At 62.4% G+C, this 114,067-nt stretch carries 96 protein-coding genes, 1 tRNA gene, 1 pseudogene and 2 riboswitches (2 of these 100 running past the window's edge); of the genes and pseudogenes, 49 read left to right on the plus strand and 49 right to left on the minus strand.

Annotated elements, in window-relative coordinates:
• On the minus strand, positions 1-950 hold the 5' portion of the coding sequence (locus tag CKW29_RS09340; RefSeq protein ID WP_095148310.1) for a PLP-dependent aminotransferase family protein. Its footprint begins 535 nt before the window's first position; 950 of the gene's 1,485 nt are visible here — the first part of the coding sequence; it begins with the start codon at positions 948-950; its stop codon lies off the left edge, out of view.
• A gap of 187 nt (positions 951-1,137) precedes the next feature.
• Here CKW29_RS09340 and CKW29_RS09345 point away from each other — a divergent pair, with 187 nt between their 5' ends.
• The gene (locus CKW29_RS09345) at positions 1,138-2,331 is read left to right on the plus strand and encodes a benzoate/H(+) symporter BenE family transporter (protein WP_095148311.1); all 1,194 of its coding nucleotides are present in this window, start codon (positions 1,138-1,140) and stop codon (positions 2,329-2,331) included.
• Positions 2,332-2,355: 24 nt separating this feature from the next.
• Here CKW29_RS09345 and csrA read toward each other — a convergent pair whose 3' ends face one another.
• From csrA to metH, 3 genes are all read right to left on the minus strand, one after another.
• Positions 2,356-2,550 (minus strand): carbon storage regulator CsrA, encoded by a 195-nt coding sequence (gene csrA, locus CKW29_RS09350; protein WP_095143295.1) that lies wholly within the window; start codon positions 2,548-2,550, stop codon positions 2,356-2,358.
• Between the two features lie 656 nt (positions 2,551-3,206).
• Complete coding sequence (locus CKW29_RS09360; RefSeq protein ID WP_095143297.1) at positions 3,207-3,641, minus strand: glycine zipper domain-containing protein; 435 nt, start codon at positions 3,639-3,641, stop codon at positions 3,207-3,209.
• A 191-nt stretch (positions 3,642-3,832) separates the two neighbouring features.
• Entirely contained in the window at positions 3,833-7,543 is a 3,711-nt protein-coding gene (metH, locus tag CKW29_RS09365; RefSeq protein WP_095148312.1) for a methionine synthase, read from the minus strand.
• Between the two features lie 154 nt (positions 7,544-7,697).
• Here metH and CKW29_RS09370 point away from each other — a divergent pair, with 154 nt between their 5' ends.
• Together CKW29_RS09370 and nfuA are read left to right on the plus strand one after the other, a co-directional pair.
• Positions 7,698-9,989 carry a fatty acid cis/trans isomerase gene (locus CKW29_RS09370; protein WP_095148313.1) on the plus strand — a complete coding sequence of 764 codons (2,292 nt, stop codon included), beginning with the start codon at positions 7,698-7,700 and terminating at the stop codon, positions 9,987-9,989.
• A 134-nt stretch (positions 9,990-10,123) separates the two neighbouring features.
• Positions 10,124-10,708: a Fe-S biogenesis protein NfuA gene (gene nfuA, locus CKW29_RS09375; protein WP_007941757.1), complete on the plus strand. Its 585-nt coding sequence runs from the start codon at positions 10,124-10,126 to the stop codon at positions 10,706-10,708.
• A 254-nt stretch (positions 10,709-10,962) separates the two neighbouring features.
• Here nfuA and cobM read toward each other — a convergent pair whose 3' ends face one another.
• From cobM to CKW29_RS09395, 4 genes are all read right to left on the minus strand, one after another.
• Positions 10,963-11,709 (minus strand): precorrin-4 C(11)-methyltransferase, encoded by a 747-nt coding sequence (cobM, locus tag CKW29_RS09380; RefSeq protein WP_095148314.1) that lies wholly within the window; start codon positions 11,707-11,709, stop codon positions 10,963-10,965.
• Between the two features lie 80 nt (positions 11,710-11,789).
• Positions 11,790-12,203 (minus strand): cobalamin biosynthesis protein, encoded by a 414-nt coding sequence (locus CKW29_RS09385; RefSeq protein WP_095148315.1) that lies wholly within the window; start codon positions 12,201-12,203, stop codon positions 11,790-11,792.
• Positions 12,200-12,901: a CbtA family protein gene (locus CKW29_RS09390; protein WP_095143301.1), complete on the minus strand. Its 702-nt coding sequence runs from the start codon at positions 12,899-12,901 to the stop codon at positions 12,200-12,202. Before CKW29_RS09390 ends, CKW29_RS09385 begins: the two co-directional genes overlap by 4 nt.
• An 11-nt stretch (positions 12,902-12,912) precedes the next feature.
• Positions 12,913-13,104 carry a CbtB-domain containing protein gene (locus tag CKW29_RS09395; RefSeq protein WP_095148316.1) on the minus strand — a complete coding sequence of 64 codons (192 nt, stop codon included), beginning with the start codon at positions 13,102-13,104 and terminating at the stop codon, positions 12,913-12,915.
• Positions 13,105-13,202: 98 nt separating this feature from the next.
• A riboswitch (cobalamin riboswitch) is annotated at positions 13,203-13,424 on the minus strand.
• A 135-nt stretch (positions 13,425-13,559) separates the two neighbouring features.
• A riboswitch (cobalamin riboswitch) is annotated at positions 13,560-13,771 on the plus strand.
• Positions 13,772-13,870: 99 nt separating this feature from the next.
• Between CKW29_RS09395 and cobW the strand changes: the two genes are divergently transcribed.
• From cobW to CKW29_RS09415, 4 genes are all read left to right on the plus strand, one after another.
• The gene (gene cobW, locus CKW29_RS09400) at positions 13,871-14,938 is read left to right on the plus strand and encodes a cobalamin biosynthesis protein CobW (protein ID WP_095148397.1); all 1,068 of its coding nucleotides are present in this window, start codon (positions 13,871-13,873) and stop codon (positions 14,936-14,938) included.
• A gap of 3 nt (positions 14,939-14,941) precedes the next feature.
• Complete coding sequence (gene cobN, locus CKW29_RS09405) at positions 14,942-18,715, plus strand: cobaltochelatase subunit CobN (RefSeq protein WP_095148317.1); 3,774 nt, start codon at positions 14,942-14,944, stop codon at positions 18,713-18,715.
• A gap of 66 nt (positions 18,716-18,781) precedes the next feature.
• A complete protein-coding gene (locus CKW29_RS09410) occupies positions 18,782-19,789 on the plus strand; it encodes an ATP-binding protein (RefSeq protein ID WP_095143304.1) in 1,008 nt (335 codons plus the stop codon).
• Between the two features lie 53 nt (positions 19,790-19,842).
• The gene (locus CKW29_RS09415; protein WP_095148318.1) at positions 19,843-20,448 is read left to right on the plus strand and encodes a VWA domain-containing protein; all 606 of its coding nucleotides are present in this window, start codon (positions 19,843-19,845) and stop codon (positions 20,446-20,448) included.
• 41 nt (positions 20,449-20,489) lie between these two features.
• Here the strand turns inward: CKW29_RS09415 and CKW29_RS09420 are convergent, their stop codons facing one another.
• Entirely contained in the window at positions 20,490-20,747 is a 258-nt protein-coding gene (locus CKW29_RS09420) for a DUF2790 domain-containing protein (RefSeq protein WP_095143306.1), read from the minus strand.
• A 380-nt stretch (positions 20,748-21,127) separates the two neighbouring features.
• On the opposite strand from CKW29_RS09420, the gene CKW29_RS09425 reads away from it, so the two are divergent.
• The 4 genes from CKW29_RS09425 to CKW29_RS09440 all read left to right on the plus strand — a co-directional run bounded on the left by CKW29_RS09425 (position 21,128) and on the right by CKW29_RS09440 (position 24,586).
• A complete protein-coding gene (locus CKW29_RS09425; protein ID WP_095079575.1) occupies positions 21,128-21,517 on the plus strand; it encodes a RidA family protein in 390 nt (129 codons plus the stop codon).
• An 18-nt stretch (positions 21,518-21,535) separates the two neighbouring features.
• The gene (locus tag CKW29_RS09430; RefSeq protein WP_095143307.1) at positions 21,536-22,300 is read left to right on the plus strand and encodes an IclR family transcriptional regulator; all 765 of its coding nucleotides are present in this window, start codon (positions 21,536-21,538) and stop codon (positions 22,298-22,300) included.
• 36 nt (positions 22,301-22,336) lie between these two features.
• On the plus strand, positions 22,337-23,554 hold the full coding sequence (locus tag CKW29_RS09435; protein WP_095143308.1) for an amino acid deaminase: 1,218 nt from the start codon (positions 22,337-22,339) through the stop codon (positions 23,552-23,554).
• A 96-nt stretch (positions 23,555-23,650) separates the two neighbouring features.
• Positions 23,651-24,586 (plus strand): sugar kinase, encoded by a 936-nt coding sequence (locus CKW29_RS09440; RefSeq protein WP_095143309.1) that lies wholly within the window; start codon positions 23,651-23,653, stop codon positions 24,584-24,586.
• Between the two features lie 28 nt (positions 24,587-24,614).
• On the opposite strand, the gene CKW29_RS09445 is transcribed toward CKW29_RS09440, so the two are convergent.
• From CKW29_RS09445 to CKW29_RS09505, 13 genes are all read right to left on the minus strand, one after another.
• Positions 24,615-24,890 carry a peptidylprolyl isomerase gene (locus CKW29_RS09445; RefSeq protein ID WP_007898282.1) on the minus strand — a complete coding sequence of 92 codons (276 nt, stop codon included), beginning with the start codon at positions 24,888-24,890 and terminating at the stop codon, positions 24,615-24,617.
• Positions 24,891-24,930: 40 nt separating this feature from the next.
• Positions 24,931-27,477 (minus strand): PAS domain-containing sensor histidine kinase, encoded by a 2,547-nt coding sequence (locus tag CKW29_RS09450; protein ID WP_095143310.1) that lies wholly within the window; start codon positions 27,475-27,477, stop codon positions 24,931-24,933.
• 230 nt (positions 27,478-27,707) lie between these two features.
• The gene (locus tag CKW29_RS09455) at positions 27,708-29,663 is read right to left on the minus strand and encodes an acetoacetate--CoA ligase (RefSeq protein WP_095143311.1); all 1,956 of its coding nucleotides are present in this window, start codon (positions 29,661-29,663) and stop codon (positions 27,708-27,710) included.
• A 118-nt stretch (positions 29,664-29,781) separates the two neighbouring features.
• On the minus strand, positions 29,782-30,555 hold the full coding sequence (hbdH, locus tag CKW29_RS09460; RefSeq protein WP_095143312.1) for a 3-hydroxybutyrate dehydrogenase: 774 nt from the start codon (positions 30,553-30,555) through the stop codon (positions 29,782-29,784).
• A 7-nt stretch (positions 30,556-30,562) separates the two neighbouring features.
• Positions 30,563-31,954, minus strand: coding sequence for a GntP family permease (locus tag CKW29_RS09465; protein WP_095143313.1), 1,392 nt, complete (start codon positions 31,952-31,954; stop codon positions 30,563-30,565).
• 298 nt (positions 31,955-32,252) lie between these two features.
• Complete coding sequence (locus CKW29_RS09470; RefSeq protein WP_095143314.1) at positions 32,253-33,668, minus strand: sigma-54-dependent Fis family transcriptional regulator; 1,416 nt, start codon at positions 33,666-33,668, stop codon at positions 32,253-32,255.
• 62 nt (positions 33,669-33,730) lie between these two features.
• Positions 33,731-35,311 (minus strand): ABC transporter ATP-binding protein, encoded by a 1,581-nt coding sequence (locus CKW29_RS09475; protein WP_095143315.1) that lies wholly within the window; start codon positions 35,309-35,311, stop codon positions 33,731-33,733.
• A 53-nt stretch (positions 35,312-35,364) separates the two neighbouring features.
• Positions 35,365-36,387, minus strand: coding sequence for an ABC transporter permease (locus CKW29_RS09480; protein ID WP_095143316.1), 1,023 nt, complete (start codon positions 36,385-36,387; stop codon positions 35,365-35,367).
• Positions 36,387-37,445: a microcin C ABC transporter permease YejB gene (locus CKW29_RS09485; protein WP_095143317.1), complete on the minus strand. Its 1,059-nt coding sequence runs from the start codon at positions 37,443-37,445 to the stop codon at positions 36,387-36,389. Before CKW29_RS09485 ends, CKW29_RS09480 begins: the two co-directional genes overlap by 1 nt.
• Positions 37,445-39,313: an extracellular solute-binding protein gene (locus tag CKW29_RS09490; RefSeq protein ID WP_095143318.1), complete on the minus strand. Its 1,869-nt coding sequence runs from the start codon at positions 39,311-39,313 to the stop codon at positions 37,445-37,447. The genes CKW29_RS09485 and CKW29_RS09490 overlap by 1 nt, the downstream gene beginning before the upstream one ends.
• Positions 39,314-39,448: 135 nt before the next feature.
• The gene (locus CKW29_RS09495) at positions 39,449-39,730 is read right to left on the minus strand and encodes a peptidylprolyl isomerase (protein ID WP_095143319.1); all 282 of its coding nucleotides are present in this window, start codon (positions 39,728-39,730) and stop codon (positions 39,449-39,451) included.
• Between the two features lie 126 nt (positions 39,731-39,856).
• Entirely contained in the window at positions 39,857-40,738 is an 882-nt protein-coding gene (locus CKW29_RS09500) for a triacylglycerol lipase (RefSeq protein ID WP_095143320.1), read from the minus strand.
• Between the two features lie 204 nt (positions 40,739-40,942).
• Positions 40,943-42,028, minus strand: a complete 1,086-nt coding sequence (locus CKW29_RS09505) for a 3-deoxy-7-phosphoheptulonate synthase (protein ID WP_095143321.1) — start codon at positions 42,026-42,028, stop codon at positions 40,943-40,945.
• A 626-nt stretch (positions 42,029-42,654) separates the two neighbouring features.
• Between CKW29_RS09505 and CKW29_RS09510 the strand changes: the two genes are divergently transcribed.
• The 6 genes from CKW29_RS09510 to CKW29_RS09535 all read left to right on the plus strand — a co-directional run bounded on the left by CKW29_RS09510 (position 42,655) and on the right by CKW29_RS09535 (position 47,194).
• Positions 42,655-43,413, plus strand: a complete 759-nt coding sequence (locus CKW29_RS09510) for a carbon-nitrogen hydrolase family protein (RefSeq protein ID WP_095143322.1) — start codon at positions 42,655-42,657, stop codon at positions 43,411-43,413.
• A gap of 79 nt (positions 43,414-43,492) precedes the next feature.
• Complete coding sequence (locus CKW29_RS09515) at positions 43,493-43,858, plus strand: N-acetyltransferase (RefSeq protein ID WP_095143323.1); 366 nt, start codon at positions 43,493-43,495, stop codon at positions 43,856-43,858.
• A 136-nt stretch (positions 43,859-43,994) separates the two neighbouring features.
• On the plus strand, positions 43,995-44,636 hold the full coding sequence (gene uvrY, locus CKW29_RS09520; protein ID WP_071555134.1) for a UvrY/SirA/GacA family response regulator transcription factor: 642 nt from the start codon (positions 43,995-43,997) through the stop codon (positions 44,634-44,636).
• Positions 44,637-44,638: 2 nt separating this feature from the next.
• A complete protein-coding gene (gene uvrC, locus CKW29_RS09525) occupies positions 44,639-46,462 on the plus strand; it encodes an excinuclease ABC subunit UvrC (RefSeq protein ID WP_095143324.1) in 1,824 nt (607 codons plus the stop codon).
• 32 nt (positions 46,463-46,494) lie between these two features.
• Entirely contained in the window at positions 46,495-47,055 is a 561-nt protein-coding gene (pgsA, locus tag CKW29_RS09530) for a CDP-diacylglycerol--glycerol-3-phosphate 3-phosphatidyltransferase (protein WP_095143325.1), read from the plus strand.
• 63 nt (positions 47,056-47,118) lie between these two features.
• A tRNA-Gly gene (locus tag CKW29_RS09535) sits at positions 47,119-47,194 on the plus strand.
• A gap of 158 nt (positions 47,195-47,352) precedes the next feature.
• Here CKW29_RS09535 and CKW29_RS09540 read toward each other — a convergent pair.
• On the minus strand, positions 47,353-49,092 hold the full coding sequence (locus CKW29_RS09540; RefSeq protein ID WP_095143326.1) for a dipeptidase: 1,740 nt from the start codon (positions 49,090-49,092) through the stop codon (positions 47,353-47,355).
• A 413-nt stretch (positions 49,093-49,505) separates the two neighbouring features.
• Between CKW29_RS09540 and CKW29_RS09545 the strand changes: the two genes are divergently transcribed.
• Positions 49,506-49,955 carry an antitoxin Xre/MbcA/ParS toxin-binding domain-containing protein gene (locus CKW29_RS09545; protein ID WP_256584857.1) on the plus strand — a complete coding sequence of 150 codons (450 nt, stop codon included), beginning with the start codon at positions 49,506-49,508 and terminating at the stop codon, positions 49,953-49,955.
• Entirely contained in the window at positions 49,952-50,440 is a 489-nt protein-coding gene (locus CKW29_RS09550) for an RES family NAD+ phosphorylase (protein WP_095143328.1), read from the plus strand. Before CKW29_RS09545 ends, CKW29_RS09550 begins: the two co-directional genes overlap by 4 nt.
• A gap of 184 nt (positions 50,441-50,624) precedes the next feature.
• Here CKW29_RS09550 and mhpT read toward each other — a convergent pair whose 3' ends face one another.
• A complete protein-coding gene (mhpT, locus tag CKW29_RS09555; protein ID WP_095143329.1) occupies positions 50,625-51,845 on the minus strand; it encodes a 3-(3-hydroxy-phenyl)propionate transporter MhpT in 1,221 nt (406 codons plus the stop codon).
• A gap of 332 nt (positions 51,846-52,177) precedes the next feature.
• On the opposite strand from mhpT, the gene CKW29_RS09560 reads away from it, so the two are divergent.
• On the plus strand, positions 52,178-53,488 hold the full coding sequence (locus CKW29_RS09560) for an OprD family porin (RefSeq protein ID WP_095143330.1): 1,311 nt from the start codon (positions 52,178-52,180) through the stop codon (positions 53,486-53,488).
• Positions 53,489-53,553: 65 nt separating this feature from the next.
• Here the strand turns inward: CKW29_RS09560 and CKW29_RS09565 are convergent, their stop codons facing one another.
• Complete coding sequence (locus CKW29_RS09565) at positions 53,554-54,042, minus strand: MarR family winged helix-turn-helix transcriptional regulator (RefSeq protein ID WP_095143331.1); 489 nt, start codon at positions 54,040-54,042, stop codon at positions 53,554-53,556.
• A 214-nt stretch (positions 54,043-54,256) separates the two neighbouring features.
• Here CKW29_RS09565 and CKW29_RS09570 point away from each other — a divergent pair, with 214 nt between their 5' ends.
• The 6 genes from CKW29_RS09570 (at position 54,257) to CKW29_RS09595 (ending at position 62,598) form a co-directional block, all read left to right on the plus strand.
• On the plus strand, positions 54,257-55,087 hold the full coding sequence (locus tag CKW29_RS09570; protein WP_095143332.1) for a p-hydroxycinnamoyl CoA hydratase/lyase: 831 nt from the start codon (positions 54,257-54,259) through the stop codon (positions 55,085-55,087).
• 113 nt (positions 55,088-55,200) lie between these two features.
• Positions 55,201-56,649 carry an aldehyde dehydrogenase gene (locus CKW29_RS09575; RefSeq protein ID WP_095148320.1) on the plus strand — a complete coding sequence of 483 codons (1,449 nt, stop codon included), beginning with the start codon at positions 55,201-55,203 and terminating at the stop codon, positions 56,647-56,649.
• Between the two features lie 148 nt (positions 56,650-56,797).
• Complete coding sequence (locus CKW29_RS09580; protein WP_095148398.1) at positions 56,798-58,681, plus strand: feruloyl-CoA synthase; 1,884 nt, start codon at positions 56,798-56,800, stop codon at positions 58,679-58,681.
• A gap of 441 nt (positions 58,682-59,122) precedes the next feature.
• Positions 59,123-61,687, plus strand: a complete 2,565-nt coding sequence (nirB, locus tag CKW29_RS09585; protein WP_095148321.1) for a nitrite reductase large subunit NirB — start codon at positions 59,123-59,125, stop codon at positions 61,685-61,687.
• Positions 61,684-62,070: a nitrite reductase small subunit NirD gene (gene nirD / locus CKW29_RS09590; protein ID WP_095143335.1), complete on the plus strand. Its 387-nt coding sequence runs from the start codon at positions 61,684-61,686 to the stop codon at positions 62,068-62,070. The genes nirB and nirD overlap by 4 nt, the downstream gene beginning before the upstream one ends.
• 87 nt (positions 62,071-62,157) lie before the next feature.
• Complete coding sequence (locus CKW29_RS09595) at positions 62,158-62,598, plus strand: CBS domain-containing protein (RefSeq protein WP_095143336.1); 441 nt, start codon at positions 62,158-62,160, stop codon at positions 62,596-62,598.
• Positions 62,599-62,615: 17 nt separating this feature from the next.
• Here the strand turns inward: CKW29_RS09595 and CKW29_RS09600 are convergent, their stop codons facing one another.
• A complete protein-coding gene (locus tag CKW29_RS09600; protein WP_095148322.1) occupies positions 62,616-64,805 on the minus strand; it encodes a TonB-dependent siderophore receptor in 2,190 nt (729 codons plus the stop codon).
• Between the two features lie 315 nt (positions 64,806-65,120).
• On the opposite strand from CKW29_RS09600, the pseudogene CKW29_RS25470 reads away from it, so the two are divergent.
• From CKW29_RS25470 to CKW29_RS09610, 3 genes and pseudogenes are all read left to right on the plus strand, one after another.
• Positions 65,121-65,201, plus strand: a pseudogene (locus tag CKW29_RS25470) (GntR family transcriptional regulator); the annotation flags it as partial.
• A gap of 152 nt (positions 65,202-65,353) precedes the next feature.
• Positions 65,354-67,465 carry a PAS domain-containing sensor histidine kinase gene (locus CKW29_RS09605; protein ID WP_095143338.1) on the plus strand — a complete coding sequence of 704 codons (2,112 nt, stop codon included), beginning with the start codon at positions 65,354-65,356 and terminating at the stop codon, positions 67,463-67,465.
• Between the two features lie 158 nt (positions 67,466-67,623).
• On the plus strand, positions 67,624-67,863 hold the full coding sequence (locus tag CKW29_RS09610; RefSeq protein WP_095143339.1) for a DUF465 domain-containing protein: 240 nt from the start codon (positions 67,624-67,626) through the stop codon (positions 67,861-67,863).
• 40 nt (positions 67,864-67,903) lie between these two features.
• Here CKW29_RS09610 and CKW29_RS09615 read toward each other — a convergent pair whose 3' ends face one another.
• Complete coding sequence (locus CKW29_RS09615) at positions 67,904-69,010, minus strand: SMP-30/gluconolactonase/LRE family protein (RefSeq protein WP_095143340.1); 1,107 nt, start codon at positions 69,008-69,010, stop codon at positions 67,904-67,906.
• Positions 69,010-70,164 (minus strand): SRPBCC family protein, encoded by a 1,155-nt coding sequence (locus CKW29_RS09620; RefSeq protein WP_095143601.1) that lies wholly within the window; start codon positions 70,162-70,164, stop codon positions 69,010-69,012. Before CKW29_RS09620 ends, CKW29_RS09615 begins: the two co-directional genes overlap by 1 nt.
• Before the next feature lie 155 nt (positions 70,165-70,319).
• On the opposite strand from CKW29_RS09620, the gene CKW29_RS09625 reads away from it, so the two are divergent.
• Positions 70,320-70,724, plus strand: a complete 405-nt coding sequence (locus CKW29_RS09625; RefSeq protein WP_095143341.1) for a DUF488 domain-containing protein — start codon at positions 70,320-70,322, stop codon at positions 70,722-70,724.
• A gap of 17 nt (positions 70,725-70,741) precedes the next feature.
• Here the strand turns inward: CKW29_RS09625 and CKW29_RS09630 are convergent, their stop codons facing one another.
• From CKW29_RS09630 to CKW29_RS09640, 3 genes are all read right to left on the minus strand, one after another.
• Positions 70,742-71,605, minus strand: coding sequence for a LysR family transcriptional regulator (locus CKW29_RS09630; protein ID WP_095143342.1), 864 nt, complete (start codon positions 71,603-71,605; stop codon positions 70,742-70,744).
• A gap of 143 nt (positions 71,606-71,748) precedes the next feature.
• Positions 71,749-72,063, minus strand: coding sequence for an SCP2 sterol-binding domain-containing protein (locus CKW29_RS09635; RefSeq protein WP_095083277.1), 315 nt, complete (start codon positions 72,061-72,063; stop codon positions 71,749-71,751).
• Positions 72,064-72,112: 49 nt separating this feature from the next.
• Positions 72,113-72,823 (minus strand): histidine phosphatase family protein, encoded by a 711-nt coding sequence (locus CKW29_RS09640; protein ID WP_095143343.1) that lies wholly within the window; start codon positions 72,821-72,823, stop codon positions 72,113-72,115.
• Between the two features lie 205 nt (positions 72,824-73,028).
• Here CKW29_RS09640 and sohB point away from each other — a divergent pair, with 205 nt between their 5' ends.
• The gene (gene sohB, locus CKW29_RS09645) at positions 73,029-74,051 is read left to right on the plus strand and encodes a protease SohB (RefSeq protein WP_095143344.1); all 1,023 of its coding nucleotides are present in this window, start codon (positions 73,029-73,031) and stop codon (positions 74,049-74,051) included.
• 287 nt (positions 74,052-74,338) lie between these two features.
• On the opposite strand, the gene CKW29_RS09650 is transcribed toward sohB, so the two are convergent.
• Positions 74,339-74,833 carry a DUF934 domain-containing protein gene (locus CKW29_RS09650; protein ID WP_095143345.1) on the minus strand — a complete coding sequence of 165 codons (495 nt, stop codon included), beginning with the start codon at positions 74,831-74,833 and terminating at the stop codon, positions 74,339-74,341.
• Complete coding sequence (locus CKW29_RS09655) at positions 74,817-76,475, minus strand: nitrite/sulfite reductase (RefSeq protein ID WP_095143346.1); 1,659 nt, start codon at positions 76,473-76,475, stop codon at positions 74,817-74,819. The genes CKW29_RS09650 and CKW29_RS09655 overlap by 17 nt, the downstream gene beginning before the upstream one ends.
• Positions 76,476-76,998: 523 nt before the next feature.
• Here CKW29_RS09655 and CKW29_RS09660 point away from each other — a divergent pair.
• On the plus strand, positions 76,999-78,084 hold the full coding sequence (locus CKW29_RS09660) for an ABC transporter substrate-binding protein (protein WP_095143347.1): 1,086 nt from the start codon (positions 76,999-77,001) through the stop codon (positions 78,082-78,084).
• Positions 78,085-78,092: 8 nt separating this feature from the next.
• Here CKW29_RS09660 and CKW29_RS09665 read toward each other — a convergent pair whose 3' ends face one another.
• Both CKW29_RS09665 and CKW29_RS09670 read right to left on the minus strand, forming a co-directional pair.
• Positions 78,093-78,311 carry a DUF2970 domain-containing protein gene (locus CKW29_RS09665; protein ID WP_095083263.1) on the minus strand — a complete coding sequence of 73 codons (219 nt, stop codon included), beginning with the start codon at positions 78,309-78,311 and terminating at the stop codon, positions 78,093-78,095.
• Between the two features lie 77 nt (positions 78,312-78,388).
• Positions 78,389-79,312, minus strand: coding sequence for a LysR family transcriptional regulator (locus tag CKW29_RS09670; RefSeq protein ID WP_095143348.1), 924 nt, complete (start codon positions 79,310-79,312; stop codon positions 78,389-78,391).
• A gap of 98 nt (positions 79,313-79,410) precedes the next feature.
• Between CKW29_RS09670 and CKW29_RS09675 the strand changes: the two genes are divergently transcribed.
• The 6 genes from CKW29_RS09675 to CKW29_RS09700 all read left to right on the plus strand — a co-directional run bounded on the left by CKW29_RS09675 (position 79,411) and on the right by CKW29_RS09700 (position 88,180).
• Positions 79,411-80,274 carry an AraC family transcriptional regulator gene (locus tag CKW29_RS09675; protein WP_095143349.1) on the plus strand — a complete coding sequence of 288 codons (864 nt, stop codon included), beginning with the start codon at positions 79,411-79,413 and terminating at the stop codon, positions 80,272-80,274.
• Positions 80,275-80,371: 97 nt separating this feature from the next.
• Positions 80,372-82,198 carry a DUF1302 domain-containing protein gene (locus CKW29_RS09680; protein WP_095143350.1) on the plus strand — a complete coding sequence of 609 codons (1,827 nt, stop codon included), beginning with the start codon at positions 80,372-80,374 and terminating at the stop codon, positions 82,196-82,198.
• Positions 82,199-82,210: 12 nt separating this feature from the next.
• Positions 82,211-83,548, plus strand: a complete 1,338-nt coding sequence (locus CKW29_RS09685) for a DUF1329 domain-containing protein (protein WP_095143351.1) — start codon at positions 82,211-82,213, stop codon at positions 83,546-83,548.
• Between the two features lie 179 nt (positions 83,549-83,727).
• A complete protein-coding gene (locus CKW29_RS09690; RefSeq protein ID WP_095143352.1) occupies positions 83,728-85,083 on the plus strand; it encodes a DUF1254 domain-containing protein in 1,356 nt (451 codons plus the stop codon).
• Between the two features lie 3 nt (positions 85,084-85,086).
• On the plus strand, positions 85,087-86,487 hold the full coding sequence (locus CKW29_RS09695; protein ID WP_095148323.1) for a DUF1254 domain-containing protein: 1,401 nt from the start codon (positions 85,087-85,089) through the stop codon (positions 86,485-86,487).
• 214 nt (positions 86,488-86,701) lie between these two features.
• On the plus strand, positions 86,702-88,180 hold the full coding sequence (locus CKW29_RS09700; protein ID WP_095148324.1) for a S41 family peptidase: 1,479 nt from the start codon (positions 86,702-86,704) through the stop codon (positions 88,178-88,180).
• A gap of 58 nt (positions 88,181-88,238) precedes the next feature.
• On the opposite strand, the gene CKW29_RS09705 is transcribed toward CKW29_RS09700, so the two are convergent.
• A complete protein-coding gene (locus CKW29_RS09705) occupies positions 88,239-90,212 on the minus strand; it encodes an alkyl/aryl-sulfatase (RefSeq protein WP_095148325.1) in 1,974 nt (657 codons plus the stop codon).
• A gap of 152 nt (positions 90,213-90,364) precedes the next feature.
• Between CKW29_RS09705 and CKW29_RS09710 the strand changes: the two genes are divergently transcribed.
• The 4 genes from CKW29_RS09710 to CKW29_RS09725 all read left to right on the plus strand — a co-directional run bounded on the left by CKW29_RS09710 (position 90,365) and on the right by CKW29_RS09725 (position 95,296).
• The gene (locus CKW29_RS09710) at positions 90,365-91,036 is read left to right on the plus strand and encodes an ABC transporter ATP-binding protein (RefSeq protein ID WP_095148326.1); all 672 of its coding nucleotides are present in this window, start codon (positions 90,365-90,367) and stop codon (positions 91,034-91,036) included.
• Positions 91,033-93,510 carry an FtsX-like permease family protein gene (locus CKW29_RS09715; protein WP_095143357.1) on the plus strand — a complete coding sequence of 826 codons (2,478 nt, stop codon included), beginning with the start codon at positions 91,033-91,035 and terminating at the stop codon, positions 93,508-93,510. The genes CKW29_RS09710 and CKW29_RS09715 overlap by 4 nt, the downstream gene beginning before the upstream one ends.
• On the plus strand, positions 93,500-94,573 hold the full coding sequence (locus CKW29_RS09720) for a lipocalin-like domain-containing protein (protein ID WP_095143358.1): 1,074 nt from the start codon (positions 93,500-93,502) through the stop codon (positions 94,571-94,573). Before CKW29_RS09715 ends, CKW29_RS09720 begins: the two co-directional genes overlap by 11 nt.
• 144 nt (positions 94,574-94,717) lie before the next feature.
• Positions 94,718-95,296 carry a hypothetical protein gene (locus CKW29_RS09725; RefSeq protein ID WP_095143359.1) on the plus strand — a complete coding sequence of 193 codons (579 nt, stop codon included), beginning with the start codon at positions 94,718-94,720 and terminating at the stop codon, positions 95,294-95,296.
• A gap of 317 nt (positions 95,297-95,613) precedes the next feature.
• Here CKW29_RS09725 and CKW29_RS09730 read toward each other — a convergent pair whose 3' ends face one another.
• The 3 genes from CKW29_RS09730 to CKW29_RS09740 form a co-directional block, all read right to left on the minus strand.
• A complete protein-coding gene (locus CKW29_RS09730; protein WP_095143360.1) occupies positions 95,614-97,014 on the minus strand; it encodes a VOC family protein in 1,401 nt (466 codons plus the stop codon).
• A 256-nt stretch (positions 97,015-97,270) separates the two neighbouring features.
• Entirely contained in the window at positions 97,271-98,197 is a 927-nt protein-coding gene (locus CKW29_RS09735) for an alpha/beta fold hydrolase (RefSeq protein ID WP_095143361.1), read from the minus strand.
• A gap of 20 nt (positions 98,198-98,217) precedes the next feature.
• Positions 98,218-99,672, minus strand: coding sequence for an NAD(P)/FAD-dependent oxidoreductase (locus CKW29_RS09740; protein ID WP_095143362.1), 1,455 nt, complete (start codon positions 99,670-99,672; stop codon positions 98,218-98,220).
• Between the two features lie 223 nt (positions 99,673-99,895).
• On the opposite strand from CKW29_RS09740, the gene CKW29_RS09745 reads away from it, so the two are divergent.
• Positions 99,896-100,969, plus strand: a complete 1,074-nt coding sequence (locus CKW29_RS09745; RefSeq protein WP_095143363.1) for a diguanylate cyclase — start codon at positions 99,896-99,898, stop codon at positions 100,967-100,969.
• 322 nt (positions 100,970-101,291) lie between these two features.
• On the opposite strand, the gene CKW29_RS09750 is transcribed toward CKW29_RS09745, so the two are convergent.
• Positions 101,292-101,903, minus strand: coding sequence for a glutathione S-transferase (locus tag CKW29_RS09750; RefSeq protein ID WP_095143364.1), 612 nt, complete (start codon positions 101,901-101,903; stop codon positions 101,292-101,294).
• Positions 101,904-102,305: 402 nt separating this feature from the next.
• On the opposite strand from CKW29_RS09750, the gene CKW29_RS09755 reads away from it, so the two are divergent.
• Together CKW29_RS09755 and CKW29_RS09760 are read left to right on the plus strand one after the other, a co-directional pair.
• The gene (locus CKW29_RS09755; protein ID WP_095083233.1) at positions 102,306-102,710 is read left to right on the plus strand and encodes a TraR/DksA C4-type zinc finger protein; all 405 of its coding nucleotides are present in this window, start codon (positions 102,306-102,308) and stop codon (positions 102,708-102,710) included.
• A 260-nt stretch (positions 102,711-102,970) separates the two neighbouring features.
• Positions 102,971-103,174: a hypothetical protein gene (locus tag CKW29_RS09760; RefSeq protein ID WP_095143365.1), complete on the plus strand. Its 204-nt coding sequence runs from the start codon at positions 102,971-102,973 to the stop codon at positions 103,172-103,174.
• Positions 103,175-103,211: 37 nt separating this feature from the next.
• Here the strand turns inward: CKW29_RS09760 and CKW29_RS09765 are convergent, their stop codons facing one another.
• Entirely contained in the window at positions 103,212-103,442 is a 231-nt protein-coding gene (locus tag CKW29_RS09765; RefSeq protein WP_095143366.1) for a hypothetical protein, read from the minus strand.
• 159 nt (positions 103,443-103,601) lie between these two features.
• On the minus strand, positions 103,602-103,781 hold the full coding sequence (locus CKW29_RS09770; protein WP_256577012.1) for a hypothetical protein: 180 nt from the start codon (positions 103,779-103,781) through the stop codon (positions 103,602-103,604).
• 497 nt (positions 103,782-104,278) lie between these two features.
• On the opposite strand from CKW29_RS09770, the gene CKW29_RS09775 reads away from it, so the two are divergent.
• From CKW29_RS09775 to CKW29_RS09790, 4 genes are all read left to right on the plus strand, one after another.
• Positions 104,279-104,728, plus strand: coding sequence for a hypothetical protein (locus CKW29_RS09775; protein WP_095143368.1), 450 nt, complete (start codon positions 104,279-104,281; stop codon positions 104,726-104,728).
• Positions 104,728-104,931 carry a hypothetical protein gene (locus CKW29_RS09780; protein ID WP_095143369.1) on the plus strand — a complete coding sequence of 68 codons (204 nt, stop codon included), beginning with the start codon at positions 104,728-104,730 and terminating at the stop codon, positions 104,929-104,931. Before CKW29_RS09775 ends, CKW29_RS09780 begins: the two co-directional genes overlap by 1 nt.
• A 123-nt stretch (positions 104,932-105,054) precedes the next feature.
• Complete coding sequence (locus CKW29_RS09785) at positions 105,055-106,068, plus strand: ABC transporter substrate-binding protein (protein ID WP_095143370.1); 1,014 nt, start codon at positions 105,055-105,057, stop codon at positions 106,066-106,068.
• A 160-nt stretch (positions 106,069-106,228) separates the two neighbouring features.
• Positions 106,229-106,660 (plus strand): DUF3995 domain-containing protein, encoded by a 432-nt coding sequence (locus CKW29_RS09790; protein WP_095143371.1) that lies wholly within the window; start codon positions 106,229-106,231, stop codon positions 106,658-106,660.
• A gap of 47 nt (positions 106,661-106,707) precedes the next feature.
• Here CKW29_RS09790 and CKW29_RS09795 read toward each other — a convergent pair whose 3' ends face one another.
• The 7 genes from CKW29_RS09795 to CKW29_RS09825 form a co-directional block, all read right to left on the minus strand.
• Positions 106,708-107,076: a Na+/H+ antiporter subunit G gene (locus tag CKW29_RS09795; protein ID WP_095143372.1), complete on the minus strand. Its 369-nt coding sequence runs from the start codon at positions 107,074-107,076 to the stop codon at positions 106,708-106,710.
• Complete coding sequence (locus tag CKW29_RS09800; RefSeq protein ID WP_095083219.1) at positions 107,073-107,351, minus strand: K+/H+ antiporter subunit F; 279 nt, start codon at positions 107,349-107,351, stop codon at positions 107,073-107,075. Before CKW29_RS09800 ends, CKW29_RS09795 begins: the two co-directional genes overlap by 4 nt.
• Positions 107,348-107,836 (minus strand): Na+/H+ antiporter subunit E, encoded by a 489-nt coding sequence (locus CKW29_RS09805; protein WP_095083217.1) that lies wholly within the window; start codon positions 107,834-107,836, stop codon positions 107,348-107,350. Before CKW29_RS09805 ends, CKW29_RS09800 begins: the two co-directional genes overlap by 4 nt.
• Positions 107,833-109,518, minus strand: coding sequence for a monovalent cation/H+ antiporter subunit D (locus tag CKW29_RS09810; RefSeq protein ID WP_095148327.1), 1,686 nt, complete (start codon positions 109,516-109,518; stop codon positions 107,833-107,835). The genes CKW29_RS09805 and CKW29_RS09810 overlap by 4 nt, the downstream gene beginning before the upstream one ends.
• Positions 109,515-109,859 carry a Na+/H+ antiporter subunit C gene (locus CKW29_RS09815; protein ID WP_005789164.1) on the minus strand — a complete coding sequence of 115 codons (345 nt, stop codon included), beginning with the start codon at positions 109,857-109,859 and terminating at the stop codon, positions 109,515-109,517. Before CKW29_RS09815 ends, CKW29_RS09810 begins: the two co-directional genes overlap by 4 nt.
• Positions 109,859-112,777, minus strand: coding sequence for a monovalent cation/H+ antiporter subunit A (locus CKW29_RS09820; RefSeq protein WP_095143375.1), 2,919 nt, complete (start codon positions 112,775-112,777; stop codon positions 109,859-109,861). Before CKW29_RS09820 ends, CKW29_RS09815 begins: the two co-directional genes overlap by 1 nt.
• 291 nt (positions 112,778-113,068) lie before the next feature.
• Positions 113,069-114,067 carry the 3' portion of a DMT family transporter gene (locus CKW29_RS09825; protein ID WP_256584858.1) on the minus strand. 57 nt of this gene lie beyond the right edge of the window, so only the last 999 of its 1,056 coding nucleotides appear in the window; its start codon lies beyond the right edge, outside the window; it ends in the stop codon at positions 113,069-113,071.

A 114,067-nucleotide genomic window follows, 5' to 3' on the forward strand; every position in this document is an offset into this window, starting at 1 on the left:
GCCTTGAGCGCCGTGGTGGGGGCACATTCATAACGAAATTCACTGTCGTAATCATCTTCGAGGATCACGGCATTCGCCTCGTCAGCCCATTGCAGAAGGGCCATGCGCCTGGCCAGACTCATGGTGACACCGGTCGGGTATTGGTGTGAGGGTGACACCAGTGCCAGCCTGGCGTCGGGTGCGAGTCGGCGCCCGGCCTGCACTTCCAGGCCTTCGGCATCGACCGGCACGCCAACGGTGTTCAGTCCGGCCAATACCAGGCTGCGGTAAGTGGCATCGTATCCCGGGCTTTCGACCCAGGCGCGATCACCTCTGTCCGTGAGTGCGAGCGCGGCAATCAGGACGGCCGCTTGAGCACCGGGGGCGACGATGATGTTGTCGGGGCGACAGGTGATGCCGCGGGCGACGCCCAGGTACTCTGCCAGGGCTTCGCGCAAGGACAGCAGGCCCTGGGGATCGCCATAGGAGGCGCCGCTGGCCAGCCGTCCTCGCCAGAACCGCCCTTCAAGCCTGCCCCAAAGTGCATAGGGGAAGGCATCCAGTGCCGGGAGGCCAGGCGTCAGCGGCCAGGCGGGGTGGGCCAGTGACATGGAGTCGAGCCCTACCAGCTGGCACGAGCGCAGGGAGCCAGCCAGAACCGGTCGTGCAGGCGTGGAGGGCGCTGGGGGCCTGATCCCGATCCGGCTGGCTACGTAGGTCCCGGCCCCTTGGCGCGCTTCGAAGAACCCCTCGGCCAGCAGCTGTTCATAAACGCCGGTCACGGTCATCCGCGAAACTCCCAGCTCCTGTGCCAGCGTGCGGGACGCGGGCAGCCGAATGCCGGGCTTGAGGGTGTTATGGGTCACGCCTTTGCGGAAGAAACGCACCAGTTGTTCGCGCAGGGACAGTGGGCTGTCAGTGGAGGGGAGAAAGGCGTTCCAGACCGGGTAAGCCGTGGCGCGTTTTTTCATAAGAAGGACATCCGTATCCGCCGAAACAAGTGGTCTAAGTTAACTGTGGAAAGTGGATATTTCAACTAGTCCATTTTGTACCCATACTGGCTTCATTGTTAACCGCGCAGGTTCTGGGCCGGGCGTCTGGCGCAGATCCTGACCGGATCCCAGCCCGAGCATGCGCACTCAGGAAGGTACTTCACGGATGAAAAGCACGGCGACGGCCATACCCCTCAAATCAACCGATCTGTTCCATCCGGTGGTGGCGGCGCTGGTGTCCGTCATCGTCAACTACGGCGGCACTTTCATTCTCGTGTTTCAGGGGGCAAAGGCGGCCGGGCTGAGTCCCGAACAAACCGCTTCGTGGATCTGGTCGGTGTCCGTAGGGGTTGGCCTGACGGGGGCCTGGTTGAGCTACCGCTACCGAGAACCGATCATCACTGCCTGGTCGACGCCGGGCGCGGCTTTCCTGATCACGGTACTGCCTAATACGCCCTATGCCGAAGTCATTGGCGCTTATGTGTTGTCAGCCATCGGCTTCGTGATACTGGGGATGTCGGGCTATTTCGAGCGCGTGGTGAAAATGATCCCGCCGGGGATTGCCGCCGGCCTGCTGGCGGGCATCCTGTTGCGATTCGGCATGGGAGCGTTCGGTGGCGCGAGTGTTGACCCGCTGTTGGTTGGGGTACTGATTTTCAGCTATGCGCTTATCCGCCGGTTCACTGCCCGCTACAGTATTGTCGGCGTCCTGGTGATCGGTGTTGCGCTGTTACTCGGCCTGGGACAGGTCAGTTTCGACAGTGTCGAGCTCAGCCTGGCCACGCCGGTCTGGACGACACCCGAGTTCTCACTCAATGGGCTGTTCAGCGTCGCCTTGCCCTTGTTTGTGATCACCCTGACCGGGCAGTACATGCCCGGCATGCTGGTCCTGCGCAATGACGGTTTCACAACCAGCGCCAATCCGATTATCACCGTGACGGGGCTGGGCTCGCTGCTGATGGCACCCTTCGGTTCCCATGCGTTCAATGTGGCGGCGATCACCGCCGCCATTTGCACGGGACCTGAGTCCCACGAAGAACCCGGCAAGCGCTACATCGCCGGGCTCGCCTGTGGCGTGTTCTATGTGCTCGTCGGCGTGTTCGGTAGCACTTTGGCCACCTTGTTCGTGGTGCTGCCCGCCACATTCATCACCACCCTGGCCGGCCTCGCCTTGCTGGGCGCGATTGGCGGCAGCCTGGCGACCGCCGTGACGGATGTACGAGGGCGGGAAACCGCGCTGGTTACCTTCCTGGCCACGTCGGCCAACGTCACGCTGCTGGGCCTTGGCGGAGCGTTCTGGGGGCTGCTGGTGGGGTTGATCATGCATGGCGTGATGCACGCCAGGATTCGAAATCGCTGAGCGGGCTGCCATGATGCGGGTTGATCAGGTGTCCGGCGTGGCAGTCGCTTTGCGTTTCTGGTCGCGCAAATAGACTTCTTCCCGATGCACTTTTACGTCCTTTGGCGCATCGATTCCGATCCTGGCGCCCGTGCGCATATTGCTCGGGCTCAACACGGTGATCTTGATGTCGTCGCCGATAATAATGGACTCACCGATTCGCCTGGTTAGCAGTAACATCCTGTAGCTCCGGAGTGATGGAATATCCCCGCATACTGGTGCTCAGGCGCGTGCAGACGCGAATCAATAATTCTCAATTGTCGATGATCGAGGTGCAGCCCATGGCAAATGCGCCAGGCTGGTCGGTAATGGGGGGCGTCGGGATGGGGGGAGCGGACATAAAAAGAACCGCGTTCCCAAGCGGGAACGCGGAACAAAAGGAGTTTCACTTGGGGTGAGAGGGTTGGCACCACCGCAGGCAAGCGTCGATTGCTACCTGCCGAGTCAACCCATGTGCAAGCGCTGTGAAGTGCTTGCAGCCAGCCCCTCTCGACACCCATTTAGAACCCGCTCGGACGTTCTGCAAAGTTAATAAGTATCAAAAATATGGATTTACCGGCTGGCAGGGCACCTTGATGTGTCGGCTCATCCCGGCACTTTCGCCAGGGCAGCAAAAAGCCCGCGCAGGGCGTAATGATGTTCAGCTAAGCGAGCGCCGACCTTTGTAGGAGCGAGCGGGCTCGCGATGGACGTCAACGATTACGCGGATTTCTGAATAAACGCGTGGTTCTTGAGTTCATCGCGAGCGCGCTCGCTCCTACACGTGCGGTCTCATTTTCTTAACTGAATAGCATTACGCGCAGGGCGGGCTTCAGGGCACAAGCGGTGAGGGTCACTCAGTCGTGCTTGTACTTGTTCTTGTGTTTGTGTTTGTGCTTGCCGTTATAGCTTTTGCCGCCGGAGTGATGATCGTCATCGTCCGCCAGGTTGTTGCCCACCGCGCCACCGGCGGCGCCACCCAGCCCGGCACCGATGGTGGAGCCGGTCGAGCCACCCAGCGAATTGCCGATCACCGAACCGCCTGCCGCCCCGATTCCGCCGCCGATCGCGGCTTCGTTTCGGTTGCCTTTGGGGGCGGCGACGGCGCTGCCTGCGGCCCCGCCGACACCGGCGCCAATGGCCGCGCCAGTGCTGCCGCCAATTTGCTGGCCAACAACGTTACCCAGCGCGCCGCCCAATCCGCCACCGATGGCAGCGTCGCCATCTCCAGAGGCCATGGCGCCTTGTGTGAACAGAATACCCAGGGCAAGGGTGGACAGGATTAATCGCATGCTGTGGACCTCATGAGTCATGTTTGATTTCAGACTTCCCTATCAGCTCGCTGAGTGTTCAAGCCGTGCTGTGTGCGCCGATTCGACGGTTGTCTAATCGGTTAGAGACGGTGCTGTCGTTAAAAGTTCGACCGCGGCCTGGGAATATCCGTCATCCGGGCGCTGCAAGCAGTGCCCGGCTCATAGGGCTGTCAGTTGTCGTAACCCAGGTTCGGTGCCAGCCAGCGTTCACTCACGCTCAATTCCTGGCCTTTACGGGCGGTGTAGCTCTGCACCTGGTCCTTGTCGATCTTGCCCACGGCAAAGTACTGCGCCTGCGGGTGGGCGAAGTACCAGCCGCTGACGGCGGCAGCCGGGAACATCGCGTAATGCTCGGTGAGGAACACGCCGCTGCGGCCTGCCTTGAGTTCAGCAGCCTCGGGATCGAGCAACTTGAACAGCGTGCCTTTCTCGGTGTGATCCGGGCAGGCCGGGTAGCCGGGGGCAGGGCGGATGCCGCTGTACTGCTCCTTGATCAAGGCTTCGTTGTCCAGCGCTTCGTCCTTGGCGTAACCCCAGTAGTCTTTACGTACCTGCTGGTGCAGCCACTCGGCGCAGGCTTCGGCCAGGCGGTCGGCCAAGGCCTTGACCATGATCGAGTTGTAGTCGTCGCCAGCGTCCTGATAGGCCTTGGCCACTTCTTCGGCGCCGATGCCGGCGGTGGTGATGAAGCCGCCGACGTAGTCGGTGACGCCGCTGTCTTTCGGGGCGACGAAGTCGGCCAGGGAGAAGTTCGGCTTGCCGTCGGTCTTGATGATCTGCTGGCGCAGGTGATGCAGGCGCGCCAGCGGCTTGCCGTCGTCGCCGTAGACTTCCAGGTCGTCGTCATGCACCTGGTTGGCCGGCCAGAAGCCGAACACCGCACGGGCGCTGATCAGTTTCTCGTCGATCAGTTTGGCGAGCATCTCCTGGGCATCGGCGTACAGTGCGGTAGCGGCTTCACCCACCACTTCATCCTGCAGGATGCGCGGGAATTTGCCGGCCAGATCCCAGGAAATGAAGAACGGTGTCCAGTCGATGTACTCGGCCAGCACCTTCAGGTCGATGTTGTCCAGCACCTTGGCGCCGGTGAAGGTCGGTTTCACCGGCTCGTAGCTGCTCCAGTCGAATTGCGGCTTCTTGGCAATCGCGGCCGGGTAGCTCAGGCGCTCGGTACGGGCACTGCGGTTGGCGGTGCGCTCGCGGACTTCGACGTATTCCTCGCGGGTTTTCTCGACGAAACCGGCCTTCAGCTCCTTGGACAGCAACTGCGTGGCAACGCCCACGGCGCGGGAGGCGTCGGTGACGTAGACCACGGCGTCGTTGCTGTACTTGGGTTCGATCTTCACCGCCGTGTGCGCCTTGGAGGTGGTCGCGCCACCGATCATCAGCGGCAAGTGGAAGTCCTGGCGCTGCATTTCACGCGCCACGTGGACCATCTCATCCAGCGACGGGGTGATCAGGCCGGACAGGCCGATGATGTCGCACTTCTGCTCCTTGGCCACTTGCAGGATTTTTTCCGCCGGCACCATCACGCCCAGGTCGACGATGTCGTAGCCGTTACAACCCAGCACCACGCCGACGATGTTCTTGCCGATGTCATGCACGTCGCCTTTTACCGTGGCCATGAGGATCTTGCCCTTGGCTTCGGGCTTGTCGCCTTTTTCCAACTCGATGAACGGGATCAGGTGGGCCACGGCTTGCTTCATGACACGGGCGGACTTCACCACTTGGGGCAGGAACATCTTACCGGCGCCGAACAGGTCGCCGACGATGTTCATGCCGGACATCAGCGGGCCTTCGATCACTTCGATCGGCCGCGCGAACGACTGCCGGGATTCTTCGGTGTCTTCGACGATGTGGGTGGTGATGCCTTTGACCAGGGCGTGTTCCAGGCGCTTGTTGACGTCCCAGTTGCGCCACTCTTCGGTCTCGGCTTCCTTGACGCTGCCATCGCCCTTGTACTGGTCGGCAATGGCGAGGAGGGCGTCAGTGCCTGTCGGGGTGCGGTTGAGCACCACGTCTTCCACGGCGTCACGCAGTTGCACCGGGATCTGGTCGTAGATCTCCAGCTGGCCGGCGTTGACGATACCCATGGTCAGGCCGGCGCGGATCGCGTGCAGCAGGAACACCGAGTGGATCGCTTCCCGCACCGGGTTGTTGCCCCGGAACGAGAACGACACGTTGGACACGCCGCCCGAGGTCAGGGCATACGGCAGTTCGTCGCGGATGTAGGCACAGGCGTTGATGAAGTCCACGGCATAGTTGTTGTGTTCTTCGATGCCGGTGGCCACGGCGAAGATGTTCGGGTCGAAGATGATGTCTTCCGGCGGGAAGTCCACGTCGTTGACCAGAATGTCGTAGGAGCGTTTGCAGATTTCTTTCTTGCGCGCTTCGGTGTCGGCCTGGCCGGCTTCGTCGAAGGCCATCACCACCACGGCGGCGCCGTAGCGCTTGCACAACCTGGCGTGATGAATGAACTGCTCGACGCCTTCCTTCATGCTGATGGAGTTGACGATGCCCTTGCCCTGGATGCACTTCAGGCCGGCTTCGATCACTTCCCACTTGGAGGAGTCGATCATGATCGGTACGCGGGAGATGTCCGGTTCGCCGGCAATCAGATTGAGGAAGGTCACCATGGCCTTCTTCGAATCGAGCATGCCCTCGTCCATGTTGATGTCGATCACCTGGGCGCCGGCTTCAACCTGCTGCAGGGCGACTTCCAGGGCCTCGGTGTAGTTGTCTTCACGGATCAGCCGGGCGAACTTGGCGGAGCCGGTGATGTTGGTCCGCTCGCCGACGTTGACGAACAACGAGTTGCGATCGATGGTGAACGGCTCCAGGCCCGACAGGCGGCAGGCCTTGGGGATGTCCGGAATCTGCCGTGGCGCGTAGCCGGCGACGGCCTTGGCGATGGCTTCGATGTGCCCCGGGGTGGTGCCGCAGCAACCACCGACGATATTGAGGAAGCCGCTTTGGGCGAACTCTTCGATGACCTTGGCGGTTTCGGCCGGCAGTTCATCGTACTCGCCGAATTCGTTTGGCAGGCCGGCATTAGGGTGCGCCGACACATAGGTGCTGGCCTTGTTCGACAGCTCTTCCAGGTACGGGCGCAACTCACGGGCACCGAGGGCGCAGTTCAGGCCGACGGAAATCGGCTTGGCGTGGGCGATGGAGTTCCAGAAGGCTTCGGTGGTCTGGCCGGACAGGGTACGGCCGGACGCATCGGTGATGGTCCCGGAGATCATGATCGGCAGTTCGAAACCGACGTCCTCGAAAACGCCCTGGACGGCAAAGATCGCGGCCTTGGCGTTCAGGGTGTCGAAAATGGTTTCGATCAGGATCAGGTCGGCGCCGCCTTCGATCAGGCCCTTGGTGGCCTCGGTGTAGTTTTCCACCAGTTCGTCGAAGGTCACGTTGCGGTAGCCGGGGTTGTTCACGTCCGGCGACAGCGAGCAGGTACGGCTGGTCGGGCCCAGGACACCGGCCACGAAGCGCGGTTTATCCGGGGTTTCCAGGGTCTTGGCGTCGGCGACCTTGCGTGCCAGGCGTGCGCCTTCTACGTTCAACTCATACGCCAGGCCCTGCATGCCGTAGTCGGCCTGGGATACCTGGGTGGCGTTGAAGGTGTTGGTTTCCAGAATGTCGGCGCCGGCATCCAGGTATTGCTTCTCGATCGCTCCGATCACATCCGGGCGACTCAGTACCAGCAAGTCATTGTTGCCCTTGACGTCGCTTGGCCAGTCGGCAAAGCGCTTGCCACGGTAGTCCTGCTCCTCGAGCTTGAAGCTCTGGATCATGGTGCCCATGCCGCCATCGAGAATCAGGATGCGCTCTTTGAGGGCTTGCTTGAGGGCGTGAAGGCGAGCACTGCGATCGGACATAGGACTACCTGGTAAGGCCATTACGAAGGGGCGGAATCATAGCAAACCTGTGCGCTTTTAGAGCATGGCCAGGATTTGCATGAATATCGCTCATGTTGGTGCCGGGGCTAGATCGGTAGAATCGCGACGTTTTTTCATGATCGGGACCAGGGACATGTCGTATCGCGTATTCATCAGCCTTGTTGTGCTGTTTATCAGCACGGGCGCCACAGCACAGGGAGCGGCACCGGCGATCTCCTATACCCGCGACATTCAGCCGATCTTCACGGAAAAATGCGTGGCGTGCCATGCCTGCTACGACGCCGCCTGTCAGCTCAACCTGGGCAGCGGCGAAGGCGCGGCACGGGGGGCGAGCAAGACGCCGGTCTACGCCGGTGATCGCAGCAAGGCGGCGGCCCCGACCCGCCTGTACTATGACGCGTTTGGCAAGGCCGCCTGGCAGCGCAAGGACTTCTACTCGGTGCTCGACGCCCAGGGCAGCCAGGCCGGGCTGATGGCGCGCATGCTGGAGCTGGGCCACCAGACCCCCTTGCAACCCAACGCCAAGTTGCCGGAAGACATCGTTCTGGGCCTGAACCGGGCCAACATGTGCTCGCAATCGGGCGAATTCGACGGCTATGCCAAAGAGCACCCGAAAGAGGGCATGCCCCTGGCCGTGACCGGCTTGACCAGCCAGCAGTACCAGACCCTGCAGCGCTGGCTGGCCTCGGGTGCGCCCATCGATGAACAAGGGCTGGCGCCCAGCGCCCGGGAAGCCTTGCAGATCGTGCAATGGGAAAATCTGCTCAACGCCCCGGGCGCACGCGAAAGCCTGGTGGCGCGCTGGCTGTTCGAGCACCTGTTCCTCGCGCACCTGTATTTCAAGGAGGGCGAGCAGGGGCACTACTTCCAGTGGGTACGTTCGCGTACGCCGACCGGCCAGCCCATCGACCTGATCAACAGCCGCCGCCCCAACGACGATCCGGGTACCCAGGTGTATTACCGCCTGTGGCCGGTGCAAGGGGTGATCGTGCACAAGACCCACATCACCTACCCACTGAGCCCGGCGAAAATGGCCCGGATCAAGAGCCTGTTCTATAGCGGCAACTGGCAGGTCGACGCCTTGCCCGGTTACGGGCCGGAGCGCCGTGCCAATCCGTTCCAGACGTTCCAGGCGATCCCGGCGCAAGCGCGTTATCAGTTTATGCTCGATAATGCCGAGTACTTCGTGCGCACCTTTATTCGCGGGCCGGTGTGCCGCGGACAGATCGCAACCGATGTGATCCGCGATCAGTTCTGGGCCTTGTTCCAGGCCCCCGAGCATGATTTGTACATCGTCGATCCGAACTATCAGGCGCAAGCCACGCCATTGCTGGCCATGCCCGGTCAGAACGACGACGTGGGCAGCGTGCTGAGCCTGTGGCACGCCTACCGCGACAAGCGCAACGAGTACGAAGCCCTGCGCCGCGACAACTACGCCGATTCACCTTCGCCCAGCTGGTCGAGTTTGTGGGCGGGCAATGACAACGCCTTGCTGAGCATCTTCCGCCATTTCGACAGCGCCTCGGTGACCAAGGGCCTGATCGGCGACGTGCCGCAAACGATGTGGCTGTTCGATTTCCCCCTGCTGGAACGCACCTATTACCAGTTGGCGGTGAATTTCGATGTGTTCGGCAATGTCTCCCATCAGGCGCAGACCCGACTGTATTTCGACCTGATCCGCAACGGCGCCGAGCAGAACTTCCTGCGCCTGATGCCGGCTGATTCGCGCGACGGTTACCTGGACGATTGGTACCAGAACAGTGGCAAGGTCAAGATGTGGCTGGATTACGAAAGCATCGACGACGACACGCCGACGGCCTTGAAGCTCGATGACAAGGACCCCAAGCGCGACTTTGCCAATCAATTGCTGGCCCGCTATGGCGACCTGAACGCTCGACCCGACCCGATCAACCGCTGCAACGGTGCCTACTGCTCAAGGCCCAACATCGACCCGGCCCTGCAGCGTGCCGAGCAGGCGTTGAGCCGCCTGACATCGCGCCCGGCAGCTGGCCTCAAGGTCATCGACCTGCTACCGGAGGCGACCATGCTGCGCATTGAAACCGCCAGCGGCAAACGCGAGGTCTACAGCCTGCTGCGCAACCGCGCCCACAGCAACGTCGCATTCATGGTCGGCGAAGCGCTGCGCTATCAGCCGGGCATGGACACGCTGACCCTCTATCCCGGGGTACTTAGCAGCTACCCCAACTTCATGTTCAACATTCCGGCTGCGCAAGTACCGGAGTTCGTCGAAGACATGGAATACGCCAAGGATACCCAGCGCTTCGAGAGAATCGTCGGGCGCTGGGGGATTCGTCGCAGTCACCCGCTGTTCTGGGTGTATTTCCACGACTTGAGTCGCTACATCCACGAAACCGACCCGGTGGAAGAGGGCGTGCTGGACATGAACCGCTTCGAAAACCTCTGACCGACCTTTGATCAATGGAACCCAGAAGCGCTTGCTTTCGCAGGGAGGCAACGCTTCTTTCCTGACAGAAATACTAGGACTTTGTCCGGCACGATGATTGGCGTAAACTGCGCCCAAGCCTGCGAGGAATTTCCATGACCGCCATTACCATTACCGACGCCGCCCACGATTATCTGGCTGATCTGCTCTCCAAGCAGAACACCCCGGGGATCGGCATTCGGGTCTTTATCACCCAGCCTGGCACCCAATACGCCGAAACCTGCATTGCGTACTGCAAGCCGGGCGAAGAAAAACCTGAAGACACCGCGCTGGGGCTCAAGAGCTTCACCGCGTACATCGATCACTTCAGCGAAGCCTTCCTGGACGACGCCGTGGTCGACTACGCCACGGACCGCATGGGCGGCCAACTGACTATCAAGGCGCCAAACGCCAAAGTACCGATGGTCAACGCCGACAGCCCGGTCAACGAGCGCATCAACTACTACCTGCAAACCGAAATCAACCCGGGGCTGGCCAGCCACGGCGGTCAGGTCAGCCTGATCGATGTAGTGGAAGACGGCATCGCCGTGCTGAAGTTCGGTGGCGGCTGCCAGGGCTGCGGCCAGGCCGACGTGACCTTGAAGGAAGGCATCGAGCGCACGCTGCTCGAGCGTATCCCCGAGCTCAAGGGTGTGCGCGACGTGACCGACCACACGCAGAAAGAAAACGCCTACTACTAAGGTGTTCGCTGCGAGATTGAAAAACGGCGCCCCGTGAGCGCAATACCAGTCAGTTAAGTGAATACCGACCTTTGTAAGGAGCGAGCGGGCTCGCGATGGACGTTAACGATAACGCGTGGTTTCTGATTGAACGCGTTGCTCTTGAGTTCATCGCGAGCCCGCTCGCTCCTACACATTCGACCTCATCTCCTTAACTGATCGGCATTAGCCCGTGAGCGCCGTTTTTTATGGGTGATCGTTGACCTGTGGCGCACCTAGGGGCGATACAGGTGAGCATGCCCGGCGCGATACAACGACGACTCACTGAACGCGTCGCTGCCCAGTACCCGACCCACCAGAATCAGCGCCGTACGCCGAAACCCCTTGGCGTTCACCTTGCCGGCGATATCCGTCAGCGTCCCTGTCACCCAATCCTGATCCGGCCAACTGGCCCGATGAACCACCGCGATCGGACAGTCCGCACCGTAGTGGGGAAGCAGTTCGGCGACGATTTTTTCCAGGTGGTTGACCCCCAGGTGTATCGCCATGGTCGCGCCATGCCGGGCCAGGCTGCTGAACTCTTCGCCCGCCGGCATGGCCGTCTTGTCGGCGTAGCGCGTCAGGATCACGCTCTGCGAGATGTCCGGCAGTGTCAGCTCGGCCCCCAGCAGCGCGGCGCAGGCCGCGGTGGCGGTGACGCCGGGGATGATCTCGAACGGAATCTGCAGCTCGCGCAGGCAGCGAATCTGCTCACCGATCGCCCCATACAGGCTCGGGTCGCCGGAATGCACGCGGGCCACATCCTGGTCTTGGGCGTGGGCGGACTTGATCAGCTCGATGATCTGTTCCAGATGCAACTCGGCACTGTTGACCACCAAGTGCGCCTGATGGCCTTGCAGTACGGCTTCGGGCACCAGTGAGCCGGCATAGATGATCACCGGGCAACTGCGGATCAGCCGCTGGCCCTTGACGGTGATCAGTTCCGGGTCGCCGGGACCTGCGCCAATGAAGTAGACGGTCATGGCCGGCTCCTGAGAAAAAGAGGTCAAGGCAGGCTTCAGATGAAGTTTGCTCATGATCGAAGGGGTGATTATCGGGGATTTTACGCAGCGCAGGCCAATGCAAAGGTCGCCTGGGCGTATTTCTGTCGGCAGATCAGCAGTCTGGCTGGGGCCTGGGCCAGTTGTTCGGCCAGGGCCAGCGCGGCACTTTCGGCCACGCCATAACAACCGGTGCGCTCAAAGGCGATTTCCGAGTGGTGGCTCAGTTGCGGGTGGTAGCCGGCCAACTGTTCGCTGCTGAAGTATGTCATCGGCAATCCCAGCTGCGCGGCCAACTCGATCAGGCCCGGCTCATCTCGCTTCAGGTCGATGCTGGCCAGGGCCTTGATCGCCTGCAACTGGATGTGATGAGCCTCCAGTGCCTGGTCGAGCAATGCGCGCAGCGTACTCGCCGGGCAGCCACGCTGGCAGCCCAGGCCAACCACCAGGGTCGGCGCTGCGCGGTTTTCACTCATGCGTCGTATTGACCTTCGCTTTTGCGGCGGAACAACCAGGCACTGATCAGGCCAAGGGCCAGCCAGAAGGCCATGTTGGTCAACTGCGAAGCGATTTTGAATTGGGTCTCCAATGCTTCAGGCGCCAGCATCGAGTGTACTTCAGGTTGTGGGGCTCCAATGACATGGGGCACAGCCAGAATCGCGGCACCGAGAACTTTCAGCAGCCAGTTTTTGCCAAACGCGATCAGGGCGATGCCTGCGGCCGTCGAGGCAGCGGTGCCAATCCACCAGATTTGCCGTTGCGCCAGATCGGCAGCGGCGGTGCCCGGCAACTCGGGTGGTAGGCCGAGTGTCGGGGCGAGGACGAACGTCGCATAGCCGGCCAGGCCCCAGAGCAGGCCTTGGGCGGTGCGGCGGGGCGCGCGCAAGGTGTAGAGGCCGGCCAGCATCAGGGCGAAACCAACGGCTACTACCAGATTACCGCCGGTGGTCGACAGCACGCGCTGCCAGCCGTCTTCCGGGGCCCAGGCCTCGGCATCGTGAGTGTGAGCGGCCACGGCGCCTTCGGCGTGCTCATGCACTTCGGTTGCCGGAGCACTTTCGAAGGTTTCGGCCTGAAGAATCAGTGGCGCGACCCAGAAGCTTTGCAGCAGGGTGAGTAGCAGGGCGGCCAGCAGCCCGGTGAAGCCTGCGGTTTGCGCGATTCGCTTGATCATGTCGGCAGGTCTCAATGGCACGGGAAGGCGGCGCTGTGACGGGTATCGTGGGCCGCGTTGTGCACCGCTTCGATGTGCGAGAAACCGGCGAAATACACCAGGCACGCGCCCAGGATCGAGGCGCTGACAGCGGCAACGAGGCGTTGGCTCAGGGTGGTTGTGGTGCTGGCGGTGGCGTGGCGAGTGCTGCTGATGATCGACATGGCGCTTCCCTCTGGTCAGTCAGGGGTGAATCGAGCGCATGCAAACCCCCGCGGGCCGGGCACGCAGAGGCTACAACAGCGCCCGCCCACCGCGGGTTTGTTTTCTATGTGTTGCGGGCCGGTCTCCGGGCTCACGAGGGGGGGCAATCGCCACACCAGCAAGCATCACCTTCCCATGCCGCATGGGCACAGTGGATCTGATGCTTCGCTCGCTTACCGTTGCGGGGGCAGCACCGGACTGACATGGCTTGGAGTAAAGCACATGATTCACCGGTTTCCCGTTTCACCCTGTGAAGGGCACCCGTAACAAGGCGTGTAGGAGAGCATGGGCGAGGGATTCGCGTCAATTGGCAAGCGTTCTCAAGCGCGGCCGAACCCTGTGGCGAGGGAGCTTGCTCCCTCGCCACAGGGGATCGCAATCAACCTGTGAACATTGACCCGCCCCCACACCATGCGTAGCCTTGCGCTTTCGAGGTTCTTCGGCGCATGCGTCGAAGCTAAGAAGGGAACGCGGTCAATGCCGCGGCTGCCCCCGCAACTGTGAACGGTGCTGTTTCTGCCAGGCCACTGCACGCTTGATCCCAAGCGGCGGGAAGGCGCAGAAGCCGCCAGTCGAAAGACCGGCCCACCGTCAGCCAGGAGACCTGCCTCGACACAGATTCTCACTACAACCGGGCGGGGTGATCCGGTGGCGAACTCTTCCCGCGCGCGTCTGCGTTGCCGGTTCTCGTCCCGTATGCCCGCCACCAAAGCCAAAGGGCATCCGATGAAAACACTGGCCAAACTCCCCGTCACCATCGTTACCGGTTTCCTCGGCTCGGGCAAAACCACCTTGCTGCGGCACATGCTCGATAACGCCCAGGGTCGGCGCATCGCGGTGATCGTCAACGAGTTTGGCGAGCTGGGCATCGACGGTGAAATCCTCAAGCAGTGCTCCATCGGTTGCACCGAGGAAGAGGCCAGCGGTCGCGTGTATGAACTGGCCAATGGCTGCCTGTGCTGCACCGTCCAGGAAGAGTTCTTCCCGGTGATGCGCGAGTTGGTGGCCCGTCGCGGCGACCTCGACCACATTCTCATCGAAACTTCGGGCCTGGCCCTGCCAAAGCCGCTGGTCCAGGCCTTCCAGTGGCCGGAAATCCGCAGCGCCTGCACGGTGGACGCCGTGATCACCGTGGTCGACAGCCCGGCCGTGGCCGCCGGCACCTTCGCCGCCTTCCCGGATCAGGTCGACGCCCAGCGCAAACTGGACCCGAATCTGGACCACGAATCGCCGCTGCACGAGCTGTTCGCCGACCAACTGGCCAGCGCCGACCTGGTGATCCTCAACAAGGCCGACCTGATCAACCCCGCCGACCTGGCCCGCGTGCGCCTGGAAGTCGCCGAAGAGCTGCCGCCAGCGGTGAAAATCATCGAGGCCAGCAGCGGTCGCCTGCCGCTGGACGTGCTGATCGGCCTGGGTGCCGGCTCCGAAGAGCACATCGACAGCCGCCACAGCCATCACGATCACCATCACGACGGTGATGACCACGACGACCACGACCACGATGCCTTCGACTCAATCTCCATCGAACTGCCGCAAGCCGACGAAAGCCTGCTGCTGGATGCCTTGACCCAACTGGTGGTCCAGCACGGCATCCTGCGGGTCAAGGGTTTCGCGGCGATCCCGAACAAGCCGATGCGGCTGCTGATCCAGGGCGTGGGCACCCGTTTCGACAAGCACTTCGACCGTCAGTGGGGTGCCGAGGAAGCGCGCACCACGCGCCTGGTGCTGATCGGTCAGGCGCTGGACGCGGCCTTGCTCGAAGCGCAACTGCGCGCCGCGCTCAGCGTTTAACCCATGCACCTGCTCAGGACCCAGCCTGGCGGTTTCGTCGCCGATGACAACATTGCCGACCTGGGCCAGACCCCGGCCGAGCTGGTGATCCTGTGCAGCGGTGATTCCAGCCTGGCACTGCTGGCCGAAGCGGCGCAGCAGCTGCCCGAGGACTACCCGAGCCTGCGCCTGGCCAACCCGATGCAGGTGCAGAATCATGCCTCGGTCGACCTGTATGTCGACCAGGTGTTGCGCCACGCCAAGGTGATTCTGCTCTCGTTGCACGGCGGCATCGCCTATTGGCGCTATGGCATTCAACGGTTGGTGGAACTGTCGCAGCGGGGCGTGCAGCTGATTCTGGTGCCGGGCGACGACCGTCCCGATCCGGAACTCAGCGACCTGAGTACGGTGCCAGTCGCCGACCGCGAGCGGCTTTGGCACTTCCTGCGCCAGGGCGGCAAAGACAACGCCCTGGACCTCTATCGTTGCCTGGCCAGTCGCTGGCTGGGCCGTGATTACCCGTGGGCCGAACCGCAGGTTCTGCCGCGCACCGCGCTTTACCATCCGCACAAGAGCAACGCCACCCTGGGCGATTGGCAAGCCGACTGGCAGGCCGGTCAGCCGGTGGCGGCGGTGCTGTTCTACCGTTCACATTTGCAGGCTGCCAATACTGCCTTCATCGATGTGTTCTGCCAGCGCTTGCAGGTGGCGGGGCTCAACCCGCTGCCGATCGCGCTGGCCAGCCTGAAAGAGCCCGGCTGCCTGGCAGTGGTCGAAGACTGGCTGGACGAGGTGCAGGCCGCGGTGATTCTCAACACCACCGGGTTCGCCCAATCCAGCCCTGAAGCGCCGCACCTGCGGCCGTTCCGTCGCAACATCCCGGTGATCCAGGCCATCTGCGCCCAGGACAACGAGCCGGGCTGGCGGGACAGCGAGCAAGGCCTGGGCCCCCGGGACCTGGCCATGCACATCGCCTTGCCGGAACTCGACGGGCGGATCATCAGCCGCCCCATCAGTTTCAAGGACCTGGCCTGGCGCAGCGAGCGCAGCCAGTCGGACGTGGTCTGCTACCGCGCGCAGCCCGAGCGCATGGATTTCGTCGCCGAGCTGGCGCGGCGCTGGGTCGAGCTGGGACGGGTGGCCAATGGGCACAAACGCATTGCACTGATCCTCGCCAACTACCCGACCCGCGATGGACGGATCGGCAACGGGGTAGGGCTGGACACCCCGGCGGCAGCACTGAACATCTTGCGGGCGCTGCACGCCGAAGGCTACCCGCTGCCTGCCGACTTACCGCACAGCGGCACTGAGTTGATCCAGCAGTTGCTTGGCGGCGTCAGCAATGACCTGGAAACGATCGACCTGCGCCCCTGCCAGCAAAGCCTGGCGCTGGACGACTACCACGCGATGTTCAACGCCTTGCCCGAGGCCAATCGCAACGCCGTGCTGGAACGCTGGGGCCCGCCGCAAAGCGATCCGATGTTCCGCGGTGGGCGCATGATGGTGGCCGGCCTGCGCTTTGGCCTGACCTTTGTCGGCATTCAACCGGCGCGCGGTTATCAGGTTGACCCGAGCGCGGTCTATCACGACCCGGACCTGGTCCCCCCCCATGGCTACCTGGCGTTCTATTTCTGGTTGCGCAAGGCCTACGGCGCCCACGCCCTGATCCATGTGGGCAAGCACGGCAACCTGGAATGGCTGCCGGGCAAGGGGGTGGGGTTGTCCGAGAGCTGCTGGCCGGATGCATTGCTGGGGCCGCTGCCGAATATCTACCCGTTCATCGTCAACGACCCGGGCGAAGGAGCCCAGGCCAAGCGCCGTACCCAGGCGGTGATCATCGATCACCTGATGCCGCCCCTGACCCGTGCCGAAACCTATGGCCCGCTGCGCAATCTGGAGCTATTGGCCGACGAGTATTACGAAGCCCAGCTGCTCGACCCGCGTCGCGCGCGGGAGCTGCAACGGGACATCCTCAAGCTGGTGCGTGACACCCATATCGACCGCGAACTGCAACTGGACGAGCGACTCGACAGCGAGGCGGATGCCGCGATCTGGTTACCGCGCCTGGACACCTATTTGTGCGACCTGAAAGAGTCGCAGATTCGCGATGGCCTGCATGTGTTCGGCGAGTCGCCGGGCGGGCGTCTGCGGATCGACACCTTGTTGGCCTTGCTGCGCATTCCGCGCGGCGACGGGCGGGGGGCGCAGTCGAGTCTGTTGCGCGCCCTGGCCAAGGCCTTCGCCCTGGGTCTTGACCCACTCGATTGCGAGTTGTCCGATCCGTGGACCGGTCCACGGCCGGCTGCCTTGCTGAGCCTGAGCGACGAGGTGTGGCGCACCGCGGGCGATACGCGCGAACGCCTCGAGTGGTTCGCTGCGCAGTTGATCGAACAGGCCCTGGGGGCTGACGTGCTGTCGTTGGATCAACCCGGATGGACGGAGGTCGCTGCAATCATCGACAGCCTGCGCCAGGTGGTCGCGCCGCGTCTGGATGCCTGCGGCCCGGCGGAAATGCGCGGTTTGCTGGATGCCCTGGCGGGGCGGTTTGTCCCGGCGGGCCCCAGCGGTGCCCCGAGTCGCGGGCGCCTGGATGTGCTACCCACCGGTCGCAACTTTTACTCGGTGGACGTGCGCAACCTGCCGACCACCACCGCCTGGCGTATCGGTTTTCAGTCCGCCAGCCTGATTCTCGAGCGGCACCTGCAGGACCACGGCGATCATTTGCGCCAGTTGGGGCTGTCAGTCTGGGGCACGGCGACCATGCGTACCGGGGGCGATGATATCGCCCAGGCGATGGCGCTGATGGGGGTACGCCCGGTGTGGGCCACGGGCAGCCAGCGGGTCGACGATTTCGAAATACTGCCCCTGAGCCTGCTGGACCGGCCACGGGTGGACGTGACCTTGCGGGTGTCCGGGTTCTTCCGTGATGCCTTCGCCAACCTGATCCGGCTGTTCGACGCCGCCGTGCAAGCGGTGGCCGCGCTGGATGAGCCTGACGACATGAATCCGCTGGCAGCCAAGGTCCGCGCCGAGCGTGAAGCCTTGATGGCATCGGGGCTGGCGGAAGCGGATGCTGCGCGGCAGGCCGGTTGGCGCATCTTCGGCGCCAAGCCCGGGGCTTATGGCGCGGGCGTGCAGGGCGCCATCGACGGGCGTTTGTGGCAAAGCCGCGATGATCTGGCCGAGGTCTACCTGAACTGGGGTGGCTACGCCTATGGCGGCGCCGATGAAGGCACGGCTGCCCGCCAGCAGTTTGCCCAGCGTTTGAGCCAGGTCCAGGCGGTGTTGCAGAACCAGGACAACCGCGAGCACGATCTGCTCGATTCCAACGACTACTACCAGTTCCAGGGCGGCATGCTCGCCGCCGTGGAAAGCTTGAGCGGTGCAGCGGCGGCGAGTTATCACGGCGATCACAGCCAGCCGGATCTGCCGAAGATCCGCACGCTGAAGGAAGAGCTGAACCGGGTCATCCGTTCCCGTGCCGCCAACCCGAAATGGATCGAAGGGGTCAAGCGCCACGGCTACAAAGGTGCGTTTGAACTGGCGGCCACGGTGGACAATCTGTTCGCCTTCGACGCCACCACACAGCTGATCGACGACCATCAGTATGCCTTGCTGGCCGACGCCTATTTGCTCGATCCCTCGACCCGCGAGTTCGTCCGCCAGCATAATCCCCACGCCCTGCGCGACATGACCGAGCGCCTGCTGGAAGCCCAGCAGCGCGGGATGTGGCAGGAACCGGGCGAGTACCGCGAAGCGCTGGAGAATCTGCTGCTGGATATCGAGGAAGACGGCTAGCGGCAGCGCCCACGCCCACGCCCGCGCACACCTGTGGCATTACCGACCATGAAGAGAAAACCCGACATGACCGACATCCCCCATTTCCCGCTGTCCGCCGTGGTCGGCGCCGATGCCCTGAAACTGGCGCTGTGCCTGACCGCCATCGACCCGAAGATCGGCGGTGTACTGATCGAAGGGCCGCGAGGCATGGCCAAGTCCACCCTGGCGCGTGGCTTGGCGGATCTGCTGGCCAGTGGGCAGTTCGTCACCTTGCCGTTGGGCGCGACCGAGGAACGCCTGGTCGGCACCCTGGACCTGGACGCGGCGCTGGGCGAGGGCCGGGCACAGTTTTCCCCTGGCGTATTGGCCAAGGCCGACGGCGGCGTGTTGTACGTCGACGAAGTGAATCTGCTGCCCGACCATCTGGTGGACTTGTTGCTCGACGTGGCGGCCAGCGGCACCAACCTGATCGAGCGTGACAGCATTTCCCATCGGCATTCGGCGCGCTTCGTGCTGATCGGCACCATGAACCCGGAAGAAGGCGAGCTGCGTCCGCAATTGCTTGATCGATTCGGCCTGAACGTTGCCCTCAGCGGTCACACCGCGCCCCTTGAACGCGGACAGATCATTCGTCGTCGACTGGATTTTGACAGTGATCCCCAGGGCTTTTGCGCTCAGTGGGAAAGCCCGCAGCAGGCACTGCGTGAACGCTGCCAGCAGGCGCGCATGGCGCTGGCAACGATCCCGCTCGACGACCACGCGCTGGCGCAGATCACCGAGCGTTGTTTCGCCGCCGGGGTCGATGGCTTGCGCGCGGACCTGGTGTGGCTGCGCGCGGCGCGGGCCCATGCTGCGTGGCGGGGGGCGGCGACCATCAGCGAGGTCGACATCGACGCGGTCGCCGAGTTTGCCCTGCGTCATCGGCGTCGCGATACGCCGCCGTCTGCCCCGAGTCAGCATCACTCGCCAGACACCGCCACCGCGCCATTGCCCAATCCTGGTGAAGGTCAGGGGCAGTGGGGTGAAATGCCCGCCCAGGCATTGCCCACCGGTGCTCGTCGTGAAGTGCCGAGCTGGCCAAAAAAGCCTTAGGCATTCGCCCTCGATCTGACGCGGGGGCGAATGCCAGACCCCGGGCAGGGCGATTGAAAAACGGCCGGCAGGGGCAGCGTCGGGCAGCATGCAGTGGTGCGGTGAACTGGCCGGGGACGCTGCTTAACGGTCGGCCGCGTCACTACCAGGATCTGCTGTTTCATCTGCGCAGCCGTGCCCCCCATGAGGTGTGGCTGGTGATCGTCGATGCTTCGGCCTCCACTCGCCGCCATCAGGCGCTGAGCGATGCCAAAGGCCTGTTGGCGCAGTTGTTCGACGACGCTTACCGGCAGCGCGCGCGGTTGGCCTTGTTGACGGCCAGTGGTAGCGCACCCAAGTGGCAGGTACAAGGCCTGAAGGCCTCAGGCAGTTTGCGCGACTGGCTCCAGACGCTGGGTGCCGGCGGCGGCACGCCGTTGCTGGCTGCGCTGGAACAGGCCGCGCAGTGGTTGGCGCAACGTCAGAAACGCTTCGGGGCCGAGCAGCAGCGGCTATTGCTGTTGACCGACGGACGCCTCAGGCACTGGCCGGCGCTGCCCGTGTTCGACTGCCCGAGCCTGTTGGTCGACATCGAACGCGGCCCCATTCGGCTCGGGCGCGCCAAGGCCCTGGCCTGCGACCTGGATGCCGAGTATCGACACATCGATCAGCCTGACTAGGCACCTGGTGAGTCGGTGATGACCTGGGGCGGGGCGCAGGTTCAACTCTGGTCGATGCAGCCATCGCCAAAGGCCTGATAGCGCAATGTGCGCAACACACCTTGGTGATCCAGATAGGTCAATTCTCGCGGGCCGATGCCGCAGTAGTTGTAGTCGGACGTCGAGATGACTTCGGCGATATCCAGGCGGGTCGAGAAACTGTAGTCCTCCATGATCGGCGGGGTGCCGCTGGCGACGGTGTTGGCGGCAGCCGCGGTGCTCAGGGAGACCAGGGCCAGGGCAAGCAAGGCAGTTTTCATGATGGGGTGCTCGTGGTGGCGACTGAATGATTTCAGTGACCGTACGACGAACCCCGGGGTGGTTTATTCCTCGTGTACGCTCAGAAAACCTCCGCGCATTGATGAACGGCCCAGCGCTCTTTTAGTCGATCAACCGCCCAGCGCCGATTTCGTTCTCGCTCGTGATAAACAGTCGCAACTTTCGCACGTGCCGTTGATGTACCGACAGAACGATTGCGCTGGGATTTTCCCGTTGGGCTGTGGCACACTTCCGTCGTCTGTTCCGCTATTGCATACAGTATTCCGCTATAGCGGAATATGTCGTCAGGTGGCGACGGTGCCACGCTTGGCGAAACCACTGCGCAACGCCCGATTTGATTCTTTTCGAGCAGGAGATACCCATGAGCATTACTCGTTACGGCACCGGCAGCACCGCCGGTGGTGGTCAGCCCCGTCCTTTCGCCCGTGCCGTTGAAGCCGATGGCTGGCTGCATGTGTCCGGCCAGGTGCCGGCGGTGAATGGCGAAATCATTGTCGGTGGCATCGTCGAGCAGACCCACCAGACTATCCGCAACCTGATCGCCATCCTCGAAGAAGCCGGTTACGGTCTTGAAGACGTGGTGCGCACGGGCGTGTGGCTGGAAGACCCGCGGGACTTCTGGAGTTTCAACAAGGTGTTCTCCGAGTACTTCAGCCCCGAGCACGCCCCGGCCCGCGCCTGCGTGCAAGCGAGCATGATGGTCGACTGCAAGGTCGAGATCGACTGCGTTGCCTATAAGAAAAAGGCCTGAAGGCGGGAACTCACTGACATGACCGAAGACACCATCAAGCGTCGGGCTCGCGGCCTGGACCGGGCATTCGACATCCTCGATTTCCTCAAGGAAATCGGCCAGCCACTGCGCCCCAACGATATCGCCAGTGGTATCGGCAGCCCGAAATCCACGGTCTACGAGCTGGTTGCCGCATTGCTGGAGCGACGGATTCTCGAGCCGGTGGGCAAGGAGGGTCATGTCTACCTGGGCCGTCAGTTGTACTTCCTCGGGCAGGCGCACTTGCGCCATTTCGACCTCACCCGCGAGGCCGACCAGGCCTTGCAGGAGATCGTCCGCCAGACCCGGGAGACCGCGCAGATGTGCCTGCTCAACGGGCGTAAATACACCGTGGCATTGATGAAAGAGGGTGAGCGGCACTTTCGTATCTCTTCGGACATCGGCGAGAACGCACCGATCCCGTGGACGGCGTCCGGGCGCCTGTTGCTGGCGCACTTGAGCGACCAGCAAATCATCGACCTGATCGACGAGGACGACTTCATCCTGCCCGATGGCGAACGCCTGCCGCTGGAGCGTTTTCTCGCCGAGATCCGTCAGGCCGGCGCCGAAGGTTTCTTCTCTTTCGACAGCGTCGCCGACACCTTTACCCATTGCTTCGCCGCCCCGGTCAAAGACCCGGGCGGGGTGGCCATTGCAACCCTGTGCATCGTCGCCCCACGGGTCGACGCCAAGAACAATTACCACGACTATCGCCGGGTGCTGATCGACAGCGCGAACAACCTGGCCCGTCGCATCAACGAATAGTGGCGCCGCGCGCGGCTGCCTGTGAGGAGTGATTACATGCCTGGTACCTTGAATATTGCTGTCGTGGAAAAGGGTGCGGCCCAGCCCGGAGCTCATCTGGTGCGTGACGTCAGCCTACCGGCGCTGGTGCTGCACCGCGATGCGCTGGAGCACAACATTCGCTGGATGCAGGCGTTCGTCAGCAACAGCGGTGCGCAACTGGCGCCCCATGGCAAGACCAGCATGACCCCGGCGCTGTTCCGCCGTCAGCTGGACGCGGGCGCCTGGGGGATTACCCTGGCCACGGCCGTGCAGACCCAGGCTGCCTATGCCCATGGCGTACGTCGGGTGTTGATGGCCAACCAGTTGGTGGGCGCGCCGAACATGGCGTTGATCGCCGGATTGCTGGCCGACCCCGCGTTCGAGTTCCATTGCATGGTCGATCACCCGGACAACGTGGCTGACCTCGGGGCCTTCTTCGCCGCAAGCGGCCGGCGCTTGAACGTGATGATCGAGTACGGCGTGGTCGGTGGCCGTTGCGGTTGCCGCAGCGAAGCCGAGGTGCTGGCGCTGGCCGAGGCCATCAAGGCTCAACCGGGCCTGGCACTGACCGGTATCGAAGGGTACGAAGGGGTGATCCACGGTGATCATGCGGTCAGTGGCATCCGTGAGTTCGCCGCTTCCTTGGTGCGCCTGGCGGTACAGTTGCAGGACAGTGGCGCGTTCGCCATTGACACGCCGATCATCACCGCGTCGGGTTCGGCCTGGTACGACCTGATCGCCGAGTCCTTCGAGGCGCAGAATGCCGGTGGACGCTTCCTCAGCGTACTGCGCCCCGGCAGTTATGTGGCCCACGACCATGGCATATATAAAGAGGCGCAGTGCTGCGTGCTGGACCGTCGCAGTGACTTGCACGAAGGCCTGCGTCCGGCGCTGGAAGTCTGGGCCCATGTGCAATCGTTACCGGAGCCGGGCTTTGCGGTGATTGCCCTGGGCAAGCGCGATGTGGCCTATGACGCTGGCCTGCCGGTGCCATTGCTGCGGTATCGGGCGGGCGTGGTGCCGGCGGTGGGCGATGATGTCGGTGCCTGCAAGGTCACGGCGGTGATGGACCAGCACGCGTTCATGAACGTCGCGCCGGGTGTCGAGTTGCGGGTGGGCGACATCATTTCCTTCGGTACGTCACACCCGTGCCTGACCTTCGACAAGTGGCGCACCGGGTTGCTGGTGGATGAGCAGTTGAATGTCATCGAAAGCATGGAAACCTGCTTCTAAGGCGCCGGATCGAGGTGCGGCTTTCGCGGGCGGCGCGCTGCTTGCCCGCGATGAGGCCCTGACAGATACCCGCTCATCACCGGAGAACTCATCCCCATGAACACCCTGAACCCATTGGGTCCGAAGGGCCCGTACATCGCCCTGATCGGCGAATGCATGATCGAATTGCAGCAGCGTGCCGACGGCAGACTGCAACAAAGCTTTGGCGGCGACACCTTGAACACGGCGGTGTACCTGTCGCGCGCGTTGGGTGATCGAGCCACGGTGGACTACGTCACCGCGCTGGGCGATGACAGTTTCAGCGATGCCATGTGCCAGGCCTGGTCGGAAGAAGGCATCGGCCTTGGCATGGTCCAGCGGCTACCGGGGCGCTTGCCCGGTTTGTACTGTATCCAGACCGATGCAGCGGGCGAGCGGCGCTTTCTCTACTGGCGCAACGAAGCCGCCGTGCGCGACTGCTTTACCACGCCGGCGGCGGTGCCGATTCTGGCGGCATTGCCGGAGTACGACGTGTTGTATTTCAGTGGCATCACCCTGGCGGTGTTGGGCGAGGAGGGGCGCAAAAGGCTCATCGAAACCCTGGCCGAGGCGCGTCGGCGGGGAGCACGCATTGTCTTCGACAACAACTACCGGCCCCGTTTGTGGAGCGCCGTGGAGCAGGCCCGGACGGCGTACCGTCAGGTACTGCCCTACGTGGATCTGGCGCTGTTGACGCTGGACGACGAGCAGGCGCTGTTTCATTTCTCCGGCAGTGAAGCGGTGTTTGCCGCCTACCAGCAGATCGGTACGCCGGAAGTGGTACTCAAGCGCGGCGCCGAGCCGTGTCTGATTGATTGTGCCGGTGAGCGGTTCGAAGTGCCGGCACAGCGTGTCGAGCGGGTGGTGGATACCACCGCTGCCGGGGATTCGTTCAGCGCCGCGTACCTGGCCTGTCGGCTTGGTGGTGGCACTGCGGCGCAGGCGGCAGAGGCCGGACACCAGCTGGCGAGCCGGGTGATTCAGGCGCCGGGGGCGCTGATCCCCAGGGACTGAACAGGGTCAATGCGGGGAGGTGGAACGGTCAGTCGCGGTAAAACACCTGCACCAGGTGGTAGCCGAACTTGCTCTTGATCGGCCCGTGCACCACCCGCAGCGGCTTCTTGAAAATCACCGCGTCGATCACCCCGACCATTTGCCCGGGCCGCACTTCACCCAGGTCGCCGCCGCGCTTGCCGGACGGGCAGGTGGAGTACTTCTTGGCCAGCACATCAAAGGCCTCGCCCTTGGCGATGCGTTGTTTGAGCTGTTCGGCCTCTTCCGAGGTTTTCACCAGAATATGGCGGGCTTGAGCTTTCATGGGGCAAGTACCTTGGAACGGTGGTGTCGGCGGGGCGCGATTATGCCTGATATCCGTGTGGATGGCGGAGCATGTGGCGAATCTTGCCCGCCAACTGTTCGATGGAAAAGGGTTTGGCCAGCAGGTCCATGCCCTCATCGAGAAAGCCCTGGCGTTCGCCGGCTTTTTCCGCGTAGCCGGTCATGAACAGCACTTTGAGGCCGGGACGATACTGGCGAGCGATTTCCGCCAACTGTCGACCGTTCATGCCAGGCAGTCCGACATCGGTCACCAGCAAGTCGATGCGCAGGTTCGACTCCAGCAGCGGCAGGGCGGTCTTGCCGTCCTGGGCTTCGTGGGTGGTGTAGCCCAGTTCATTCAGCACATTGAGCACCAGCATGCGCACGGCCGGGTCGTCTTCGACCAGCACCACTGATTCCCCCGCCGCGGCGAAAGTGCCGCTCAGGTTCTGGGCCTCGGCTGCGGCCTGTTGGGGCGCGTTGTGCAGGCGGGGCAAATACAGGCGCACGGTGGTGCCCTGGCCCTGCTCGCTGCTGAGGGTCACGTGGCCGCCCGATTGCTGGGCAAACCCATAAATCATCGACAGCCCCAGCCCGGTGCCCTGGCCAATGGGCTTGGTGGTGAAGAAAGGGTCGAAGGCCTTGGCCAGCACCCGTGAGGACATGCCCGACCCATTGTCCCGCACCCCCAGCATCACATAGTCGCCGGCCTTGACCGGCTCGAGGGTGCTGATATCGCTGCCGTCCAGGTAACTGTTGGCGGTTTCGATCAGCAATTTTCCGCCCCCCGGCATGGCGTCACGGGCGTTGATCACCAGGTTGAGCAGGGCGTTTTCCAGTTGCCCGACATCGGTGTTGACGGGCCAGACCTCGGGGGCCAGGTCGAATGTCAGTTCGATGTGCTCGCCCTTGGTCCGGTGGATCAACTCTTCGAGCGAATGCACCAGAGTGTTGGGGTTCAGTGGCTGGCGGTCCAGCGATTGCCGGCGGGAGAACGCCAGCAGCCGGTGGGTCAGGGCCGCCGCGCGATTGGCCGATGAGACGGCGGCATCGGCAAACCGTCCGATCTCGTCGATGCGGCCGTCGGCGATGTAGCGCTGCATCAGGTCGAGACTGCCGATGATCCCGGTGAGCATGTTGTTGAAGTCGTGGGCGATGCCGCCCGTGAGCTGGCCGACGGCTTCCATTTTCTGGGCATGACGCAATGCGTCTTCGGCTCGCTCGCGCTCGAACATTTCGCTTTGCAGGCGCTGGTTGAGTTCGGCCAGGGCCTTGGTGCGCTTGTCGACCCGTTCCTCGAGGGTTTCATTGAGGTTGCGCAGGGCCTCCTCGGTCTGTCTGCGCTCGGTTTCGTCGATCACGAAAATGTAGAAACCGTTGACCGCGCCGTCGGGACCGAAGCGCGGCAGGTATTTCATCAGCGAGTAACGGGGGCGGCCGTCGCGGTGCGGTGAGTAGGCCTCGAAACTGCAGGCTTTGCCGGCCAGCGCGGCGTCGATGTGCTCGACCCGGGTGGCATAGATATCGTCGCCGAGGATCTCGAGGATGGTCTTGCCGTACAGCTCCTGCGGGGTCATGCCGTACCAGTCCAGGTACGCACTGTTGTTCAGGCGAAAGCGCTGTTCGTGGTCGACGTAGCCGATCAGTACCGGCATGGCATTGATGATCAGTTGCAGCTCGGTCTGGCTTTGGCGCAGCGCCTGTTCGGTGCGCTTGCGCTCGGTCAGGTCCAGTGCGGCACCGAGAAAGCGCAGCGGGCGGCCATGGTGATCCTTGTAGCAACGCCCCCGGGCAAACACCCAGCGCACCTCGCCATCGGCCTGCAACAGCCGGTATTCCTCGGCGTACTCGGTGCCGTGGGTGATGCAGTGCTTGATGCTGCGGGTGATCATGGCCCGGTCTTCGGGGTGCACGCCGTGCAGGTATTCGGTAATGGGCAACTGGCCGGCCTGGGTCGGATCGACACCATGCAGTTGGGCAAAGTGGGCGTCGGCAATGAAACGGTCGTCGCCAATGTCCCAGTCCCAGGTACCCACCGCATCGGTGGCGGCCAGGGCCAGTTGCAGGCGCTGCTCGGTGTCCTGCTGGGCCTTGAGGCTGGCTTCCGAGCGCTGCTTGAGCTCCAGGGCGATGCGTCGCCGCTCGTTGGTTTCGATGGCGGTGACGAGGATCCCGGCGACCTGCCCGCGCTCGTCGCGAATCGGGCTGTAGGTCAGGTCCAGCCAGAAGTCTGCTTCATGGTCATCGCGTTGCAGGCTGAAGCGCTGCTCGCTGTAGGCGCGTACCTGGCCCTGCAGCACGGCACTGTAGATGGGCGTGGTGAAATCCTCGAGCTCGGGCCACGTCAGGTGCGTGGGTTGTCCGAATGCCTGCGGATGCTTGTTGCCGGCCAACAGGGCGAATCCGTCGTTGTAGATCTGTGACAGCTCAGGTCCCCAGAGCAACAGCATGGGCATGGGCGAGTGAATCACGATATCCACCGCGGTGCGCAGGCTCTGCGGCCAATGGCTGGCAGCCCCTAGCGGGCTTTGTGACCAGTCGAGTCGGGCAATCAGGGCCTGGGCGTCGCCGGTAGGGGGTCGGTTCATCAAGGGCTCCTGCGTCGAGTCGGTTATTGCGTGGTGAAGAAGTAGACGCCGGAACGGCTGAAAAGTCCCATGGGTGAGAGGATTTCGTTACAGGCACCGCAGAAGCGCCTGAGTCAGGGCTGGCAAACACAGGCCCCGGGCGAGCTTGCTTGCTCGCCCGGGGCTGCATAGCAGCCCCAAAACCAGTCACCGGGTTTATCTGAAAGACTGCAGTCGTCATGTTGGCAGCGTCACACCCGCAATTCCGGGCGATCACGAAACTGCTCCAGGGCTTCGGGGTTGGCCAGCGCGTCGGTGTTTTTCACCGGCTGCCCGTGCACGACGTTTTTCACCGCCAACTCGACCACCTTGCCACTGATGGTGCGCGGAATATCGTCGACCCTGAGGATTTTCGCCGGCACATGGCGAGGCGTGGTGTTGGCGCGGATGACCTGACGAATCTGCTGCTCCAGTGCTTCGTCCAGCTCCACGCCGTCACGCAGGCGCACGAACAGCACCACGCGCACGTCGTCCTGCCATTGCTGGCCGATGGCGACGCAATCGAGCACCTGGTGGACCTTTTCCACTTGCCGGTAGATTTCCGCGGTGCCGATCCGCACCCCGCCCGGGTTGAGCACCGCGTCGGAACGACCGTGGATCAACCAGCCACCGTGGGCAAGCTCTTCGGCGTAGTCGCCCTGGGCCCAGACACCGGGGAACTGGCTGAAATAGGACGCACGCAGCCTTTCCTGCTGCGGGTCATGCCAAAAGCCGATGGGCATCGCCGGGAAGTGTCGAGTGCAGACCAGTTCGCCTTTCTCGCCGATGACCCGCTGGCCGGCGTCGTTCCAGACCTCGATGGCCATGCCCAGGCCCTTGCCCTGCATTTCGCCCCGGCGCACTGGCAATACCGGGTTGCCGGCCACGAAGCAGGACACGATGTCCGTGCCGCCGGACATGGATGACAGGCACAGGTCGCTTTTGATCTCGCGATACACGTAGTCAAAGCTCTGCGGCGACAGCGCCGAACCTGTGCAGAGTACCGCCTTGAGACTGCCAAGGCGGTGACTCAGGCGCGGCTGGATGTCGTTGCTTTCCAGGGTGGCCAGGAACTTGGGGCTGGTGCCGAAAACGCTGATGGATTCCTCGTCGATCAGGTCGATCAGGCGTTGTGGTTGCGGGTGGAAGGGCGAGCCGTCGTACAGCACGATGCTGCTGCCGACCGCCAGGGCCGAGACCAGCCAGTTCCACATCATCCAGCCACAGGTGGTGTAGTAGAACAGCCGGTCGTCAGGGCCCAGGTCAACGTGCAGGCCGTGTTCCTTGACGTGTTGCAGCAACACGCCGCCGGCACTGTGGACGATGCATTTCGGCACGCCGGTGGTGCCGCTGGAGTAGAGGATGTACAGCGGATGGGCGAAGGGCACCGCGACGAACTCGGGCTCGCCACCGGCCTGATAAAAACCGTCCCACAGCGCTACCCGGGCCTGGGTCTTGTAGTCTCCGATGCGTGCCTCTGGCCGGGCGTACGGCACGATGATCAGATGCTGCAGCGACGGCAGGCGCTCAAGGATTTCGTTGACCTTGAGCGTCTGGTCGATGGTCTTGCCGGCATAGCGGTAGCCGGCGCAGGTGATCAGTACTTTCGGCTCGATCTGGCCGAAACGGTCGACCACGCCGTGGGTGCCGAAGTCCGGCGACGAACAGGACCAGATCGCGCCCAGGCTGGTGGTGGCCAGCATGCCGACCAGGGTCTGCCAGGTGTTGGGCATGCACGCCGCCACCCGGTCACCGAGGCCGACACCGGCTGCCTGCAGGTTTTTTTGCAGACCGGCCACATGCTGAGCGAGGTCGGCATAACTCAGTTGTTCGCGCTGGCCATCTTCGCCGAGGGCGATCACCGCCACGGCGCTGTCGCGACGACGCAGCAGGTGTTCGGCAAAGTTTAGCGTTGCGTCGGGAAACCATTGGGCATCGGGCATCTGCGCACCTTCACGCAACACCGCGCTGGGCGCCTGGCGGAAGGTGATCGCGAAGAAGTCGACAATGGCCTGCCAGAAGTCTGCACGCCGGTCGATGCTCCACTGGTGCAGGGCCGGGTAGTCGGCGAGGGCCAGGCGGTACTGCTGATTGCAGAAGCGCCGGAAGGCATCCATGCGGGTCTTGCCGATACGTTCGGCGCTGGGTTGCCAGAGTATGTCGGACATGATTGGCCTCTTGTTCTTATGACTGCACATGCGTTGCTTTCCCGGATCGTTCCCACGCTCCCGCGTTGGAGTGCCTCAGCGGACGGCGAGCGTGGAAACGATCGTCACGGGTTATATTTTACTGCGCCAACCACCCGCCATCGATGTTCCATGCCGCGCCGCGCACCTGGCTGCCGGCTTCGCTGCACAGGAACAACACCAGTTCTCCCAACTGCGGTGGGGTGACGAACGCCAGGGATGGCTGCTTCTCGGCCAGCAGGTCACGCTGCGCCTGCTGTGGGTCGATGCCGGTGGCGGCGCGGTCGTCGATCTGCTTCTGGACCAACGGAGTCAATACCCAGCCCGGGCAGATGGCATTGCAGGTGACATTGCTGGTAGCGGTTTCCAGGCCCACCACTTTGGTCAGGCCAATCACCCCATGCTTGGCGGCGACGTAAGCGGCCTTGCCCACCGAACCCACCTGGCCGTGCACCGAGGCGATGTTGACGATCCGCCCCCAGCCCTTGGCGCGCATGCCCGGCAGGCTCAGGCGGGTGCTGTGGAACACCGACGACAGGTTGATCGCGATGATCGAATCCCAGCGCTCCACGGGGAAGTCTTCCACGGTGGACACGTGCTGGATGCCGGCGTTGTTCACCAGAATGTCGACGCCGCCGAATTCCCGTTCGGCGTAGGCGATCATCTCGGCGATTTGCGCCGGGTCGCTGACGTCGGCGGGGTGATGGCCAACCTTGCCGCCGAACTGGCCGACCTCGGCGATCACCCCTGAGGCATCGCCGAAGCCGTTGAGGATCAGGTTGGCGCCAGCCTTGGCCAGACTCAGCGCAATGCCCAGCCCGATGCCGCTGGTGGAGCCGGTGACCAGTGCGGTTTTGCCCGAAAGAGTTGTCATGAGTGCCTCACACAATGCCGGTGGCATAGAAAGTAGCGATGACGACGAAGACCGCCAGCGTCTTGATCAGCGTAATACAGAAAATGTCTTTGTAAGCCTGGCGGTGGGTCAGGCCGGTCACCGCCAGCAGGGTGATCACCGCGCCATTGTGCGGCAGGGTGTCCATGCCGCCGCTGGCCATGGAGGCCACCCGGTGCAGCACTTCCAGCGGAATGTTTGCGGCATGGGCCGCGGCGATGAAGTCATTGGCCATGGCGGCCAGCGCGATGCTCATGCCGCCCGAGGCGGAGCCGGTGATGCCGGCCAACAAGGTCACGGTGATTGCTTCGTTGACCAGTGGGTTGGGAATGCTTTTGAGCCAGTCGGCCAGTACCAGGAAGCCTGGCAGGGAGGCGATGACCGCGCCGAAGCCGTACTCCGAGGCGGTGTTCATCGCCGCCAGCAAGGAGCCGCTGACCGCGCTTCTGCTGCCTTCGGCCAGTTTGCCGCGGATTGCCTGAAAGCCGAACGCCAGGACCATCAGGATGCCCACCAGCAACGCTGCCTGCACGGCCCAGATGGCGGTGAGCTTGGCGATTTCGGTGGTCACCGGCGCGGCCATGCCCGGCAGGCTCAGGCTATGGGTCTTGCCGTACCACTGGGGAATCCAGTGGGTGAACAGCAGGTTCATGAGGCCCACCGCCAGCAGCGGTGACAGGGCGAGCCAGGGGTTGGGCAGCTTGAGGTCTTCGGCGGTTTCCGGCTCGTTGCGCAGGTCGGAGCCATAGCCTTCACCGTTGCGCTGGGCCTTGTTGCGCTGGCGCTGGAGGAACAGCATGCCGGCGCAGAACACGAAAATCGTGCCGATCACACCCAGCCAGGGCGCGGCCCAGGCGGTGGTGTTGAAGAAGGTACTGGGGATGATGTTCTGGATTTGCGGGGTGCCAGGCAAGGCATCCATGGTGAACGAAAAGGCGCCGAGGGCGATGGTCGCCGGGATCAGCCGCTTCGGGATGTTGCTCTGGCGGAACATCTCCGCGGCAAACGGATACACCGCGAACACCACCACAAACAGGGAGACGCCGCCGTAGGTGAGCAGGGCGCAGACCAGCACAATCACCAGCATGGCCTGGCGGGTGCCGAGCAGGCGAATGGCCGCCGCCACGATCGAGCGCGAGAAACCCGACAGCTCGATCAACTTGCCGAACACCGCGCCGAGCAGGAACACCGGGAAATACAGTTTGATGAAACCGACCATTTTCTCCATGAACACCCCGGTGAAGGCAGGCGCAACGGCGGAAGGGTCGGTGAGCAGTACCGCGCCAAGGGCGGCAATCGGAGCGAAGAGGATAACGCTGTAGCCACGGTAAGCAGCGAGCATCAGCAGCGCGAGGGCTGCCAAGGCAATGATCACACTCATGGTGTGTCTCCTGGGATTGTTATTTTTTTTGGGTGTAGCAGGTGTGAAAGGCGCTATAGCGGGTTTTGTGCCATGTTTTTAAGCTGTTGATTTGTAAGGGAAATAAACCTGATTGGAGATGTTTTATTTATTTTTGTCTCTGATCCGAGACAGGTGGGGTGTTCGAACCCTTGGTGCAGGCCAGCCCTCTGCGACCGGAGCTTCATTGATTTTGCTTGGGGGAGGGCGTGGAGTGGGCCGCCCGCGATGAGCGCGGGGCGCTGAAACAAGCAGTCCCGTTTTATAGACTCAAGTCTCGTTATTGAGACTCGGCAACCCCCAATGCCAGCATTTTCTTGTACAGCGTCGAACGTCCCAGCCCCAGGCGTGCCGCCGCGTCGGTCACCTTACCGCCGCATTGCGCCAGCGTGCTTTCAATCAATTGGCGGTCAAACCGCTCGCGGGCGGCGCTGAAGGTTTCATGGGCAAGTGGCGCAGTCGCCGCCAGGGCAGTGCGTGGCACGGGAACCAGGCCACCGATTGCGGCGCGGATTTCGTCGGCATCCAGGATCAGGTCATCGCTGAGCAGCGCCGCCCGTTCCAGCACGTTGCGCAGTTCGCGAATATTGCCTGGCCAGGCGTGTTGCCCCAGTAGCGCCAAGGCCTGCTGGTCGAGTTCATGCTGGCTGCGCAGTTCTTCGAGAATGGCTTCGCTCAGGGCCGGCAGGTCGTCGAGACGCTCGCGCAGTGGCGGTACCTGAATCGGCAGGACATTGAGGCGGTAATACAGGTCGGCGCGGAACTCACCGCGCTTGATCGCCGCCTCAAGGTCGGTGGAGGTCGCGGCGATGACCCGCACATCGCTCTGGATCATTTCGTTGGAGCCCACCGGTTCGAATTCCTTCTCCTGCAATACCCGCAGCAGTTTGCTTTGCAGTGGCAGTGGCATGTCGCCGATTTCGTCGAGAAACAGGGTACCGCCCTGGGCGATCTGCAATTTGCCGGAGCGGCCCTTGCGGTCGGCACCCGTGAAGGCACCGGGGGCGGTGCCGAAAAACTCGGCCTCCAGCAGGGCCTCGGGAATGGCCGCGCTGTTGATGCTGACAAAGGCTTTGTGGGCCCGTGGCGAGGCGCTGTGAATGGCCTGGGCCAGCAATTCCTTGCCGGTGCCGGTTTCGCCCAGCAGCAATACCGGTGACTCGGTGCTGGCGCTGCGGCGGGCGCGGCGCTTGACTTCCAGGCTGGCGGCGCTGGTGCCGATGAAGTGGGCGAAGGTGTACTTGGCCTGGCGAGCACGCAGCAACGAACGGGTGGAGGCCAGCTCTTGCTGCATGCTCAGATAGCGCTTGAGCATCGGCGACAGGCTGCGCAACTCATCGAACAGGGCAAAGCCGATGGCGCCGATCACCGCCCCGGCATCGTCGTGAATCGGCAGGCGCATCACCACCAGCGGCTCCTTGGACGTGTCCTGCATGTCCAGCAAGATCGGGCGGCCAGTGCGTACCACTTCACGCAACAGGCTGCCGGGGATCACGCTTTCACAGGGTTTGCCGATGGCCACCGCGGCCGACTCCAGGCCGAAGCGCCGGGCATAGCGCTCGTTCATCCAGACGATGTTCGCATCACCGTCGACGATGACCGTGCCTTCGCTGGACTGCTCGATGATTTCGAACAACGAGCGGATCGCCAGCAGGCGTACACGCTGGTAGTCCTTGAGGCTGTCGGTGGTGTTCATGGTTTCATTTCCTGACTGTGTATCGTCCATGCGCGCGAAGGCCATGATGGGGTCTGGCGCGATTATGCCCAGCCTGGGTGGGCGGCCGCCAACAGCTCTTTGGTATAGGGGTGTCGGGGCGCATCGAACACCTCATGGCTGGCGCCGCGCTCTACGACTTTGCCGTCCTTGATCACGATCATGTCGTGGGCCAGGGCGCGCACCACCGACAGGTCATGACTGATGAACAGGTAGGTCAGGCCGTGTTTTTCCTGGAGTTGGCGGAGCAGGGCGACCACCTGCTTTTGCACCGTGCGGTCCAGGGCCGAGGTGGGCTCGTCGAGCAGGATCAGCGCCGGTTTCAACACCAGCGCCCGGGCAATGGCGATGCGTTGGCGCTGGCCGCCGGAGAATTCGTGGGGGTAGCGGTGACGGCTTTGCGGGTCCAGGCCCACTTCCTCGAGGGCCTGGATCACCTGGGCCTCGCATTCGGCGGCGGTGGACTGGCTGTGGACTTCCAGTCCTTCGCTGATGATCTGCGCCACGGACATGCGCGGGCTGAGGCTGCCAAACGGATCCTGGAACACCACCTGCATTTTTTTGCGCCACGGCCGAAGCTGCTTCTGGTTCAGACGGTCCAGGGCCTCGCCCTGAAAGCGAATGCTGCCCTCGGAGTCCAGCAGGCGCAGGATCGCCTGGCCCAGTGTGGATTTGCCCGAACCGGACTCGCCGACGATGCCCAGGGTCTTGCCCCGTTGAATGCTCAGGCTGATGCCATCCACGGCGTGCAACCAGGTCTTGCGTTTGAACAGGCCACCGCCCAGCGGGAAGCGTACGCTCAGGTCGTCGACCTCCAGCACCGCTTCGCGTTCGTCCCGTGGCAAGGCTTCACCTTCGGGTTCCGCATTCAGCAGCACGCAGCTGTAGGGGTGCTGCGGTGCATTGAACAGACGCTCGCAATCGGCCTGTTCGACGATCTCGCCGGCGCGCATCACGCACACTCGCTGCGCGATGCTGCGCACCAGGTTCAGGTCGTGACTGATCAACAGCAACGACATGCCCAGGCGTTGTTGCAGCGACTTGAGCAGCAGCAGAATCTTGCGTTGCACGGTCACGTCCAGCGCGGTGGTCGGCTCGTCGGCGATCAGCAGCTCGGGCTCGCAAGCCAGGGCCATGGCGATCATCACCCGTTGTCGCTGGCCGCCAGAGAGTTGGTGCGGGTAGGCCTTGAGGCGTTCTTCGGGTTTCTGGATGCCCACCAGGTCCAGCAGTTCGAGAATGCGTTTTTGTGCCGCTTTGCCCCCCAGTCCCTTGTGCACCAGCAGGGTCTCGCCGATCTGCTTTTCGATGCTGTGCAGCGGATTGAGGGAAGTCATCGGCTCCTGGAAGATCATCGCGATGCGATCGCCCCGCAGCGAGCGCAGGGTGCCACTGTCGGCGCCCATCAATTCCTGGCCTCGGTAGCGAATACTGCCGGACGACTCGGTGCCGCACTCGGGCAGCAGTTGCAGGATCGAGTGGGCGGTCACCGATTTGCCCGAGCCGGACTCGCCCACCAGCGCCAGGCACTCGCCGGGACGGATGTCCAGGCACAGGTTGCGCACCGCCGCCTGACCACTGAAGGCCACGTTGAGGTCACGGATTTCGATCAGGTTGTCGCTCATATCAACAGTCCGCTGAAAAATGGTGGATCAAGATCGCGGATCAAGATCGTGGATCAAGATCGCGGATCAAACGCATCGCGCAATGCTTCGCCGATGAACACCAGTAACGAAAGAATCAACGCCAGGGTGAAAAACGCCGTCAGCCCCAGCCACGGTGCTTGCAGGTTCTGTTTGCCTTGGCCGATCAACTCGCCCAGCGACGCACTGCCGGCGGGCATGCCGAAGCCGAGGAAGTCGAGGGCGGTGAGGGTCGAGATGGCGCCGGTGAGAATGAACGGCAGGTAGCTCAGGGTGGCGTTCATGGCGTTCGGCAGGATGTGCCGCACGATCACTTTGCGATCCGTCAGGCCCAGGGCGCGTGCGGCCTTGACGTATTCCAGGTTGCGCCCGCGCAGGAACTCGGCGCGCACCACGTCCACCAGCGCCAGCCAGGAAAACAGCGCCATGATCCCCAGCAGCCACCAGAAGTTCGGCTCGACGAAGCCCGACAGGATGATCAGCAGGTACAGCACCGGCAACCCCGACCACACCTCCAGCAAGCGCTGGCCAAGCAGGTCGACCCAGCCGCCGTAGTAACCCTGCAAGGCACCGGCGGCGACACCGATTAGCGCGCTGATGAAGGTCAGGGCCAGGGCGAACAGGATCGACACCCGCGCCCCGAAGATCACCCGCGCCAGCACGTCGCGCGCCTGGTCATCGGTCCCCAGCCAGTTGACGGTCGAGGGTGGGCTCGGCGCCGGTTGGTTGAGGTCGTAGTTCGGTGTGTCGTCACTGAACGGGACCAGCGGGAACAGCATCCAGCCGCCGTCCTGTTTGATCAGTTTCTGCACGTAGTCACTGCGGTAGTCGGCCTGGAACGGCAGTTGCCCGCCGAACTCCTGCTCGGTGTAGCGCTTGAACGCCGGGAAGTACAACGTGTCCTGATAACTGAGCACCAGCGGTTTGTCGTTGGCAATCAACTCGCCGCCGAGGGTCAGCAGGAACAGGCCGATGAACAGCCACAGCGACCACCAGCCACGACGGTTCTTCTTGAAGCGCTCGAAACGACGGCGCGCCAGGGGCGAGAGCTTGAGCATCAGGCGTTCCTCGCGGCGAAGTCGATGCGCGGGTCGACCAGGGTGTAGCACAGGTCGCCGATGAGTTTTATCAGCAAGCCGAAGAGGGTGAAGATGAACAGCGAGCCGAATACCACCGGGTAGTCCCGGGATACGGCCGCTTCGTAGCTCATGCGCCCCAGGCCGTCGAGGGAGAAGATCACCTCGATCAACAAGGAGCCTGCGAAGAACACGCTGATGAAGGCCTGGGGAATGCCCGACACCACCAGTAGCATGGCATTGCGAAACACGTGGCCATAGAGCACCCGGCGCTCGCTCAGGCCCTTGGCGCGAGCGGTCACCACGTACTGGCGGGTGATTTCATTGAGAAACGAGTTTTTGGTCAGGATGGTCAGGGTGGCGAAACCGCCCACCACCAGCGCGGTCACGGGCAGCACCAGGTGCCAGAAGTAGTCGGTGATTTTGCCCAGTGTCGACAACTGGTCGAAGTTCTCCGACACCAGGCCGCGCACCGGGAACCAGTTCAGCGAGGTGCCGCCGGCAAACACCACGATCAGGAACATGGCAAACAGAAAGGCCGGCATCGCATAGCCGATGATGATCGCGGTGCTGGTCCAGACATCAAAGTGGCTGCCGTGATGCACCGCCTTGCGGATGCCCAGGGGGATCGACACCAGGTAGGTGATCAGGGTCGCCCACAGTCCCAGGGAAATGGTCACCGGCATCTTTTCCAGGATCAGGTCGGTCACCGTGGCGCCGCGAAAGAAGCTTTTGCCAAAGTCCAGGCGGGCATAGCTCTTGAGCATCAGCCACAGGCGCTCCACGGCGGGCTTGTCGAAACCGTACTGTTTCTCGATGTCCTTGATCAGTTGCGGGTCCAGGCCTCGGCTGGCCCGTGAGCCATGGCTCACGGCGTCGCCGGTAGCACCGGGGCCGGCACCGCCGATCCCTTGCAAGTGGGCGATGGCCTGCTCGACCGGGCCTCCGGGCGCGGCCTGCACGATCACGAAATTGACCAGCAGGATGATCACCAGGGTGGGAATGATCAGCAGCAAGCGGCGAATGATGTAAGCCAGCATCAATGGGGCCCTCCGGGTTGACTACGCCTGATGCGTTCGGCGGCCATCTGCTCATTGGTCAGCGGGGTCCGGCTCACTTCCCACCAGCTTTCGATGGCGTCGTCATTGCTCGCCTGTACCGCCGGCATGCCAAAACGGTTCCACCAGACCGTCGAGGTGCCGGGCGGGTAGTAGTTGGGAATCCAGTAGTAGTTCCATTGCAATACCCGGTCCAGGGCGCGGGCATGGTGCAGCATGTCGACCTGGGTGGTGGCCTTGACCAGGCCGCTGATCAAGGTGTCGACAGCGGGGTTCTTCAGTGCCATGTAATTGTTGGAGCCTGGGTCGGTGGCCGCCGCCGAACCGAAATAGTTGAACAGTTCGCCCCCGGGGGAGGTGGTGACCGGGAAACCGGTGACGATCATGTCGTAGTCGCGACTCATCAGGCGATTGACGTATTGCGACGAGTCGATCAGGCGGATGTTCAGGCTGATGCCGATTTGCGCCAGGGTGCGCTTGTAGGGCAGCAGCAAGCGGTCCATGCCGTTCTGGCTGATCAGAAAGGTAAAGGCCAGCGGCTCGCCTTCGGCGTTGACCAATTGGTCGCCTTCGGCTTTCCAGCCAGCCTGTTCGAGCAGGGCCAGGGCCTGCAGTTGCTTGTCGCGGATCAGGCCGCTGCCATCGGTCTTCGGTGCTTCGAACACCTGGGTGAAGACTTCATCGGGAATCTGCCCGCGCAGGGGTTCGAGAATCGCCCGCTCACCGGCATCCGGCAACTGCCTGGCGGCCAGCTCAGTGTTGGAAAAAAAGCTCTGCTGGCGGATGTACAGGTCGCGCATCATCTGCCGGTTGCTCCACTCGAAGTCCCAGAGCATTGCCAATGCCTGGCGCACGCGGCGGTCCTTGAACAGGGGATTTTGCAGGTTGAACACAAAGCCCTGGGACGGTTGCGGCGCCTGCCTGGCGAGGTGGGCTTTTTGCAGGCGGCCGTCGCTCAACGCCGGGCTGTCATAGCCGATGGAGTAGCCGGTGGCGGAGAACTCGCGGTTGTAGTCATAGGCGCCCCCGCGCAGGACCTGGCGGGCGACGTCAGTGTCGCCGAAGTACTCGATGCTGAAGTGGTCGAAATTGTACAGGCCACGGCTGACGGGCAGGTCCTTGCCCCACCAGTCGGCGTTGCGTTCGAAGGTAATGCTGCGCCCGGAGTCAATCTTGCTCACGCGGTACGGGCCGCTGCCCAGCGGGGCTTCGTAGCCGCCGCCGTTGGCGAAGTCGCGGGTTTTCCACCAGTGCTCGGGAAACACCGGCAAGGTGGCGATGTCCAGCGGCAAGGTGCGGTTTTCGTTGTTCTTGAAATCGAAGCGCAGGGTGCGCGGCGATTCGACTTCGACGCCTTTGACGTCGGCGAATTGTGTGCGGTAGCGCAGGCTGCCCTGGGTCATCAGCAGGTCGAAGGTGTAGCGCACATCCTCGGCGGTAATGGGCGTGCCATCGGCGAAGCGCGCCTTGGGGTTCAGGTAGAAGCGCAACCACAAGCCATCGTCGGCGCGCTCCATCTTTTCCGCGACCAGCCCGTACACGGTGTAGGGCTCATCCAGTGAGCGCTGAGCCAGGGGCGAATAAATCATCCCGTCGAGCTGGGACACGCCAATGCCTTTGTCGATGTACGGCAAGACGTGGTCGAAACGCCCGATTTCGATGGCCGAGCGCCGCATGCTGCCACCCTTGGGCGCCTGCGGGTTGGCGTAGGCGAAATGACTGAAGTTGGCGGGGTACCTGGCCGGTTCGCCGTAGACGGTCAAGGCGTGTTGAGGCGCCGCGTTCACGACGCCAGCACTCAAGAGCAAGGCCAGAACCGTGAAAATCAATGAGGGGAAAGCCAGTCGCATTGTCAGCCTTGAGCGCCGGGTGATCGGTGGTTCAATTTGTACGCTAGCTGTGCGTGACTCGCCAGCCAATCTCATTCGTTACATGCGCAACGGCCCACCAAAAGGCGGGCCGTTGTTTAACGCATTCGCAGGTGATCAGTCCTGACGGCTGGTCACTTCCAGCAGGTGGTAGCCGAACTGGGTCTTGACCGGGCCCTGTACGGTGTTGACCGGTGCGCTGAAGACCACGGTGTCGAATTCCTTGACCATCTGGCCTGGACCGAACGAACCCAGGTCACCGCCCTGGCGGCTGGAAGGGCAAGTGGAGTTGGTTTTGGCAACTTCAGCGAAATCAGCGCCGGCTTCGATCTGCGCCTTGAGTTCGTTGCACTTGGCTTCGCTGGCAACCAGGATGTGACGGGCAGTGGCTTTGGCCATGGGGAAATCTCCAATCTATGTTCAATAAAGTGCTGAGCCTACCGGATTCAGTGGTCTATTTCTTGTCAATCTGGTGATTGATTCGGTGTCGCCTTGCCGTCGGTCGAAAACCAACGCTCGATCCCCTCAGAGGCCGATGCGTTTCAGGCGTTCGGCGTGCTCCACGTACAACCCCACCGGGTCGACGCCAGTGCGCACCAGACCTGCCGTCTGGTTGATGCTGTCCATGTGGTCCATGGGATGGTCGGAGCGCAGGACCGTGCCCAGGTGCGAACTGTAGCGTCCGACCATGCCATCGTTCTGCTGCGCCTCGCGGGTGAAGAAACCGGAAAAGCCGCGACAGAAGACGTGCAGCGGATCAAGGGCATTGATCCCTTCAGCTAGCAGATTGCCCTGCAGTATGCCGCTCCAGGAATAGTAGCGAACACCATTGACCTGCTCATCCCCCTGGCCGCCCCAGGTATCTGGCAGACCCTGCGGGTATTTGGCATTGAAGGCGGCAACCCCTTCAGTGGTCAGCGCGTTGAGCGCGGTCAGGGCGTTCTGCGGGATGTTCGGTTGGCCACTGGCAAAACGCAGGAACTCGACAAACAAGGTCGAGGCGGCCACGGCAATCTGTTCGGGCAAGCGTCCCGGGGTCAAGGCCTTGCGCAGGCAGTCGGCCAGTTCCGAGCCGTGGTTCGGCCCGCTGACCGAGGTCACCGAGGCGACCTGCTGCGGCACGGTGGCTGCTGCATAGCGTGCCGCCAGTGCGCCCTGGCTATGGCCGATCAGGTTGACCTTGCTTGCACCGGTGCCTGTCAGCACCCGCTCGATCTGGGCCAGCAATTGCTGGCCACGGACTTCATTGCTGTGAGTGGCCGAGAGGTAGGGGATGTACACGTGGGCGCCAGCGTTCCTGAGCGCCTGCCGGATACCGTGGAACATTTCGAGTTTGCCGATGCGGTTGAATCCGAAGAGACCGTGGACCAGCATGATGGGGTATTGCGTGTCTGCATTCCGTTGCATACGCGTGCCTCTATTCCGTAAGTTCGGGAGGGATGTTCACGGCCTCACTCTAATGCAGGTGAGTAGCGGATCGATGTACGAAAAAGCCGCTATCCGTTGTTGAAAGCGGAATTTAACTACAAGGAAAAATCAGGAGTGAAGGCACTGCTCGCAGCGTCCGCCGTTACGCAATGGTCGGCGCAACGGCAGTCGAGCGAGGTCGCTTCAGGCGCTCGCCGGGTGGCCGGATTCACGCAGCCTCAGGCTGGCACTGCGCAGCAACTGCTCGGTCGCGTCCCAGCCCAGGCAGCCGTCCGTCACCGACACGCCGTAGCGCAGCGACGGGCTCAAGGGCTGGCAGCCTTCGAACAGGTGGCCTTCGATCATCATGCCGATCAGTGCGCGATTGCCGTTCAGGCGTTGCTCAAGCACGTCATTGAATACCACCGGTTGGCGCAAAGGGTCCTTGCCACTGTTGGCGTGGCTGCAATCGACCATGATGCGCGAGGCCATTTTCAGCGTCTGCAGGTCCGCCTGCAGGTGCGCGACATTCTGGCGGTCGTAGTTGGGGCCGCGGTGGCCGCCGCGCAGTACCAGGTGAGTGTCGGGGTTGCCCTGGGTCTGAATGATTGCCGGGTGCCCCTGGCTGTCGACGCCGAAGTGCCGGTGCGGATGAGCGGCCGAGCGCATGGCATCGGTGGCCACGCCAACGCCGCCGTCGGTACCATTCTTGAAGCCGACCGGGATGCCCAGGCCGCTGGCCATTTCCCGATGGATCTGCGATTCGGTGGTGCGTGCGCCGATGGCGACCCAGCTGAGCAGGTCGTCGAAGTAGCTGGCGGCCATGGGTTGCAGCAGTTCAGTGGCGATGGGCAAGCCCAGGCGCAGCATTTCACGCATCAACTCGCGCGAGAGCGTCAGGCCACCGACCATGTCGTCACTGCCGTCCAGGCGGGGGTCGTAGGCCAGGCCTTTCCAGCCGACCGTGGTGCGGGGTTTTTCGACGTAGGCGCGCATCACGATGAGCATTTCACCGCTGACGTCGGTGGCGAGTCGGGCGAGCTTTTCAGCGTATTCCAGGGCTGATTGCGGATCGTGGATGGAGCAGGGGCCGACGACGACCAGCAGACGGCTGTCTTCACCTTGCAAAATGGCGCGGACCGCTTGGCGGTGGGCGGCGACTTGCGCCGTCAGGGCATTGTTCAGTGGCAATTGCTGTTTGAGTTGCAATGAGCTGGGCAGGCGCTGGGTCAGCGTTTCATTGGCAGGGCTCAGGGTGGACAGCGGCAGAGCAGAGAGGGATGCGTTCATGTTCGGGCTTCCTGGGCTGGCGGCGGGTTCTGTCCCGCGCGCTCGGCCCTACTGGGGTGTTCGACAATTGGCCGGATTGGCCTGGCGTGTGTGCTTGCCACCGGTGGGTGACCGATCGGAGGCGGCAGGCTGTCCCGATCGGAGGCTGGTAAATCGCCAGGCGGAAAAACTGTCGTAACGGTAATAAGTGGCGTAGTTCATGTCGTAATTCCTTGAAGTCAGTGATGTCGCTAAAAAGGTGTGGCGCTAAAAAACAAAACCCCCGGTCGGGAGGCCGACCGGGGGTTGAGAACTCTCTGGCAGGCGACCCCTTGAGTAGTGGCCGCCGTGTGGGTATCAGGCGCGCCAGTGGCTAAACCAATACCCAAAATAAAAGCTTGCCGGCGCACAGACGTGATTCACCCGGGCAGCCGCAACCGAGCGCTGGGCGCTGGCGAGATGAAGCTGTGAAGGGGAATGCAACATGATCTGTCTCCGATGAATGCGCCGAGCTTACTTGAGGCGGGCACGCAGATTCAATCAGAAATTACTATCGATCCAACGTCCTGTCGCTATGGCTTAAGTCGCGCAACGCTTTGTGACAGACTCGGGGTTTGCCACGTGACACTTTTCCAGGGAAAGCAGGGATGACAACGCTGACTATCGCCGCGGCTCAATCGATCTCCATGGCCGGAGATCTCCAGGCCAATATTGCGCGGCATCAACACTTGATCCAGGCCGCTGCCGAGCACGGCGTGCAACTGCTGGTGTTTCCCGAACTGTCACTGACCGGCTATGAGCGCGGGCTGGCGGCGGAACTGGCGATCGCCCCGCACTCCACGGTGTTGCAACCGCTGCGCGATCTGGCGCGGGAAGTGGGGGTGACGGCGGTGGTGGGCATGCCGATCCGGTTGTCGGTCGATGGGCCGGTACTGATCGGTGCGCTGGTGCTGGCGGCCGATGGCTCCCTGGGGGTCTACAGCAAGCAGCATTTGCACCCCGGCGAAGAGGTGGCGTTTGCGCCGGGCTCGGGTGGCTCGCTGCTGACCATGGCTGACGATCGGGTCGCGCTGGCGGTCTGTGCCGATTTTTCCCATGCCAGTCATGCCGCCGAGGCGGCGAACAACGGTGCGAACATTTATGCCGCCGGGGTGTTGATCACCCCGGGCGGCTATGGGGCCGATGCCGCACAGCTCCAGGGCTATGCGGGCGAGCATTCGATGGTGGTGCTGATGGCCAATCACGGCGGTGCAACCGGTGGCTGGGAGTCGGCGGGGCGCAGTGCTATCTGGGCGGCGGACGGTTCGCTGCTTGCGGCGGACCCGGGTGTCGGCGAGTCATTGGTGATTGCGCGCCGAACGGCGGGTCTGTGGAGCGGGGCGGTGGTTCCGGTGCACAGTGCCTGAGCCGGCGGCAAGGGGGCTGGCGCTGCGGTTGGCCACGGCGCAGCATTTGCCTTTTGCGAGAGACCTGACGCGGCGGTCCATGCTTGCCTATTACATCCGTCATGACCTGCTTTGGCTCGATGAGGCCTTCGATGTCGCCTGGACCGGCCGGGAAAACTGGCTGATTTGCCAGGATTCAGCGGTGCTGGGGTTTGCCAGCCTGAGTCGCGATTCGAAGGCGCTGTACGTCCGCGAGTTGCACGTTGTCGAGGCATCGCGCGGGCAGGGCATCGGTACCTGGGCGCTGGGTCAGGTTTTTTCCAGGGCTTGCCAGGAGTCACGTCCAGCGCTGCGCCTGACGGTGTTCGAGGACAACCCGGCGCAGGCGCTTTACTTGCGCCTGGGACTGCAGCAAGTCGGGCGGGATGCCTGCTTCCTGAGGATGGAGCGCCGATGCCTGCGCTGAAATGTCTGCAAGGCCCTTAACTCAAGCCTTCCAAGATGTATTGAAACTGTTTAAATAACAGCTTGCTGCTAGGTCTGGCGGATCCTTTTTGCTAAGGTGTTCGGCAATCAATAAGAACATATCGCGGGGTGTCTGCTTGATTAGGGTGCTAGTAGTCGATGACCATGATCTCGTTCGTACAGGTATTACACGAATGCTGGCTGACATCGATGGCCTGCAAGTAGTCGGCCAAGCAGAGTCGGGGGAGGAATCCCTGCTCAAGGCGCGTGAGCTGAAACCCGATGTGGTCCTGATGGACGTCAAGATGCCTGGCATCGGTGGCCTTGAAGCCACCCGCAAGCTGTTGCGCAGCCATCCGGACATCAAGGTCGTGGCAGTGACCGTGTGCGAGGAAGACCCTTTTCCTACGCGGCTGTTGCAAGCCGGCGCGGCGGGTTACCTGACCAAGGGCGCCGGCCTCAATGAAATGGTGCAGGCGATTCGCCTGGTATTCGCCGGCCAGCGCTACATCAGCCCGCAGATTGCCCAGCAACTGGCCATCAAGTCGTTCCAGCCCAGCAATGATTCGCCCTTCGATGCGCTGTCGGAGCGGGAAATCCAGATCGCCCTGATGATTGTCGGCTGCCAGAAGGTCCAGATCATTTCCGACAAACTTTGCCTGTCACCCAAGACCGTGAATACCTATCGCTATCGCATTTTCGAAAAGCTTTCGATCAGCAGTGATGTTGAGCTGACACTGTTGGCGGTGCGTCACGGCATGGTCGACGCCAGCCTCTGACAATGACCGAGCCGTTTGATCCCAGCGCCTTTCTCTCGACCTGCAGTGGGCGCCCGGGTGTGTATCGCATATTCGACAGCGATGCGCGCCTGCTTTACGTGGGCAAAGCCAAGAACCTGAAGAAGCGCCTGGCGAGTTACTTCCGCAAGACTGGCCTGGCGCCCAAGACCGCCGCGCTGGTTGGTCGTATCGCCCAGGTCGAAACCACCATCACCGCCAATGAAACCGAAGCGCTGCTGCTCGAGCAGACGCTGATCAAGGAATGGCGGCCGCCCTATAACATCCTGCTGCGGGACGACAAGTCCTACCCCTATGTCTTCCTGTCGGACGGCGCATTTGCGCGCCTGAGCATTCATCGCGGGGCGAAAAAGGCCAAGGGCAAGTATTTCGGGCCTTACCCCAGCGCGGGGGCCATTCGTGAAAGCCTCAGCCTGCTGCAAAAGACCTTCTTCGTTCGCCAGTGTGAAGACAGCTACTACAAGAACCGTACGCGGCCTTGCTTGCAGTATCAGATCAAGCGCTGCAAGGCACCCTGTGTCGGCCTGGTGACGCCCGAAGCCTATGCCGAGGATGTGCGGCACTCGGTGATGTTCCTCGAGGGCCGCAGCAACGCGCTCGCGGACGAACTGTCGGCGGGGATGGAGCAGGCGGCCAGTACCCTGGACTTCGAACGGGCGGCCGAACTGCGTGACCAGATCGCCTTGCTGCGCCGGGTGCAGGACCAGCAGAGCATGGAAGGTGGCACGGGTGACGTCGACGTGGTGGCGGCGTTCACCAACCCGGGAGGCGCCTGCGTGCACCTGATCAGTGTGCGTGGTGGCCGGGTACTGGGCAGCAAGAACTTTTTCCCGCAGGTGGGTATTGAAGAAGACGTGGCCGAGGTCATGGCGGCGTTTCTTGGACAGTATTACATCAGCAGTCCCGAGCGGGACTTGCCGAGCGAGCTGATCGTCAACGTGGTCCATGACGACTTCCCGACCCTGATCGAGGCCATTCATGGGCTGCGCGGTCGCGAATTGACCATCAGCCACAGGGTACGCGGTACCCGGGCGCGCTGGCAGCAGTTGGCGGTGACCAATGCCGAGCAGGCCCTGGGCGCGCGCTTGGCCAATCGTCAGCATGTGGCCGAACGGTTCGAGGCCCTGGCACAAGTGCTCGACCTCGATGAACCGCCCCAGCGGCTGGAGTGCTATGACATCAGTCACTCCAGCGGTGAAGCAACAGTGGCTTCCTGCGTGGTGTTCGGCCCGGAAGGGCCGTTGAAGTCCGACTACCGTCGCTACAATATCGAAGGCGTCACGCCAGGGGACGATTACGCGGCGATGCACCAGGCGCTGACCCGACGCTTCAGCAAACTCAAGGACGGCGAGGGCAAGTTGCCGGACATTTTGCTGGTGGACGGCGGCAAGGGCCAGTTGTCGATGGCCCGCGATGTGCTCAATGAACTGGCCGTTCCCGACCTGATTCTGCTGGGCGTGGCCAAGGGCGCCACCCGCAAGGCCGGATTCGAAACGCTCTACCTGAATGACGCCGCCCACGAATTTACCTTGCGCGGGGATTCGCCGGCGTTGCATCTTATCCAGCAGATCCGCGACGAAGCCCACCGCTTTGCGATCACCGGGCACCGGGCGCGACGCGGGAAAACCCGCCGTACCTCAACGCTGGAAGGGATCGCGGGAGTAGGGCCGACCCGGCGCCGGGACCTGTTGAAACATTTTGGTGGATTGCAGGAGCTGTCTCGTGCAAGCATCGACGAGATCGCTAAAGCACCTGGGATCAGTAAAAAGCTTGCAGAGTTGATTTATGCAAACCTGCACAGCGAGTAGAATGCCAACTCACCTCGTAGCCAGTTGTGCCGATGAATATCCCTAATCTGATCACCGTTCTGCGCGTCCTGCTTATCCCGATCTTCATTCTGCTGTTCTATTTGCCGTATCACTGGAGCTACATCGCCTCGAGTTCAGTCTTCGCATTTGCTGCCGCGACCGACTGGCTGGACGGTTATCTGGCCCGTCGGCTGGAGCAGAGCACACCGTTCGGGGCGTTTCTCGACCCGGTGGCAGACAAGCTGATGGTCGCCGTGGCCCTGGTGTTGCTGGTACAGGAACATGCCAACCTGTGGCTGACACTCCCCGCAGCCGTCATCATTGGCCGCGAAATCGTCATCTCCGCCCTGAGGGAGTGGATGGCCGAGCTGGGAGCACGGGCACAAGTCGCCGTGTCGAACCTGGGCAAATGGAAAACCGCCGCGCAAATGCTGGCGCTGGTGATCCTGTTGGCCAACCCGTCGGACTTCAGTTTCTGGGTACTGGTGGGCTATGTCTTGCTGATGGTATCGGCAGGCCTGACCTTGTGGTCCATGGTGCAGTACCTGAGCGCCGCCTGGCCGCATCTGAAAACCGATGTGGAAAAGAAATAAAAGTTTTTTGAATCAAGGGGTTGACGCGTAATCTATTTTCTATAGAATACGCCACACCAAGACGCGGGAATAGCTCAGTTGGTAGAGCACGACCTTGCCAAGGTCGGGGTCGCGAGTTCGAGTCTCGTTTCCCGCTCCAAATATACAAAAACGCCACTCAATAGAGTGGCGTTTTTGTTTGTGCGCGATTTGTAGGCATCAGCCTGCAAATTTCAGTTATCACCGTTCTCCAGGTATTAGACGAGAGCAAATCGATCAAAGAGATGGACCCGCCACAACAGCGGGTCCGAAGGTGGATCAGAGTGTCGGCAACTGCCCGATGCGGCCCATCATCTCGGTCACGATCTGCAGGTCGAGCATGAACTGTTCGACGGTCTTGAACTCGTTGTCGTTGTGGCCGGTGTATTTGACGTCAGGCATGGCCAAGCCGAACTGCACGCCGTTGGGCAACTCATGGACCGAGGTGGCGCCGGCAGAGGTGCCAAACGTGTGTTCCATGCCAAGGTTTTCGCTGGCCACGGTAAGCAGGGCCTTGACCCATTCACCCTTGGGGTTGCGGTACATCGGCTCGGCGATCGAGTAGTCGAAGGCCGGTGCGATGTGGGTCTTCTTGCTCCAGGCGCCAAGCTTTTCGGCGATTTCGGCCTTGAGCGCTTCTGGGGACTTGCCTTTCGGCACGCGCAGGTTGACCGCGAGCTGGAAGGCGTTGTCATCCATTCCGACATAGGTCAGGGACGTGGTCAGCGGCCCCATGAAGGCATCGGAAAAACCGACCCCCAATTTCCCGCCCAGGTAGTCCAGCCCCCAGTTGTCGGCGGCATAACGGGCGGCGTCGGTAATGTGGTTGTGCTTGAGCGCGACCTTGCCGTCGAGGCTGTTGATGAAGTCCAGCATCCTGGCCACCGGGTTGACGCCTGACTCGGGCTCGGAGGAGTGGGCGGAAACGCCGGTGACCGTGAGTTTGACGTCCTTGCCGACGACCTTGGCGCTTACCTCGAAGTTGCCGCCATTGCGCTGGGCATAATCAGTACCGGCCTGCTGCAGGCTGGCGGCCAGTTCGGCGGGCTTGTCAGTCACCAGGGTGGCGACCGACGTCGACGGAATCTGGTTGGTTGCCAGGCCGCCCGTCATCGAGGTGATTTCGGCGCCTTTACCCTCTGCGGTACGTCGGGCAAAGCTTGCCATGACGGTGCCGTAGCCTTTCTCGGCAATCACCACCGGGTAGCCGCCATCCAGCGCCAGGTTGTAGTTGGGTGTCGGGTTGCGTTCGAAGTAATAGGGGATGGCGTCGCCGGTGGTTTCCTCGGTGGTGTCGACCAGCAGCTTGAAGTTCCGAGCCAGCGGCAGCTTCTCTTCCTTGATGATTTTCATGGCGTAGAGCGTCACCACGATGCCGTTCTTGTCATCCTCGGTGCCCCGGCCATACAGGCGGTCGCCGACCAGGGTGACCTTGAACGGATCGAGTCGGGTGCCGTCTTTCAGGACCCAGTTCTCCGGGGTCACGGGCACCACATCGGCATGGGCGTGAATGCCCACGACTTCATTGCCGCTGCCTTCGAGGGAGATTTCATAGACGCGGTTGTCGACGTTGCGAAAGTTCAGGTCGAAGGCCTGGGCAAGGCCCTTGAGCTTGTCGGCGATCTTGATGAATTCTGGATTCTCGTGCTGGGCAACGCCGTCCACGCGCACGGTCGGGATTGCCACCAGTTCGCGCAGGGTCTGGGTGGCAGCCGTGCCGTACTTCACCCGTGCATAGAGGCCCAGCAGGCGATGGATCTCGTTCTGTTGTTCGGGGGAAAGGGTCTTGTTGCCCTGGAAGGCACTGATTGCCGGGCCGAGGTCGTCGGTTTTGGCCAGGTCGCTCTTGGCCAGGCGTTCCAGGAACTGCCTGAAATCCGTTACCGATACGTCATTGAAGGTCTTGAGGATGGCCGCGCTCTGTTGCGGGGTGATGTTGGCGTGCGCTGACGTGGTGAACGACGACAGGCTGGCGAGCATCAGGGTGGTCGCGGCCAGGTGCTTGAGTGAAAAATCCATTGCTGGGGGCATTCCTTTGCAGGCAGTGAGTGAGAAGTGTCTGATCGATGAAACAAAACATTTCAAAACTAACACCGGGAGGGAGCGGTACGGGAGTCCCTGAAGTGGGATCTGTCGCACAGAAATGCAAAAGCGACGCAGAAACGAAAAAGTCCCCCCTTCGGGAAGAAAACACATCCTGTGTTCCAAAGGGTGGGTCACTAGAGGCGAGTCTCGTTTCCTGGGGCAATTTGCCCGGGCGTGGTGATGACAGAGCTGTTCCAGGAGTGGTACACGCCAAATCGGACAAACCGAACTCCCCCAAATACGACATTTGGCGCTATCCTTACGTCAAATGTCGCATGGAGGTAATCGGTATGTCCGTAGCAAATCAAGTCGACAAGCCGACCGTCAAATCCAGGGCAAAGGCAGCCATGACGGGGGCAACGAAGGTCGCCAGAAAGCCTACCGAGGTGCTGTTACATGGCCGCAAGGGTGATACGCGCATGTTGATCATCCGGTACACGCAGGAAGGTTTTAACCTGAGCGACGTCAGGGACATGCTTTCCACTTCGGATCTGTACATGGAGCAGGGGCTGGTTCAGCGCATCACAGGGAAGTCCATCAGAACGGTCCAGCGCTTGGCGAAAGAAACCAAGCCGGTACGGCTGAATCAGCAGCAGAGTACTGTCGCCTTCCAGTACGCGCAGGCCCTGGAGCACGCCACCACCGTGTTTGGCAGTCAGCAGTTGGCCGAGGACTGGCTGAAGAAACCTTGCAAGTACCTCGACGGCCATGTCCCGCTGGAGCTCATCGACAACTCGTTGGGTTTCCAGGTGGTAGAGGACTACCTGGCCCGGATTGAACACGGGGTCTACCAATGAATCCTTTGCCCTGGGACGGGAGGTGGCACGCATGGCGCCTTGACCGCGAAGTCTACAAAGATACGTGGGACAGTGGCATTGGTGCGCAACGATCCGGTGGTCGATGGAATCCTCCCGGCCGCCGGGTTATCTACGCTTCGGCCGACCCGTCCACAGCCATCCTGGAGGTCGCGACCCACCTGGGCTTTGATGCCCTCGACAGGGTGCCTCATGTGCTGACGCGCTTCGAAGTGCTGGATCCGGGACTCATCAAGGTTGTTCAACCTCAGGACGTGCCGAACCCGAACTGGCTCATCCCGTCTCAACCCTCGCCCAATCAGCAACAGTTTGCTGATGAGTTGCTGGCCCGGCATCCCTTCGTGCTCATCCCTTCTGCAGTGACTCGTCATTCGTGGAATCTCCTGGTCAGCTGCGACTTGGCCGAGGATCAATTCAAGCTTGTCACTCAGGAGCGCTTTGGTCTGGACACCCGTTTGATCAAGTAAAGGTTGCCTGGCCGGTGAGTACTCAGCCGTCGCCGTTCTTCCGAGTCAATCTGCTTGAGGGGGGAGCGCAACAAGCTTCGTCGTTCAGGTAGCGTCGCCCTTCAGCGCCGTAAGGTATCGCGCGACTGGGCGCGCGATCTCTGTGCAGGCAGGGCGGCGCTTCAGGGCCGAGGTACAGACAGGCTCAAGACTTGGCCGTCGTCAGTCCGGGCTCGGTCAGCGGTGCCGCACGGGCAATGACGCTGATGATGGTCAATGCTGCGATCACCAGCCCCGGTGAGGTTGCCAGCAGTACCCCGGCAGTGCCGGCACCGGCCGCCAGGATCTGCCCCGCGGCCAAGGGCCCGGCCACTGAGCCCAGGCGACCGATGGCCACGGCTGCGCCGACCCCGGTGGCACGCACCAGGGTCGGGTAGGACGGCGGTGCGAGGGCGTACAGCACCAGTTGCGCAGCCATCACAAACAGCCCCGCGGCAAACCCGGCGATGCCCATGGGCACGATGCCCACCGACAGGCCGACCCCGGTCAGCGCCGCCAGCAATCCGGCATAGATAAACAGCACCACCTTGATGCTGTTGCAGCGATCCAGCAGCAGCCCGCCGAGCAGCGAGCCGAGGGCGCCGCCGATGTTGAACAGCATCTGCACCAGGCCGGCCTGGGGTTTGGTGAAACCTTGTTCCAGCAGCAGCGACGGCAGCCAGTTGAGCAGCATGTACATCACCGTCAAGGTGAAAAAGTAGCTCAGCCACAAGGCCAGCGTGACGCGGGCCCGGCCTTCGCCGAACAGGGCCCGGCCGGTGGAGGTGTGCGCCACGCGGGCGTTGCCTTGTTGCAAGCGAAAGGCGCTGGACTCGGGCAGCAGCAGGATCATCAGTGGCACCACCAGCAAGGGCGCGAGGCCGCCGATGATGAAGGTCGCCTGCCAGTGATCGGTGAACAGCATGGCAACCACCGCTGCCAGGGCGCCACCCAGCGGCACGCCGGCATACATGATGCTGATGGCGGTGCCGCGGCGTTGCTCGCCCACCGCCTCGGCACACAGGGCGATCAGGTTGGGCAGGGCGGCGCCCAGGCCCAGGCCGGTCATGAAGCGCGCCAGCAGCAGGCTGGAGAAGCTACCGACGTAGGCAGTGCTGAGGGAGAACACGCCGAACAGCAGCACGGCACCGATCAGGATTTTCTTGCGGCCGATGCGATCGGCGATCCAGCCACCGAAGAACGCGCCGGGCAGCAGGCCGATGATGCCGGCACTGAACACCCAGCCCATCATTTTCGGGTCCAGGGCAAAGGTCTGGCGCAGGCCCGCGGCGGCAGTGCCGGCGGCTTGCAGGTCGAAGCCTTCGATCAGTGCAACGATAAAACACAGGGCAATGGTCAACGTCGTGCGACGTGATGGGGTGTCCATGGCGAACCTCATTATTGTTTTTGTTGGGGCTGACAGGTGAAGCAAGCAGGCCCGCATCAGGCGATGGTGGGCTGGAATTAAGATTAACAAATATAACTAAAAAATGAACGACCCAGAGTATTGCCTGAAAAAGTAGATAAATTACTTTTAAATCAACTGGATGGCATGCGGAGACAAGCTTGTCTTTAAAATAGATAACAATATTAATGTTCGATTATCGGTCACTGCGGATTGACGCCAGCCCTCGGCTGTTTCCATTCTCTGGCCGCAGACTCCCGGGACAACCCGGGTCTCGCGCTTAAAAAAACAACAACAAAGAGTGGACATCGAACATGCAAAATCCCCCTCGGGATGCCCTTGCGGCGACCCCCGCCTTACCTGTTCACGCACGCTGCCTGGCCGTGTTGGGCTTGAGCGTGATTGCCAGTCCGGCGCTGGCCGAAGGCTTCGTGGACGACAGTCACGGCACCCTGACCCTGCGCAATTACTACCTGGACCGGGAGTACAAGGACGACGGGGCGAAAACCGCGGCCCGGGAATGGGCCCAGGGGTTCATCATGAATGTGGAGTCGGGGTACACCCCTGGGGCCGTCGGCTTCGGCCTGGACGCCCGGGGATTGCTGGGGGTCAAGCTGGACTCCGCGCCTCATCGCAGTGGCACCGAGTTGCTGCCGGTGTCCAGCAGCGACAAGCGTGCGGCGGACGAGTATTCGCGCCTGGCCATGACCGGCAAGTTTCGCGTTGCCCAGACCACGGTGAAGACCGGCGATGTCTCGATCTTCCTGCCGTTCGCCTTTGCCAGCCCATCGCGGTTGTTGCCGCAGACGTTTCGCGGCACCACCCTCAGTTCCAGGGATATCGATGGGCTGACCCTCAACACTGGCTACATCGATCGCATCAACAAGCGTGATTCCACCAACTACCAGGCGATGAGCATTGCTTCGCCCAACCGGCGTTTCAACGGCGCGGCCACCACTTCGCACATGGCTTATGTCGGCGGCGATTACCAGGTGAACGAGGACCTCAGCCTGCGCGCCTATCACGCCGAGGTGGCCGAGTTGTACCAGCAGAACACCTTGGCCCTGCTGCACAATCTGCCCGTGGGCGAGGGCGTACTGACCAGCGACCTGCGCAGCTTCTTCAGTGATGAAGACGGCAGTGCCAAGGCCGGCAAAGTCGACAACCGCAACCTTTCAGCGCTGTTTGGCTATCGCCTGGGCGGCCATCGGGTGAGCCTGGGCTACATGCACGCCAGTGGTGACACAGCGACGCCCTATGTGTCGGGCACCGAGTTGATGGGCATGAGCGAGTTGACCATGAGTTCGGACTTTCTCAACGCCAAGGAGCGGACCTGGCAGGCGATCTACGACTATGACTTTGCCGCCGCCGGGGTGCCTGGCCTCAAGAGCCGGCTGCGCTATGTGCGCGGTGACCATATCGAACTGGCGGCCCTGAATGCCGACGACCGCAAGGAGCGTGAGTTCCAGATGGAGCTGGGGTATGTGATCCAGAGTGGTCCGCTGAAAAACCTCGGGCTGTTGGCGCGCAAGTCGATCTATCGCAATGACTTCCCCTCTGGCGCGGCGTTCCGCGATGAAAACCAGACCCGCTTCCAGGTGCTGTACAGCGTGCCGATCTGGTAAGGGAGCCCTGCCCAGGGCTGCCGCCGGCCGTTCCTCGCGGTGGGGGAGCGTGCCGGCGTTTTGGGTTATGCCTGGTAGACCTTTCGCAGTAGCCTGAGCAGTTCGTCCCGTTCCTGGCTGTCGAGGGCCGACGTGGATTCCTGGTCGCTCTGGGCGGCGATCTGTTTCAACTCCTTGAGCAGGGCCTCGCCGGTCTTGCTGAGAAAGATCCCGTAGGAGCGCTTGTCCGGCTTGCACCGCACCCGCACCGCCAACGCCCGTTCTTCCAGCTTGTTGAGCAGTGGCACCACTTGCGGCGGCTCGATGGCCAGCGCCTTGGCCAGGTCAGCCTGCATCAGCCCCGGGTGCTGTTCGATGATCGCCAGGGCCGAAAACTGTGCCGGCCGCAGGTCGTAGGCCGAGAGCCGGCCAATCAGGTTCTGGAACAGTTTCAACTGTGCCCGGCGCATGGCGTAGCCGATCAGGTCGTCCAGGGCGGCGTCCAGCGGCGCCTGGGTTTCGGTGGTGGCGTCCGGAGCCTGGGGGGCAGCGGCAATCGTGGAAGACTTGGCCATGACAGGGTCAATCCTCGGGCTGGCGGTTAAGAAGACTATCTAGTTTGCCGAGTTTGGCCGGGGATAGCCATGAGCATTGTCATATATCCGGGTTCCTGGCTCGGCTCATGGGTTGAAAATGCTTTGTTAAAATTGTTAATAGTTAATTGACATAACTAATTCGTCGGTTTAGTTTTTGCTCATCTTCAAACCCAGAACAAGAGAGAGCATCGCCATGAGCAACTACGAAGGTCGCTGGACAACGGTCAAGGTGGAAATCGACGAAGGCATCGCCTGGGTCATCCTCAACCGCCCGGAAAAACGCAACGCCATGAGCCCGACCCTGAACCGCGAGATGATCGACGTTCTGGAAACCCTGGAGCAGGATCCGGCCGCTGGCGTGCTGGTGCTCACCGGTGCCGGCGATGCCTGGACCGCGGGCATGGACCTCAAGGAATACTTCCGCGAAGTGGATGCCGGTCCGGAAATCCTTCAGGAAAAAATCCGTCGCGAAGCCTCTCAGTGGCAATGGAAACTGCTGCGCATGTACGCCAAGCCGACCATCGCCATGGTCAACGGCTGGTGCTTCGGTGGCGGTTTCAGCCCGCTGGTGGCCTGCGACCTGGCGATCTGCGCCGACGAGGCGACCTTCGGCCTGTCGGAAATCAACTGGGGCATCCCGCCGGGCAACCTGGTGAGCAAAGCCATGGCCGACACCGTGGGTCATCGCCAGTCGCTGTACTACATCATGACCGGCAAGACCTTTGGCGGGCAGAAGGCCGCCGAGATGGGCCTGGTCAACGAGAGCGTGCCCCTGGCGCAACTGCGCGAAGTGACTATCGAGCTGGCGCGCAACCTGCTGGAGAAAAACCCGGTGGTGCTGCGAGCGGCCAAGCATGGTTTCAAACGTTGCCGCGAACTGACCTGGGAGCAGAACGAGGATTACCTCTACGCCAAGCTCGACCAGTCGCGCCTGCTGGACACCGAAGGCGGTCGCGAACAGGGCATGAAGCAGTTCCTCGACGACAAGAGCATCAAGCCTGGTTTGCAGACGTACAAACGCTGACCCCCGGCGGTGCACGGAGGGCAGGCTGGCCGGGTGATCGAACGCCCGCCAGCGCCTGGCCCCGGTGCTCCCCTCCAACGTATTCCCGACAAAGACAATAAAGAGGAATTCCCATGCTGGACGTGCCCCTGCTGATCGGCGGCCAGTCGTGCCCCGCCCGTGACGGTCGAACCTTCGACCGGCGTAATCCGGTGACCGGTGAAGTGGTGTCGCGGGTGGCCGCCGCCACCCTGGAAGATGCCGATGCCGCCGTGGCCGCGGCCAAGGCGGCGTTTCCGGCCTGGGCAGCCTTGGCCCCCAATGAACGACGCACCCGGCTGCTGCGTGCGGCCGAACAGCTGCAGGCCCGCAGTGCGGAGTTCATCGCGGCGGCCGGCGAGACCGGCGCCATGGCCAACTGGTACGGCTTCAACGTGCACCTGGCGGCCAACCTGTTGCGCGAAGCCGCCTCCCTGACCACCCAGATCAACGGCGAGGTCATTGCGTCCGATGTCCCCGGCAGTTTCGCCATGGCCCTGCGCCAGCCCTGCGGCGTGGTGCTGGGTATCGCGCCATGGAATGCCCCGGTGATCCTCGCCACCCGTGCCATCGCCATGCCGTTGGCCTGTGGCAACACCGTGGTACTCAAGGCCTCGGAACTGAGCCCGGCGGTGCACCGGCTGATCGGCCAGGTATTGCAGGACGCGGGCCTGGGCGATGGCGTGGTCAACGTCATCAGCAACGCGTCCGCGGATGCCGCGGCCATTGTCGAGCGGCTGATCGCCAACCCGGCGGTGCGTCGGGTCAACTTCACCGGCTCGACCCATGTCGGGCGCATCGTCGGTGAACTGTCGGCGCGGCATCTCAAGCCGGCCTTGCTGGAGCTGGGCGGCAAGGCGCCGTTCCTGGTGCTCGACGACGCCGACCTGGAGGCCGCGGTGCAAGCCGCCGCCTTTGGTGCCTACTTCAACCAGGGGCAGATCTGCATGTCCACCGAGCGCCTGATCGTCGACACCCAGGTGGCGGATGCCTTTGTCGCCCGGCTGGCGGCGAAGATCGCCACCTTGCCGGCAGGCAACCCGGATGCTGGGGATTCAGTCCTCGGTTCCCTGGTGGACGCCAGCGCCGGCGAGCGCATCAAGGGGTTGATCGACGATGCCCTCGACAAGGGCGCCACCCTGGTCACGGGCGGCCAGTTGGAAGGCAGCATTCTGCAACCGACCTTGCTCGATGGCGTCACGGCTGCCATGCGCCTGTATCACGAAGAGTCCTTCGGCCCGGTAGCCGTAGTGCTACGTGCCGAGGGCGATGAAGAACTGCTGCGCCTGGCCAACGATTCCGAGTTCGGCCTGTCGGCGGCGATCTTCAGTCGTGACACCAGTCGCGCCCTGGCCCTCGCCCAACGGGTCGAGTCGGGCATCTGCCATATCAACGGCCCGACCGTGCACGACGAGGCGCACATGCCATTCGGCGGGGTGAAGTCCAGTGGCTACGGCAGTTTTGGCGGCAAGGCGGCCATTGAGCAGTTCACCCAGTTGCGTTGGGTCACCTTGCAGAACGGTGCACGGCACTACCCGATCTGAGCATCCGTCGCACCGTCGGGTGACGAACGCTCGTCACCCGCGTGCCAGCCAGACATAACAATAACAAGGCTGCAGCCACCGGCTGCCACGCACCTGGTCGAACTGCTTTGCAGCGGACCGGAGACGTGCCTTGATGGAGGACAAGCACGTGAGTTCCGAATTCAGATCGCCACCCCAGGCCGAGGCCCGCGCCCCGCGTTATCGCCAGGTGTCCATCGGCCATCCGGCGGTCGAGGTCAGCGAAGCGCAGGGCGTCCTGCACATGCGTTCCCTGGAGCCCTTGGCCGAATTACCCGGGCGTCTGCTGGACCGTCTGCTGCATTGGGCGCAAGTGCGTCCGCAACAGACTTTTATCGCGGCGCGCCAGGCCGGCGGTGACTGGCGCCGGGTCAGCTATGCCGAGATGCTCGCCAGCGTCCGCGCCATTGCCCAAAGCCTGCTGGGCTACGGCCTGTCAGCCGAGCGCCCCTTGGCGCTGTTGTCGGGCAATGACATCGAACACCTGCAGATTGCGCTGGGCGCCATGTATGCCGGTATTCCCTATAGCCCGATTTCGCCGGCCTATTCGTTGCTGTCCCAGGACTTCGCCAAGTTGCGGCATGTCTGCGATCTGTTGCAGCCCGGGCTGGTGTTCGTCAGCGATGCCGCCGCCTACCAGCGGGCGATCGACGCGGTATTGCCCAGTGAGACGCCGCTGATTACCGTTCGCGGCGAAGTGGCGGGGCGGCGGCAGACATCCTTTGTCAGTCTGCTGCAACAACCCGGTGGCAGCGAAGCCGAAGCGGCGTTTGCCGCCACCGGCCCGGACAGCATCGCCAAGTTCCTGTTTACCTCCGGCTCCACCAAGCTGCCCAAGGCGGTGGTCACCACCCAGCGCATGCTCTGCGCCAACCAGCAGATGCTGTTGCAGACCTTTCCGGTGTTCGGCGAAGAGCCTCCGGTGCTGGTGGACTGGCTGCCGTGGAACCACACCTTTGGTGGCAGCCACAACGTCGGCATTGTGCTGTACAACGGTGGCACCTTTTACCTGGACGACGGCAAGCCCACGGCCCAGGGGTTTGCCGAGACACTGCGCAACCTCAAGGAAATCTCGCCCACCGCCTACCTGACCGTGCCCAAGGGCTGGGAAGAATTGGTCAGCGCCCTGGAGCAGGATGGCGAGTTGCGCGACCGTTTCTTCGCGCGCATGAAGCTGTTCTTTTTCGCTGCCGCCGGTTTGTCCCAGCGGATCTGGGATCGCCTGGACCGGGTCGCCGAGCAGCACTGTGGCGAACGTATTCGCATGATGGCCGGGCTTGGCATGACCGAGGCATCACCGTCCTGCACCTTCACCACCGGGCCACTGTCCATGGCCGGTTATGTCGGCCTGCCGGCCCCCGGTTGTGAGGTGCGGCTGGTGCCGGTGGACGGCAAGCTGGAAGGACGCTTTCGCGGGCCGCACATCATGCCCGGCTACTGGCGTGCGCCGCAGCAGACCGCCGAGGTGTTCGACGAGCAGGGCTACTACTGTTCCGGCGATGCGCTGAAACTGGCCGACGCCTGTGATCCGCAACTGGGGCTGATGTTCGACGGGCGCATCGCCGAAGACTTCAAGCTCAGCTCCGGGGTCTTCGTCAGCGTCGGCCCGATGCGCAATCGCGCGGTGCTTGAAGGTTCGCCCTATGTCCAGGACCTGGTGGTAGCCGCGCCGGACCGCGAATGCCTGGGGGCCCTGGTCTTTCCCCGGCTGTTCGAATGCCGACGCCTGTCCGGCTTGGGCCCGGACGCCAGCGATGCCGAGGTCCTGGCCAGCGCACCGGTGCGCCAGTGGTTCGCCGAATGGCTGCAACGGCTCAACCGCGACGCCATCGGCAATGCCAGCCGCCTGGAGTGGATCACGCTGCTGGACGAGCCGGCCTCCATCGACCGCGGTGAAATCACCGACAAGGGCTCGATCAACCAGCGCGCGGTGCTGCAGTGGCGCGCCGACAAGGTCGAGGCGCTGTATCGCGGCGAGGAGCCTTCCATCCTGCGTGCCGGTTCTCAGGTATGAGCTGCATAGGGTAGGGCACTGCGGTGTCCCTGGCCCTATTCACCCTTTTGCGGGCAGGTGGTGCGTCTGTGCACCCTTATAAAGCCGAATCCTTGAGCATTGCACTAAGCCAAGGCAAACACGGTGTATTGGCAGGGGCTGGACTCAAGACCTGAGGCCAGGCAAATACCCTGAACAGAGCTTTGTCATCATCGCCTGAGCTTGTCTGGCACATTCACTGCATAGCCTCGATCAACAGCCACGGATGATGCAGTCCAGTGGCCCGCCCAGCCGGTCAACGACGATCGGTCGGCCCTTGCGGTCGTGGGCGCTATCGGTGGGTCCGGCACAGAGGTTGGATCAAACACCGCAAAAGAACAGGCAAAGACGCCTGGAACCGCAAGGTTCCAGGCGTTTTTTTTTGCTTTTTGATCCGTGATTGATTTTGCCCAGGTGCTACTTATGAACGCCAAGGTTGCCGAGTTGAACAAGCTGCAAACGCTGATCGTGATTGGCAATGGCATGGTCGGACATCATTGTGTCGAACAGCTGATCGAGCGGGGTGCCCTTGAGCGCTACCGGCTGCACGTCTTCAGTGAAGAACCGATGCGGGCCTACGACCGCGTGCACCTTTCCGAATACTTCACCGGTCGCGATGCCGAGTCGCTGGCGCTGTCCGAGGCGTCTCTTTACCAGACGCCGGGAGTGACCTTGCATCTGGGGGTGCCAGTCCTTGCGATCGACCGCGAGCGGCGCCAAGTGATGACCGCGCAAGGGAGCGTTGCTTACGACACCTTGATCCTGGCCACCGGTTCGTACCCCTTCGTGCCGCCTGTCGAAGGCGCCGAGGGCGATTCGCGCCTGGTGTACCGCACCCTCGAAGACCTCGACGCGATCCGCGCCGCCGCCGCCAACGCCCGCCGCGGTGTGGTGGTCGGCGGTGGCCTGCTCGGCCTGGAAGCGGCCAACGCCCTGAAAAGCCTGGGCCTGGAAGCCCATGTGGTGGAGTTCGCCCCGCGCCTGATGCCGGTGCAACTGGACGAACTGGGCGGCCTTGCGCTCAAGGCGCAAATCGAGCGGTTGGGTGTCGGCGTGCATGTGGCGCGCGGTACGCAGTCGATCACCCCGGGCGAGCACTACCGCTACCGGATGAACTTTGCCAACGACGAGTTCCTCGAAACCGACCTGATCGTGTTCTCGGCCGGTATCCGGGCCCAGGATGCGCTGGCCCGCCAATGCGGGTTGGAGGTCGGGCCGCGCGGTGGCGTGGTGATTGATGACCAGTGCTTGAGCCGCGACGAGAATATTTATGCCATCGGCGAGTGCGCCTCCTGGAACGGCAGTCTGTTCGGCCTGGTCGCACCGGGCTACCAGATGGCACGCAGCGTCGCGGCCCGCCTGTGCCACGAGGCCGCCGAGCCGTTCCTGGGCGCGGACATGTCGACCAAGCTCAAGTTGCTGGGCGTCGATGTCGGCTCCATCGGCGATGCGCACGCCCATACGCCGGGCGCGCGCAGCTACCAGTTCATCGACGAGGCGACGGCCAGCTACCGGCGCCTGGTGGTGGACGCCACCGGCAAGCAGGTGCTGGGTGCGGTGCTGGTCGGTGACAACAGCTATTACGACACCCTGTTGCAATACATGCAGAACGGCATTGCCTTGCCGTCCGAACCGGCCAGCCTGATCCTGCCGTCGTCCACGGGGGCGCCGACCCTGGGCCCGGCGGCGTTGCCTGAGTCGGCCACGGTCTGCTCGTGCCATAACGTCACCAAGGGCGCCATCTGCTCGGCCATCGACGGTGGATGCTCGGACCTCGGTGTGCTCAAGGCGCAGACCAAGGCCTGCACCGGCTGTGGCGGCTGTGCCGGTTTGCTCAAGCACGTCTTCGAGCATGAGTTGGTCGCGCGGGGTGTCAGCGTCGACAAGAGCCTGTGCGAGCACTTTGCCTATACCCGTCAGGAGCTCTACGCGCTGGTACGGGTAGAAGGGGTGATCAGCTTCGAAGAACTGCTGGCCAGGCATGGCCGAGGCCACACCGGTTGCGATGTGTGCAAGCCGGCAGTCGGCTCGATCCTCGCGTCGTGCTGGAACCAGCCGATCATGGACGCCTCGCTGGTGCCGTTGCAGGACACCAACGACACCTTCATGGCCAACATGCAGAAGAACGGCACTTATTCGGTGGTGCCGCGCATTCCCGGTGGCGAGATCACCGCCGACAAGCTGATCGTGATCGGCCAGGTGGCGAAGAAATACGACCTCTACACCAAGATCACCGGTGGCCAGCGCATCGACCTGTTCGGCGCCCAGTTGCATGAGTTGCCGCAGATCTGGGCCGAGCTGATCGAGGCCGGTTTCGAAACCGGGCACGCCTACGGCAAATCGACCCGCACGGTGAAGTCCTGTGTCGGCAGTACCTGGTGCCGTTATGGCGTGCAGGACAGCGTGCACATGGCCCTGGCCCTCGAAGACCGCTACAAGGGCTTGCGCTCGCCCCACAAGCTCAAGTTCGCGGTGTCCGGTTGCACCCGCGAATGCGCCGAAGCCCAGAGCAAGGATGTGGGCGTGATCGCTACCGAGAAGGGCTGGAACCTGTATGTGTGCGGTAACGGTGGCATGCGCCCGCGCCACGCCGAACTGTTCGCCACCGACCTCGACGATGCCACGCTGGTCCGTTACATCGACCGCTTCCTGATGTTCTACATCCGTACCGCCGACAAACTGCAGCGAACCTCGGTCTGGCGTGAAAGCCTGGAAGGCGGCCTGGACTACCTCAAGGACGTGATCATCAACGATAGCCTGGGACTGGGTGCGGAGCTCGAATCGCAGATGCAGTTGGTGGTCGACCGCTATGAATGCGAATGGGCCAACGCCCTCAAGGACCCGGAAAAGCTCAAGCGCTTCCGGACCTTCGTCAACGATCAGCGTCCCGATCCGGACATTCATTTTGTCCAGGAACGCGGGCAGCGGCGCCCGATCATGGCGGCCGAACTCAACCTTATCCCTGTCACCGAGGAGCTTGTCCGATGAGCCAGTCCACAACCCAGCGCAGTACTTGTTTTTCGACCCAGGACAACGCCCAGGCCTGGCAAAGGGTGTGTGCCCAGCAGGACCTGGTGAACAACTCGGGCGTCGTCGTCTGGCTCGACGGCGCCCAGGTGGCCGTGTTCTACCTGCCGGCCGCCGAGGGGCGGACCCTCTACGCCATCGACAACCATGACCCGCAATCGGGCGCGAATGTCGTTGGCCGTGGGTTGGTGGGCTGCATCAAGGGTGAGCTGGTGGTAGCGTCGCCGATCTACAAGCAGCATTTCCGCCTGGAGGACGGACGCTGCCTGGAGTACCCGCAACAACGCCTGCGGGTCTGGCCGGTACGGCTCAACGCCGGCGTGGTGGAGGTCGGGGTGGCCTGACGACGCGGCATTCGATTGATCATTCATCCACGGCACCGAGCCTCATCCCCTGAGGTCCGGTGCCTGCCAACGCCAGTGGAGACTCGTATGAAAACAGCCGCTCAGTTGCTCAAGTTGAAGGTCGTGCAAAACCGGCAGGTACACAGCATCGCGCCGGATGAAATGGTGCTGGAAGCCCTGAAGATGATGGCCGAGAAGAATGTGGGAGCACTGCCGGTCATCGAGGACGGGGTGGTGGTGGGCGTGGTCAGTGAGCGCGACTATGCACGCAAGGTGGTCTTGCAGGGACGCTCTTCGGTGGGTACGCCGGTCAGGACCATCATGAGTTCACCGGTGGTCACGGCCGACAGTCAGCAGAGCATCGAGCGCTGCATGGCGGTCATGACCGACAGTCACTTGCGCCATCTGCCGGTGGTGGAGGGTGACCGCTTGATCGGCCTGTTGTCGATTGGTGATCTGGTTAAAGAAGCCATCGTTGAACAGGCCGATCTGATCAGGCAGCTGGAGCACTACATTCGCGGGCATTGACGTCGCCCGTGCCGGGGTCAGAAGTTGATCGAGGCACTCAGGCGGGCGGTCAGTGGCGCGCCCTGGAACAGGTAGTTGTCGCCCATGTATTCCCCTGCGTCACGCCAGTAGCGCTGGTCGAACAGGTTATCGACGGTCAGGCGGAACACGGTGTCATAGCCGTCGATGCGGGTGCTGTAGCGGCTGCCGATGTTGAAGATCGCGTAGGCGTCGGCTTCTGCCTGGCCTTGCGGGTCGGCGTACTTGCCAGCGCTGTACTGCAGCCCGCCAAGCAGGGCCAGGCCGTCGACCCAGGGCAGGGCGTAGTCACCGTAGAGGCTGGCGCGCAGTGTTGGCACGTTGATCGTCTGGTGACCTTCATAGGCGGGTGTATCGCTGCCGCTGACCCGGGAGCGGATCGCCGCGACACTGGCGGTCACTTGCAGGCGGTCGCTGGCCCAGCCATTGGCCGAGAGTTCGAGGCCGGTGTTCTTCTGTTCGCCCTGTTGGGTGAAAGTGAACGAACCATCGTCATTGGGCCGGGAATACTGGTAGGCCTGGCGGATCTGGAACAGCGCCGCGGCCAGGCTGATGCGCTGCCAGTCGTACTTGATCCCGGCCTCGATTTGCCGTGAAACGGTGGGTGCGAGGGTTTCAAAGGCATTGTTGGCAAACCACGGCGCTTCGCCGCCCAGGGACAGGCCCTTGCTGTAGCGGGTGTACAACGCCAGGTTGTGTACGGGCTTGTAGATCAGTGCGGCCTGGGGCAGGAATTCATAGCGCCGGGTGTGCCGGGTGGTGTTGCCCAGATTATCGAAGGCCTCTTCATCCAGGCGCACTTCGCGCCCGCCGAGCACGGTCTGCCAGTGCTCGTTGAAGCTGATCCGGTCATTGAAAAACAGCCCGTACTGGCGACTGTCCAGGCGTCGCTGACTGTCGTTGAGCGGCCCCTGGTAAGGGGCAAAATCCTCCGGTTCGCTGTCGATGTTGGCGCTGCCGATCATCTGGTTGATGGGGTCGCGCTTATCCACCACACGGCGGAACGCGCTGGAGCCCAGGGTGAGTTCGTGGCCCAGGCCGCCGGTATCGAAGCGTCCGCTGAGCGCTGCCTGCACCTCATCGTTGCGCCGGGTATCGTCCGGGCTGTGGAAGTCGTAGAGGTCGTAGTCGCCTTGCGGGCTGAAGTAGTTGGGCACGGCCACGCCGGCGCAACTGGCCGCGCCGTAGCAACCCCAGGCAAACGAACTGTAGTCATCGATCACTACCTGGCTGCGCGAGGCGCTGAGGTTGCCTGTCCAGGTGTCGCTGAAGCGGTACTCGAAATTGCCGTTGAGGTTCAGCGCGTCCGTGGTCACCGGTTTTGAACCGCTCTGGTGGGCCAGCAGCTGTTTCGGCGAGGCGTCGTGCGGCAGGCTTGTGCCACCGAGCAATTGATAACCCGGTGCCGAGCGCTGCTCCCTGGTCTGGTACTCCAGGTCCAGTTGCAACAGCGCGGCGTCGCTGATGTTCCAGTCGAAGGCCAGGGAGGCGAAGTCGCGTTGCCCGTTGGTGTGTTCGACATAGGAGTGGATGTCTTCATGGGCCAGGTTGGCCCGCAGTCCGAACTGTTGCTCGCTGCCGAACCAGCCGCCGACGTCGGTGGCCAGGTAACCGCTGCCGCGGTCATCGGTGGAGACCGTCACCGAGCGTACGTCGGTCGGGCGCTTGGTCACGTAGTTGATCAGCCCACCGGGCTCGGAAACGCCGCTCTGCAGGCCGGAAAGGCCCTTGAGCAACTCCACCTGTTGCTTGTTTTCCAGGCCGACGTTCTGCTCGCCGGTAATGGTGCGGCCGTTGATCCTGTAGCTGCTGGCCGAGTTCAACGAGAAGCCGCGCACCATGAAGTTCTCGTAGTAACCGACCGGCGCATAGCTTTCCCCCACCGAGGCGTCGTTCCTCAGCACCTCGCTGAGCAGGCGGGCCTGTTGATCCTTGATCAAGGCTTCGTTGAATACTGCAATCGACGCCGGGGTATCGAGCAAGGGCGCCGCCTCGATGCCCGCGACCGAGGCGCTGTCGACCCGGTAGCCGGAGCCGTCTTCGCCCGTCACGTTGACCGCTGGCAGTTCGGTACCGGCGGCCCGGGCCGCAGGCACGGTACTGGCCAGTAGCAGGCCCAGGGTCAGCAGGTTGAGTGCCAGGCGCGGGGCGGACTCTCCTTCGTGGAAAGTCCGGTAAAGCATATCCATGAAAAGCTCCTGAACGACGACTGACCCGGGCAGGCGAACACCAGGGCAGGTGCCCGCGTGCGCTTCAGGCAGTCGTCGTGCTGTTAAGGCAGGGGAAAGCGAAGTGCGCCTTGAAGGTGTCAGGCTGCAGAGCTTGAGGTGGTTATCGGCACGTTTGAATCCGCGGTCCGTTGCATAAGCGCGCCATCATACAAGAGGACGAACCGCGCTCGATGATTGTTAGTGTCAGGGGGATTCCCGAGCTATTAGCAGGACCTGTGCGCCATAGATCCAAGGCTATCAGTAAGCCGAACGCCAGGTTGCACAACGAGCCCGCGGGCCTCGCTATACGCCGTGGCGCTGGACGACGACAGTCACCCGTCTTGCCGGGACGACGAACACCTGCACCTGATCGAGGTGTAAACCTGTCGGCTGTCCGTTGCCGATCTCCCCAATGAGCTACCCTCAATTGAACCATCAATGTCGGTCGCGCCCCGGGCCAATGAGCGGGGGGCCGTCCTGCGTCGATCTGTTGTTTCATTTTTGCGCCGTGCGCACAGAGTCAGCCGATGCCGTTTCTGATGCAAAGTCATGGGTGCAGTGGCTGGAACGGTGAAATGGCCAGGCGTATTCGTGCGTTCGACTGGACCCTCACGGAACTGGGCAGCGTCGATACCTGGTCGACGAGCCTGCGCAGTTCGGTGCAGTTGCTGCTGGCCTCGCCCGTTCCCTTGGTGCTGCTCTGGGGCAAGCCCGGCTACATGATCTACAACGACGCCTATTCGGTGTTTGCCGGTGGCCGGCATCCGTACCTGCTCGGTTCTCCGGTTGAGCTCGGCTGGCCTGAAGTCGCCGAGTTCAATCGCCAGGTGCTCGACACCTGCCTGGCCGGTGGCACGCTGTCCTTTCGCAATAAAGAGCTGGAACTGTTGCGCAACGGCCAGCCCGAAGCGGTGTTCATGGACCTCTATTACAGCCCGGTGGCCGATGACGACGGGGTGCCGGCCGGGGTGCTGGCGGTGGTCGTGGAGACCACGGCCCACATGGCGTCCGAGCGGCTGCGCGAGCAAACCGAAACGGCCTACCGCGCCGATAACGAACGAGTGCGCCTGGCGCTCAACGCCGGGGCCCTGCTGGGCTCCTTTGTCTGGGACATCAAGGCCGATCTGCTGTCCGGGGACGAGCGATTTGCCCGGACGTTTTCCTATCCCGCCGATCAATCGCTGGCGTTCCTGTCTCCCGAGGCCGCGAGCGAGAAAATCCATCCCGATGATCTGATCCAGCTCAGTCAACAGGTCGAGCAGGCCTTGAAAAACGGTGGCCCGTTCAATGCCGAGTACCGCATCCGGCGGCCTGATGGTAGCTATGGATGGGTGTTGGCCAGTGGCTGCTGTGAGTTCAACGAACAAGGCCAGCCCTTTCGCTTTCCCGGTGTGCTGATCGACATCCACGAGCGGAAAATCGCCGAAGAGTCCTTGCTCAAGTTCACTCGCAATCTGGAGCAGCGTGTCGCCGATGAAGTCGAAGGGCGGCTGGCCGCTGAAGAACAGTTGCGCCAGTCACAGAAGCTTGAGGCCATTGGTGGACTGACCGGAGGGGTGGCCCATGACTTCAATAATCTGTTGCAGGTCATCGCCGGCAATCTGCACCTGTTGGCACGCCACGAACCGGACAACGAGAACGTGCAGCACCGGGTGAGTGCCGCGATTGCGGCGGTGGAGCGCGGCGCGATGCTGTCGTCACAATTGCTTGCCTTCGCCCGTCGGCAACCGTTGTCGCCGGCGGTCTATAGCCTGCGGCAAATTTACGAAGGCCTGGGCGAAGTACTGCAGCGGGCGCTGGGAGAAACCATACAGATCGATGTGCAATTGCCGGACGAGTCCTGGTGCATTTATGTCGACCGCAATCAGTTGGAAAACGCCTTGTTGAACCTGGCGCTCAATGCCCGTGATGCGATGCATGGCGAGGGCACCATTGCCATCAGTGGCAAGAACGTGGAGCTCGATCAGCGGTTTTGCGCGGGCAAGGGCATCAGCACCGGGGACTACGTGCGCCTGTCGGTGGTCGACACTGGCGACGGGATGGATGCGGCGACGCTGAAACAGGCGTTCGAGCCGTTTTTCACCACCAAGGCCGATGGCCAGGGTACGGGCCTGGGGTTGAGCATGGTGTTCGGTTTCGTCAAGCAGAGCGGGGGCCATATCGATATGACCAGCGAGGTGGGGCAGGGCACGCAGGTGCATCTGTATTTCCCCCGCAGCGCGCGCGCGCAGAGCCACGAGTCGCCAATGCGCAGTGTCCAGCACAGAGGCGGTCACGAGACTATTCTGGTGGTAGAGGACAACGAAGAAGTGCGCGGTGCGACAGTCGAATTTTTACAACAGTCGGGCTATCAGGTGCTGGTGGCCGCCAATGGCGACGGCGCGATGCAGATGTTGCTGGACGGTGTGGAGGTTGACCTGATTTTCACCGATGTGGTCATGCCCGGGTTGATCAAGAGCTCGGACCTGGCCGCCTGGGCCAAGGTCCAGACGCCTGCGGTGGCGGTGCTATTCACTTCGGGGCACACTCGGGACATCATCTCCAACAACCATCAGCTCAGCCCGGACACCCATTTGCTGAGCAAACCCTACAGTCCAGATGCGCTGATGACCATGATCCGCAGTGTGCTGGCCGGTTGACGACGGCTCCCAGGGCACAGGGCCGATCACCACCAATCGGATCATCGGTTACCGCTGGTCTGATTGACGGTCGACAGCCACCGTCGGGCAAGGCCATTCTGACAACTGGCGAGCGCGTATCATGGTGTTCGCCATCGATCATCCAACGGAGGTGTTCCATGCCGGTGAAACATGACCTGTATCAGGACTTGAGCTGCAGCAGGGAAGTCGTTCAGCAAAAGCGCGCCAATGATCCACATTTGAATGCGTTGCTGGATAAATACTCGGTTATCGACGATCTGGTACTGAAGGCGGAGGCCTCGGCCCAGGGCGATGACGACGTGAGGAAGCTCAAGGAAAAACGCCTTTCGATCAAAGACGAAATATCCCAAAACCTGAACGGTTCTGCCAGAACGTGACCCGAGCACGGGGGGCGCAAACGGCCCCCCCGTGTTGCATCTAATCAGACGGTTGCAGGGCCTTGGCCAGGGGCAGGCGCACCATGTGGCTGGACTTCAGCGAGCCGAAATACAACCATTGGCCGTACTCGCGAACAGTGGTGATGGGGGCGTAATTACCGCTGCTGGCGTCCTGCAGATTGGCAATGATGTTGCCGTCCAGGTCCACACCCAGTGCCAGCGCACGCCGCTCCACGGGTTTGGGCAGCACCTTGAGTGCCCGCACGATCATCTTGCGCACGAAGGGGTACTCCGCCGTGCTGTCCAGCAGAGCATTTCGCGGCGCGTACAGCGCCACCCAGAAACGCTCATGACCATTGAAACTGAGGTTGTCCGGCAAGCCTGGCAGGTTGTCGACAAATACCTCGTGCGAGCCGGCCTTGGGGCCGCTGAGCCAATAGCGGGTGATGCGGTAGGCACCGGTCTCGTTGACCAACACGAAGGCGTCATCGGGCCCGAGCGCGACGCCATTGGCGAACTCCAGACGGTCCAGCAGCAGCTCGGTCTTGCCTGTCTGAAAGTCGTAGCGCAACAGGCGCCCGTCGCCACCGTGCTCGATGATCGCCTCGCCATCATGGCCATAACCCCACCGGCTGGACGCGTCGCTGAAGTAGGCGTAGTGCCCGGTCTTGTCGATCGTGACATCGTCGGTGAAGCCGAACCGCACGCCACCGGCTTCGGTGCTCAGGGGAATCAACTGGCCCAGCGAGTCGAGGGCCAACAGTCCCTTGATCCCGTCGGCAATGATCAACCGGCCATCCGGGTGACGGGCCAGGCCCAGCGGTCGGCCACCGGTGTCGGTCAACACCGTGAGTGCCTTGCCGTCCAGGCTGGTGCGGATCACGCGGCCGTCGTGCAGGCCGGTGATCAGGTAGTCGTCCTCCAGCAGCAGGGCTTCGGGGCCGTTGATGTTCGCCGCGCCGATGTGCTCCACGCCCTTGAGTATCCGGTTCTCGGCAAATGCCCCAGATTGCAGGGAAGGCGCGGGCTGCGGTTTCCAGGCCACCGGTTGCACCTGGGTCGGTGCCAGCAGCAGGAACAGGCCGACCAGCACCAGAAGGACGATGAGAAACCCGCTAACGCTGACTCCACGGGGTACACGACTCATCAGGCGACTGCTCCGGTCCGGGTGGGGATGCTCAGTTGCGCCTGGTCACGCAAGGCCAGCATCGACGCGGCGGACTCGTGTTCGATGCGCCGTTTGAGCAGCAACTGATTGGCCAGGCGCATCAGTAGGCCACTGAAGCGGTATTCCAGGGTCCGGACGAAGCGAGTGCCAGCGCCTTCGCTGATGCATTCATAGGTGAGCAGCAATTCCAGGCCATGATCGCCCTGGGCGCGGGCGCACCAGCGACGTCCCGGCAGGTACTCGTTGACCTCCCAGCTCAAATGCCCGGCGCGACCGCCGGCGTGAATGTCCTCTTCAAAAAGCGCACCCGCGTGCAGTGGCCCTTGCGGGCCCTCGACCTTCAACGACGAGGGGTGCCATTGCGGCCAGAGGGTCGGGCTGCTGGCATAGGCGAGCACGTCGACGGGGTCGCGTTCGATGTCGATATGGTGTTGCATGCAGGTCATGGGGCGGCTCGTGGAGTGATGGTGGGCGTGGTCCGGTTCGGCTTCCCAATACAGTGTGCCGAACAGGTAGTCCATCAGCGGAAAAACGATATTGAAATTGCGGGCCTGCATCAGCTCGCGACGGTGATGCAGTTCATGCAGGCGGCGCATCTGGCGAATCCATGGCAGGCGGGTGACAGGGTTGCCAGGTGGCAGATGCTCGCAAGCGTGGAACACTTCGTAGGTCAGGTAGCCAAGGATCATACAGCCTGCGAACAGGCCCGCCACGTTACCATTGAGCTGTTTGAGCAGCCACCAGGCGGGCAGGGTGATCACCAGGCTGTGCAGCACGATCAGCCAGGCGGGGAACAGGATCACCCGCCAGTCGCGCGCGGTGTCGTAGGTCATGTGGCCTGGCGCGAAAAAGCTGTGATGATCGCCGGCATGGCGGGCATAGAACAGCCGCGCAAAGGCCTTCTTGTGATGCCCCAGGTGCCGGTGGACCCCGTAGACCGCGAAGTTGAAAAACAGCAGGGTCAACGGTACCGCCAACCACTCAAGCGGTTGCACCTGATGGACCGTGCTCCAGAACAGGCTGATCGCCGTGATTCCGAACACCAGGACGAAACCTGCGTGCAGCCACGGGTTGTAGAACCGATGAACATCCGCCCGGTAACGGGTACGAAACGCCTGCGTGGTTTGCCTCACTGCGGTCACCTTTTATCCTTGTTATTGATAGAAGATTAGTCGTGGCCAAATTATCCGGCCAATGGATGTTTGTGATGGGGGTTCATCAAGCCGCTGAATGGGCTGGGGGAGACTCCGGCGTGGCCCCTTCAGCATCCCGAGCAGGAGGCAAGTCCATGATCGAGTGCAAGCGAGCTTATGCGCCGGCCAGTGAGAGCGACGGCTACCGGGTGCTGGTCGACCGACTGTGGCCACGCAATTGCCGCAAGCAGCAGTTGCCGCTGAATGAATGGTTGCGTGAGGTGGCGCCCTCCACGGCATTGCGGCGGGCATTCAAGGCCGGTGAGCTGGATTTTGCAGCCTTCCGGGCGAGGTATCGTCAGGAACTGGCGGCCCGGCCCGGTCATTGGTGGAAGCTCTTGGAAATCGCCGAAAACGGCACGCTGACGTTGATTTATGGCGCGCGCGACGAGACGCAGAATAATGCGCAGGTGCTGGCCCAGTGGCTTGAAGAGGAACTGGACCGGCGTGCCGATGCCAGTTCACCGGTGTGTTATGCCGAGGGGTTCAAGGCGCCCTGATCGCGTACGCCGCGGGTTCAGGTCAGCGGGTCCCAGCGCTGGGACCAGTCACTGTCGCTCTTGACCAGCCCGCGTAGCAGGTCGAACGCCTGCTGCAACGCGGCCGAATCGCGATCACGGGAGTACACCAGGTAGGTCGGGTAGCTGAATTCGGGGGCCTTGGGCACGCATTCCAGCACGCCGCTGTCGAGGTAGGACTGAACCACCCGGGTGCGGAAGTACCCGGTACCACCGTTTTGCAGGAGATACTGCAACGCCAGTGGGCCGAGGTTGAAGCTCAGTGCGGCCCTGGCCTTGTCTGGTAGCGCCGCGTCGTGCTGGCGGCGAAAATCCTGGCCCCAGTCGATGTACACGTAGGGTTCGGGCCGCGACGGCAGTCGCACCTGAATCAACTTCTCTTCCAAGAGTTGTTCGACTTGCAGCCGTGGCCAATATTCGGGCTGGAACACCAGCGCTGCGTCCAGTACGCCCATTTCCAGTTGCCTGAGCAGGTTGTCGCCGTCGCGGATTTCCGTGCGCAAGGCATAGGCCGGAATATGTTCACGGATCTCACGGGCCCAGTTGAGCATCAACGGGTTGCACAGGCTGACCTCGCCACCGATGTGCAGCACATTGCGGTAACCGTCCGGCAGCGGCAGGTCACGGCGGGCGGCTTCCCAGGTCTGCACCAGTTGATTGGCATACACCACGAAGGCCTCGCCATCGGCTGTCAGACGGGCACCGGCACGGTTACGCACGAACAAGGTACTGGCCAACTGGCTTTCAAGCTTTTGCACCCGCGCGGTGATCGCGGTCTGGGTCACGTGCAGTTTGTCCGCGGCGGCGGCGAGGCTGCCGCAACGAACGATTTCCAGGAAGGTACGGGCGAGGTCGATGTCCATGGCGGGTCGCTGATGGGGAGAGCCCGGCAGTGTAGAGCAAGGCGCCAGCAAAGGCTGCTCCGGGGACAGAAACGACGAATCCCGCCAACAAGGGCGGGATTCGTGTGGGGCAAGGCAGGGCTCCCCGTGGGGAAGCCGCTGTCTCAGGCCGGGAACAGCTCGGACAGTTTCATGGCCAGCATCATGTCGCCTTCAGCGCGCAGTTTGCCGCCCATGAACGCTTGCATGCCATCGGTTTCACCGCTGACGATGCCTTCCAGGGTTTCGCCGTCCATGACCAGGGTCACTTGAGCGTCCGGGTTCACGCCTTCTTGCAGTTCGCAAGTGCTGTCCTTGACGACCAGCGAGAAGTTCTTGTCTTCGTCGATACGGAAACCGAAAACCAGGTCCAGGCCGGCAGCAGCGGCTGGGTTGAACTTGGCTTTCATTGCTTGTACGGCGTCAGCTACGGAGGTCATGGTTCGATCCTTTTAGGTGTGTTACAGCAAGGGTCACAGTAATCCGGACTCAACGAAAGGTGATGAGGTCCGGGGCCTTCAGCAGTTGCAGGTGTGCATGACTGTTGAAGGAAGCCAGTGCCACCTCGCGACCACGGAACTTCAGGTGGTTGAGCGAGGTGTTGACGATTTGCCAGTTCAGCTCGAAGGCCTGCCTGGCCGGCATTTGAGTGATCAGGTGGAGCAGGGCGGTAATGGTGCCGCCGGACGTGAACACGGCGATTTTCTGGGTGTTGTCGGCCTGTTCGAGAATACGCTGCAAGCCGGCCTGGACCCGCTCGACGAATCCGAGCCAGCTTTCCAGGCCCGGAGGGTCGTAGGTGCCGGCCAGCCAGCGCTCGATGATCAGGGCGAAGATTCGCTGGAATTCACCCCGATTCTGCGCCGCGTTACGCAAAATGTGCAGCGCTTCGGGTTCTTCGGGCAGCAGGTCCGGCAACAGGGCGCGGATGACGGCATCGGCATCGAATTCATTGAAGGCCGAGTCGATTTCCAGAGGCGGTACCGGCAGCCCGACCGCGCCAAATTGCGCCAGGGCGCTGTTGGCGGTGTGTTGCTGGCGACGCAGGTCGCCCGACAGGCAGCGGTCGAAGCTCAAACCCAGTTCGGCCAGGTGGCTGCCGAGGATTTCCGCCTGGCGCACACCGGTCGACGACAGCACGTCGTAGTCGTCTGCACCGAAGGAGGCTTGGCCATGTCGAATCAGGTAGATGCTGCCCACGTCCGCGTCATCCCGGTACGTTGAAGGTTTTGCGAGGTTATGAGGATGCCGGTGAGCTGTCAATGAAAAAACATACGCTTGTTTGAAATGCTCGTTGGAGGCCAGTAACAGAAGGTTTCACGACTGGTCGCAACGCAGTCGCATGGGTATGCTGCAAACATCCGCGCCCGCGTGTTGAGCGGGGCACAGTCGTTAAGGAGTCAATGTGGAGTTTTTGTCCGAGTACGCAAGTTTTCTGGCTAAAACCGTAACCCTGGTCGTTGCCATCCTGGTGGTGCTGGTCAGCTTTGCTTCGCTGCGCAGCAAAGGTCGGCGCAAGTCCGCGGGCCAGTTGCAGGTCAGCAAGCTCAATGATTTCTACAAGGGCCTGCGCGAGCGTCTGGAACAGACACTGCTCGACAAGGACCAGCTCAAGGCCTTGCGCAAGTCCGAGGCCAAGGCTGAGAAAAAACACAAGAAAAAGCCCGAAGCCAAACCCCGGGTGTTCGTGCTGGATTTCGACGGCGATATCAAGGCCTCGGCCACCGAGAGCCTGCGCCACGAAATCACTGCGCTGCTGTCCCTGGCCACGCCCAAGGATGAAGTGGTGCTGCGCCTTGAGAGTGGCGGCGGCATGGTGCACAGCTACGGCCTGGCCTCCTCGCAGCTGGCGCGTATTCGCCAGGCCGGCGTGCCGTTGACCGTGTGCATCGACAAGGTCGCGGCCAGTGGCGGCTACATGATGGCGTGCATCGGCGAGAAGATCATCAGCGCCCCCTTTGCCATCCTGGGTTCGATCGGGGTGGTGGCACAGTTGCCCAACGTCAACCGCCTGCTGAAAAAGCACGACATCGACTTTGAAGTGCTGACCGCTGGTGAGTACAAGCGCACCCTGACCGTGTTTGGCGAAAACACCGAGAAGGGCCGGGAGAAGTTCCAGGAAGACCTGGACGTCACCCACGCGCTGTTCAAGAACTTCGTTGCCCGCTATCGCCCGCAACTGGCTATCGACGAAGTGGCGACCGGTGAAGTCTGGCTGGGGATTGCAGCACTGGATAAACAACTGGTCGATGAACTGAAAACCAGCGACGAATACCTCGCCGAGCGGGCCAAGGGTGCAGAGCTGTTCCACCTGCACTATGCCGAGCGCAAGACCCTGCAGGAGCGTGTCGGCCTGGCGGCCAGCGGTTCGGTTGATCGCTTGCTGCTGACCTGGTGGAGTCGTTTGACGCAACAACGCTTCTGGTGATCCCTTGCGGTCGATCAGCGACCGCTATCGCCTGCCGTTGCATCGACACCCATCAACGAGGCCTTGAGCGCTGCCAGGCAGGCAATGCTCAAGGCCTTTTTCAGGTAAGCACGGTCACCCTCGAGAGACATTGGGAATGCCGCTTGTCCTGACGGATAAAGCTCATACTGCAACTGGAATGAATACAGGCGATCGGCATGAACATGCCGGGCTGAGTGAGGATCTGCTGGGGGACTGATGAGGGCAGCAAGCCTTGAACCCCGGGTGGGGTTCAAGGCCTTGGCCCGTTAACGGCGACGGAACAGCGGCAGCGGCTCGTCGGTGGCGGCCTGGTAGGTCACCGAGAAGTCCTTGAGGCTTTCCAGGGCTTCATACGGGTCCTTGTCGGCGCGCAACGCGTAAGCGTCGAAACCGCAGCGACGCAGGTAGAACAGCTGGTCGCGCAGCACATCGCCGATCGCCCGCAACTCACCCTTGAAGCCATAGCGGTCACGCAACAGGCGCGCGTTGGAGTAGTTGCGCCCGTCGGTGAACGCCGGGAAGTTCAAGGCAATCACCTGGAACTGATCGACGTCGTCACCGATTTCCTCGGCTTCTTCTTCGGCATCCAGCCACACACCCAGGCCACCATCGCGGGCCTTGAGGGCGTGAGCATGTTCACGCCACAGGGCCAGCGGCACGATCAGGTCGTCGCAGTTGGAGATGCCGTCGAGGGTCGCGTCCTTGGGCAGCAAGTGCCAGGTTTCGTCGATGACCTCGTTGTTCTTAATGATTCGCTGCATAGACGCGTTCCTTGAAGAGGTCGATGCCGATACGTTGATAGGTGTCGATGAAGCGTTCGTCTTCGGTACGTTGTTCCACGTACACGTCGATCAGCTTCGAGATCACGTCCGGCATGTCGTCCTGGGCGAACGACGGGCCGAGGATCTTGCCCAGGCTGGCGTCGCGGCTGGCGCTGCCACCCAGGGACACCTGGTAGAACTCTTCACCTTTCTTGTCCACGCCCAGGATGCCGATGTGGCCGACGTGGTGGTGACCGCAGGCGTTCATGCAACCGGAAATGTTCAGGTCCAGTTCACCGATGTCGAACAGGTAGTCCAGGTCGTCGAAACGGCGCTGGATGGCTTCGGCGATAGGAATCGACTTGGCGTTGGCCAGGGAGCAGAAGTCACCACCGGGGCAGCAGATGATGTCGGTCAACAGGCCGATGTTCGGGGTGGCAAAGCCTTGCTCGCGCAACTCGCCCCACAGGGTGAACAGTTGGCCCTGCTCAACGTCAGCCAGAATGATGTTCTGCTCGTGGGAGGTGCGCAGTTGGCCGAAGCTGTAGCGGTCGGCCAGGTCGGCAACGCCGTCGAGCTGCTTGTCGGTCAGGTCGCCTGGAGCAACGCCGGTCGGCTTGAGCGACAGGGTCACGGCCACATAGCCCGGCTTCTTGTGGGCCAGGGTGTTGCGGGTGCGCCAGCGAGCGAAGCCCGGATGCTGCTGGTCGAGCTCGGCAAGCTCGGCGGTCTGATTGCTCAGGGCCTTGTAGTCCGGGTCGACAAAGTGTTTGGCGACGCGATGCACTTCGGCTTCGGTCAAGGTGGTCTGGCCACCGCGCAGGTGTTCCATTTCCGCGTCGACTTTCTGGGCGAAAACCTCGGGCGTCAGGGCCTTGACCAGGATCTTGATCCGTGCCTTGTACTTGTTGTCGCGACGGCCATAGCGGTTGTACACCCGCAGGATGGCATCGAGGTAGCTCAACAGGTCTTGCCACGGCAGGAATTCATTGATGAACGCGCCGACCACCGGGGTACGGCCCAGACCGCCACCGACCAACACGCGAAAGCCCAGTTCGCCAGCGGCGTTGTGTACCGGCTCAAGGCCGATGTCATGGACTTCAATCGCGGCGCGGTCGGAGGTCGAACCGTTGATTGCGATCTTGAACTTGCGCGGCAGGTAGGCGAATTCCGGGTGGAACGTGGTCCACTGGCGCACGATCTCGCACCAGGGGCGCGGGTCGATCAACTCGTCGGCGGCGACACCGGCGAACTGGTCGGTGGTGACGTTGCGCAGGCAGTTGCCGCTGGTCTGGATGGCGTGCATCTGCACGGTGGCCAGCTCAGCCAGGATGTCCGGGATGTCTTCCAGTGCCGGCCAGTTGAACTGCACGTTCTGCCGGGTACTGATGTGGGCGTAGCCCTTGTCGTAGTCGCGAGCGATCCTGGCCATCATTCGCGTCTGGCGCGAAGTCAGTTGGCCGTAAGGCACGGCAACCCGCAGCATCGGGGCGAAGCGCTGGATATAAAGGCCATTTTGCAGGCGCAGGGGGCGGAATTCTTCTTCGCTCAGCTCGCCTGCCAGATAGCGTCGGGTCTGATCACGGAACTGCTTGACGCGGTCCTCGATGATCCGCTGATCGTACTCGTCGTATACGTACATATAAGTCCTGTTCTCAGGCTTGGGCTACTTCGCAATCCGCTGCGTTTCTCGCTTGCTTGATTGTGAAAACGCCTTGGCAGTTCTGCGCGCACGGCCGCGCACTCCCCACGGAGCCGGGGCAAGATATCAGTTTGCGTTTATGCGCAAAAGTGATGTTTTAGTATATATAAAGAACCAAATCGACTAATGAGACTGATTGCTATACGACCCCCAAGTTGTCGTGCGGGCAATCATCGACTTAACTGTGATCGAGTCTTTATGCAATCACCGATAAAACCGACAAGAGGCGATGCAATGAGCAACCCGACCAAAGCACAGAAGAGCGACAGCAGCGTCGACGCATGGGCAATCCTGTTCCTGATCCTCCTGGTAGTGGGCACTGCGGTGTACTGGGTCAGCCATCAATAAGTCCGTCAAACCGGGCCCTGATCCGACGATTGTCGGACAAAACGCTAATTAATCGCGATTTGCCAGTATTTCGCTGGCTATAATGCGCGGCTGGTGACCGGGGCCCGGATGTTCAATGTTCAAGTTTCTTTATGGGGTGGTGCTGACGGTTTGCGCGGTCTACGGACCCGGTGCGCAAGCCGAGTCGGTGCTATTCCTCAATCCCGGTAACTCCAGCGAAGTGTTCTGGGTCAGCTATACCCGGTTCATGGAGGCCGCCGCCCGGGACCTGGGCATTGACCTTGAGGTGCAATATTCCGAGCGCGAGGCCGAAACCACGATCAAGCAGGCACGCGACGCCTTGTTGGGGCCGCGGCGTCCGGACTATCTGGTGTTCGTCAACGAGCAGTACGTGGCACCGGAGATCCTGCGCCTGTCCCGGGGCAGCGGGGTGAAGCTGTTTATCGTCAATAACAGCCTGACCGACGACCAACTGGCGCTGCTGGGCGATCCTCGGGAAAAGTACCCAGAGTGGCTCGGTAGCCTGGTCACCAATGACGAGGAGGGTGGCTACCTGATGCTCAAGGAGTTGATCCGCTTGCATCCTGCTGCCGCCCCCGGCCAGAAGCTCGAGCTGCTGGCATTTTCCGGGTTGAAAATCACCCCCGCCGCACAGTTGCGCGAGAAAGGCATGAGGCGTGCGTTGCGCGAGCATCCCGAGGTCGTGCTGCACCAGTTGGTGTCCGGTGCCTGGAGTCGTGAACGGGCCTATGAACAGGCGACATTGCTCTTCAAACGCTACCCCAATGTGTCGCTGATCTGGTCCGCCAACGACGAGATGGCGTTCGGCGCGATGCAGGCTTACGAAGAGTCCGGTGGCATACCGGGCGAGGGCGCGCTGTTCAGTGCGGTCAATACTTCACCGGCCGCCTTGCAGGCCCTGCTGGACCGACGCCTGAGCGTGTTGCTGGGCGGACACTTCAGCCTCGGTGGCTGGGCGCTGGTGCAACTGCATGACTATGAACAGGGCGTCCCGGTCGACCAATATGGCGGTCGTGACCGACAGGTTCCGTTGTTGCAGCTGATTGACCGGGCACAGGCCAGGCGCATGCTGGCGCAGCAAGAGACCCAGGACTACGGGGTGAACTTTCGCAGCCTGTCGGCCAGGCATCGTCCGTTGAGCTATCGCTACCCGTTCAGCCTGCAAACCCTGATGCACTGAGACGCCGATCAAATTCCGGCCAGATGCACCACCAGTTTCACGATGCCGAACAGCGTCAACGCAAAGACGGCGGTGAACACAATTCCCAGCACCACGAAATGACTCGGCTTGCCGTGGGTGAAGTCGCGGGCGCGGTTTTTGCCGCTCTGCACGCCGAAGGCCGCCGCCAGGACGCTGTGCAGCATCTGCCAGAAACTGGGTGGCTTGTTGTCGACTGGATCGTCCATAAATCCCTCGTCACCGGTGGGTGTGAGGCAAGCATAGTCAAATCTGCGGGGGGAGTGGGCCAGCACGCCGGTGCCCGCTACAGGGCTTCCATCGCCAGCAACCGTCGATCCACCGTGACAATGGCTTGCACCATCGCCTGTGCCGCCGGCGTCAGTGAATGGCCGGCGCGGCTGACCACGCCGTAATGCAACTGCAGGCCCGGGTCATCCCTGGGGATGTCGGTGAAGGTCAGCAAGCTGATCTCGCCCTTTCTGGCCAGTTCGCTCAAGGCCTCCATGGTGGCAATGCCGACGGCGTCGGAGCGCATCACCACGCGGCGGATCGCATCGAACTGGGCGCATTCCACGCGAGTCTCGAAGTCGGCTTCGCCCATCACGTCGGCGAGGATCTTGCGGATCATCGGCGGAATGCGCGTGCCCACCACCGGGTAGTCGAGCAAGGCGCGCAATGGCAGGTTCCCGGCGCGGGTCAACGGGTGTCCGGCCCGGCAGAAAAACCGCCCACGTCGGGGGCTCAGCAGTTGCACCTGATACTGCGGGTCGCCCGTGAAGTAGCGCGCGTCGGCCACCAGGAACTCGATCTGTTGCTCCTTGAGCCAGACCGCCAGTTGCTCCCAGTCGCCCTGGTCGAAGCGGGTGCGGATCGCCGGGTGGGCGCTGATGAATTCGGCCAGCGCTTCAGGTACCAGCAATTGCGCCGGGTAGGGGCCGCAGCCGAAATGCAGTTCACCACCGGTCAGGCCGTTGAATTGCATCAGTTCGTTGTGCAGGGCCTGGCTACCGGCCAACAACCGCCTTGCATGCTGCAGCACCAGTTGTCCCTGGCCCGTCAGGCGGAACTCGCGACTGCTGCGTTCCACCAGCGCGCAATCGAGGTCGCGCTCCAGGGTCTGGATACTGCGGCTGAAGGCCGGTTGGCTGAGATTGATCGCCTCGGCAGCCCGCACAAAACTGCGGTAGTCGGCCAGGGCAACCAGGTGGCGAAGCTGACGAAGATCCATTATGCGTATCCTGCATTCATTAGATGCTTTTAATGCATTTGATCGATAGCACAGGGGCTGGCATAAGTACAACCCTCGTTTACCTTCAGCGGTCGCTCATGTCCGATCAAACCTTCGCTTCCAGTGCCTTCACCCGCACTATTCTCAGTCATGCCCGGCAGGTCGGCCTGTGTGAGGAGGAGCTGTTGCAGCGTGCCGGCATCAGTCTGTCGTGGCTCGATGATCAACAGCAGCACATCCCGGCACGCTTGGTGGAACAGCTGTGGCGTGAATGTGAAATCGCCGGTGTCGGGCGCCACTTTGGCTGCGAGCTGGTCAACGGCATGGCCACCAGTTGCCTGCAAGGCATGAACATTCTGCTGGATTCGGCCGCGACCCTGCGGGTCAGCCTGGGCTGCTTTACCGACTACCTGCCACGGGTCACCAATCACGTGCTGGCCGAACTCGAAGAGGTGGACGGCGAGGCTCGCCTGCACCTGCGCCCGGCCCAGGCGCTGCCGCATTTTTTTGGCCTGGACGCGGCCACGCTCAGCCTGGTGCGCAATATCTCCCGGCGGGTCGGCGCAGCGCCGGGCGAGCTGTTCTGTCATGTTCGGCTGGCGCCCGGACAAGCCGCCGGAGACTGGCTCGGCGGGCAGGGGGTGCGTGTCGAAGCAGGCGAGCACCCGTGCCTGATCCTGCCGCTGCACGCCCTGGATTTGCCGCTACTCAGCGCCAATCCGTTCCTGCACCAGAGCATGCTGCGCCATTGGCAGGTGGCGGCCCCCAGCGAAACCCGCAGCGACAGCCTGGAGCTGGCACGGCACTGGCTGACGGCGGGCGACCAGCCGATCGAACGGATCGCCGAACGCTTGGGGTATCGCCAGCCCAGCAACTTTATCCGCGCCTTCCGCAAGCAGTTCGGGATCACCCCCAAGCAGTTTCGTCTGGGCCATTTCCAGGCGTGCGGCGATCTGGCGTGAAACCCGGATGATCATTTTTTGTCGCGCCGCGCTTGCGCCTATTGTTTGATTGTTGGGCATTTTGACCGGGCTGAGTAAATCTGACCGGAGCCTAATAATGATAAGAACATGCTCGGCCAACGCCTGCGTCCGTCCGCGACGCAAACGGCCTGGCCACACCCGACCGCATCCTCTCGCACTGGCGATACTGGCCGTCATGGTCGCGCCCTCCCAAGCGACCACGCTGGACCTCAATGAAGACTGGAGCCTGTCGACCAAGACCACCCTGACCCTGGGCAGCAGTTGGTCCACCCAGAACCCGGAAAAGAGCATGATGACCCGCGCCAACGCCCTGCAGGCGCAAGGCAAGCAGGCCAACGGCAGCAGCGTCAGCGCCGACGACAACCGGCTGAATTTCGAGCGCGGCGACCCGATCTCGCAGAACTTCAAGGGCCTGACGGACTTCAGCCTCGACGGTCAGGGGCAGGGGGCCTTTGTCCGCTTCAAGTACTGGTACGACCATGCCTACGAAACCGGTGACGGCCGGTTCAAGGATTTCGATGACTCGGGCTGGGACGACCTGTCCAAGTTCAAGGGCTTCAAGGCCCTGGACACCTATGTCTGGAAAGACTTCGTGGTCGCCGACCGGCCGCTGAACGTCAAGGTCGGCAACCAGGTGTTGTCCTGGGGTGAGGCACTGCTGATCCAGAACGGCATCAACGTGATCAACCCGCTGGACATCTCGGCATTCAACCGCCCCGGCGTGGAAATCAAGGAAGGCCAGTTGCCGGTGGAGATGCTGTCCTTCAGCCTCGGCCTGACCGACAGCCTGAACCTGGAAGGCTTTTATCAATACAACTGGCGCGAGAGCGTGCTCGACGGTTGCGGCACCTTCTTCGCCAGCAGCGATGCGATCCAGAAGGGCTGCGGGCCGCTGTACCTGAGCCAGGTGCAGACCGACCAGCAAATGCAGAATGCCGGTTTGTACGCCACCTCCCGGGGCAATGAATCGCCGTCCGACAATGGTCAGTTCGGCTTTGCCCTGCGCAACATGATCCCGGCGCTGAACGACGCGGAAGCGGCGATTTACTTCATCAACTACCACTCGCGCCTGCCGTACTTCACCCTGAATGCGCGGGATGTCACCCAGCCCGGGACCTTCCCAGGCGGCGTGCAGAATCCGAGCTACGCCGCCGCGTTCCCGGAAGACATTCGCCTGTACGGCTTCAGCCTCAATGGCGTCGAGCCCAACTCGGGAATTTCCCTGGCGGGTGAAATCAGCTACCGGCCGAACATGCCGCTGGCGATCAACGCACCGGACATCAACGTGGCGGTGATTTCCGGGCCGGGCGGCAGTTCCTGGGTCGACCTGCCGGCGGGCTTCAGCACTACCCAGGGCGACCGGTTTGATGGTTGGGTGCGCAAGGGGGTCTGGCAGATGACCGGGTCGGCGACCCAGGCCTACGACAACATCCTCGGCGCCACGCGCTTGAGCCTGTTCGGTGAGCTCGGCGTGGTGCACATCGAGGACTTGGGCGACGAACGCCTGGGGCGTAACGCCGCCTTCGGTCGCAGCAGTCCGAAAAACGGCATGCCGTGTAACACCGTGGCCTCGGGCGTTACCAACCAGTACTGCACGGACGATGGTTTTGCCACCGACTGGTCCTGGGGTTATCGACTGCGCGCCAGCCTCGAGTACAGCGACGTTTTGCCGGGGGTCAACCTGATCCCGGCGGTCAACTGGCGCCATGACGTGTCGGGTTATTCCTATGACCCGCAAGGGCCGTTCCAGGAAGGCCAGCAGGCACTGGGCCTGAGCCTGACCACCAACTACCTCAACGATTACAGCGTGGAACTGGCCTACAACGCCTTCTTCGGTTCCAACGACTACAGCACCCTGGACGATCGCGATTTTGCCTCGGTCAGCTTCAAGGTCGACTTCTAAGGAGTATCAGTGATGCGTATGCAAATTTGTGTGCTGGCCCTGGCCTGCGCGGCGAGCCTGGCGCACGCCAAAGGTACCGATTCAGCCGCCCTAGGCAAGACCCTGACGCCCATGGGCTCGGAAATCGCGGCCAATGCCGACGGCAGCATCCCGGCCTGGACCGGCGGCCTGACCAGTTCCGCCGGCAAGGTCGACAGCAAGGGCGGTTACAGCGACCCCTATGCCAATGAAAAGCCGCTGTTCACCATCACCGCGCAGAACGTGGCGCAGTACCAGAAGTTCCTCAGCCCCGGGCAGGTTGCGTTGTTCAAGCGCTTTCCCGACACCTACAAGATGAACATCTACCCGACCCACCGCAGCGCCAACCTGCCTAAAACGGTGCTCGATCAGAGTCGTGAAAACGTCGCCAAGACCAGCATGGCCGACGGCGGCAACGGGCTGCATGACTATGTTCACGGCATTCCGTTCCCGCTGCCCACTGAAGGTCTCGAGGTGATGTGGAACCACATGACCCGCTATCGCGGCGGCAGCTACGAGCGCATCAGCAGCTCGGCGCTGGTCCGTGAAAACGGTGCCACCAGCTACGTGCGCAACCAGTCGTTGATCAACTTCGCCGACACCATCAGCGGTCTTGAACCGGCTTCCAACACCCTGTTCATGTTCAAGAGCCGTGTGCTGGAGCCGGCGCGCCTGTCCGGTGAAGCGGTGCTGGTGCACGAGCCGATCGACCAGGTGGCCGAGCCGCGTTCGGCCTGGCAGTACTTGCCGGGGCAGCGTCGGGTGCGTCGTGCGCCGATGATCGCCTACGACAACAGCGCCCGTTACAGCAACGGCCTGATCACCGCCGACAACATCGACGGCTACAACGGTGCGCCGGACCGTTTCGACTGGAAGCTGGTGGGCAAACAAGAGCTGTACATCCCCTACAACAGCTACAAGATCGGCAGCCACGAGCTCAAGTACGACGCGGTGATCAAGCCCAACCATGTCAACCAGGACCTGGCCCGTTACGAGAAGCACCGGGTCTGGGTGGTGGAGGCGACGCTCAAGCCCAACGCCCGGCACATCTATGCCAAACGCCGCTTCTATGTGGACGAGGACAGCTGGCAGATCGCGCAAGCGGACCAGTACGACAGCCGCGGCGAACTGTGGCGCAGCGGTGAACTGCATGCAATCCAGCACTACGACCACGGCTTCACCTACAACGTGCTGGAAACCTCCTATGACCTGATCGCCGGGCGCTACTACGCCGGTGGCCTGGCCAACGAAGAGGTCGAGCCGATGCGTGTCGGCTTCGCCGCCAAGACCGACGACTACACCCCGTCGGACCTGCGGCGCTGGGCCAAGTAAGCCGTCCCTTGCATGGTGCCCACTGCCGCCCCTTGTAGGAGCGAGCTTGCTCGCGATGAACTCAAGAGCGACGCGTTTATTCAGAAAACACGCGTCATCGTTAACGCCCATCGCGAGCTAGCTCGCTCCTACAAAGCGGGCACTGGGCGCCGCTTTCATTGCTGTCAGGAGACATTGCCATGCGCCACTGGATAACCGCATTAGCCTTGGGGCTCGGCGCGAGCGCCGTACAGGCCACCAGCCTCGATCAACAGCAGGCCCGGGCCCTGGCCCAGGAAGCCTATGTGTTTGCCTTCGCCACCGGCGAGCACAATAAAGTGCTCAGCGCCATCGCCGCCAGGCTGCCGTTCAATGTGTTGTACAGCGAGCCACGCTTGCTGGGGCCGCAGGACGACAAAGTGGTGTCGCCGAACAACGACACCTTCTACTCCCGCGCCTTGCTCGACCTGCGTGGCGAGCCGCAGGTGCTGCAAGTCCCTGAGGTCGAGGGGCGTTACTACAACTTCCAGTTGGTGGACCTGCGCACCGATAACCTCGACTACATCGGCACCCGCGCGACCGGCAGCAAGGCCGGGCGCTACCTGATCGCCGGCCCGGACTGGCAGGGTGAGGTACCGGCCGGTTTCAACGGGGTCATTCGCTCGCCGAGCCGCCTGGTGTTCCTGATCGGGCGCACCGAGGTCAAGGGCGCCGACGATCTCGCGCAGGCAGCGCACGTGCTCAAGGGCTACGCCTTGCAGCCCCTGTCCAGGGTGCTGGGAACCCCGGCACCCGCGGCGCTGCCCACCCTGCAGTTGCCGGCCTATCAGGACAGCAAGCAGGGGCCAGCGGTGGCGTTGTTCGAGCGCTTCAACCACCTCGCCGCGCTGCACCAGTGGACTCCGGTCGAGCAGCAGAAACTGGCGCGCTATGCCGAAATCGGCCTCCAGCCAGGCGTCGGATTCGCGCCGCCGCAAGACCTCAGGGACGCGGTGGCCGAAGGCGCCGAAGCCGGCCGCGAACAGGTGCGAGTTGCCTCCAGCAAGCTGTCCGTGGAGCAGCAAGGCTGGTTCCGCTCGCCGTCCAATGTCGGCAAGTTCGGTGACGATGACCTGACCCGCGCGGCCGTGGCCTGGCGCTACATCTACGCCAACGATCCTGCCGAAGCGTTGTACCCAATGGCACTGCATGACGCCCAGGGCCAGTTGCTCGATGGCAATAAAACCTATCGCCTGCATTTCGCCGCCGGGCAGTTGCCACCGGTGGACGCCTTCTGGTCCCTGACCCTGTACGACGGCAAGAGCCAATTGCTGGTGGCCAACCCGCTGGCGCGTTACTCCCTGGGTGATCGCAGCCCCGACCTGCGATACGACGCCGATGGAGGCCTGACCCTGACCCTGGCGCACCCGACTCCGACGCAGAGCGCCCAGAGCAACTGGCTGCCGACGCCGCAAGGGCCGTTCAACCTGATGTTGCGGTTGTACCTGCCGCAACAGCGGGCACTGGATGGCCGCTACCCGTTACCGACCATCGAAGCCATCAAGGGCGAGGGCTGAACCATGAATGCTCCTTTTAGCCGTCGTCGTCTGCTCGCCGGCATGAGTGTGGCCGGTGCCGCACTGGCATGCCCGGGTTGGTTGCTGGCTGCCAGCCAGGTCAACCCAACTTCTCCCGAGGATATCCAGGCCATCACCCGGGACGCGTGGATCTACGCCTATCCGATGCTGATGCACTACCAGACCCTGGAAAAGCAGGTGCTCGACCCCGGTGCTGCCGAGTACGTCGGCGGCTTCAACCGCTTTCGCCACTACAGCAACCTGTACACACCGAAGAACCGCGAAATTGTCACGCCGAACAATGACACGCCGTACTCCTGGGCCTGGCTGGACCTGCGCAGTGAACCCCAGGTCTTGAGCGTGCCGGCGGTGGCCGAGGACCGTTACTACGTGCACCAGTTGCTGGATCAATACACCCACAACTTTGCCTATGTCGGGGTGCTGAGCACCGGGCGCGAGGCGGGGGACTACCTGATCGCCGGGCCTGGCTGGACGGGCGCAACCCCGGTGGGGATCAAGACCGTGCTGCGCAGTGAAACCGAGATCGTCATGGTGCTGGGTCGCACCGCGCTGAAGAACGCCGAGGACATGCCGGCAGTGCGTGCCTTGCAGCAGCAGTATCGCCTGCGCTCGTTGCACGAGTACGTGGGCACCCCGGCACCCGCAGCGGCACCCACCATCGCGTGGCAGGCGTGGGACAGCAAGACCGGGCTGGGGCCTGGGTTCATCAATCAGTTGAACCAGATCCTCACGCTGTGTCCGGTCCAACCGAGTGAGCAAGCGTTGCGTGAGCGGTTTGCGCGGATCGGTATCGTGCCGGGGCAGGCGTTCGACCTGGCGGCCTTGTCCGCCGAACAGCGCCAGGCGTTGATCGCCGGTATCCAGGAGGCTCAAGCGCAGATGCAGGCCGCCGGGGCCAAGGTCCGCACCACCCTGGGCCTGTTCGGGACGCGGGAGGTGTTGCAGGGCAACTACCTCAACCGTGCATTGGGCGCAGCCATGGGCATCTACGGCAACAGCGTCGAGGAGGCGTTCTACACCGGCGCCAGACAGGACAGCCAGGGCCAACCCTTGCTGGGGGGACGCGACTACCGCCTGCGCTTCGCACCTGGGCAGTTGCCACCGGCCAGCGAGTTCTGGTCGCTGACGCTGTACGACTTGCCGGACCGCCAACTGGTCGACAACCCCATCGACCGTTACTGCCTGAGCAGCCGCGACCGGTTGAAGGCGGATGCCGACGGCGGGCTGACCTTGGTCGTGCAGAGTTCAGCGCCCACCGATGGAGGCAGCAACTGGTTGCCCGCACCGCAACACGGTGCGTTCACCCTGATCCTGCGCCTGTACGGCCCCGAGCGGCAGGTGATCGAGCAGCGCTGGCAGATGCCGGTGGTGGAGGCGGTTTGAATCCGGTTTCACCATCAGGCTGCGTGATCGTTGATCGCGGGAAAGGGGTGGGCGGACCCCTCTTACACGTACTGAGTGGTCTGTAGGAGGGGAGGTTTGCCCGCGATGCCCTCTGGGTTGTCTTCGTCTTGGGGCGAAACTATGATGCGCCGCCGTCACTCCCCTGTTGGACAGGCCATCAATTAGCTAAGGATTGGCTTATGATTTTCCCGCTATGACGGTTACCACCGGCTCATGTTTCTCCACAAACATAAGGTTAATCCTGTGCTCGGTGTTCTTTGTGCCGTCTTTCGCTCTGGCTGAAGAAACCCACACAAAACATTGGCAGGATCTGACGAGCAATGATCTTTATGCGATTCATCAGCTGATAGTCACCGCTCACCCAGGTGCCTTGGACCGTGACAATAAGGATTTTACCGGCTGGGTTGAACAGGGCTATTTAAAAGCCAGTCAGTTGTCAAAACAGGTCAAGTCAAGGAAGGACTCACTGGCTGTCCTCAACTTTTACATTGCCGGTTTCCAGGATGGCCACGTAGGGTTGAGCCCGTCTGATCAGGGTAAGTCTTCCTGGGCAGGTTTCGTTTTGGGCATGCAAGGACAGCGTTTTGTTGTAAAGAATACTTCCAGAAACTGGCCAGTGCCTTTACCACCCGTTGGCTCCGAAGTGGTGGCCTGTGATGACAAACCGGTCCGCGAGACACTGAAAAATGACCTGTCACCCTACATTGATCGCAGGCTGGGTCTGGCGTCGACATGGTTGCACCTGGCTACGCAGTTGACGGTGGATGATGCCCGCTATCCCGTACTGGGCAGAGTCTTGCCAAAAAGCTGCTCAGTGGTGCTCCCGGATGGGGTGCGACAGGACTTCACCCTGCTGTGGCAACAGGACCGCGGGGAACTGGAGTCTTTCCTGCTCCAGCCTCAACCACCACAGGCTCTGCAAGATCTGGGAGGCGGGCGCTATTGGATACACGTATCGAACTTCACGCCATCTGCTGCGGATAATGCGGCCCTCAAAAAAATGCTCGATGCCATCAATCACCTCGGTGACGCCAAGCTGGTGGTGCTCGATACGCGTGGTAATCGCGGGGGCAACAGTCTGGTGGGTGTAGAGATACTGTCTGCGCTGTTAGGTTCGCAAGTGGTCAATAGCGTGGACAAACAGTCTCGCGCCTATGCGATGTGGCGTGTTTCTCCCTTTGCCTATTCCACACTCAGTCATGTTCTGGGCTCCATGGAAGGTGATTATGGGAAAAACAGTGAGGCTTACACATTTGTTTCCGGTTTAACCCGTTCGATGGAACTCGCACTTAGCGAGAGGAAAGATTGGCTGCGGCAACCGAGCAGTTCTTCAATCAATCAAGAGCGTTTTGAAGGATCAAAGGCTCATGGCTTCAAAGGCCAGTTGGCGCTGGTGACCGACTCTTTTTGCGCGAGTGCCTGCCTGGATTTCGCGGACGTTGTTCTCTCTATCCCCGGGGTTGTCCATCTGGGGTTACCTACGAGCGCGGATACGCTTTACATTGATATAGGCGCTCAAACACTGCCCAGTGGCGGCCAGTTCTGGTTGCCGTTAAAAGTATGGCGAGACCGGGCGCGAGCGAATAATCAAAGTTACGATCCGCCCTTTATCTTTGAAGGGGACATTGCTGATACAGCGGCCGTGCAAAAGTGGGTGCTTGAGCGTCTGTGATCGCTACTAGAACGCCGCCAGACCGAACCCGGCCTGGCGGCTTTTTTACCCTCGATGATCAGGGTGTGACGACATTGAACTGCGGGCTGAAGGTGTCCAGGCTGCCCAGCAGCAGGCCCAGTTTCTTGCCGTCGCCCTGCAACTTGACCAGGCCTTTCTGGATGGCCGTCGGGAAGTCCAGTTGCTTGAGGGCGATCTGTTCAAGCGTTGCCTTGTTCATGCTGATGCTCGCGTCGGCCTGGGGATTGCTGCCGCTGCGATGGGTCAGTACGCCGTTGCGCAAGGTCAGGTTGTAGGCCTGGTTCGGGTCGTCGAAGGTCCAGTTCAACGTCAGGTCATGGCCGACGGCTTTTTCGCTATTCAGGCGAATGGCCAGGAAGTCGAAGAACATGTCAGGGGTCAGCGCCCGCACCATGTCCGCCGACACCGAACTGCCGGCAATCGGTGGCACACCGTTGCGCAGTTCCATGGCGGCGGTCAGGTACATGTTGCGCCAGGTGGCGTTCTCGCTCTGGTAACCCAGTTGCTCCAGCGCCTGGGCCTGGGTTTCGCGGCCTTCACTGTTGTCCGGCTCGGCGAACATCAACTGGTTGCCCAGTTGCGTGGCCCAGCGGTAATCGCCCTTGGTCATGGCTTCGCGCATTTTGCCAATCACGGCCGCGCCACCGCCGATGGCCTCGACATAATGCTTGGCGGTTTCCACCGGCGGCAGCGGGTTGAGGTTCGACGGGTTGCCGTCATAGAAGCCCATGTAGCGCTGATACACCGCCCGCGAGTTGTGGCTCAACGAGCCGTAGTAGCTGCGGGTGTACCACTTGTTCTCCAGCTCCCCCGGGAGTTTCTGCATGTTCTGCGCGATCTCCATCGGCGTCAGGCCCTGGTTCAACAGGTGCAGGGTGCGGTCGTTGAGGAAGGCATACATGTCGCGCTGATCGGCGAGGAAGGTACGGATGCGCTCGCCACCCCAGGTCGGCCAGTTGTGCTGGGCAAAGAGTACGTCGGACTTGTCGCCGTAACGCGTCAGGCTGCTGTCCAGGTATTGCGACCAGGCCTTGGCATCGCGCACCGGGGCGCCGCGCGGAGTGAGGATGTTGTGCATCATCTGCGTGGCGTTTTCCGCCATGCACAAGGCCCGCAGCTGCGGCAGGTACAGGTTCATCTCCGACGGTGCTTCGGTGCCCGGGGTCAGCTGGAACTGCACCTCGATGCCGGCGATGGTGCGGGTGTCCAGTTCCTGGCTGATCAGGTCGGTCGGCGGGATCAGGGTGATGGTGCCGCCCGATGGCGTGTTCTTGCCCATGCCGGCGTCCACCTGGCCCTTGTCGCCCCGTGGCAACAGGCTGCCGAACTGGAACTGGGCGCGGCGGCTCATGGCGTTGCCGGCGTAGACGTTCTCGCTCATGACGTGTTCCATGAAGCCTGCCGGCGCGAACACCTTGACCTTGCCGGCCTTGACGTCGGCCTCGTCGATCACCCCGCGCACGCCGCCGAAGTGGTCGACGTGGGTATGGCTGTAGATCACCGCCACCACCGGTTTGTGCGGACGGTTGCGGTAGTACAGGTCCAGCGCCGCCTTGGCGGTTTCAGCCATGGTCAGCGGGTCGATGATGATCAGCCCGTCGTCACCCTCGATGATGGTCATGTTGGCCAGGTCCAGGCCGCGCACCTGATAGAGCCGGGGGCTGACTTCGAACAAACCGGCGTGGGCGCTGAGCTGGGCCAGGCGCCACAGGCTCGGGTTGACGGTGTCGGGGGCCTGGTCCTTGTCGAGGAAGGCGTAGCTCTGCATGTTCCAGATCACCTTGCCGTCGGCGGTCTTGATCGGGTCCGTGAAAGGGGCGATCAGGCCACGGTTGACCGACTCGTAGTCGGTGCGGTCACTGAAGGGCAGTTGCTTGAGGACCGCCGCATTGCTGGCAGCGGTCAAGGGGCTGGCGGCGACGGGGGCTTGGGCGGCGGCGACCGATTGTGCCAGGCAGGCGGTGATCAGGGCGGCCAGCAGGCCGCGATGGGACAGGGTGAATCGAGGCATGGAGTCTCCGTTTTTATCATTATGGCTAGACCAGCCTGGAGCCTAAACGCCAGGCCAGAGACCTCGATAATCGTCAAACGACAAAAACCATGCAGGGCGTGCAAGGCTGTCCGCTATGCTTGGATTCACTGTCTGTGTAGCGAGCGCTGCCCATGCTCGAGGTTCAAGGCGTCTTCAAACGCTACGCCACCGCGCAAGGCCCGCTGGCGGTGTTGCAGGGTGTCGACTTGCAGTTGGCGCCCGGCAGCAGCCTGGCGCTGATGGGCGAGTCGGGCAGTGGCAAAAGCACCTTGCTGCACCTGATTGCCGGGCTGGACAAGGTCGACCAGGGCAGCATCCGCTTGGGCGAACAGCGCCTGGAACGCATGAGTGAAGGCCAACGGGCGCGCTGGCGGCGTACGGAGATCGGCCTGGTGTTCCAGCAGTTCAACCTGATCGGCAGTTTGCGGGTCGAGGACAATCTGGCGTTTCAGGCGCGACTGGCCGGGCGCCATGACCCGGCCTGGCACGGGCAACTGGTGGAACGCCTGGGGCTTGGGGATGTACTGGCGCGCTATCCGGAGCAGTTGTCCGGTGGCCAGCAGCAACGGGTGGCGCTAGGGCGGGCACTGGCGTCGCGGCCACGGTTGCTGTTGGCCGATGAGCCCACCGGCAGTCTCGATGAACACACCAGCGAGCAGGTGCTGGATCTGTTGCTGGAACTGCTTGAGGACAGTCCCACCAGTTTGTTGATGGTCACCCATAGCCCCAGGGTCGCCGCACGCCTGGCGCGCAAGGTGCTGTTGCAGCATGGACGGCTGGTCGATGCCGGCGCGCCGCGATGAGTGTTTTAACCCAGACCCTGCGCGCGCTGCTCAGCCATTGGCGTCAGCATCCGGTGCAGTTCTTCAGTGTGCTGACTGGGCTGTGGCTGGCCACCGGTTTGCTGACTGGGGTCCAGGCGTTGAACAGTCAGGCACGGGACAGCTACGCCCGTGCCAGTCAATTGATCGGCGGCGAACCCCAGCCCAGCTTCAGCGCTCCCAATGGCGCGCCCTTCGCCCAAGCCCTGTTTGTCGAGCTGCGCCTGGCCGGCTGGCCGGTGTCGCCGGTGGTGCAGGGGCGGGTGATGCTCAAGGGGCAGGAAGCGCAGCGCCTGCAACTGATGGGCATCGAGCCCCTGTCACTGCCGACGGGCACGGTCTTGGCCGGACAGCCCCTGGACCTGGCACGGATGGCCGAGTTCGTCAGCCCGCCGGGCCGCACCTGGATTGCTCCGCAAACCCTGCAGGCGCTGGGATTGCGTGAGGGTGATCGAGCGCAGACCACGACGGGGGCCAGTTTGCCGCCGATGCATGCCCAAGCCGACATGGCGCCCGGTGTGCTGTTGATGGACATCGGTGTTGCCCAGCAGGTGCTGGGTCTGGCGCAGCAGCTGTCACGCTTGCTGGTGCCGAAGGCGTTCGTCGCCACCCACCCTCGGCTGCCCGCCGACCTGGCCGGTCAGTTGCAACTGCAACCCGGCGGTGAAGAGCACACCCTGGCGCGGCTCACCGAGAGCTTTCACCTGAACCTCGACGCCCTGGGATTCCTGTCATTCGTTGTCGGTTTGTTCATTGTCCACGCGGCGATTGGCCTGGCACTGGAGCAGCGCCGCGGCCTGTTCAGAACCCTGCGCGCCTGCGGGGTCAGCGCACGGATGCTGATCCTGGGCCTGAGCCTTGAACTGGGCGGGTTGGCCCTGCTCGGCGGGCTGGTCGGGGTGGTCAGCGGCTACTTACTGGCCAGTGTCCTGCTACCGGACGTCGCTGCCAGCCTGCGGGGATTGTACGGCGCCGAAGTGGCGGGGCAGTTGAGCCTCAGCCCCGGGTGGTGGTTGAGCGGCATCGGCCTGAGCTTGTTGGGCGCCGGGCTGGCCGGCGTCAACAGCTTGTTGCGTGCCGCACGCCTGCCGTTGCTGGCGCTGGCGGCCCCGCATGCCTGGCATCAGGCCTATGGGCGCTGGCTGCGGCGCCAAGGATGGGTGGCCGTTGTCATGGCGCTGATCGGCGTGCTCGCGTGGGCGTGGGGGGACAGCCTGACCAGTGGTTTTGTGCTGATGGCGGCCTTGATGCTGGGGGCCGCGTTGAGTTTGCCGGTACTGCTCGATTGGGCGCTGAGTCTGGCCTTGGGTCGCAGCCATTCGGTGCTCGGCCAATGGTTTGTTGCCGATTGCCGTCAGCAGTTGCCGGCCCTGAGCCTGGCCTTGATGGCCCTGCTGCTGGCGCTGGCCGCCAATATCGGGGCGGGCAGCATGACCGCCGGCTTTCGCCAGACCTTCAGCGACTGGTTGGAGCAACGGTTGATCGCCGAGCTGTACATCACCCCCCGCAATCCAGCGCAGGCCCGCGAACTGCAGCCGTGGCTGATGCAGCAGAATCTCGCTGCGGTGCTGCCCAGCTGGCAGGTCGCGGTGACCTTGCAGGGCTGGCCGGCGGACCTTCATGGGGTGATCGATCACGGGACCTATCGCCAGCACTGGCCGTTGCTCGCAGCCCAGGGCGATACCCCCTGGGAGCAGTTGGCGAGCCACGACACGGTGATGATCAGCGAGCAACTGGCGCGCCGACTCAAGCTTCAGTTGGGCGACCGATTGAGCATCCCCACACCGCAAGGCGCCTGGGCGCCGCAGCTGATCGGTATTTATGCCGACTATGGCAATCCCAAAGGGCATCTGCTGGTCAACGACCGACACCTGTTGCACTTCTGGCCACAGCTGACGCCGAGTCGTTTCAACCTGCGCATCGAGCCGGGCCGGATTCCGGCTTTGCTCACGGCGCTGCAAGCGCGCTTTGCCCTGGACGACAGTCGCATCGTCGATCAGGCCCGGCTCAAGGGCTGGTCGGAGCAGGTGTTCGAGCGCACCTTTGCGGCGACGGCCGCCCTCAACAGCCTGACCCTGGGGGTGGCCGGGGTGGCGTTGTTCATCAGCTTGCTGACGCAAAGCCAGAGCCGTCTCGGGCAACTGGCGCCGTTGTGGGCGCTGGGGGTGACCCGCCGGCAATTGATGCTGCTCAACCTCGGACAAACCTGGCTGCTGGCATTGCTCACCCTGGTGTTGGCGCTGCCGTTGGGCATTGCCCTGGCCTGGTGCCTGGACACGGTGATCAACGTGCAGGCGTTCGGCTGGCGCCTGCCGCTGCGGGTCTTCCCGTGGCAATTGGCGCAGTTGATGGGGCTGGCGCTGTTGGCCACCTTGCTGGCCTCGGCCTGGCCGCTCTTCACGCTTTACCGCACGCAACCGGCGGACTTGCTCAGGTGCTTTGGCCATGAGGACTGACAGGTTGCTCGCGGTGGTGTTGCTGGTCTTGGCCGGGTGCGACGATGCCCCCGAGCGCCAGGAGGGGTTCGCCGGGCTGGGTGTTGACGCCGCCGCGTTCCAGCAGGTGACGCCGGGCCGGGTCTTCGGGTTTCCGGCCGATCACGCGGCCCACGATGGATTTCGTGTGGAGTGGTGGTACCTCACCGCCAACCTCAAGGACCCGCAGGGCCGGGCATTCGGTGTGCAATGGACGCTGTTTCGCAATGCCTTGCAAGCCGGCTCGGAGCAGCCCGGATGGGCCAGCCAGGTGATCTGGCTGGGCCACGCGGCGGTGACGTCGGCGACCGTGCACCACGCCGCCGAGCGTTATGCCCGGGGTGGCGTGGGGCAGGCCGGGGTGCAACAGCCACCGTTTGCCGCCTGGATCGACGACTGGCGCCTGAGCTCGCAGACAGGCAGCGATAACCCGTTGGCCGACATGCGCTTGCAGGCCAGCGGTAAAGGCTTCAGCTATCAACTGCGCCTGACCTCCAGCCGGCCAGTGGTGTTGCACGGGGAGCAGGGTTTCAGTCGCAAGTCCGAGCAGGGCCAGGCGTCGTATTACTACAGCCAGCCGTTCTTTGCGGCCAGCGGCAACCTGGAGATCGATGGCACGACCTATCAGGTCAGCGGCCCGGCCTGGCTGGACCGGGAGTGGAGCAGCCAGCCATTGATGGTCGGGCAGAGCGGCTGGGACTGGTTCTCCCTGCACCTGGACAGTGGTGCGCAGTTGATGCTGTTCCGGATTCGCCAGCAGGTTGGCGCTCCCTACGTCACCGGCACTTGGATCAATCCGGACGGCAGCACCCGTACATTGTCCCGGGATGAGATTAACCTCACGCCGTTGACGAGTTCTGAGGTGGCAGGGCGTAGCCTGCCGACACGCTGGTCAGTCAAGGTGCCGGGCCAGGGGCTGGACATCACGGTCGCGGCGCTCAACCCCAAGGCCTGGATGGATTTGCGTATTGCCTATTGGGAAGGGCCGGTGCAGGTCAGTGGCAGTGATACGGGGGTGGGGTACCTGGAAATGACCGGCTATTGAGAGGCGGATCGCAGCCCTGAGCGGTGCGCGGCAAAGTTTTAGTAAAACCGCTGATCTATGTCTATGCTCACTCGGCGCGCAGGCTTCAGACTGCTGTTGAAAGCCTTTGCTTGCACTCTTTACTCTCTCAGGGAACGTACCGCTATGAAGCTTCACACACTGACCAAAGCCATTACGCTTGCAACGCTGCTGTCTGCCGGTAGCCTCAGTGCCTACGCCGCCGATATCCCATTGTCGGCCGTGGTTGAAGCGAACCAGGTGATGACCGAGGTTATTTCCGTCGATGCGGCCAACCGCCAGGTGGTACTCAAGGGCGCCGAGGGCCAGCCGGTCATGATCCAGATGACCGAAAAGGCCAAGGACCTGGGCAACCTCAAGGCCGGTGACAAGGTGCAGATCGACGTCATCCGTTCGGTCGCCGCTTCGCTCGACACCGACATCGACAAGGGCCTGCCGGGCACCGTTGAGCGCGTCGGGGAAATGCGCGCCTCCGAGAACAACCCGAACCCGGGCGGCGAAGCCTATCGTCAGATCAAGGTCGAGCTGAAAATCACCGCGATCGACGTGAAGAAAAACGAAGTGACGCTGCAGAATCCAGCGGGCCTGACCAAGACCATCAAGGTCGAAAAACCGGAAGTCCAGGCCAAGCTCAAAGACCTCAAGGTCGGCCAGAGTGTGGTAGTGGTCTACACCGACGTGCTGAAAGTCACGACCCAGCGCTAAGCTTCAACGCGACACCTGAAAAGCGACACTCGACGCTGGTGCGCCCTGATACGGGGCGCAACCTGAAACGGCGGGTTTCGCTTTTTTTCGTTTTTGCCGTTGAAATATTGTGTCCAGATTTATTCAGAATTTCTCACCGGACAGATCGGATCCAATGTATTAAAATCGCCCCGGTTCGCCCAGTGTCAGGGCTCTTTACCAGTGCAAGGATTGCCAGGCCATAGCACTGGGCGAACGTCTTCCAGACCGTTCGACAAACAACCTTCAGTTGTACATCGTTTCTGAGTACGCACGGTCCCGCACTGCCTCCTTCCTGCTCAGCACACCAACCCTTGCAGATTCAGCACACGGCCACATTCGTCAATCGAACGCTGCTGCGTTTGCGCATACAACGCCAGCTCATCAATGGTTGAACGGCCCAGCGCGGCTTCAAACGCTTGCCGGTTCGAATGCGCGTCGTAGCGGGTCTGTGCGGCATCGCCCAGGTTCGACTGGAAAATCCCCGCGGCGCTGACCGGCAGGAAGTCCTCGTACACCAGCGGTTCCGCGCGCACATAACCGGCTTTGAGCAACCCGGCCAGGGACATGCCCTTGAGTGTATCGCGCTCGACGGCCAGGCCCTTGTCGCTGACGAAATAGCGGAAGTAGGCCAGGCCTTGCTCGCGCATGTCAGTGTAGGCGTCCGGGAATTCCTGGAAATGTTGCGTCATCAGGCTGTCGTAGCGCGCTGCGTTGGCTTCGCTGGGGAAGTCCTCGAGCTCATCGCGGGCAGCGTTGAGCAAGCGGTCGTAGAGCGCCCGCCCTTGAGGAGTCAACGCAGCGCCACGCTGCTCGATTTCGCCGAAGCGGGCGCTGTGGCTGCCGGTGGCCTGCTGTTGGTCGGTGAACGCAATGGCTTCGTCCAGCGCCTTGAAGCTGGTCTGGCGCAGGAGGATCGGGCACTGGCGGCGCGGCGGTCCCTCGATCACTGCCTTGGGGGTGATGCCGTGGCCGGGCATGCTGGCCTGCACGATGTCGATGTCCAGGGTGCGCGGGGTCAAGTGATTGATGTGCGGGCCCTTGAAGGCCACCACGTCGGCGATCAGCCGGTGCTGGGCGCTCAATTGTCGGTACTGCGCGGCGGTGACGGTGGCGCTGTGGTGCCAGCGAAACGTCTCCAGCGCCTGCTCGACAAAAACCTCGGCCTGCTGTTCATCAAGGCCGCCGTTGTGTTCGGCGTGGGCGATCAGTTCCAAGGCCCTGGCGGTGAAAATCGAACGCCGGGCCAGCACCGATTCGGCAAAGGCGCGCAGCTCGGGGTTGTCGATCAGTTCCAGGCGCAGCAGCGAGGTGAACACGCGGAACGGGCTGACCTGCAGGGACGCTTCATGCACGGCGCGAAAGGCCGTGGAGTGCACCGGCACGCCGGCGGGTGTCAGGTCGTAGTAGCCGACCGGTTCCATGCCCATCACCGCGAACAGGCGGCACAGCGTCGCCAGTTCCTCGGCGGTGCCGACGCGAATCGCGCCGTGGCGCTCCAGATCCAGGCGCTCGATTTCGCCGGTAGCGCGCAACTGCGAGGCCATCGCCGGGTCGCTGGCCAGCACCTGGGCGTTGGTGCTGGCCACCAGTTCCATCAAGGCGCCGTACAGCGGCACTTCTTCGCGGTACATGTCCGACATCGCCCGCGAGAAGCGTTGGCGGATCAGGTCAGGGCTGACGACGTTCTGGTTGCTCATAAACTCGAATCCCGGCGCAGTGACAGTGGAGTAGGCCGATTCTGTTCGGCGCCGGCATGACTGACAAACGAAGTTTCTTCCGAACTTCATTCTGCAAACGACTGCTGCGTTCAGTGCTGCGCCTGGTTCACCCGCCAGAACCGCTACACAAGGCACTGTCCGCTACAGGAGGAGGTGGAAGCCAGGGCAGGTCAGTCGTTCTTCGACTGCTATGGCGCGTCAGGCCCACTTGTCTCGCCATAGGGACTGGCCCCCTTCATCTTGGCCTCTCCAGGAACTGGCGATATAACGCCGCGGTTCTCGCCGACTGTTCCACCATTGGCATATGGCCGACGCCGTCCCAGATTTCCACGCGCATTCCGGGAATGCCCTTGGCCCAGATTTGCGCGCTGCTGACGTGAATCAGGCGGTCTTCGCGACCCCACAGCAACAGGGCAGGGGCCTGGATATCGTGCAGCCTGGCGCCGACGGGCTGGCTGGTGTGAAAATCCTCGAAAATCTCCGCCAGTTCGTCGCGCCGGGCTTGATAACGCTCGGCCAGCGCCGCCCGCACCACCCCCGGCACCCAAGGCGGGGAGGCCATGGTCATGGCGTAGAACTGATTGAAATCGGCCCGCGAATGAATCAGGAACGGGTTGCTGCCCTGGGCCAGCAATCGCTCCATGTCGCTGGGCTCGGGTGAGCTGAGGCCGGCCGGGTCGATCAGCATCAGCGACGCGACTCGCCCCGGGTGGACGGCGGCCAGCCAGGCGGCGACGTAGCCACCCATGGAGTTGCCGATCACGTGGACCTTGCCGATCCCGCAGGCATCGATCAACTGGATCATCCGTTCGGCCTGGGTCGGGATGTCATAGCCACCGCCGGCCTTGAACCCGGTTTCGCCGTGGCCAGCCTGGTCGGGAATGATCACCCGGCAATCGTCGGTAAAGTGCCGGGCGAAGCGCAGCCAGATGGTTTTGTCGGCGCTGTACCCGTGCAGCATCAGGATGGTTCGTTCAGGCGTCTCCGGTCCGCCCTGGTAGGTGACCATCTCCATCTCGGCAATCGGTACCGCGACTTTCTGCAGGCCATACAACCGCGCCTCCAGCGCCATGCTGGCGTCGTACAGCACGTGGCCGATACGCGGCCAGGTGCGCCAGGTCCAGATGACCAACAACCCGAGAACAATCCATACAACAAACATCGCGCGCTCCCCAAAACAGGTCAGGACAGAATGTGGTCCGCGGTTTTCAGTCGTCGCGTCAGTTGGTGATAGCTGAAGCTGAAGCCGGGAAACATGGCGATCACATGACCGCTCTTGCTTTGATACCAACTGTGGCAACCACCGGACTGCCACACAGTGCGTTGCATTTCACGGTGAATCATTTGGGTATAGGCGTTTTCGGCTTCCTTGCGCACTTCAATGCTGCGCAGCCCCTGATCCTTGAGGGTACGAATGCAGTCGAGGATGTAGTTCATCTGCGATTCGATGATGAACAGCGCCGAGGTATGGCCAATGCCGGTGTTGGGTCCGGTGACGATAAACAGGTTGGGGAAGTCCGGCAGGCTGGTGCCCAGGTAGGCTCGCGGGTACTGGGCCCAGAACGCACTCAATAACGTGCCGTTCCTGCCGAGCACAGGGTAGGAAATAACCCCGTCGGTGGCATCGTAGCCCGTGGCCCAGACGATCAGGTCCAGGTCGATGTGCTGTCCATCCTGGGTAAGGATGCCGCGTTCATCCAGTGCGCCGATGCCTTGTTCGCGCCCGTGCAGGGTCACGTTGGGGCGGCACAACGCCGGGTACAGGGTGCTGGACAGAATCACCCGCTTGCAGCCGATGGTGTAGTCCGGGGTGAGTTGGCGTCGCAATCCGGCGTCCGGCACCTGTCGCTTAAGGTGCTTGAGTGCCTGCTGCTGCACCAGGCGCAGCGCGGTCCTTGAGTACTTGAAGGCAATCACCCGGGTTTCGAATTGCCAGTAAATCATCCAGCGCAGCATCTTGTAGGCCGGCTTGAAGCCCAGCAGCCAGCGCTGGAAACGACCGAAGCTGCGGTCGGCGCGGGGCAGTACCCAATGGGGCGTGCGCTGGAACACGTGCAAGTGTTCGACGTCCGGCGCGAGGGTGGGAATGATCTGCGCCGCGCTGGCGCCGCTGCCGACGATGGCGACCCGTTTGTGGCGATAGTCGTAGGCATGATCCCAGGCATTGCTGTGAAAGCTCTTGCCCGCAAAGCGCTGCAGACCCTCGAACGGCGGAATCACCGGCTGGCTCAATGGCCCGGATGCGTTGATCAGGAACTGTGCGCCGAACGTGCCTTTTTCCCGGGTATGCACCTGCCACTGACGGGCCGTTTCGTCCCATTGGACCCGATCCACATCGGCCTGCAGTTCGACCCTGTCGCGTAACTGGTAGTGGTCGACAACGTACTGGGTGTAACGATGCAACTCTGGCTGTTCGGCGAACATTTGCGTCCAGCGCCAGGAAGCGAACGACAATGAGTACAGCGGGGAGGGCACGTCGACGGCGGCACCGGGGTAGGTATTCTGGCACCAGGTGCCGCCAAAAAAATCACGACGTTCCAGTAGGCGAAAATCCGTGATGTCCGCCTTGAGCAGGTTGATGGCTGCACACTGGCCGCCGAAACCGCTACCGATGATCAGCACTTGATAGGTCTGCATGGGCCTCCTCTCTTGTAGGGGTGTGTGATGCACGCTCAGACGTCGACGGAAGTCCCTCTCATTTATAGTCAATTTTTCGACACCGGGCGTTCCAGAGCTGTTTTTCTGGCCGCTGGGTGGTGATGGCGATTTGCCGTCTCCCTGTTAGACTCCAGGCATTCCCGTCTGGATTTTTTTGCCGTCTGCAGTGGCGATCAGCCGCAAATGAGGAGCTTTGGCCCCTATGCAACCAATTGGAGGAAAGGGACTTTCATTGGCCAGGAGGCTCTACACATCACGCACCCTGGGCCTTGCGTTGGGGCTGTTGTGCGTGGCACCGGCGGTCCTGCCACTGGAGCCGCCTGCGTGGTTGTTGTTGCTGATGCTGTTCAATGGCGTGCTATGGCCGCACCTGGCGTACCAATGGGCGCGTCGTTCGCCATTGCCCTATCGCGCCGAACACCGCAACTTGCTGATCGACTCGTTGACCGGTGGCTTCTGGGTCGTGGCCATGCACTTCAATCCGTTACCCAGCGCGGTGACGCTGTCGATGATGGCCATGAACAATGTGGCAATCGGTGGCGTGCGCTTTCTGCTGGCGGGCATCGGGGCCCAGGTGTTGGGTATGGGGGTTGGCTGGCTGCTGTTTGTTCCCGTGGTGATTCCCCAGACCAGCCAGTTGCAGATGTACGCCTGCTTGCCGTTGCTGACCTTGTACCCGTTGGCGCTGGGCTGGATCTGCTTTCGACAGACCTTCGCCCTGGGCAAGAGCAAGCGCGAACTGTTGGCCCTGAGCCGCACCGACAGCCTCACCGGGCTGCTGAACCACGGCGCCTGGAAAGATGCCCTGGAAGTCGAATTCCAGCGGTGCCAGCGTCAGCAGCGCGGCGGTGCCATCGCGCTGATCGACATCGACCACTTCAAGGCCATCAATGACACCTACGGCCATGTGGCCGGCGATATCGTCCTGCGGCAACTGAGCAAGATCCTCAAGCAGAACCTGCGTGCCAGTGACGTGGCCGGACGTTATGGCGGTGACGAGTTCTGCGTGATCCTGCCCGATGTCCCCCTGGCACATGCCGTTCAGGCGATGGACGCGTTGCGTGATCGTTTTTCCGGGCTGGGCTACGAGCAGAACCCGGCCCTTGAAGTCAGCCTGAGCATCGGTCTGGCGGCGTTCAACCCGACGCACGCCGATGCCACGCAATGGCTCAACGATGCGGACCTGGCGCTGTACGCCGCCAAGACCACCGGCCGCAACCGGGTGATCTGCCATGCCGACGGGCTGGTGCAGCGGGTGGCGCTGGGCTTGGTGTGAGGTTCGGGGTGTGGCCCGGTGTCAGCCCGGCATAGCCCACTCGCGCAACACCTGCTTGGTCACCTTGCCCGCCGCGTTCAGTGGCATGGCCACTTCCCCCATGCGCTCGTCGGGGACGCCGATGAATGAACGATGTCCCGATGGCGAGGGAGCTTGCTCCCGTTGGGCCGGGCTGGTGTTCCAGCGCGACGCGGCCCTGGCCAGGCGGTTGGGGTGTTTCAGAAAAAACCGGCGACCTTTTTGGGTTTGCTGCGCAACCCAGCGCGAGCAAGCTCGCTCGCCACGGGGGAATGTTGTGGGTGATAGCGATCAGGAAGGCGCCTCAGGTCATCGGTGCGTTGATGAATGCCGGCAGTTGTTCGGCGTAGGCGCTGAATGCTCGGATCTTCGGAAACTGCGTCGCATCGATCTGGTCCGGCACCACAAGCTGGGTGAAGCTCCAGGCGACGGCGAGGGTGATGCCGTCCTGCTCCAGGGTGCCGTCCATGTTCAGCGGTTGTGTATCCAGTTCCTGCTCCAGCGCCGCATACGCCGCCTGCAATTGTCCGCTCACCCGTTCAAGCCAGGGCGCGTGCTGTTTCTCGGCGGGCCGCAGATTGCGTTCGTAATAGATCTGCACCGACTTCTCGCACGCCGCCAGGGCCAGGCCGATCACGCGTAGCGAGCGCAGGCGCAGGTCGAGTCGGGCAGGCATCAGGCTTTTTTGCGGACCGCTCAAGGCTTCCAGGTAGTCGATGATCAAGGTCGAATCCATCAGCACGTCGCCGTTATCCAGCACCAGGGTGGGTGCCTTGACCACCGGGTTGATCTGCTGGAACGCCTCGAAGCCGCGGAATACCGAAATCGAGGCATGCTCGAACGGGATGTCCAGTGCTTGCAGGCTGATGGCAACACGTCTTACGTAAGGTGAGTCGAGCATTCCGATCAGCTTCATGTACAACTCCTTGAGTGATGGGCGGTGAACAGGCGCGGGTCCTGCTGCTTGAATCTAGCGCTAAACCCATGATCTTGAATACTGCCAGGATGGACTTGCCGGACGACATCGGCGGTGGCCATCAGCCGTTTGTCTTCTATATACAGCCGCTGGATTGAATTTCTTGCTATAAACGCACTCCGATAACGGCCCAAAGCTTGCCAGAGAGCAATTTAAGGGCGTTGTCAGACAAATTCCCTGTCTTTTCAGTTGCTGAGGCTTCAAGTCGGCCTTAGACTGCCGCCCCTCGTAAATTGAGTGCCGGGTGGCGCTTGGAATGTATGGCGCCTTTCCGAGACCTTGCAGGTCGACCGGAACGCTCCCTGATTCGCCTTAATGCACGTATTTTTTATAGAGAAATCAATGACAAAGGAAAAGTTGCTGGCCATGCCGGCGGATGACTACATGAATGCCGAGCAACAGGCTTATTTCACTGAGCTGCTGCAAGCCATGAAAGTGGAAACCCACGAGCGCATCGAACAGAACCGAATCGCCATTGAAAGCCTGGACACCCCGGCCGACCCGGCTGATGCGGCGTCGGTCGAAGAAGAGCGTACCTGGCTGGTGAACGCCATTGATCGTGATCAGCGCATGCTGCCTCAGCTGGAACGCGCGCTGGAGCGCATCGGCGACGACACCTTCGGCTGGTGCGATGACAGCGGCGAGCCTATTGGCCTCAAGCGCCTGCTGATCAGCCCGACCACCAAGTACTGCATCGAAGCTCAAGAGCGTCACGAGCAGATCGACAAGCACCAGCGTCAGGCCTGATTCTGTGTGACAGCCCGGACCACGGGCGTCCTTGAAAGATCGCAGCCTGCACAACGTTTATGGGGGCACTCCCTTAACGTTGTTGCAAGCTGCGATCTTTGCGTTTGTGTGCTCGAACGGTCAGCGCATTCTTCAAAGCAACCGGTGATTGTTACCGTTTGAGCAAGTCAATAGTGCAGGCACTTGGCTATTTCCCGCTCCGGATATTCATTAATCTACCTACATTGTTAGGCAGCTAATGAAGTGGTCGAGGTGCTCTCATGCAATGCAAGGTCGATGTCGCGGTAATGATCGGCAGTGGTGTCCCTGCCGGATTACGGGCGATGGGGCAGCGCGTGTGCTGGGTAGTCCTGCTCAATGGTGAGCAACGGGGCACGGCATTTTCCAGTCGTAGCGATGCGCAGGAGTGCCAGGCGGCCTGGCTGGCACAGCTGGGGGCCAGGGGCAGCGATCGCGTGCATTGAAGGTTGGATCACAGTGCTTGATGTCACGGCGGGTTGATCAGGCCTTCAATGCGCCTTGATCGACGGCAAGTTTCAGTGCCTTGGCCGACTCCATGGCCGCCACTGCCGCGCCGTTGGAGGTTTTGAACCAGCGGTCTTTTTCGACCTGGTGGCAGGTCACAGTGGTCAGTGGCGGTTTGGCGCGCATCACAATGACCGCCTGGAACTCTCCGTCGACTTCTCTGGCTTCGCCGCGGATAAAAAATTCGCCGATATCAAATTCCGTCACGTGCGCCTTCCCTTGTTCATTATTGTGTTGTGTGCAACGCAGTCCGCTGAAGGGGCTGGGTTTCAATGGTCGGGCAGTATGGCAGTTGTTGCGGGGCGGCGGCGCAGTTATGTCATCGGTGTGACGAAATGACTGCGCCTGTCACGCAGGGTTCGGGTCTCAGTGACTGACCTCGAGGTTGCGCGCAAGGGTGCAGGCTTCGTTATGATTGATGCGGAAACCTCTTACACGACCAGTTGCAGTTTCTGTGATATGGAAGAAACTATTCCCTGCGAGAACCACTTGATAACGAAGGTGTATGTGCTGTTCAAACCGGGCGCTCTCTTCTGCGCAGGTCATGGAGTGTACGGCGTGCAGGTTATAAGTGCGGTTTTTGGCGTTCGCGGATGAAGGGGAATGCGTGCTCATAAGAATTCCTTTTCTCGGGTTTGCAAGCGGTTGTACGTCGCTTTGGGTAGTCTAGCAGCGCTTCGCTGCTCTAGAATTGCCCCCACTGGTTGGAGGTTGTTGCTCATCTAAAGCAATTTTGTTCGGGTGATATGTCGGAAAAATGCTTTTTTCAAAGGGTTTTCTCCCTAAAGTTGATAGTCCAGTAGCCTCTGGTTGCTAGAAGGGATTTTTCCCTCAGCCTCTGACGACCGACAGACAAGACGGTGGGCGCGGCGATCCAGTAGTCTGCTCTTGCCTTGCAATGAAGCGCTTTTCTGCGGACTTCACGGCTTCAGCCAGGACCCTTGTTGCACTATTTTCGCTAGGGCCATTTTTTTGCTGTCCTTTTTTCGGGCAGTGTCATTTTCAGATGTGGGGAAGTTTCCTTGGCAGTAAGTAATCTCGATATGCATGCGTTGTTTGTATTGGGTGACCTGCGTGCAAAGCTGGTTAAGCAGTTTCAATCACCTTTCGTCTACATCACCGAACAAACGCCTGAAGGTATTTACGTCGCCGAGATCGATACCGGGTCGGTCATGGTCGTGGACGACAAGCCGCGTCTTGAACTCAAGGTTGGCGATCATTTTCGCGCATCCGTATTACCCAGTCGTGAAGGCGGCAAGTTTGAAATCCGGTTTCGCGAGATCAAACTGACGGTCTACGGCCTGGGTGATTACGCGTTCGTGACCACGACAGAAGGCCACGCCATCGTGTTCAAGGAAGGTCACAACGTGCTGACGGTATTCGCCGCTCATGAGCAACTGCAGGAAGGCCTGACCAAAACCCTGAAGGCGGTGACCGGTAAGGTGGCCAAATGGCGTAAAGGCGAACTCGTGACGTTCAAGGCCAGTGAGTAATGAGCCTGTCCCGCGCCGATTTTCATGAACAGAACCTGTTCAGCGCGCGTGCCGAGGCACAGCACTTGTTTGCCCAGAAGGTCGTCCGGCAGGGCGCCTGGCTGAGTTGGGTGGCTTCGCAGATTTACCAGATGCGCCCGGCGGAGTACGCCAGCATGGTGCGCAGAGAGTTGCAGCGCTTGCAGGAGGCTGGCGAACACTGAACCTTGTCCCTTCAAATGCAGGAACCTCTACTACAGTCTATGGACCGAGTGACCCGAGGTTTGCCGCTTGCGCGCGCATGACCGTTCCGTCCTGCTATTGCTGAACAGTACGAGGTGCAAGGCATGAAAGGATTTCGCTTGTTGCTGGCGGGTGCTTTGACAGCCGTCGGTTTGCTGGCATCACCCCCTGCCGCAATGGCGGCCCAGACGCCGATCCACTTTGCTGACCTGAACTGGGAAAGCGGCAGCCTGATCACCGACATCTTGCGCATCATCGTCGAGAAGGGCTACGGCCTGCCGACGGATACCTTGCCGGGCACCACCATCACCCTGGAAACCGCGCTGGCCAACAATGACATTCAGGTCATCGGTGAGGAGTGGGCCGGGCGCAGTCCGGTGTGGGTCAAGGCCGAGGCCGAAGGCAAGGTGGTGAGCCTGGGCGACACGGTCAAGGGCGCCACCGAAGGCTGGTGGGTGCCTGAGTACGTGATCAAGGGCGATCCTGCCCGGGGCATCAAGCCCATGGCGCCGGACCTGCGCAGTGTGTCGGACCTGCCCCGTTACAAGGACGTCTTCCGCGATCCGGAAACCCCGGGCAAGGGGCGCTTTCTCAATAGCCCGATTGGCTGGACTTCGGAAGTGGTCAACCAGCAGAAGCTCAAGGCCTACGGCCTGACCGACAGCTATGTGAATTTCCGCAGCGGCTCAGGCGCTGCGCTGGACGCGGAAATCAGCTCATCGATTCGTCGCGGCAAACCTGTGCTGTTTTACTACTGGTCGCCAACGCCGCTGCTTGGACGCTTCAAGCTGGTTCAACTGGAGGAGCCGCCGTTTGATGCGCAGGCCTGGAAAACCCTGACCGATGCCACTCATCCCGATCCGCAACCGACGCGCTCGTTGCCCTCGAAGCTGTCGATCGGCGTCTCCACGCCATTCCAGAAGCAGTACCCCCAGTTGGTGGCGTTCTTCAGCAAGGTCGACTTTCCCATCGAGCCGTTGAACCAGGCCCTGGCGCGGATGAGCGAGCAGCACAGCACGCCGCGCCAGGCCGCCGAAGCCTTCATGAAGGATCATCCGCAGGTCTGGAAGGCCTGGTTGCCCAGCGACGTGGCCGACAAGGTTGCCGCCGGCCTGTAGCGAAGACGGTCGCCGGCCATTTCCGCGCGTGGGGATGGCCGTTTATCGCTGAATAGGGCGTACAGCCCGTTGATCCTGCCTTGCATTGATAAAACGCAATACGCTGACAAAAGCACTGGTCTAGTCTGTTTCTCTGTCACTGAATTCAGGAATCTCGATCATGACGTTTGTGCTAGCCCAGTGGATCGCCGCCGCCTTGGTGTTGATCAGCCTGATCCATGTGTATTGGGCGCTCGGCGGCCAATGGGCCAGCGATGCCGTCGTGCCGCTGGTGCAAGGGGATCAGGGGCCACGGCCAGCGTTCAAGCCTTCCGCCCTGGTCACCCTGGTGGTGGCGGCCGGACTACTGCTGATTGCCTTGATGGTGAGCCTGCGGGTCGGCCTGTTTGTCCCGGCGATCGAGCACTGGTCGCTGCAGTGGCTGATCAGCGCGATTGCCTTGCTGATGTTCGCCCGGGCCATCGGCGATTCGGAGTCGATGGGTTTTTTCAAGGAGCACGCCGAGTCGAAGTTTGCGCGCCTCGACACCTGGGCTTACTCACCCTTGTGCGTGGTGCTGGGGGCAGGGCTGTTGGCCGTCGCCTGGGCCTGAATCGGCGAACGCGCCGAACTCAGGCCCCGGACCTCGACCAGAGCGCCTCAGCTTCCGCTTTCATTACGTCGGCTACTGACCTCGGCGGGTACATCATCCCCGGCCATCCGCTTGCGGAACAACGCCGCCCGGGCCAGTAGCAGGGTGGTCACCGGCATGGTGATCGCCAGCAGCACCGGAATCAGCCAGGCGTGCAGCACCGGGCGGGATGTGAGTACCGAGAAGTACAGGATCGACGCCAGCGCCACGCACCAGGCACCCAGTGTCGAGGCCAGCGCCGGTGGGTGCATGCGCTGGAAGTAATCCTTGAGCCGCACCAGGCCGATGGCGCCGATCAAGGTGCACAGGCTGCTGGCCAGCAGCAGAACGGCCACCAGAATCTCGACCCACAGCGGCAGTTGGTCCATCCCGTTCATTCGATCACCTCGCCACGCAGCAGGAATTTCGCCAGGGCAAACGAGCCGACGAAGCCGAACAGCGCGATCAGCAGCGCTGCTTCGAAATAAGTATCGCTGGCGTAGCGGATACCCAGCACCAGCATCATCAGCATGGCAATGACGTACAGGTAGTCCAGGGCCAGTACCCGGTCCTGGGCCGACGGACCCTTGAACAGGCGGACCAGGGTCAGCACCATCGCCAGCGAGAACAGGAACAGGCTGAACACAATCGCGTTCGAGAGCAGGGCACTCATTCGAAAATCTCCATCAAGGGGCGCTCGTAAGTCGCCTTGAAGTGCTGGATGAAGTGCGCTTCGTCATCCAGATCGAACACATGCAGCAGCAGAATGCTGCGATCCAGCGCCAGTTCCGACCAGACCGTGCCGGGCACCACTGTGGTGATCATCGACAGCGCCGCCAGGCCGTTGGCATCGCGCAAGTCCAGCGGTACCTTGATGAACGCCGAGCGCGGCGCCCGCCGGCCGGCGTTCAGGACGCCCCAGGCCACGGCCAGGTTGGACGCCAGCACGTCACGGCCCACCAACAGGAACAGGCGCAGGATCACCCCGGGGCGGCGGATACGGATCGGCAGCGGACGCAGCTTGCGCATCATCAGCGGCGCGCAGAACCCCAGCAACGCGCCGAGCAACAGGTTGCCGGGGCTGACGGACAGGTTCAGCACCAGCCACAGCACCCACAGTGCCAGCGACAACCAGGGGGCAGGAAACAGGCGCTTCATGGTTGTACCTCCTGGAGCGTCGCAGGGGTTGCGGGGCCTGGAACAGCGCGGGTGCCGAGGACCGCCATCACGTATTGCTGCGGGTCATTCAACGTGTCGGCTGCCGCCTGGGTGAAACGCATCAGCGGTTCGGCCTTGAAGGTCAGCGCAATGCTCAACGCCAGCAGGGCGAAGATCGGCACGCATTCCAGCCGGCGCAGGACCGGTGACGGGCGTTCTTCCGGGGTCCAGAAGCGCTGGATGCCCAGGCGCGCAAAGGCGATCAGCGAGGCCAGCCCGGACAGAATCAGCAGGGCCAGCAGGCTCCAGGCCGCGGTCGATACCGGGTGTCCGGCAGACGCGCCGAGACCCAGCGGGTTGAGCAGGGCGCTGAGCAGGCTGAGCTTGCCAATGAACCCGGAGAGCGGCGGCATGCCGATGATCAGCAGGGCGCAAGCGATGAAGCTCAAGCCAAGGAAGGCCATGGTCCAGGGAATCACCTGGCCGACCACGGCTTGCTGGTCGTCGTCGAGGTTGATGCCCTTGGTCGGCTGGCTGGACTCCAGTGGGCGCGGCAAGGCTTCGATTTCATCGTCCAGCGGGACTTCGACAGCGGTGCGTGAGCGCTCGATCAGTTCGGCCAGCAGGAACAGGGCGCTCAGGGCCAGTGTGGAACTGACCAGATAGAACAGCGCCGCCGCCACCAGGTTGGGTTGGCCGAAGCCGATGGCTGACAGCAGGATCCCCGCCGACACCAGGATGCTCAGGCTGGCCATGCGTTCCAGGCGCTGCGCGGAAAGGATCGCCAGCGCGGCGCAGACGATGGTCGCCATGCCGCCGTACACCAGCCAGTCGCCGCCAAAATACGCCGATGCGCCGGCCTGCCCCGAGAACAGCAACGTCCACAGGCGCAGCAGGGTATAGACGCCGACCTTGGTCATGATCGCGAACATGGCCGCCACCGGGGCGCTGGCCGCGGAATAGGCCGGTACCAGCCAGAAGTTCAGTGGCCACATCCCGGCCTTGACCAGGAACGCCACTGCCAGAATGCCCGCGCCGGCGTGCAGCAAGCCGCGATCGGCTTCCGGGATCAGCGGGATCTTCTGTGCCAGGTCGGCCATGTTCAGGGTGCCGGTGACGCCGTAGATCAATGCCGCTCCAATCAGGAACAGTGACGAGGCCAGCAGGTTGATCGAGATGTAGTGCAGCCCCGATGACACCCGCGCCCGGCCAGAACCGTGGAGCATCAAGCCATAGGAGGCGGCCAGCAGCACTTCGAAGAACACGAACAGGTTGAACAGGTCGGCCGTCAGGAAGGCCCCGTAGAGGCCCATCAACTGGATCTGGAACAGCGCATGGAAGCTGGCGCCGGCACCGTCCCAGCGGGCCATGGCGAACAGCAGGGCGCTGACGCCGATGATCCCGGTCAGGACCAGCATCAGCGCCGACAGGCGATCGACCACCAGCACGATGCCGAACGGCACTTGCCAGTTGGCCGGCAGGTACACGCCGATGGAGCCGGGCTCGCCCTGTTGCTGGGTCCACAGGAGCAGCATCACCGAAATGCCCAGGCCGATCAGGCTGGAGAACAGGTTGAGCCGAGCCTTGAGCGGGCGATGTTTTTCGCCCAGCAGCAGCATCAGCGCGGCGGTCAGCAGCGGCAGCAGAATGGGCGCGGCGATCAGATGTTGCATCCCGTTCATTCTTTAGGCTCCCGGCCATCGACATGGTCGGTGCCGGTCAGGCCCCGTGACGCCAGCAACACCACCAGGAACAGCGCGGTCATGGCGAAGCTGATGACGATCGCCGTGAGCACCAGCGCCTGGGGCAGCGGGTCGGTGTAGTTCAACAAGTCCTGGGGCACGCCGTCCTTGATGATCGGCTCCTTGCCAATGAACAGGCTGCCCATGCTGAAGATGAACAGGTTGACCCCGTAGGACAGCAGGCACAGGCCCATCACCACCTGGAAGGTTCGAGGGCGCAGGACCAGCCAGACCCCGGAGGCCGCCAGTACGCCGATGGCAATTGCGATGACTTCTTCCATCAGGCCGCTCCTGGCTTGGCAATAGGTTTGGCTTGAGCGCCGGGCTTGTGCCCCCGCACCGACTGGTGCGCCAGGGCGGTCAGGATCAGCAGGGTCGAACCGACGACGACGGCGTATACGCCGATGTCGAAGAACAACGCGCTGGCGATATGAATGTCGCCCAGCAGCGGCAGCGAGAAATGCCAGGTGTGGGTGGTCAGGAACGGATAGCCCGCCGCCATTGCCCCCAGGCCGGTGACGGTGGCGAACAGTAGCCCGGTGCCCATCCAGCGCACCGGTCGCAGGCTCATCTGCGCCTCGACCCACTGGGTGCCGGCCACCATGTATTGCAGGATGAACGCCACCGACATCACCAGCCCCGCGACGAAGCCGCCTCCGGGCAGGTTGTGCCCGCGCATGAACAGGTAGAACGACACCACCAGGGCAATCGGCAGCAACAGGCGTACCAGCACCGCCGGCACCATCATGAAGCCCAGGGCGGTATCGCTGGCCTGGCGCGGGTTGACCAGGTCGGTGACCACGTCCGGTGCCAGCAGGCGCTGTTGCGCCGGCAGTTGCATGCTTTCCTTGGGTGGGCGGAAGCGTCGCAGCAGGGCGAAGACCGCCAGTGCCACCGCCGCCAGTACAGTGATTTCGCCGAGGGTGTCAAAGCCCCTGAAGTCCACCAGCATCACGTTCACCACGTTGCTGCCGCCGCCTTCGGGCAAGGCGCGGCTGAGGTAGAACGAGGAGATGTCGTTGGGCGTCTGGCGGGTCAGCATGGCATAGGAAAGCAGGGCCATGCCCACGCCCACCGCAATCGACAGCAGCAGGTCGCGCAGGCGACGAACCCGGGCCTTCGACACGCTACCAGGCAGCGGCGAGACGTCTTCGATCCGGCGCGGCAACCAGCGCAGACCCAACAGGATAAGTACCGTGGTCACCACCTCGACCACCAATTGGGTCAAGGCCAGGTCCGGCGCCGAGAACCAGACGAAGGTGACGCAGGTCATCAGGCCGCAGACGCTGACCATGGTCAGGGCGGCGAGTCGGTGATACTTGGCTTGCCAGGCGGCGCCCAGGGCGCAGGCGATTGCCAGCAGCCACAGGGTGACGAAGACGATCGAGCCCGGGATTTTCGGCCGATCGCCCCAGCTGATGCCGCTGTACAGCATGGGAATCAGGCCGGCCAGCACGGCTGCCAGTACCAGCAGGAACAGCTGGGTCTGCAGGCGCTTGGTGCTGATCTGCCGCTCCAGTCGGCGCGCCAGGCGCATCATGATCACCAGGCTACGTTCGAACAGGCGCTTGCCATTGAGCCGGCCAATCAGCGGCGGGTACTTGAAGCGCCCGTGCTTGAATTGATTGCGCAGCAGCAGGTACAACACGATGCCGCAGGACATGGCGATCAGGCTCATGATCATCGGCGCGTTCAAGCCGTGCCAGATCGCCAGGCTGTACTCGGGCAGCGTCCCGCCGACCACCGGCAGGGCGGCGGCGGCAAGCAGCGGGCCGACCACCTGGGCCGGGAAGATCCCCACCACCAGGCAGGTAAAGACCAGCAACTCGACCGGCGCACGCATCCAGCGCGGCGGTTCGTGAGGCGTGTGGGGCAGGTCGGTGGCCGTCGGGCCGAAGAACACGTCCACGGTGAAGCGCAGGGAGTAGGCGACGCTGAAGGTGCCGGCGATGGTGGCGATGATCGGCAGGCTGGTCTCGATCCAGGCGGTCGCATTGATGAACACGGTTTCGGCGAAGAACATCTCCTTGGACAGGAAACCGTTGAGCAGCGGCACGCCGGCCATCGAGGCACTGGCTACCATCGCCAGGGTGGCGGTGAACGGGATCAGGCGGATCAGGCCATTGAGCTTGCGGATGTCGCGGGTGCCACTTTCGTGGTCGATGATTCCGGCGGCCATGAACAACGACGCCTTGAAGGTCGCGTGGTTGAGGATGTGGAACACCGCCGCGACCGCTGCCAGCGGGCTGTTCAGGCCCAGTAGCAGGGTGATCAGGCCCAGGTGGCTGATGGTCGAATAGGCCAGCAGGCCCTTGAGGTCGTTCTGGAACATCGCGCAGTAGGCGCCCAGCAGCAACGTACAGGCCCCGGCCCCGCTGACGATGTAGAACCATTCTTCGCTGCCGGACAGGGATGGCCACAGGCGAGCCAGGAGAAACACCCCGGCCTTGACCATGGTGGCCGAGTGCAGATAGGCCGAGACCGGTGTCGGTGCGGCCATGGCGTGGGGGAGCCAGAAGTGGAAGGGGAACTGGGCGCTTTTGCTCAAGGCGCCGATCAGGATCAGGGGAAGCAGGATGGGGTACAGCGCATGGGCACGAATCAGATCGCCGGCGGCCAGGACCTTGTCCAGGTCATAGCTGCCGACGACATGGCCGAGGAGCATGACTCCCGCCAGCAGGCACAAACCGCCGGCACCGGTTACCATCAGGGCCATGTAGGCGCCCCGACGGGCATCGGCGCGGTGGTGCCAGTAGCCGATCAGCAGGAACGAAAAGAGGCTGGTCAGCTCCCAGAAAAACACCATTTGAATCAGGTTGCCGGAGATCACCAGCCCGAGCATGGCACCCATGAATGCCAGGAAAAAGGCAAAAAAGCGTGGCACCGGGTCTTCCGGCGACATGTAGTAACGCGCATAGAGCGATACCAGGGTACCGATGCCCAGCACCAGCAGGGAGAACAGCCAGGCGAAACCGTCCAGGCGCAGGACGAAGTTCAAACCCAGGCTGGGCAGCCAGAAGTATTCTTCGCGTATCACACCGCCGTCGGCGATCTGCGGGTACAACAAGGCCACCTGGAGGGTGCCGACCAAGGCGATCAATCCGGAGAGAATCGATTCAGCATTACGTGCGTTGTGTGGCAGCAATGCCGCCAGACAGCTGCCAATAAATGGCAGAAGCAGTAGAACTATCAGGGACATAGGCTTCTAATCTGCGGAAGTTTGTGAAGGATCATACGTGCCGCGTCCCGGATCACCAACTGCCAAGCTGTGGCAGGATCCTACAAGGTAGGCAGAAAAAGCCTGATTCACATTGTTTTGAAGTGCTTGATCGACCGGTCGGACGCTATCGCGAGCAAGCGCCGCGCCGCCCGGTTCTCCCCACGCTGGGCATCTGTTGTGTCGTGATCGCGTGCCTGCCTCCGGACCCTGTGGGAGATTCTATGGTTGAGGGCTTTCCCTCAACCATACAAGCGAGTCTGCTCGCGATGGCTATTGTTCAGGCGACGCAGCGTTCACGCCTCGATCTTGTGGGTCCTGTTCCCGCTCTGCTTCAGGCACGACAGCCTTACCTTTGGTTTTCAGCTCACTGACGATCACCGCCGCGACAATCAATGCCGCGCCGAACAGCGCCAGCCCCGGCAACCGCTCACCCGCCAGGCGCCCGGCAATCCCGGCCCAGACCGGCTCGCCGGCATAGATCAGCGTCGCACGGGTGGGGGATACACTTTTCTGCGCCCAGTTCATCGCCACCTGAATTGCGGCACTGGCGGCACCCAGGCCCAGGGCGCTGGCCAGCAGGAGCCAGGAAAACGACGGAAGCGCTTCCCGGGTCGGTGCAATCATCAGGAACGCCAGCACCGAGGTGACGGCCAGTTGCACCACCGTGACCCGTCGCACATCGACCCTGCCGGCGTAGCTGCTGATCAGGATGATTTCCGCGGCGATCGCTACCGCACTGATCAGGGTGGCGATCTCACCGGCACTGAAGTTCAACGTGGCCCCCGCGGGGCCCGAGAGCAGCATCAGCCCGGCGAAGGCCAACATGATGCCAATGCTCGGCATCAAGCCCGGACGGCGCCCGAGTACCAGCCATTGCAACAACGGTACGAACGGTACGTACAACGCGGTGATAAACGCCGACTGGCTGCTCAGGATGGTTTGCAAGCCGTAGGTCTGCAGGCCATAGCCCAGCATGATCGCCACGCCGATGAAGGCGCCGGCCTTGAACTCGAACCAGGTCAACTGGCCCAGGTTGCGCCAGGAGAACAGGGCGACGATGCCGGCGGCGGCGGCAAAGCGCAGGCCGACGAAGAACATCGGGCCGCTGACGGTCATGGCGTGCTGCACCAGCAGGAAGGTGCCCCCCCAGATCATGGTGATCAGCACCAGTACACATTCGGCCTTGCTCAGCCGAAACAAGCTGGAAGTGGGTGTGGAAGAGTTCGCTGACGTCATGGCCTTGCGCGCTACCTGAGTGGGACGCACAAT

The sequence above is a fragment of the Pseudomonas sp. Irchel s3a18 genome (assembly GCF_900187535.1).
GTDB lineage: Bacteria > Pseudomonadota > Gammaproteobacteria > Pseudomonadales > Pseudomonadaceae > Aquipseudomonas.

Excerpts from the sequence above, each read along its gene's own strand:
- CKW29_RS09500 (WP_095143320.1), bottom strand. The coding sequence starts at position 40,738 with ATGCAACGGAATGCAGACACGCAATACCCCATCATGCTGGTCCACGGT.
- CKW29_RS09735 (WP_095143361.1), bottom strand. The coding sequence starts at position 98,197 with ATGTTTGTTGTATGGATTGTTCTCGGGTTGTTGGTCATCTGGACCTGG.
- CKW29_RS09805 (WP_095083217.1), bottom strand. The coding sequence starts at position 107,836 with ATGAAGCGCCTGTTTCCTGCCCCCTGGTTGTCGCTGGCACTGTGGGTG.
- CKW29_RS09410 (WP_095143304.1), top strand. The coding sequence starts at position 18,782 with ATGACCGACATCCCCCATTTCCCGCTGTCCGCCGTGGTCGGCGCCGAT.
- hbdH (WP_095143312.1), bottom strand. The coding sequence starts at position 30,555 with ATGACAACTCTTTCGGGCAAAACCGCACTGGTCACCGGCTCCACCAGC.
- CKW29_RS09655 (WP_095143346.1), bottom strand. The coding sequence starts at position 76,475 with ATGTACGTATACGACGAGTACGATCAGCGGATCATCGAGGACCGCGTC.
- CKW29_RS09650 (WP_095143345.1), bottom strand. The coding sequence starts at position 74,833 with ATGCAGCGAATCATTAAGAACAACGAGGTCATCGACGAAACCTGGCAC.
- CKW29_RS09595 (WP_095143336.1), top strand. The coding sequence starts at position 62,158 with ATGAAAACAGCCGCTCAGTTGCTCAAGTTGAAGGTCGTGCAAAACCGG.
- CKW29_RS09755 (WP_095083233.1), top strand. The coding sequence starts at position 102,306 with ATGACAAAGGAAAAGTTGCTGGCCATGCCGGCGGATGACTACATGAAT.
- CKW29_RS09685 (WP_095143351.1), top strand. The coding sequence starts at position 82,211 with ATGCGTATGCAAATTTGTGTGCTGGCCCTGGCCTGCGCGGCGAGCCTG.
- CKW29_RS09510 (WP_095143322.1), top strand. The coding sequence starts at position 42,655 with ATGACAACGCTGACTATCGCCGCGGCTCAATCGATCTCCATGGCCGGA.
- CKW29_RS09790 (WP_095143371.1), top strand. The coding sequence starts at position 106,229 with ATGACGTTTGTGCTAGCCCAGTGGATCGCCGCCGCCTTGGTGTTGATC.
- uvrC (WP_095143324.1), top strand. The coding sequence starts at position 44,639 with ATGACCGAGCCGTTTGATCCCAGCGCCTTTCTCTCGACCTGCAGTGGG.
- CKW29_RS09550 (WP_095143328.1), top strand. The coding sequence starts at position 49,952 with ATGAATCCTTTGCCCTGGGACGGGAGGTGGCACGCATGGCGCCTTGAC.
- cobW (WP_095148397.1), top strand. The coding sequence starts at position 13,871 with ATGAAAACACTGGCCAAACTCCCCGTCACCATCGTTACCGGTTTCCTC.
- CKW29_RS09615 (WP_095143340.1), bottom strand. The coding sequence starts at position 69,010 with ATGAGTCGTGTACCCCGTGGAGTCAGCGTTAGCGGGTTTCTCATCGTC.
- CKW29_RS09430 (WP_095143307.1), top strand. The coding sequence starts at position 21,536 with ATGACCGAAGACACCATCAAGCGTCGGGCTCGCGGCCTGGACCGGGCA.
- CKW29_RS09485 (WP_095143317.1), bottom strand. The coding sequence starts at position 37,445 with ATGCTGGCTTACATCATTCGCCGCTTGCTGCTGATCATTCCCACCCTG.
- CKW29_RS09725 (WP_095143359.1), top strand. The coding sequence starts at position 94,718 with ATGAAGCTTCACACACTGACCAAAGCCATTACGCTTGCAACGCTGCTG.
- CKW29_RS09480 (WP_095143316.1), bottom strand. The coding sequence starts at position 36,387 with ATGCTCAAGCTCTCGCCCCTGGCGCGCCGTCGTTTCGAGCGCTTCAAG.
- CKW29_RS09565 (WP_095143331.1), bottom strand. The coding sequence starts at position 54,042 with ATGGCCAAGTCTTCCACGATTGCCGCTGCCCCCCAGGCTCCGGACGCC.
- CKW29_RS09470 (WP_095143314.1), bottom strand. The coding sequence starts at position 33,668 with ATGAACACCACCGACAGCCTCAAGGACTACCAGCGTGTACGCCTGCTG.
- cobM (WP_095148314.1), bottom strand. The coding sequence starts at position 11,709 with ATGACCGTCTACTTCATTGGCGCAGGTCCCGGCGACCCGGAACTGATC.
- CKW29_RS09810 (WP_095148327.1), bottom strand. The coding sequence starts at position 109,518 with ATGAACGGGATGCAACATCTGATCGCCGCGCCCATTCTGCTGCCGCTG.
- CKW29_RS09600 (WP_095148322.1), bottom strand. The coding sequence starts at position 64,805 with ATGGATATGCTTTACCGGACTTTCCACGAAGGAGAGTCCGCCCCGCGC.
- CKW29_RS09450 (WP_095143310.1), bottom strand. The coding sequence starts at position 27,477 with ATGAACCGACCCCCTACCGGCGACGCCCAGGCCCTGATTGCCCGACTC.
- CKW29_RS09490 (WP_095143318.1), bottom strand. The coding sequence starts at position 39,313 with ATGCGACTGGCTTTCCCCTCATTGATTTTCACGGTTCTGGCCTTGCTC.
- CKW29_RS09630 (WP_095143342.1), bottom strand. The coding sequence starts at position 71,605 with ATGGACATCGACCTCGCCCGTACCTTCCTGGAAATCGTTCGTTGCGGC.
- CKW29_RS09440 (WP_095143309.1), top strand. The coding sequence starts at position 23,651 with ATGAACACCCTGAACCCATTGGGTCCGAAGGGCCCGTACATCGCCCTG.
- CKW29_RS09745 (WP_095143363.1), top strand. The coding sequence starts at position 99,896 with ATGCAACCAATTGGAGGAAAGGGACTTTCATTGGCCAGGAGGCTCTAC.
- CKW29_RS09775 (WP_095143368.1), top strand. The coding sequence starts at position 104,279 with ATGCATGCGTTGTTTGTATTGGGTGACCTGCGTGCAAAGCTGGTTAAG.
- CKW29_RS09370 (WP_095148313.1), top strand. The coding sequence starts at position 7,698 with ATGTCGTATCGCGTATTCATCAGCCTTGTTGTGCTGTTTATCAGCACG.
- pgsA (WP_095143325.1), top strand. The coding sequence starts at position 46,495 with ATGAATATCCCTAATCTGATCACCGTTCTGCGCGTCCTGCTTATCCCG.
- CKW29_RS09540 (WP_095143326.1), bottom strand. The coding sequence starts at position 49,092 with ATGGATTTTTCACTCAAGCACCTGGCCGCGACCACCCTGATGCTCGCC.
- CKW29_RS09820 (WP_095143375.1), bottom strand. The coding sequence starts at position 112,777 with ATGTCCCTGATAGTTCTACTGCTTCTGCCATTTATTGGCAGCTGTCTG.
- CKW29_RS09665 (WP_095083263.1), bottom strand. The coding sequence starts at position 78,311 with ATGGACGATCCAGTCGACAACAAGCCACCCAGTTTCTGGCAGATGCTG.
- csrA (WP_095143295.1), bottom strand. The coding sequence starts at position 2,550 with ATGTTACTGCTAACCAGGCGAATCGGTGAGTCCATTATTATCGGCGAC.
- CKW29_RS09770 (WP_256577012.1), bottom strand. The coding sequence starts at position 103,781 with ATGACCTGCGCAGAAGAGAGCGCCCGGTTTGAACAGCACATACACCTT.
- CKW29_RS09675 (WP_095143349.1), top strand. The coding sequence starts at position 79,411 with ATGTCCGATCAAACCTTCGCTTCCAGTGCCTTCACCCGCACTATTCTC.
- CKW29_RS09760 (WP_095143365.1), top strand. The coding sequence starts at position 102,971 with ATGCAATGCAAGGTCGATGTCGCGGTAATGATCGGCAGTGGTGTCCCT.
- CKW29_RS09395 (WP_095148316.1), bottom strand. The coding sequence starts at position 13,104 with ATGTCGATCATCAGCAGCACTCGCCACGCCACCGCCAGCACCACAACC.
- CKW29_RS09425 (WP_095079575.1), top strand. The coding sequence starts at position 21,128 with ATGAGCATTACTCGTTACGGCACCGGCAGCACCGCCGGTGGTGGTCAG.
- CKW29_RS09495 (WP_095143319.1), bottom strand. The coding sequence starts at position 39,730 with ATGGCCAAAGCCACTGCCCGTCACATCCTGGTTGCCAGCGAAGCCAAG.
- CKW29_RS09455 (WP_095143311.1), bottom strand. The coding sequence starts at position 29,663 with ATGTCCGACATACTCTGGCAACCCAGCGCCGAACGTATCGGCAAGACC.
- CKW29_RS09680 (WP_095143350.1), top strand. The coding sequence starts at position 80,372 with ATGATAAGAACATGCTCGGCCAACGCCTGCGTCCGTCCGCGACGCAAA.
- CKW29_RS09700 (WP_095148324.1), top strand. The coding sequence starts at position 86,702 with ATGACGGTTACCACCGGCTCATGTTTCTCCACAAACATAAGGTTAATC.
- CKW29_RS09605 (WP_095143338.1), top strand. The coding sequence starts at position 65,354 with ATGCCGTTTCTGATGCAAAGTCATGGGTGCAGTGGCTGGAACGGTGAA.
- CKW29_RS09730 (WP_095143360.1), bottom strand. The coding sequence starts at position 97,014 with ATGAGCAACCAGAACGTCGTCAGCCCTGACCTGATCCGCCAACGCTTC.
- CKW29_RS09815 (WP_005789164.1), bottom strand. The coding sequence starts at position 109,859 with ATGGAAGAAGTCATCGCAATTGCCATCGGCGTACTGGCGGCCTCCGGG.
- CKW29_RS09705 (WP_095148325.1), bottom strand. The coding sequence starts at position 90,212 with ATGCCTCGATTCACCCTGTCCCATCGCGGCCTGCTGGCCGCCCTGATC.
- CKW29_RS09435 (WP_095143308.1), top strand. The coding sequence starts at position 22,337 with ATGCCTGGTACCTTGAATATTGCTGTCGTGGAAAAGGGTGCGGCCCAG.
- CKW29_RS09750 (WP_095143364.1), bottom strand. The coding sequence starts at position 101,903 with ATGAAGCTGATCGGAATGCTCGACTCACCTTACGTAAGACGTGTTGCC.
- CKW29_RS09695 (WP_095148323.1), top strand. The coding sequence starts at position 85,087 with ATGAATGCTCCTTTTAGCCGTCGTCGTCTGCTCGCCGGCATGAGTGTG.
- CKW29_RS09390 (WP_095143301.1), bottom strand. The coding sequence starts at position 12,901 with ATGATCAAGCGAATCGCGCAAACCGCAGGCTTCACCGGGCTGCTGGCC.
- CKW29_RS09575 (WP_095148320.1), top strand. The coding sequence starts at position 55,201 with ATGCTGGACGTGCCCCTGCTGATCGGCGGCCAGTCGTGCCCCGCCCGT.
- CKW29_RS09475 (WP_095143315.1), bottom strand. The coding sequence starts at position 35,311 with ATGAGCGACAACCTGATCGAAATCCGTGACCTCAACGTGGCCTTCAGT.
- CKW29_RS09515 (WP_095143323.1), top strand. The coding sequence starts at position 43,493 with ATGCTTGCCTATTACATCCGTCATGACCTGCTTTGGCTCGATGAGGCC.
- CKW29_RS09465 (WP_095143313.1), bottom strand. The coding sequence starts at position 31,954 with ATGAGTGTGATCATTGCCTTGGCAGCCCTCGCGCTGCTGATGCTCGCT.
- CKW29_RS09420 (WP_095143306.1), bottom strand. The coding sequence starts at position 20,747 with ATGAAAACTGCCTTGCTTGCCCTGGCCCTGGTCTCCCTGAGCACCGCG.
- CKW29_RS09780 (WP_095143369.1), top strand. The coding sequence starts at position 104,728 with ATGAGCCTGTCCCGCGCCGATTTTCATGAACAGAACCTGTTCAGCGCG.
- CKW29_RS09360 (WP_095143297.1), bottom strand. The coding sequence starts at position 3,641 with ATGCGATTAATCCTGTCCACCCTTGCCCTGGGTATTCTGTTCACACAA.
- cobN (WP_095148317.1), top strand. The coding sequence starts at position 14,942 with ATGCACCTGCTCAGGACCCAGCCTGGCGGTTTCGTCGCCGATGACAAC.
- nfuA (WP_007941757.1), top strand. The coding sequence starts at position 10,124 with ATGACCGCCATTACCATTACCGACGCCGCCCACGATTATCTGGCTGAT.
- CKW29_RS09445 (WP_007898282.1), bottom strand. The coding sequence starts at position 24,890 with ATGAAAGCTCAAGCCCGCCATATTCTGGTGAAAACCTCGGAAGAGGCC.
- CKW29_RS09660 (WP_095143347.1), top strand. The coding sequence starts at position 76,999 with ATGTTCAAGTTTCTTTATGGGGTGGTGCTGACGGTTTGCGCGGTCTAC.
- CKW29_RS09740 (WP_095143362.1), bottom strand. The coding sequence starts at position 99,672 with ATGCAGACCTATCAAGTGCTGATCATCGGTAGCGGTTTCGGCGGCCAG.
- CKW29_RS09505 (WP_095143321.1), bottom strand. The coding sequence starts at position 42,028 with ATGAACGCATCCCTCTCTGCTCTGCCGCTGTCCACCCTGAGCCCTGCC.
- mhpT (WP_095143329.1), bottom strand. The coding sequence starts at position 51,845 with ATGGACACCCCATCACGTCGCACGACGTTGACCATTGCCCTGTGTTTT.
- CKW29_RS09345 (WP_095148311.1), top strand. The coding sequence starts at position 1,138 with ATGAAAAGCACGGCGACGGCCATACCCCTCAAATCAACCGATCTGTTC.
- CKW29_RS09715 (WP_095143357.1), top strand. The coding sequence starts at position 91,033 with ATGAGTGTTTTAACCCAGACCCTGCGCGCGCTGCTCAGCCATTGGCGT.
- CKW29_RS09720 (WP_095143358.1), top strand. The coding sequence starts at position 93,500 with ATGAGGACTGACAGGTTGCTCGCGGTGGTGTTGCTGGTCTTGGCCGGG.
- CKW29_RS09795 (WP_095143372.1), bottom strand. The coding sequence starts at position 107,076 with ATGAACGGGATGGACCAACTGCCGCTGTGGGTCGAGATTCTGGTGGCC.
- CKW29_RS09710 (WP_095148326.1), top strand. The coding sequence starts at position 90,365 with ATGCTCGAGGTTCAAGGCGTCTTCAAACGCTACGCCACCGCGCAAGGC.
- CKW29_RS09610 (WP_095143339.1), top strand. The coding sequence starts at position 67,624 with ATGCCGGTGAAACATGACCTGTATCAGGACTTGAGCTGCAGCAGGGAA.
- CKW29_RS09625 (WP_095143341.1), top strand. The coding sequence starts at position 70,320 with ATGATCGAGTGCAAGCGAGCTTATGCGCCGGCCAGTGAGAGCGACGGC.
- CKW29_RS09670 (WP_095143348.1), bottom strand. The coding sequence starts at position 79,312 with ATGGATCTTCGTCAGCTTCGCCACCTGGTTGCCCTGGCCGACTACCGC.
- metH (WP_095148312.1), bottom strand. The coding sequence starts at position 7,543 with ATGTCCGATCGCAGTGCTCGCCTTCACGCCCTCAAGCAAGCCCTCAAA.
- CKW29_RS09690 (WP_095143352.1), top strand. The coding sequence starts at position 83,728 with ATGCGCCACTGGATAACCGCATTAGCCTTGGGGCTCGGCGCGAGCGCC.
- CKW29_RS09800 (WP_095083219.1), bottom strand. The coding sequence starts at position 107,351 with ATGAGTGCCCTGCTCTCGAACGCGATTGTGTTCAGCCTGTTCCTGTTC.
- CKW29_RS09545 (WP_256584857.1), top strand. The coding sequence starts at position 49,506 with ATGACGGGGGCAACGAAGGTCGCCAGAAAGCCTACCGAGGTGCTGTTA.
- CKW29_RS09560 (WP_095143330.1), top strand. The coding sequence starts at position 52,178 with ATGCAAAATCCCCCTCGGGATGCCCTTGCGGCGACCCCCGCCTTACCT.
- CKW29_RS09785 (WP_095143370.1), top strand. The coding sequence starts at position 105,055 with ATGAAAGGATTTCGCTTGTTGCTGGCGGGTGCTTTGACAGCCGTCGGT.
- CKW29_RS09570 (WP_095143332.1), top strand. The coding sequence starts at position 54,257 with ATGAGCAACTACGAAGGTCGCTGGACAACGGTCAAGGTGGAAATCGAC.
- nirD (WP_095143335.1), top strand. The coding sequence starts at position 61,684 with ATGAGCCAGTCCACAACCCAGCGCAGTACTTGTTTTTCGACCCAGGAC.
- CKW29_RS09635 (WP_095083277.1), bottom strand. The coding sequence starts at position 72,063 with ATGACCTCCGTAGCTGACGCCGTACAAGCAATGAAAGCCAAGTTCAAC.
- CKW29_RS09385 (WP_095148315.1), bottom strand. The coding sequence starts at position 12,203 with ATGAGTGAAAACCGCGCAGCGCCGACCCTGGTGGTTGGCCTGGGCTGC.
- nirB (WP_095148321.1), top strand. The coding sequence starts at position 59,123 with ATGAACGCCAAGGTTGCCGAGTTGAACAAGCTGCAAACGCTGATCGTG.